Origin of the sequence: Planomonospora sp. ID91781, assembly GCF_015711595.1 — a bacterium.
Taxonomy (GTDB): Bacteria; Actinomycetota; Actinomycetes; order Streptosporangiales; family Streptosporangiaceae; genus Planomonospora; species Planomonospora parontospora.
In genome coordinates this window covers 338419-449397 of sequence record NZ_JABTEY010000002.1, presented here as the reverse complement: position 1 = coordinate 449397, position 110979 = coordinate 338419, and the positions used below count along the sequence as shown (strand labels likewise).

The 110979-nt window shown below is 72.9% G+C and carries 106 protein-coding genes and 1 pseudogene (2 of these 107 cut by a window edge); 61 read left to right on the top strand and 46 right to left on the bottom strand.

Annotation, left to right across the window (positions count from 1 at the left end):
* A protein-coding gene (locus HS048_RS21275; protein ID WP_230881822.1) for a methyl-accepting chemotaxis protein crosses the window boundary here: on the top strand, nt 1–799 show its 3' portion. It extends 821 nt beyond the left edge of the window; 799 of the gene's 1620 nt are visible here — the last part of the coding sequence; its start codon lies beyond the left edge, outside the window; its stop codon occupies nt 797–799.
* Between the two features lie 489 nt (nt 800–1288).
* On the opposite strand, the gene HS048_RS21270 is transcribed toward HS048_RS21275, so the two are convergent.
* From HS048_RS21270 to HS048_RS21255, 4 genes are read right to left on the bottom strand one after another with little or no spacing between them, the layout of a single operon-like run.
* Nucleotides 1289–1708 carry a hypothetical protein gene (locus HS048_RS21270; protein WP_196468390.1) on the bottom strand — a complete coding sequence of 140 codons (420 nt, stop codon included), beginning with the start codon at nt 1706–1708 and terminating at the stop codon, nt 1289–1291.
* Nucleotides 1709–1719: 11 nt separating this feature from the next.
* On the bottom strand, nt 1720–2289 hold the full coding sequence (locus HS048_RS21265) for a hypothetical protein (RefSeq protein WP_196468389.1): 570 nt from the start codon (nt 2287–2289) through the stop codon (nt 1720–1722).
* Nucleotides 2286–3017: an MOSC domain-containing protein gene (locus tag HS048_RS21260; protein WP_196468388.1), complete on the bottom strand. Its 732-nt coding sequence runs from the start codon at nt 3015–3017 to the stop codon at nt 2286–2288. Before HS048_RS21260 ends, HS048_RS21265 begins: the two co-directional genes overlap by 4 nt.
* Nucleotides 3014–3610, bottom strand: a complete 597-nt coding sequence (locus HS048_RS21255; RefSeq protein ID WP_196468387.1) for a helix-turn-helix domain-containing protein — start codon at nt 3608–3610, stop codon at nt 3014–3016. The genes HS048_RS21260 and HS048_RS21255 overlap by 4 nt, the downstream gene beginning before the upstream one ends.
* A 290-nt stretch (nt 3611–3900) precedes the next feature.
* Between HS048_RS21255 and HS048_RS21250 the strand changes: the two genes are divergently transcribed.
* The 4 genes from HS048_RS21250 to HS048_RS21235 all read left to right on the top strand — a co-directional run bounded on the left by HS048_RS21250 (nt 3901) and on the right by HS048_RS21235 (nt 7383).
* Nucleotides 3901–4545, top strand: coding sequence for a hypothetical protein (locus HS048_RS21250; protein ID WP_196468386.1), 645 nt, complete (start codon nt 3901–3903; stop codon nt 4543–4545).
* A gap of 158 nt (nt 4546–4703) precedes the next feature.
* The gene (locus HS048_RS21245; protein WP_196468385.1) at nt 4704–5615 is read left to right on the top strand and encodes an aldo/keto reductase; all 912 of its coding nucleotides are present in this window, start codon (nt 4704–4706) and stop codon (nt 5613–5615) included.
* 391 nt (nt 5616–6006) lie between these two features.
* Complete coding sequence (locus HS048_RS38925; RefSeq protein ID WP_196469436.1) at nt 6007–6528, top strand: tyrosine-type recombinase/integrase; 522 nt, start codon at nt 6007–6009, stop codon at nt 6526–6528.
* A 474-nt stretch (nt 6529–7002) separates the two neighbouring features.
* Nucleotides 7003–7383: a hypothetical protein gene (locus HS048_RS21235; RefSeq protein WP_196468384.1), complete on the top strand. Its 381-nt coding sequence runs from the start codon at nt 7003–7005 to the stop codon at nt 7381–7383.
* 126 nt (nt 7384–7509) lie between these two features.
* On the opposite strand, the gene HS048_RS21230 is transcribed toward HS048_RS21235, so the two are convergent.
* Entirely contained in the window at nt 7510–8799 is a 1290-nt protein-coding gene (locus tag HS048_RS21230) for an erythromycin esterase family protein (protein WP_196468383.1), read from the bottom strand.
* A 108-nt stretch (nt 8800–8907) separates the two neighbouring features.
* Here HS048_RS21230 and HS048_RS21225 point away from each other — a divergent pair, with 108 nt between their 5' ends.
* The 4 genes and pseudogenes from HS048_RS21225 to HS048_RS21210 all read left to right on the top strand — a co-directional run bounded on the left by HS048_RS21225 (nt 8908) and on the right by HS048_RS21210 (nt 13130).
* Complete coding sequence (locus HS048_RS21225; protein ID WP_230881821.1) at nt 8908–9525, top strand: TetR/AcrR family transcriptional regulator; 618 nt, start codon at nt 8908–8910, stop codon at nt 9523–9525.
* A 63-nt stretch (nt 9526–9588) separates the two neighbouring features.
* A complete protein-coding gene (locus HS048_RS21220; protein WP_196468381.1) occupies nt 9589–10314 on the top strand; it encodes a class IV adenylate cyclase in 726 nt (241 codons plus the stop codon).
* 470 nt (nt 10315–10784) lie between these two features.
* Nucleotides 10785–11006, top strand: a pseudogene (locus HS048_RS21215) (DDE-type integrase/transposase/recombinase); the annotation flags it as partial.
* A gap of 129 nt (nt 11007–11135) precedes the next feature.
* Complete coding sequence (locus HS048_RS21210) at nt 11136–13130, top strand: Xaa-Pro dipeptidyl-peptidase (protein WP_196468380.1); 1995 nt, start codon at nt 11136–11138, stop codon at nt 13128–13130.
* Nucleotides 13131–13263: 133 nt separating this feature from the next.
* Here the strand turns inward: HS048_RS21210 and HS048_RS21205 are convergent, their stop codons facing one another.
* Both HS048_RS21205 and HS048_RS21200 read right to left on the bottom strand, forming a co-directional pair.
* Nucleotides 13264–13635: a hypothetical protein gene (locus tag HS048_RS21205; protein ID WP_068904179.1), complete on the bottom strand. Its 372-nt coding sequence runs from the start codon at nt 13633–13635 to the stop codon at nt 13264–13266.
* 248 nt (nt 13636–13883) lie between these two features.
* A complete protein-coding gene (locus HS048_RS21200; protein ID WP_230881820.1) occupies nt 13884–15146 on the bottom strand; it encodes an alpha/beta hydrolase in 1263 nt (420 codons plus the stop codon).
* A 314-nt stretch (nt 15147–15460) separates the two neighbouring features.
* Here HS048_RS21200 and HS048_RS21195 point away from each other — a divergent pair, with 314 nt between their 5' ends.
* A complete protein-coding gene (locus HS048_RS21195) occupies nt 15461–15631 on the top strand; it encodes a hypothetical protein (protein ID WP_189240065.1) in 171 nt (56 codons plus the stop codon).
* Nucleotides 15632–15766: 135 nt separating this feature from the next.
* Here HS048_RS21195 and HS048_RS21190 read toward each other — a convergent pair whose 3' ends face one another.
* Nucleotides 15767–16981: a pyridoxal phosphate-dependent aminotransferase gene (locus HS048_RS21190; protein WP_068904177.1), complete on the bottom strand. Its 1215-nt coding sequence runs from the start codon at nt 16979–16981 to the stop codon at nt 15767–15769.
* Between the two features lie 99 nt (nt 16982–17080).
* Here HS048_RS21190 and HS048_RS21185 point away from each other — a divergent pair, with 99 nt between their 5' ends.
* Nucleotides 17081–17716 (top strand): helix-turn-helix domain-containing protein, encoded by a 636-nt coding sequence (locus HS048_RS21185; RefSeq protein WP_068904175.1) that lies wholly within the window; start codon nt 17081–17083, stop codon nt 17714–17716.
* A gap of 185 nt (nt 17717–17901) precedes the next feature.
* Here the strand turns inward: HS048_RS21185 and HS048_RS21180 are convergent, their stop codons facing one another.
* The 5 genes from HS048_RS21180 to HS048_RS21160 all read right to left on the bottom strand — a co-directional run bounded on the left by HS048_RS21180 (nt 17902) and on the right by HS048_RS21160 (nt 22145).
* Nucleotides 17902–18471: a TrmH family RNA methyltransferase gene (locus HS048_RS21180; RefSeq protein ID WP_196468379.1), complete on the bottom strand. Its 570-nt coding sequence runs from the start codon at nt 18469–18471 to the stop codon at nt 17902–17904.
* 83 nt (nt 18472–18554) lie between these two features.
* Nucleotides 18555–19148 carry a class I SAM-dependent methyltransferase gene (locus HS048_RS21175; RefSeq protein WP_068904172.1) on the bottom strand — a complete coding sequence of 198 codons (594 nt, stop codon included), beginning with the start codon at nt 19146–19148 and terminating at the stop codon, nt 18555–18557.
* A gap of 68 nt (nt 19149–19216) precedes the next feature.
* The gene (locus tag HS048_RS21170) at nt 19217–20164 is read right to left on the bottom strand and encodes a VWA domain-containing protein (protein ID WP_196468378.1); all 948 of its coding nucleotides are present in this window, start codon (nt 20162–20164) and stop codon (nt 19217–19219) included.
* A complete protein-coding gene (locus HS048_RS21165) occupies nt 20161–21144 on the bottom strand; it encodes a DUF58 domain-containing protein (protein WP_084009088.1) in 984 nt (327 codons plus the stop codon). The genes HS048_RS21170 and HS048_RS21165 overlap by 4 nt, the downstream gene beginning before the upstream one ends.
* On the bottom strand, nt 21141–22145 hold the full coding sequence (locus tag HS048_RS21160) for a MoxR family ATPase (RefSeq protein ID WP_068904168.1): 1005 nt from the start codon (nt 22143–22145) through the stop codon (nt 21141–21143). Before HS048_RS21160 ends, HS048_RS21165 begins: the two co-directional genes overlap by 4 nt.
* Nucleotides 22146–22260: 115 nt before the next feature.
* On the opposite strand from HS048_RS21160, the gene HS048_RS21155 reads away from it, so the two are divergent.
* From HS048_RS21155 to HS048_RS21125, 7 genes are all read left to right on the top strand, one after another.
* Nucleotides 22261–23022 carry a hypothetical protein gene (locus HS048_RS21155; protein WP_068904166.1) on the top strand — a complete coding sequence of 254 codons (762 nt, stop codon included), beginning with the start codon at nt 22261–22263 and terminating at the stop codon, nt 23020–23022.
* 158 nt (nt 23023–23180) lie between these two features.
* Nucleotides 23181–23393 carry a hypothetical protein gene (locus tag HS048_RS21150; protein ID WP_068904163.1) on the top strand — a complete coding sequence of 71 codons (213 nt, stop codon included), beginning with the start codon at nt 23181–23183 and terminating at the stop codon, nt 23391–23393.
* 188 nt (nt 23394–23581) lie between these two features.
* A complete protein-coding gene (locus tag HS048_RS21145; RefSeq protein ID WP_068904161.1) occupies nt 23582–24580 on the top strand; it encodes a LacI family DNA-binding transcriptional regulator in 999 nt (332 codons plus the stop codon).
* A gap of 330 nt (nt 24581–24910) precedes the next feature.
* Nucleotides 24911–26299, top strand: coding sequence for an ABC transporter substrate-binding protein (locus tag HS048_RS21140; RefSeq protein WP_196468377.1), 1389 nt, complete (start codon nt 24911–24913; stop codon nt 26297–26299).
* A gap of 88 nt (nt 26300–26387) precedes the next feature.
* Nucleotides 26388–27305: a carbohydrate ABC transporter permease gene (locus tag HS048_RS21135; RefSeq protein ID WP_196468376.1), complete on the top strand. Its 918-nt coding sequence runs from the start codon at nt 26388–26390 to the stop codon at nt 27303–27305.
* An 11-nt stretch (nt 27306–27316) separates the two neighbouring features.
* Complete coding sequence (locus HS048_RS21130; protein ID WP_196468375.1) at nt 27317–28300, top strand: carbohydrate ABC transporter permease; 984 nt, start codon at nt 27317–27319, stop codon at nt 28298–28300.
* 40 nt (nt 28301–28340) lie between these two features.
* Nucleotides 28341–29966 (top strand): glycoside hydrolase family 13 protein, encoded by a 1626-nt coding sequence (locus HS048_RS21125; protein WP_196468374.1) that lies wholly within the window; start codon nt 28341–28343, stop codon nt 29964–29966.
* Between the two features lie 134 nt (nt 29967–30100).
* On the opposite strand, the gene HS048_RS21120 is transcribed toward HS048_RS21125, so the two are convergent.
* Nucleotides 30101–30877, bottom strand: coding sequence for an IclR family transcriptional regulator (locus tag HS048_RS21120; protein WP_196468373.1), 777 nt, complete (start codon nt 30875–30877; stop codon nt 30101–30103).
* 204 nt (nt 30878–31081) lie between these two features.
* On the opposite strand from HS048_RS21120, the gene HS048_RS21115 reads away from it, so the two are divergent.
* The gene (locus HS048_RS21115) at nt 31082–31849 is read left to right on the top strand and encodes a TSUP family transporter (RefSeq protein WP_068904154.1); all 768 of its coding nucleotides are present in this window, start codon (nt 31082–31084) and stop codon (nt 31847–31849) included.
* A 38-nt stretch (nt 31850–31887) separates the two neighbouring features.
* Here HS048_RS21115 and HS048_RS21110 read toward each other — a convergent pair whose 3' ends face one another.
* Together HS048_RS21110 and HS048_RS21105 are read right to left on the bottom strand one after the other, a co-directional pair.
* Nucleotides 31888–33060 (bottom strand): MFS transporter, encoded by a 1173-nt coding sequence (locus HS048_RS21110; protein WP_230881819.1) that lies wholly within the window; start codon nt 33058–33060, stop codon nt 31888–31890.
* Between the two features lie 44 nt (nt 33061–33104).
* Complete coding sequence (locus tag HS048_RS21105; protein WP_230881818.1) at nt 33105–33863, bottom strand: DeoR/GlpR family DNA-binding transcription regulator; 759 nt, start codon at nt 33861–33863, stop codon at nt 33105–33107.
* A gap of 54 nt (nt 33864–33917) precedes the next feature.
* Here HS048_RS21105 and HS048_RS21100 point away from each other — a divergent pair, with 54 nt between their 5' ends.
* Nucleotides 33918–34925 carry a YafY family protein gene (locus HS048_RS21100; RefSeq protein ID WP_196468372.1) on the top strand — a complete coding sequence of 336 codons (1008 nt, stop codon included), beginning with the start codon at nt 33918–33920 and terminating at the stop codon, nt 34923–34925.
* Nucleotides 34926–35205: 280 nt separating this feature from the next.
* Entirely contained in the window at nt 35206–35409 is a 204-nt protein-coding gene (locus HS048_RS21095) for a cold-shock protein (RefSeq protein ID WP_068904148.1), read from the top strand.
* A 203-nt stretch (nt 35410–35612) separates the two neighbouring features.
* Here HS048_RS21095 and HS048_RS21090 read toward each other — a convergent pair whose 3' ends face one another.
* A complete protein-coding gene (locus HS048_RS21090) occupies nt 35613–36029 on the bottom strand; it encodes a DUF6223 family protein (protein ID WP_230881817.1) in 417 nt (138 codons plus the stop codon).
* 260 nt (nt 36030–36289) lie between these two features.
* On the opposite strand from HS048_RS21090, the gene HS048_RS21085 reads away from it, so the two are divergent.
* From HS048_RS21085 to HS048_RS21075, 3 genes are read left to right on the top strand one after another with little or no spacing between them, the layout of a single operon-like run.
* A complete protein-coding gene (locus tag HS048_RS21085; protein WP_230881816.1) occupies nt 36290–37543 on the top strand; it encodes a sensor histidine kinase in 1254 nt (417 codons plus the stop codon).
* Nucleotides 37540–38238, top strand: a complete 699-nt coding sequence (locus HS048_RS21080; RefSeq protein ID WP_068904142.1) for a response regulator transcription factor — start codon at nt 37540–37542, stop codon at nt 38236–38238. The genes HS048_RS21085 and HS048_RS21080 overlap by 4 nt, the downstream gene beginning before the upstream one ends.
* Nucleotides 38239–38293: 55 nt before the next feature.
* Entirely contained in the window at nt 38294–38773 is a 480-nt protein-coding gene (locus HS048_RS21075; RefSeq protein ID WP_196468371.1) for a pyridoxamine 5'-phosphate oxidase family protein, read from the top strand.
* Between the two features lie 103 nt (nt 38774–38876).
* Here the strand turns inward: HS048_RS21075 and HS048_RS21070 are convergent, their stop codons facing one another.
* The 3 genes from HS048_RS21070 to HS048_RS21060 form a co-directional block, all read right to left on the bottom strand.
* Nucleotides 38877–40079, bottom strand: a complete 1203-nt coding sequence (locus HS048_RS21070) for an MFS transporter (RefSeq protein WP_196468370.1) — start codon at nt 40077–40079, stop codon at nt 38877–38879.
* Nucleotides 40080–40141: 62 nt separating this feature from the next.
* Nucleotides 40142–40915: an SDR family NAD(P)-dependent oxidoreductase gene (locus tag HS048_RS21065; protein ID WP_196468369.1), complete on the bottom strand. Its 774-nt coding sequence runs from the start codon at nt 40913–40915 to the stop codon at nt 40142–40144.
* A 14-nt stretch (nt 40916–40929) separates the two neighbouring features.
* Nucleotides 40930–41406 (bottom strand): MarR family transcriptional regulator, encoded by a 477-nt coding sequence (locus tag HS048_RS21060; protein WP_307832578.1) that lies wholly within the window; start codon nt 41404–41406, stop codon nt 40930–40932.
* Between the two features lie 120 nt (nt 41407–41526).
* Between HS048_RS21060 and HS048_RS21055 the strand changes: the two genes are divergently transcribed.
* The 4 genes from HS048_RS21055 to HS048_RS21040 all read left to right on the top strand — a co-directional run bounded on the left by HS048_RS21055 (nt 41527) and on the right by HS048_RS21040 (nt 48320).
* On the top strand, nt 41527–44781 hold the full coding sequence (locus HS048_RS21055; RefSeq protein WP_196468367.1) for an efflux RND transporter permease subunit: 3255 nt from the start codon (nt 41527–41529) through the stop codon (nt 44779–44781).
* 163 nt (nt 44782–44944) lie between these two features.
* The gene (purB, locus tag HS048_RS21050; protein WP_196468366.1) at nt 44945–46375 is read left to right on the top strand and encodes an adenylosuccinate lyase; all 1431 of its coding nucleotides are present in this window, start codon (nt 44945–44947) and stop codon (nt 46373–46375) included.
* 3 nt (nt 46376–46378) lie between these two features.
* Entirely contained in the window at nt 46379–47191 is an 813-nt protein-coding gene (locus HS048_RS21045; protein WP_196468365.1) for a GNAT family N-acetyltransferase, read from the top strand.
* Nucleotides 47192–47315: 124 nt separating this feature from the next.
* Nucleotides 47316–48320: a DUF4037 domain-containing protein gene (locus HS048_RS21040; RefSeq protein ID WP_307832577.1), complete on the top strand. Its 1005-nt coding sequence runs from the start codon at nt 47316–47318 to the stop codon at nt 48318–48320.
* Nucleotides 48321–48350: 30 nt separating this feature from the next.
* Here HS048_RS21040 and HS048_RS21035 read toward each other — a convergent pair whose 3' ends face one another.
* Nucleotides 48351–48683, bottom strand: coding sequence for a DUF3817 domain-containing protein (locus HS048_RS21035; protein WP_231647652.1), 333 nt, complete (start codon nt 48681–48683; stop codon nt 48351–48353).
* Between the two features lie 278 nt (nt 48684–48961).
* Between HS048_RS21035 and HS048_RS21030 the strand changes: the two genes are divergently transcribed.
* Nucleotides 48962–49804, top strand: coding sequence for a GyrI-like domain-containing protein (locus tag HS048_RS21030; protein WP_307832576.1), 843 nt, complete (start codon nt 48962–48964; stop codon nt 49802–49804).
* Nucleotides 49805–49899: 95 nt separating this feature from the next.
* On the opposite strand, the gene map is transcribed toward HS048_RS21030, so the two are convergent.
* Complete coding sequence (map, locus tag HS048_RS21025; protein ID WP_196468363.1) at nt 49900–50667, bottom strand: type I methionyl aminopeptidase; 768 nt, start codon at nt 50665–50667, stop codon at nt 49900–49902.
* Between the two features lie 66 nt (nt 50668–50733).
* On the opposite strand from map, the gene HS048_RS21020 reads away from it, so the two are divergent.
* Nucleotides 50734–50988 (top strand): helix-turn-helix domain-containing protein, encoded by a 255-nt coding sequence (locus HS048_RS21020; protein ID WP_068904120.1) that lies wholly within the window; start codon nt 50734–50736, stop codon nt 50986–50988.
* Between the two features lie 20 nt (nt 50989–51008).
* Here HS048_RS21020 and HS048_RS21015 read toward each other — a convergent pair whose 3' ends face one another.
* Nucleotides 51009–52106 (bottom strand): tyrosine-type recombinase/integrase, encoded by a 1098-nt coding sequence (locus tag HS048_RS21015; protein ID WP_196468362.1) that lies wholly within the window; start codon nt 52104–52106, stop codon nt 51009–51011.
* Nucleotides 52107–52290: 184 nt separating this feature from the next.
* On the opposite strand from HS048_RS21015, the gene HS048_RS21010 reads away from it, so the two are divergent.
* Complete coding sequence (locus HS048_RS21010; RefSeq protein ID WP_196468361.1) at nt 52291–52728, top strand: 50S ribosomal protein L7/L12; 438 nt, start codon at nt 52291–52293, stop codon at nt 52726–52728.
* 54 nt (nt 52729–52782) lie between these two features.
* On the opposite strand, the gene HS048_RS21005 is transcribed toward HS048_RS21010, so the two are convergent.
* Nucleotides 52783–53523, bottom strand: coding sequence for a hypothetical protein (locus tag HS048_RS21005; RefSeq protein ID WP_068904114.1), 741 nt, complete (start codon nt 53521–53523; stop codon nt 52783–52785).
* Between the two features lie 77 nt (nt 53524–53600).
* On the opposite strand from HS048_RS21005, the gene HS048_RS21000 reads away from it, so the two are divergent.
* Nucleotides 53601–54605 carry a LysR family transcriptional regulator gene (locus tag HS048_RS21000; protein WP_196468360.1) on the top strand — a complete coding sequence of 335 codons (1005 nt, stop codon included), beginning with the start codon at nt 53601–53603 and terminating at the stop codon, nt 54603–54605.
* Here HS048_RS21000 and HS048_RS20995 read toward each other — a convergent pair.
* The 3 genes from HS048_RS20995 to HS048_RS20985 all read right to left on the bottom strand — a co-directional run bounded on the left by HS048_RS20995 (nt 54548) and on the right by HS048_RS20985 (nt 59618).
* Complete coding sequence (locus HS048_RS20995) at nt 54548–55960, bottom strand: serine hydrolase (RefSeq protein ID WP_196468359.1); 1413 nt, start codon at nt 55958–55960, stop codon at nt 54548–54550. The two genes, HS048_RS21000 and HS048_RS20995, sit on opposite strands and share 58 nt — an antisense overlap.
* Nucleotides 55961–56007: 47 nt before the next feature.
* A complete protein-coding gene (locus HS048_RS20990; RefSeq protein WP_196468358.1) occupies nt 56008–58287 on the bottom strand; it encodes an ATP-binding domain-containing protein in 2280 nt (759 codons plus the stop codon).
* A 164-nt stretch (nt 58288–58451) separates the two neighbouring features.
* Nucleotides 58452–59618 (bottom strand): NAD(P)/FAD-dependent oxidoreductase, encoded by a 1167-nt coding sequence (locus tag HS048_RS20985; protein ID WP_307832574.1) that lies wholly within the window; start codon nt 59616–59618, stop codon nt 58452–58454.
* A 124-nt stretch (nt 59619–59742) separates the two neighbouring features.
* Between HS048_RS20985 and HS048_RS20980 the strand changes: the two genes are divergently transcribed.
* The 4 genes from HS048_RS20980 (at nt 59743) to ygiD (ending at nt 64840) form a co-directional block, all read left to right on the top strand.
* A complete protein-coding gene (locus HS048_RS20980) occupies nt 59743–61962 on the top strand; it encodes an ATP-dependent RecD-like DNA helicase (protein WP_196468356.1) in 2220 nt (739 codons plus the stop codon).
* Nucleotides 61963–62114: 152 nt separating this feature from the next.
* Nucleotides 62115–63086 carry a GlxA family transcriptional regulator gene (locus HS048_RS20975; protein WP_196468355.1) on the top strand — a complete coding sequence of 324 codons (972 nt, stop codon included), beginning with the start codon at nt 62115–62117 and terminating at the stop codon, nt 63084–63086.
* Nucleotides 63083–63778 carry a DJ-1/PfpI family protein gene (locus HS048_RS20970; protein ID WP_307832573.1) on the top strand — a complete coding sequence of 232 codons (696 nt, stop codon included), beginning with the start codon at nt 63083–63085 and terminating at the stop codon, nt 63776–63778. The genes HS048_RS20975 and HS048_RS20970 overlap by 4 nt, the downstream gene beginning before the upstream one ends.
* A gap of 189 nt (nt 63779–63967) precedes the next feature.
* Nucleotides 63968–64840 (top strand): 4,5-DOPA dioxygenase extradiol, encoded by an 873-nt coding sequence (gene ygiD / locus HS048_RS20965; RefSeq protein WP_230881815.1) that lies wholly within the window; start codon nt 63968–63970, stop codon nt 64838–64840.
* Here the strand turns inward: ygiD and HS048_RS20960 are convergent.
* Together HS048_RS20960 and HS048_RS20955 are read right to left on the bottom strand one after the other, a co-directional pair.
* Entirely contained in the window at nt 64744–65862 is a 1119-nt protein-coding gene (locus HS048_RS20960) for a cobalamin B12-binding domain-containing protein (protein ID WP_307832572.1), read from the bottom strand. The two genes, ygiD and HS048_RS20960, sit on opposite strands and share 97 nt — an antisense overlap.
* The gene (locus HS048_RS20955) at nt 65859–67262 is read right to left on the bottom strand and encodes a PP2C family protein-serine/threonine phosphatase (RefSeq protein WP_068904103.1); all 1404 of its coding nucleotides are present in this window, start codon (nt 67260–67262) and stop codon (nt 65859–65861) included. The genes HS048_RS20960 and HS048_RS20955 overlap by 4 nt, the downstream gene beginning before the upstream one ends.
* A 362-nt stretch (nt 67263–67624) precedes the next feature.
* Between HS048_RS20955 and HS048_RS20950 the strand changes: the two genes are divergently transcribed.
* Nucleotides 67625–68830 (top strand): Ig-like domain-containing protein, encoded by a 1206-nt coding sequence (locus HS048_RS20950; protein ID WP_231647646.1) that lies wholly within the window; start codon nt 67625–67627, stop codon nt 68828–68830.
* Nucleotides 68831–68972: 142 nt separating this feature from the next.
* Here HS048_RS20950 and HS048_RS20945 read toward each other — a convergent pair whose 3' ends face one another.
* Nucleotides 68973–69929 (bottom strand): radical SAM protein, encoded by a 957-nt coding sequence (locus tag HS048_RS20945; protein WP_196468353.1) that lies wholly within the window; start codon nt 69927–69929, stop codon nt 68973–68975.
* Between the two features lie 194 nt (nt 69930–70123).
* Between HS048_RS20945 and HS048_RS20940 the strand changes: the two genes are divergently transcribed.
* Both HS048_RS20940 and HS048_RS20935 read left to right on the top strand, forming a co-directional pair.
* Nucleotides 70124–70687, top strand: coding sequence for a GNAT family N-acetyltransferase (locus HS048_RS20940; protein ID WP_068904098.1), 564 nt, complete (start codon nt 70124–70126; stop codon nt 70685–70687).
* Complete coding sequence (locus tag HS048_RS20935; RefSeq protein ID WP_196468352.1) at nt 70684–71091, top strand: DUF952 domain-containing protein; 408 nt, start codon at nt 70684–70686, stop codon at nt 71089–71091. The genes HS048_RS20940 and HS048_RS20935 overlap by 4 nt, the downstream gene beginning before the upstream one ends.
* A gap of 27 nt (nt 71092–71118) precedes the next feature.
* Here the strand turns inward: HS048_RS20935 and HS048_RS20930 are convergent, their stop codons facing one another.
* Nucleotides 71119–71310, bottom strand: coding sequence for a DUF6203 family protein (locus tag HS048_RS20930; RefSeq protein WP_153054649.1), 192 nt, complete (start codon nt 71308–71310; stop codon nt 71119–71121).
* A gap of 155 nt (nt 71311–71465) precedes the next feature.
* Between HS048_RS20930 and HS048_RS20925 the strand changes: the two genes are divergently transcribed.
* The 4 genes from HS048_RS20925 (at nt 71466) to HS048_RS20910 (ending at nt 73256) form a co-directional block, all read left to right on the top strand.
* Nucleotides 71466–71720, top strand: a complete 255-nt coding sequence (locus HS048_RS20925; protein WP_068904094.1) for a hypothetical protein — start codon at nt 71466–71468, stop codon at nt 71718–71720.
* Nucleotides 71721–71883: 163 nt separating this feature from the next.
* Nucleotides 71884–72351, top strand: coding sequence for an MEDS domain-containing protein (locus HS048_RS20920; protein ID WP_196468351.1), 468 nt, complete (start codon nt 71884–71886; stop codon nt 72349–72351).
* 69 nt (nt 72352–72420) lie between these two features.
* On the top strand, nt 72421–72768 hold the full coding sequence (locus tag HS048_RS20915; protein WP_196468350.1) for an STAS domain-containing protein: 348 nt from the start codon (nt 72421–72423) through the stop codon (nt 72766–72768).
* Nucleotides 72765–73256 carry an ATP-binding protein gene (locus HS048_RS20910; protein ID WP_196468349.1) on the top strand — a complete coding sequence of 164 codons (492 nt, stop codon included), beginning with the start codon at nt 72765–72767 and terminating at the stop codon, nt 73254–73256. The genes HS048_RS20915 and HS048_RS20910 overlap by 4 nt, the downstream gene beginning before the upstream one ends.
* On the opposite strand, the gene HS048_RS20905 is transcribed toward HS048_RS20910, so the two are convergent.
* Complete coding sequence (locus HS048_RS20905) at nt 73239–74279, bottom strand: tyrosine-type recombinase/integrase (RefSeq protein ID WP_374058799.1); 1041 nt, start codon at nt 74277–74279, stop codon at nt 73239–73241. The genes HS048_RS20910 and HS048_RS20905 overlap by 18 nt on opposite strands.
* 339 nt (nt 74280–74618) lie before the next feature.
* Here HS048_RS20905 and HS048_RS20900 point away from each other — a divergent pair, with 339 nt between their 5' ends.
* Together HS048_RS20900 and HS048_RS20895 are read left to right on the top strand one after the other, a co-directional pair.
* The gene (locus HS048_RS20900; RefSeq protein WP_196468348.1) at nt 74619–76232 is read left to right on the top strand and encodes a PAS domain S-box protein; all 1614 of its coding nucleotides are present in this window, start codon (nt 74619–74621) and stop codon (nt 76230–76232) included.
* A gap of 594 nt (nt 76233–76826) precedes the next feature.
* The gene (locus HS048_RS20895) at nt 76827–77204 is read left to right on the top strand and encodes a hypothetical protein (RefSeq protein WP_196468347.1); all 378 of its coding nucleotides are present in this window, start codon (nt 76827–76829) and stop codon (nt 77202–77204) included.
* Between the two features lie 126 nt (nt 77205–77330).
* On the opposite strand, the gene HS048_RS20890 is transcribed toward HS048_RS20895, so the two are convergent.
* On the bottom strand, nt 77331–77855 hold the full coding sequence (locus HS048_RS20890) for an Lrp/AsnC family transcriptional regulator (RefSeq protein WP_068903911.1): 525 nt from the start codon (nt 77853–77855) through the stop codon (nt 77331–77333).
* Between the two features lie 128 nt (nt 77856–77983).
* Between HS048_RS20890 and HS048_RS20885 the strand changes: the two genes are divergently transcribed.
* Together HS048_RS20885 and HS048_RS20880 are read left to right on the top strand one after the other, a co-directional pair.
* Nucleotides 77984–78670, top strand: coding sequence for a nitroreductase family protein (locus tag HS048_RS20885; protein ID WP_196468346.1), 687 nt, complete (start codon nt 77984–77986; stop codon nt 78668–78670).
* 132 nt (nt 78671–78802) lie between these two features.
* Nucleotides 78803–80332 carry a glycosyl hydrolase family 18 protein gene (locus HS048_RS20880; protein WP_196468345.1) on the top strand — a complete coding sequence of 510 codons (1530 nt, stop codon included), beginning with the start codon at nt 78803–78805 and terminating at the stop codon, nt 80330–80332.
* Nucleotides 80333–80392: 60 nt separating this feature from the next.
* Here HS048_RS20880 and HS048_RS20875 read toward each other — a convergent pair whose 3' ends face one another.
* A complete protein-coding gene (locus tag HS048_RS20875) occupies nt 80393–81046 on the bottom strand; it encodes an HD domain-containing protein (protein WP_196468344.1) in 654 nt (217 codons plus the stop codon).
* A gap of 72 nt (nt 81047–81118) precedes the next feature.
* Here HS048_RS20875 and HS048_RS20870 point away from each other — a divergent pair, with 72 nt between their 5' ends.
* Complete coding sequence (locus tag HS048_RS20870; RefSeq protein ID WP_196468343.1) at nt 81119–82075, top strand: GlxA family transcriptional regulator; 957 nt, start codon at nt 81119–81121, stop codon at nt 82073–82075.
* A 44-nt stretch (nt 82076–82119) separates the two neighbouring features.
* Here the strand turns inward: HS048_RS20870 and HS048_RS20865 are convergent, their stop codons facing one another.
* Entirely contained in the window at nt 82120–83013 is an 894-nt protein-coding gene (locus HS048_RS20865; RefSeq protein WP_196468342.1) for a PaaX family transcriptional regulator C-terminal domain-containing protein, read from the bottom strand.
* Nucleotides 83010–83627 carry a GNAT family N-acetyltransferase gene (locus tag HS048_RS20860; protein ID WP_196468341.1) on the bottom strand — a complete coding sequence of 206 codons (618 nt, stop codon included), beginning with the start codon at nt 83625–83627 and terminating at the stop codon, nt 83010–83012. Before HS048_RS20860 ends, HS048_RS20865 begins: the two co-directional genes overlap by 4 nt.
* Before the next feature lie 91 nt (nt 83628–83718).
* On the opposite strand from HS048_RS20860, the gene HS048_RS20855 reads away from it, so the two are divergent.
* Nucleotides 83719–84765 carry a S9 family peptidase gene (locus tag HS048_RS20855; RefSeq protein ID WP_196468340.1) on the top strand — a complete coding sequence of 349 codons (1047 nt, stop codon included), beginning with the start codon at nt 83719–83721 and terminating at the stop codon, nt 84763–84765.
* A gap of 223 nt (nt 84766–84988) precedes the next feature.
* Here the strand turns inward: HS048_RS20855 and HS048_RS20850 are convergent, their stop codons facing one another.
* The 5 genes from HS048_RS20850 to HS048_RS20830 all read right to left on the bottom strand — a co-directional run bounded on the left by HS048_RS20850 (nt 84989) and on the right by HS048_RS20830 (nt 90162).
* A complete protein-coding gene (locus HS048_RS20850; RefSeq protein ID WP_196468339.1) occupies nt 84989–85399 on the bottom strand; it encodes a RidA family protein in 411 nt (136 codons plus the stop codon).
* A gap of 350 nt (nt 85400–85749) precedes the next feature.
* Nucleotides 85750–86136 (bottom strand): TipAS antibiotic-recognition domain-containing protein, encoded by a 387-nt coding sequence (locus tag HS048_RS20845; RefSeq protein ID WP_196468338.1) that lies wholly within the window; start codon nt 86134–86136, stop codon nt 85750–85752.
* 136 nt (nt 86137–86272) lie between these two features.
* The gene (locus HS048_RS38920) at nt 86273–86962 is read right to left on the bottom strand and encodes an alpha/beta hydrolase (RefSeq protein WP_196468337.1); all 690 of its coding nucleotides are present in this window, start codon (nt 86960–86962) and stop codon (nt 86273–86275) included.
* Nucleotides 86963–87323: 361 nt separating this feature from the next.
* Nucleotides 87324–87695 carry a spore germination protein GerW family protein gene (locus HS048_RS20835; RefSeq protein ID WP_196468336.1) on the bottom strand — a complete coding sequence of 124 codons (372 nt, stop codon included), beginning with the start codon at nt 87693–87695 and terminating at the stop codon, nt 87324–87326.
* A 151-nt stretch (nt 87696–87846) separates the two neighbouring features.
* Nucleotides 87847–90162, bottom strand: a complete 2316-nt coding sequence (locus HS048_RS20830; RefSeq protein ID WP_196468335.1) for a phosphoketolase — start codon at nt 90160–90162, stop codon at nt 87847–87849.
* Between the two features lie 211 nt (nt 90163–90373).
* On the opposite strand from HS048_RS20830, the gene HS048_RS20825 reads away from it, so the two are divergent.
* Nucleotides 90374–90787, top strand: coding sequence for a pyridoxamine 5'-phosphate oxidase family protein (locus HS048_RS20825; protein WP_196468334.1), 414 nt, complete (start codon nt 90374–90376; stop codon nt 90785–90787).
* A gap of 98 nt (nt 90788–90885) precedes the next feature.
* Here HS048_RS20825 and HS048_RS20820 read toward each other — a convergent pair whose 3' ends face one another.
* From HS048_RS20820 to HS048_RS20810, 3 genes are all read right to left on the bottom strand, one after another.
* Nucleotides 90886–92064 (bottom strand): TIGR04053 family radical SAM/SPASM domain-containing protein, encoded by a 1179-nt coding sequence (locus tag HS048_RS20820; RefSeq protein WP_196468333.1) that lies wholly within the window; start codon nt 92062–92064, stop codon nt 90886–90888.
* Entirely contained in the window at nt 92061–93524 is a 1464-nt protein-coding gene (locus HS048_RS20815) for a nitronate monooxygenase (protein ID WP_230881814.1), read from the bottom strand. The genes HS048_RS20820 and HS048_RS20815 overlap by 4 nt, the downstream gene beginning before the upstream one ends.
* Before the next feature lie 189 nt (nt 93525–93713).
* On the bottom strand, nt 93714–94220 hold the full coding sequence (locus HS048_RS20810; RefSeq protein ID WP_196468332.1) for a hypothetical protein: 507 nt from the start codon (nt 94218–94220) through the stop codon (nt 93714–93716).
* 241 nt (nt 94221–94461) lie between these two features.
* Here HS048_RS20810 and HS048_RS20805 point away from each other — a divergent pair, with 241 nt between their 5' ends.
* The 7 genes from HS048_RS20805 to narI all read left to right on the top strand — a co-directional run bounded on the left by HS048_RS20805 (nt 94462) and on the right by narI (nt 105790).
* Nucleotides 94462–95586 carry a hypothetical protein gene (locus tag HS048_RS20805; RefSeq protein WP_196468331.1) on the top strand — a complete coding sequence of 375 codons (1125 nt, stop codon included), beginning with the start codon at nt 94462–94464 and terminating at the stop codon, nt 95584–95586.
* A 6-nt stretch (nt 95587–95592) separates the two neighbouring features.
* Nucleotides 95593–98283, top strand: coding sequence for a multicopper oxidase domain-containing protein (locus tag HS048_RS20800; protein ID WP_196468330.1), 2691 nt, complete (start codon nt 95593–95595; stop codon nt 98281–98283).
* Nucleotides 98280–98717, top strand: a complete 438-nt coding sequence (locus HS048_RS20795; protein ID WP_196468329.1) for a hypothetical protein — start codon at nt 98280–98282, stop codon at nt 98715–98717. The genes HS048_RS20800 and HS048_RS20795 overlap by 4 nt, the downstream gene beginning before the upstream one ends.
* A gap of 323 nt (nt 98718–99040) precedes the next feature.
* Complete coding sequence (locus HS048_RS20790; protein ID WP_196468328.1) at nt 99041–102775, top strand: nitrate reductase subunit alpha; 3735 nt, start codon at nt 99041–99043, stop codon at nt 102773–102775.
* Nucleotides 102775–104439, top strand: coding sequence for a nitrate reductase subunit beta (narH, locus tag HS048_RS20785; RefSeq protein WP_196468327.1), 1665 nt, complete (start codon nt 102775–102777; stop codon nt 104437–104439). The genes HS048_RS20790 and narH overlap by 1 nt, the downstream gene beginning before the upstream one ends.
* A gap of 5 nt (nt 104440–104444) precedes the next feature.
* Complete coding sequence (gene narJ, locus HS048_RS20780; RefSeq protein ID WP_068903882.1) at nt 104445–105062, top strand: nitrate reductase molybdenum cofactor assembly chaperone; 618 nt, start codon at nt 104445–104447, stop codon at nt 105060–105062.
* Nucleotides 105059–105790 (top strand): respiratory nitrate reductase subunit gamma, encoded by a 732-nt coding sequence (gene narI / locus HS048_RS20775; RefSeq protein ID WP_196468326.1) that lies wholly within the window; start codon nt 105059–105061, stop codon nt 105788–105790. Before narJ ends, narI begins: the two co-directional genes overlap by 4 nt.
* Nucleotides 105791–105882: 92 nt before the next feature.
* On the opposite strand, the gene HS048_RS20770 is transcribed toward narI, so the two are convergent.
* Entirely contained in the window at nt 105883–106509 is a 627-nt protein-coding gene (locus tag HS048_RS20770) for a TetR/AcrR family transcriptional regulator (RefSeq protein WP_196468325.1), read from the bottom strand.
* Between the two features lie 83 nt (nt 106510–106592).
* On the opposite strand from HS048_RS20770, the gene HS048_RS20765 reads away from it, so the two are divergent.
* The 3 genes from HS048_RS20765 (at nt 106593) to HS048_RS20755 (ending at nt 108849) form a co-directional block, all read left to right on the top strand.
* Nucleotides 106593–107765, top strand: coding sequence for a DUF418 domain-containing protein (locus tag HS048_RS20765; protein ID WP_196468324.1), 1173 nt, complete (start codon nt 106593–106595; stop codon nt 107763–107765).
* Between the two features lie 64 nt (nt 107766–107829).
* Nucleotides 107830–108351, top strand: a complete 522-nt coding sequence (locus HS048_RS20760; RefSeq protein ID WP_196468323.1) for a hypothetical protein — start codon at nt 107830–107832, stop codon at nt 108349–108351.
* A 201-nt stretch (nt 108352–108552) separates the two neighbouring features.
* Entirely contained in the window at nt 108553–108849 is a 297-nt protein-coding gene (locus HS048_RS20755) for a hypothetical protein (protein ID WP_068903875.1), read from the top strand.
* A gap of 224 nt (nt 108850–109073) precedes the next feature.
* On the opposite strand, the gene HS048_RS20750 is transcribed toward HS048_RS20755, so the two are convergent.
* A complete protein-coding gene (locus HS048_RS20750; RefSeq protein WP_196468322.1) occupies nt 109074–110318 on the bottom strand; it encodes an MFS transporter in 1245 nt (414 codons plus the stop codon).
* Between the two features lie 298 nt (nt 110319–110616).
* On the opposite strand from HS048_RS20750, the gene nhaA reads away from it, so the two are divergent.
* Nucleotides 110617–110979, top strand: partial view of a Na+/H+ antiporter NhaA gene (gene nhaA / locus HS048_RS20745; RefSeq protein ID WP_196468321.1) — the 5' portion only. It continues 960 nt past the right edge of the window; 363 of the gene's 1323 nt are visible here — the first part of the coding sequence; it begins with the start codon at nt 110617–110619; its stop codon lies beyond the right edge, outside the window.

Genomic DNA, 110979 nt, shown 5'->3' with positions numbered 1-110979 from the left:
GGTGACGCAGATCAAGACCGACGCGCAGCAGCTGTCGCGGGCCTCAGAAGCCATGCGGTTGTCCGCGACCCGGATCGTCACCAGCTCCGACACCGCCACCTCGCGGGTGGAGAACGCATCAGCCGCGGCCGGCGAGGTCAGCGGCAACGCTCAGCTGGTCGCCTCGGGCGCCAGGGAGATGGGCCTGTCGATCCAGGAGATCAGCAAGAGCGCCTCCGAGGCGGCCACCGTCGCCGGCGAGGCGGTCGCCGCCGCCGATTCCGCCGGCACGCGCGTCCAGCGGCTCAGCACGTCCTCCTCCGAGATCGGCGCGGTGGTCAAGGCCATCAACGCGATCGCCGAGCAGACCAACCTGCTGGCGCTCAACGCCACCATCGAGGCGGCCCGCGCCGGGGACGCCGGCAAGGGCTTCGCCGTGGTGGCCGGCGAGGTCAAGGACCTGGCGCAGGAGACCGCACGCGCCACCGAGGACATCGCCGCGCGGGTCAAGGCGATCCAGTCCGACAGCGACGGCGCCGTGGAGATCATCAGCGGTTTCCAGGACGTCATCGGCAAGATCAACACCTACGTCACCGCGATCGCCGGCGCCGTGGAGGAGCAGAGCGCCACGACGGCCGGCATGAGCAACAGTGTCAGCGACGCCGCGAGCGGATCGACGCGGATCGCCGACCACATCTCCGCGGTCGCCGAAACGGTGTCGCAGGCGCACCACGCCGTGAAGGAGAGCATGGCGACGATCGACGAGCCGGCCGTCATGGCCGAGCAGATGAACGAGCAGGCCAAGGCCTTCAACGTGTGATCACCGAGCCGGGCCCCGCCCGGGAGCGTGCCGCGTCATGACCGCGGCCACGGCGCGGCACACATCCGGGGCACGACATCGCCGGCGGGCGAGCGCGCACCGGCGAGCCCCACTGCGTGATGTGCCGCGCCCGATACCGGAAGGCGAGGGGGAAAGCCCACGTGAGCAGGGAATCCGACTGGTCGGCAGTCTGCTGGACGCCGACCGCGTCGACGCCCACGGCGAACTGCGCCTGAACGCCCGGCCCGTCTCCGTCTACGACGCCGCCCGCGAGGATCTGGGCTATCTGACCTGCACGCCCTGGCCGCCGAGGTCGCCGGCGCGCTCGGCGTGCGCCGTCCGGGGCGCCTGTACGCCTGGGCGCACCACGACGCGGCGGCCGTCCGGACACTCCCGTGGCGAGACGACCTCTACCTGGGCGTGCCCTATCTGATGGAGCTGAGCCGCGACGAGTTCAGAGCCGTCGTCGCCCACGAGCTGATCCTGCGGCTACGGCTGCGCCTGTGGCCGATGCGGGCGCTGCACGCGCTGTGGCGGCGCGAGGTGGGGCACAACCGGATCCCGCCGGCCGAGGTGCGGGCCGCGGTTTCGCCCATCCTCATCGCGAATGACACGTTCGTCCTCGACGAGATGGACGTCGAAGCGTTGATGGAGAAGCCGTACGCCTCGTATAGGGGGCCCCAGGGGCGTCATCCGTTGCGCGTAGTCCGGTCTCTTCGCCCAGTTCATACAGGACAAGGCAGTTGGGATCACCGTGGGTGCCGCGCCCCCAGCGGGGGAGTGCTGCGCGAAACCGGGCTTGTCGACGGTGCCGTAGATGCCCGTGGACCCGTCCGGACGCCTTGCGGTGTCCTCCCGCATCGTCATCCAGGCGTTGGTGTAGACCATGCGGCTGTCCGGCTGCTCCATGCTGTGATTATTCAGGCGGTGGGTCCGGCAACGTATCTGTCGGCGTGTGCGGTGATTCGGGTGGCGAAGGCGGCGAACATCGCGTCGGCGGCGGCGAGCAGTTCGGGTTCGGCGGCGTCGGCATCGGCGCGTAGCCGGTGGGCGGCTGCCGGGCCGTGGGCCTGCTCGGCCTCGGCGGCCATGCTCGGCTCGGCGAGCCATTCGTCGAGCAGTTCGCGGTCGGCTTCGGGGTGGAAGAGCATTCCCCAGGCGCTGCCGACCCGAAACGCCTGGCACGCCGTCTGGGCGGAGCGGGCGAGCACAGCAGAGCCGGACGGCGGGTCGAGGATTTCGCCGTGCCAGTGCAGGAAGGTGCGCCGCGGCGCGAGAGCGCCCAGCAGCGGGTCGGTGTCGTTGGCGCTCATCGGCCCGCCCATGAACACCGCGCCGGCGACCGTATCAACCGGCGGGAGTGCTGCACCGGCGGAGAGCGTGTCGACCAGGTGGACCGGGCGGCCGTCGAAGGCGTGCAGGATCCGGTGCGGGCCTTCCCACGTCACGTGGCGGACGACGAGGACGGGTAGGCGTCCGGTGGGGGTCATGCTGGGCCTTCCTGGGCAGTGTCGGGTAGCGGCCCGTAGCGGCGGCGGGTCTGGTCTTCGGCCGTGCCGGTCGCGATGCGGCGCGACAGGGTGCGCCGCCATGCGGCGCCGAGCTGCGGGACGGTGAGCAGGCGTCGGATGGTCGGCCGGTCGCCCCGGTCGCGGTGCATGACTCGGTTGGCCTCGGCGACGGTGGCGTCAGGGTGGGGCCGGTGGATCAGCTCGATCCGGCAGCCGGCGGTGACCTGACCGGTACGCAGCACGCGCAGGTAGCAGCCGGTCAGGCCGCTGTGCTCCATCCACAGCACGAACTCGGTCGCGCCGTGGCGGGCGCCGATACGGAAGCACGGGTTACGGGGCACGCTGACCTCGCACAGGGCGGTGCCGATCCTCAGCACGTCACCGATGCAGAGGTCGTCCTCCAGTAGCCCGCAGGTGGTCAGGTTCTCCCCGAACGCCGGCCGGTCCAGGCGGCGCCCGAGGCGGGACTCATAGTGCGGGTAGTGCTCGGCGGGGAACAGGCACACCGCCTTGTCCGGGCCGCCGTGCTTGGCGCGGTCGCCCTGTTCGTCACCGCACAACCCCAGCGTGGTGACCGTCACCGGTCCGCTGGTCTCCCGCTTGACGAAGGCGCTGCGAATCGTACGGCCGCGGTAGGGCAGGTCGGCGACCGTGCCGATGTGCACGGCCAGCACCCGGGCGTCGATGCCTGGTTCGAGTGCCGTCACGTGGCCTCGCGCAGGCAGGGGGTGAGCACCTGCGTTGCAGGGCGTGCGGCGACAAGCAGCAGCTCGACGTCGCGCCGGTCGGCGGCGTCCAGACGGTGCGGAGTGGTGGCGTCGAAGTGCGCGACCATGCCGGGGCGCAGGACTTGCGTACTGCCGGCGAGAGTCAGCCGTAGCCGGCCGTGCAGGACGTACAGCCATTCGTCACCGGGGTGCTGCTGCATCTGGCTGCCGCCCCGGCGGGCCGGCACGGTGACCTGGATGGCTGACAGCCCCGCGCCAGGGTCACCCCGGTCGACGACGCGAAAGCGCAGGCCGTTGCCCACGCGCTCGACACACTCGGCCGGGTCGATGACAGCCGTGGCGCGGCCCGGTGCTTCGCCGAGCAACTCGCCAACCGTCACGCCGTACACGTCGGCCAGTGTCAGCAACTGCGCCAGCGACGGCTGGCGCGACTCCGACTCCAGACGCGACAACGTCGGCTGCGAAATCCCCGTGCGCTCGGCCACCTGCTCCATCGTCAAGTCACCGGCACGACGGACACGGCGCAATCGAGCACCAAGAGCCTGCAAGGCGGCGGGAACCTGGTCAGTCATATGTGCCACCGCGCTCGCCCGCCCGTCCTGGCGGGTGCGCCAACCCCTGTGGGCCAAGGTGGCGGTTCAACAACATGGATCGGACCCTAACAGAAAATATGCCAAATATGAATATTTTATGTCTCGTGCTTCCGGGACGGCGGCCGGGCTCCCTTCCCCGGTGTCCCGGTGCCAGCGCGGACGGCGACCCCGTCCAGGGGGCACCACCCGCGTCAGCGGGCTTTCGGCCGGGGAGAGCGGGGCAGGGATGCCGGCTGCGGCCGGAGGCGGAGATCGCCTAGGCTGCGCACGTGCTTCCCGATGCCCCCTGGCCGTCGATGACCCACCGCGAAGCCACGGCCGAGCTGGTGCTGGCGGGCTGGACGCCGTGCGGCGTCGGCGACTGGGCGGTCGGCCTGCGCTCCCCCGACGGGCTGTGGGCAGCCAGGGTGTGCCCGTTCGACCCGGCCTACGCCGCCTTCCTCGAACTGTGCCGCCGCCGGGCCGGCAACCCCTACCTGCCGCGCGTCGCCTTCGACACCCCGCTGGAGGGCGGCGGCACCCTGGCCGTGCTGGAGTTCCTGACCCCGCTCGATGCGGAGCGGGCCGGGGAGGTCGCCCGTCAGTGGCGGGAGGGCACGGGAGAGGCGGCCCTGGCCGAGGTACGGCGGGCCGCCGCCGCGATCGATGCCGAGTTCCGGGCCCGGACGCCGTGGTGGGACGGCGTCGACCTCAACCCCGGCAACGTGAGACGGGCCCTCGACGGTCGGGTGGCCGTCATCGACGTGTTCTGTGTGGACGGCGCCTCTCTGTACGGGCAGGTCCTGCGGGACGCCGAGGTGGTCCGCGCCAAGCTGCCCGGCCACCGGCACCTCCTCGACATCCCCTACATCGCCCGCGAGAGCACCCCCGAGGAGATCCGGGCCCTGCGCGCCGCGTGGCACCGCGCCCCGTAGGAACCGGTCCCGAGATCGCGGGAGCCGTTTCGGCAGCACGGAAGCCGGTCCCGGAACCCCGGCCCGAGCTGCCCGCCCTCTCTCCGATTCCCCTCCCACCGGCCGTGGGGTGGATCAACGAGGCGCCGTCGCCGCCGGCGGGGTGGCAGACTCCGATCATGACCTCGGAGACGATCACCGCGGCGGCCGCGGGCACCTGGAAACTCGGCGACCTGACGGTCAACCGGATCGGACTGGGCGCGATGCGCCTGCCCCAGAACGGCGAGGCGTTCGGCGACGCCGCCCCGAGCGACCGCGGCCGGGCGATCGCGGTGCTGCGCCGCGCGGTCGAACTCGGCGTCAACCACATCGACACGGCCGCCTTCTACTTCTCGGCGCTGCGCTCGGCCAACGAGCTGATCAACCGGGCGCTGGCGCCGTACCCGGACGACCTGGTCATCGCCACCAAGGTCTGGCCGGGCCGGGACCCGTCGGGGAAGTGGTGGTGGGCCACGCCGGAGCAGCTGCGCGGCCAGGTCGAGGAGAACCTGCGCCAGCTCGGCCGCGACCACCTCGACGTGGTGAACCTGCGCATCCCGCCCAGCAGGGCGACCGGGTCCGTCACCGAGCACTTCGGCGCGCTGGCCGAGCTGCGCGAGGCCGGGCTCATCCGCCACCTGGGCCTGTCCAACGCCACCGCCGCGCACCTGGCCGAGGCGCAGGCCATCGCCCCGGTGGTGTGCGTGCAGAACCCCTACGGCCTCGGCCTGCGGCCCAGAGACCACGTCCTGCCGCAGGCCTGCGCGGAGCGGGGCATCGCGTTCGTCCCGTTCTTCGCGATCGCCGGAAGCGGCGAGGAGGCGGGCGTGAGCGGCGTCGACAGCGAGGAGGTCCTGGCCGTCGCCCGCGCGCACGGGGTGAGCGCCGCCCGGGTCCGGCTGGCGTGGACGCTGGGTCAGGGACCGAACGTGCTGGCCATCCCCGGCACCGGCGACCCGGACCATGTGGCCGACAACATCGCCGCAGGCGCGCTGCGGCTCTCCGCGGATGAGATGGCCCGCCTGGACTTCCTCCACCGGGCAGGCGGCTGACCGGTACGGCGCAGCGGACGCCCCACCGGAGCGGTACCCACCCCGAACCCGTCCGACCGCCTCCGGTCCGGACAGCCTCCGGCCCGGCCGCTTCCCAGCCCTTGGGGTCTCCGGTTCCCGCCGCCTCCTGTCTGGCCGCTTCCCACTGCCACCTCCGTCCTCATCGTCGCCAGACCCTGTCCGGACGGGATTCCTGAGTTGCGTGAAGCCATATTCTCGCCAAGCTCGGTTTGCGCGACCGGGTGCAGGCGGTGGTCTTCGCCTACGAGAACGGGCTGGTCGAGACCGACTGACCTTGGTCACGATCAACGCCGCTTTTGTCCGATTTCTGCATGATCAATTCACGGGAAGTCAGGTTTCATGAGTTCGGCAGACGCTCGCCGATAAGGTTCTGAACTGGGAAAACGCTCTACTTTGCGGCTCACTGGAGTTTCCGGAGTGCTGGGCCTACAAACGGTGTCGCGAACCGCCTACAGAACCAGCGCTCCTAGGGGCGCAGCGTGGAACTCGACGCAGACCTGGTCCGGCAGCGGCTGACGGAGCTTGCCGGCCTGTCCCGGCCCGGACACCGGCCCGGGTCCGGACGCTCCTGGAGCCGCTGCTGGCCGGGCGGGCTCCCGGCGAGCCGCTGCTCACGCGGGAGGACGGGCGGCCGTTCGACCGGTGGCGCATCACCACCGCGCTGCGCCGCGCCGCCACCGCGGCCGGTGTCGATCCGGCCAGGCTCACCCCGCACACCGCGCGAGCCACCGCCGCCACGCTCGCCCTGGACGCCGGGGTGCCGCTGGCCGACGTCCAGGAGTTGCTGGGCCACGCCTCTCCGGTCACCACCCAGCGCTACACCCGCGGTCGGCGCAAGCTGGACTCCCACGCCGCCTACCGGATGGCCGCCCTGCTCGGCGGCGGCACCTGATCAGGCGGCACCCCGAGCAGGCGGGAAGGGCCGCCGAAGGAATCCCGGCCCTGGGGGTAGGACCAGGACATGAGCAGACAGAAACAGACTCCACGGGACTCGAACGCTACGAAGCGGGTCCCGTCCAAGGTGGACACGGACCCGAACAGCCCCAGTGCCAAGAACCGCTTGGACCTCACGGCCAAGTCAGGGGCGGACAAGAACGAGTACCGGCGACGGAGCAGCAAGCGCCACAGCCACTGACGATCGCCGAACTGTCCTTATAGGCGATCAAGGCGGCGGCGCACCGCGCCGCTGCCACCCCGGCCCGCCGCCCGCCAGCCGTCCGGGCGTACGGCCTGAGGGCCATCCCGGCCGGCGGCGGCCCGCGCACCCTCCGTACCGAAACCACCTGCCGACCACCGGTCCGCCGCCGTGAGGCGCTTTGCTCACCGCCTCAACCGGCCTGCTCGCCGCATCGCGCACTCTGAAGACATGCATGCGCAAGCCCATCCCGAAGACCTGCCCGGCACCTTCGTCACCGAGATCGGCCAAGGGCGGGTGGAGTACTTCGTGACCTTCTGCGACAACCGGCCAGCACCAGCCCGGCGAACTCGCCTCTACATGGACTGCGACTTCCGGATCGAAGCCGGATCCAACCCCGAACTCTCGAAGCTGCTCACCGAGCACCGTCACCCGCTGGCGCAGCTCTCCGCTCTCAGCAATCTGACCGTCCGGGAAAGCCAGGTGAACGCATCCGAAGAGTTGGTCATCCGGTTCGATGACGATGTGATCTTCACTATTCTCAACCAGACCGCCGGGGATGACCCCCACAGCTATGCCGAATGGCGCCTGACCTCGTGGCAAGACATGTGAGCTGGACACATCTTGCCTCCGGCGGGGGTATTCCGGTTCTGGGATGATCGCTCAGGGCGCGCTCATCACCGCCGGTCTGTCGGTGGCATCGTCACATGGTTCCCGGCAGACAACCGTGTTGTCGGCCTATGACCGCTGCGCGGGTGGAGGCGGCTGGGCGCTGACGTAGTCGGTGCAGGTGGTGTGGGGGAGATAGGCGATGGCGTCGTAGGCGTCGAATACGTCCACGTCGGTGAGGTAATGCTCCATGCGCATGTGCTGGAAGTTCTCATGATCGATCACGGCGGGGCGGGCGGCGCGCAGGTCGGCGATCGTCAGGGCCGATTCGGCGGCGAACGCCGATTCGACGCTCGTGGCCGTCGGTGGTGGTTGCGGGTGGTCCAGGACCTGGAACCCCAGGGGATGTCCCGGTTCGGGCCGTACCTGGGCGGTACGGCCGTCGCCGCTCGTGGCGGCGACGGCCAGGTAGTCCTCACCGAGGGCTTGGGCGAGGTGGTAGCCGGCCGGAAAGAGCCCGAACGCCCCGTCGTGGGTGACCACCGTCTTGCGGATGTGGCAGTTGTGCACCGCCAGCACGATCCGGCCGTCGGCGTGACCGTCGGCGAGCAGGCGGAGCACCGACTCGGCCAGGTAGGCGTCAGCGGCGGCCGACCCGGCGGGTATTCCGCGGCCGGCGAAGTCACGCAGGGCGTGGTCTCCGTACCAGACCCCGCGCAGGTGGTGCAGCGCGGTGGCGTGCTCCCGTTCGCGTCCCCGGCTGCGCTGGTAGGCCGTCATGGTTTCCATCCGGCCCAGCAACCGGCTGATCGAAGCGGTCATCGCGTCCTGGACCGCGGGTTCCAACGCGGTGTACTGATGCAGGACCTTGAAGATCGAGGTGTGGTGAAGGCCTTCGGCATGGGCGCTGATCTGCTCCAGGACGGGCAGTGCGTCGGGGTCGGCCCGTCGAAGGTAGCTGGCCAGGGCGGCGAGCGCCGGTCGGCGCGAGGAGATGATGGTGCCGGCGAAGCGCAGCGGCGCGGCGGTGTCGCGGTTGTGCTCGCGCATCCAGGCGAGGAGGTCGTACATCTCCGTGCAGCCGCCCAGGCCGCCCGCGCCCGCGCCGGCGGCGGCGACCTCCTGCACCGCTCCCGGGCCGCCCTGGACCCAGGCGTCGACCATGTGGGCCTCGGTGAAGGGTGCCTCGAACGCCAAGGCGGTGAACCCGCAGCGCTCGACGAGGAACCGCAGCAGACGGTGGCGCAGCAGGTAGAACTCCCGGACGTGGTGGGCGTTCTCTCCGATCGCCACCACACGCGCGGTGCCGATCAGATCGCGTAGCGGTTCGAGGTCGTCCATGGGCGCCCGCGGGTCCAGGGTCTCCGCGGTGATGGCGTGCCGCCGGAGCCATGCTGTGAAGGTTTCCTGTCCGGGCACGTGTGCTCCTCGTCGATGGCATGTCGGCAGCCGAATCACATCGCAACTCCGAGTTGCTATAAAGTGATCATGCCATCCAGCGGAGCCCGTGAGCAAGAGGGAGTCATGTTGACCGAGAAGGCCGCGCCAACGACGTCACGACAGATCGGGCGGGGGCAGAAAGTGCGCAGCGCCGTCCTCGCCGCCACCCTGGCCCAACTGGGCGAAGACGGCTACGCCGCCCTGACCGTCGACAACGTCGCTCAGCGGGCCGGGGTGAACAAGACGACCGTTTACCGCCGCTGGAAAGACCGGGAAAGCCTGGTCGTCGACGCGATCACCGACCGGATCGCCGTCGATGTGCCGATGCCCGACACCGGCAGCATCCACAGCGACCTGGGCCGGCTCGCACGGTCGCTGGTCGCCACGCTGACCAGTGCCACCGGCCAGGCCATCATCGGCACGATGCTCGTCGGGGCGGCGCACGTACCCGAGATCGCCGAGATCAGGCGCCGTTTCTTCGCCGACCGCATCAGCCGGACCGAGCCGGTCATCCGGCGTGCCGTCCAGCGCGGGGAACTACCCGAGGACACTGATCCGGCCGAGCTCGTCAAAACCCTCATCGCGCCGATCTACCTCCGCCTGCTGGTCACCGCCGAGCCACTCGACGAGGCCGTCGCCGACCGGGCCGCGAGGAGCGCGATCGCGGCGGCCCGTGCCGGCGCGCTGTCCGGCCCGAGACTGTGATCGGAAACGTTCACCGGATCGGGTGATCACACGGCGTGGGCGCACGGGCGTCCACCCGGAGGGATGCCCTTCTCCCCGCGCTCGGGCACGTTCGCGGCGTTGAGCGGCCAGAACGTCGGGGTGGCGTTCGCGCGGCTGCGCACCCAGGACGGCCGCCACCTGTTCACGGTGAAGACGCCGCTCGCGAACGAGATGGCGTGCGACGAGCACGAGACGTGGGTCGCCGACCGGGAGCAGATGCACCGCGCCGTCATCGCGATGGGTCTCCGTCCGACGGTCCGTATCGTGAAGACCCGCCGCACCGGCGCGCTGGGCGGCATGACGGTCTGCGTCGACGACGTCGAGCACGCCGACTGCTTCTTCGAGATCGAACGCACCGTCACCGGCGGCCAGCCGGGTCGCGCCGTGCAGGAGGAGCTGGACGCGTTCGCGCGGTCCCCCGGCGTGGACCTGGAGCGCACGACCGACACCTACGACTCGCTGGTGCGTCCGCGCTGGCCCCCGCCTAGAACGCGCTGGCCCCCGCCTAGAACAGGGCGATCTCGTCCGTCTCGGTCGGGTCCGTTGCTCATGTCCGCGCGGGTGAAGGGCGAGCTGACGCGGCTGCGAGCGGGATGGGTCCGCCACCGGTCCGACCCTTCTGCGGAGGAAGCGGACCGGCTCATCGCGTCCCTGGCGTGGCCTGGCTTACCGGCCCTGAGGTTCCCCCCCCGTTGCACGGACACCTTCGAACACCCCGACCCGCGCACCGGTTCCGTCGTCGACCGTTACATGTGCACGTCGGAGTGACCACGCCGACGGGGGAGGGAGCACGTGTCCCGCTGTCGTGCCTTCTCCCCGTCCCGCGTCCCCCGAGACAAACAAAGATCCGTATTGATTTTCCCACCTGCTCTGCCAGGCTGTGCTCCGACCAGGCCTGAGGCAGCGGTCCCGGAGACGGGCCGTCTCGCCGTACACGTTGAGTTTTGCGGTCTCGGCCGAGCAGTCGGGCTGCCAGGGTGAGTGTGACGGTGTTACGGCGGCTCAGGATGGCGGCCAGGACGCGGTGGCGGTGGTCGAGGAAACCGAAACCGGGGTTGTATCCGCGACGGGTGGTGCCCTTTCTCTTCTCGCGCTCGGCTTCGGCCAGGACCCGGCGCCAGGGCTGCAGCTCTTCTACCGGCCGGTCGAACTGTTCGCGGGAGATGCGGGTCAGAGCGGGGTGGGTGAGCAGGAAGGTGGCTTCGGCCGGGATCGGGGGTGCCTTCGCCGGTGCCGGGCCGGCCGATCAGGTGGTGCCCGACCTGCTGGAGCGCGACTTCACCGCGTCCGCGCCGGACCGGCGCCACGTCGGTGACATCACGTATCTGCCGACCGGCGACGGCCGGTTCCGCTACCTGGCGACCGTGATCGATCTGCCCTCGCGCCGTCTGGCGGGCTGGTCGATCGCCGACCACATGGGCACCGAGGTGGTGATCGACGCGCTGCGGGCCGCGGCCGCGGATGCTCGATGTAACCGGAAAACCCCTGACAACGTTTGATTCGTTACATCCTGGATCTTGCAAGAGAAGATCCATCCGAGGAGATTGACGGCAGTTGTCAAATCTCCATCGGCTTTCGGAGCAACCCCCATGACCAGATGGAAACACCTCCTGCTCGCCCTGGCGGTGGCCGTGCCCACAGGCGCCCTGCCGGCGGCGACCGCCCCCGCCGCGTCGGCGTCGTCCACGCCCACCCCGCCGCCCCTGCCGTCCACCCCGGTCGAAAACAACGAGACCCAGCCCGTCCACTCACGCGCCGACGCCCTGACCGAGACCGTGTTCGTGGAGGTCGCCGGGACCGACAGCGACGCCGACGGCCGCCCCGACCGGGTCGCCGTCGACATCATGCGCCCGGCGGCGACCGCCACCGGGCTGAAGGTCCCGGTCATCATGGAGGCCAGCCCCTACTACGCGGGCGGCAACGACGTGGAAAACCACGTCGTCGACCTCGACGGCTCCGACCCCGCCGGCATGGAGTACCGCCGCAACAAGTTCAACGACCTGCGCGACGAGATGTTCGGCCAGGCCGAGGACCCGGCCGCCGCCCGCGCCGCCGCCGGCCCCTTCCCGGGCTATTACGATAATTTCTTCGTTCCACGCGGTTACGCGGTCGCGCTGGTGGAGAACCTCGGCTCGGGCCGGGCCACCGGCTGCCCGACCACCGGCCTGCCCAACGAGACCGCCGGGCCGAAGGCCGCGATCGACTGGCTGAACGGCCGGGCCAGGGGCTTCGACGCGGCCGGGAACGAGGTACGGGCCGACTGGTCCACCGGGAACGTCGGCATGATCGGCGTCTCCTACAACGGCACCCTGCCCAACGCCGTCGCCGCCACCGGGGTCAAGGGCCTGAAGGCCATCGTGCCGATCGCGGCCATCTCCTCCTGGTACGACTACTACCGCGCGAACGGCGGCGTCGTCGCCCCCGGCGGCTACCAGGGCGAGGACGCCGACGTGCTCGCCCGGTACGTGCTGACCCGGGAGAACGGGCAGGAGGTGTGCGGCGGGCTGATGGACGCCATCGAGCGCGACCAGGACCGCGTCACCGGCGACTACACGCGTTTCTGGCACGAACGCAACTACCTGCCTGACGCGCGCAAGGTACGCGCCGCGGTCTTCGTCGTCCACGGTCTCAACGACTGGAACGTCAAGACCGGGCAGGCCGTCCAGTGGTGGGACGCGCTGGCGAAGCGGGGCGTGCCGCGCAAGATCTGGCTGCACCAGGGTGCGCACTTCAACCCGTTCAACTTCGCCGGGCGCAACGCCGAGTGGCTGCGCCAGCTGCACCGCTGGTTCGACTTCCACCTGTACGGCCTGCGCAACGGGATCATGGACGAGCCGCAGGCCGACGTCGAGCACGGGCCCGGCCAGTGGGCGCAGCACGCGGCCTGGCCGCTGCCCGGCACGCGCGACGTGCGCTTCGCCCTGGCCGCGGGGAAGGACGGTGGTACCGGAACGCTGAGTCCGCGTCACGGTCGCGCGGAGAGGTCCGCCGAGTCCTTCACGGACGCTCCCGCGCGCACGGCCGAGCAGCTCGCCGGGAACGAGGCGGCCGCCGACCCCAACCGGCTGGCCTACCTGTCGGCTCCGCTGGCGAAGGACGTGCGGCTGTCGGGCACGCCGGAGGTCTCGGTGAAGGCGGCGTTCTCCGGCGGCCGCTCGCCGTACCTGACGGCGCTGCTGGTCGACTACGGCACCGACGCCCGCGCCTACGGCCAGGTCGCCTACGGCGCCACCCCGGTCTGCTACGGCCAGGGCGTGCCCGGTGACACCGGCTGCGCCCGGCTGGCCGAGCACGTCACCGCCACCGCCCCCTTCAAGATCATCACTCGGGGCTGGCTGGACGTCCGCAACCGGAACTCCGCGTCCAGGACCGAACTGCTGCGCGAGGGCCGGTTCTACGACTTCCGCTTCGACCTGCAGCCGAGCGACCACATCGTCAAGGCCGGGCACCGGATCGGCGTCGTGCTGATCTCCACCGACCGCGACTTCACCCTCCGCCTGCCCGCCGGGACCCGGGTGGAGGTCAAGCCGGGCGACAGCTCCGTGACGCTCCCGCTCGTCGGCGGGCGGCACGCGCTGGACTGACCCGGTCGGCTCCGGCCGCCGGGACCGGGGCCTCCGGAGCCCGGCGGCCGCCGCGGCCCCCGCCCGGCCGGCCGCACGCCGTCCCCGCGTGGTGGCGGCGTGCGGCCGGCCGGGCCCGGCGGGCGCACGCCGCTCACCCGGCAGGGGCCCGCTCCACGAGGCGCTGGGCGTAGTAAGCGCCCAGCCGCTCGCGGGAGCGGGGCGCGCCGGCCTCGGCTCCGTGGAACTGCGGAGCCTCCATGATCTCCTCCTTGGTGGGGGAGACGTGGACCGTGCGCTCGGCCGGGTCGATGCGGGTGATCAGGCCGGCGGGCAGCAGCGTGCTCCTGTCGGAGATCCACGATCCGGTGTCGATGACGATGTAGCTGTCGTCCGCCATGGTGCTCTCCTCCTCCACGGGGCCGATCTCCCCGTCGGGGGTCTGCACCTCGAAACCGATGAGGTCCAGCGACCGGTCGCCGCCGTAGACGTCCGGACGGTAGTTCCACAGGTTCTCGTTCGTCATGATCGGGCTCTTCTCCTGTCGGGGAACGGATGTCGGCGGCTCGTCTACCCGCCCAGGTGAGAGCAAACGAACCCGGAGAACGGCTCGCGGGACGCGGCCGCGTCCCGGCGGTCCGCGCCTGCCGCCGACCCCCGGCTGGTCCGTTCCGGCGGTCCGCGCCTGCGGCCGGCCTCCGGGTCCGCGCCTGCCGCCGGCCTCCGCCCGGCCGGTTCCGGTCCCGCCGCCCGGCGTGGGGAGCGGCCGAGGCGTCAGTCCCAGAACCGCGCCTCGGGGTGGCTCCGCGAGGGGCGGTCCAGCAGCGGCTGCGGCCGGCCGCGCAGGTGCAGGTCGAAGAAGGCCCCGACGTAGGCGCGGACGACGGCCACCGCCCGCGTTCCCGGCAGCGGCTTGACGGGGGCACCGCCCGCTTTCGGGGGAAGCGAGTACTCCTCCAGCGGGATGCCGAGCCGTTTCGCGAACAGCGGGTGGTCGGAGAAGGACGAGTGGTCGGCGCCGTCGACGGTCAGCCAGCGCTTCCAGCCGGTCATCCGCCGCCAGTCGCGGTCCCAGGAGCGGTCGGGTCCGCCCGGATCGTGGATCCTGGCCGCGCCCAGCAGCAGGAACGGGCGGGAGAGCCCCTTGCGGGGCAGCGGCAGGTAGAAGGTGCCGTCCATGTTCACCCCGGCGCGCACCCGGGAGTCGGTGAGCATGACCCGGGCGGCGCTGTTGCCGCCGATGGAATGGCCCGCCATCGCGATCCGGGACGCGTCGATCAGGCCGCCGTGCTTCCAGGCCGGATCCGCCCCGGTCAGCCGGTCGAGGACGAAGGAGACGTCGGCCGCCCGGCTGCGGGTGATCTTCTTTCCGTAGCCGGGGTCGCGCTCCGCGATCTCGCAGGCGGTGCACGTGGCGGTGCGCCCGCCGGGCAGCGCCGTCCCGAACGCCTCGTGGGTGTGGTCGATCCCCGCCACCGCGTACCCCCTGCTGGCCAGGTCCTCCGACAGCGCCGTCAGGGAGGAGCGGGACTGGGAGAACCCGGGTGACAGCACGACGAGCGGAAGACCGCCCGCCCGCCCGATCGGTGCGGCGTCGGTGAAGGCGTTGGTGCGCGTCCGGCTCAGCAGCGTCGCGTTCCGGCGCGTCGCCGGTGCTCCCAGTCCTTTCAGGAGCAGCGACGCCTCCTCGAAGGTCATGTACGGGGCCCGCCGCGTCCCCGGCGCCCTGGCCGGGTACCACAGCGAGACCATGAGCTCGCGCGGCTTCCCACCGGTCGCCCAGGGGTCCGGCCGGGAGGCGTCGACCAGGTGCAACGTCGTGGTGCCCACCGGGTGCGGGCCGGTCGGCTCCGGCAGGGCCAGGGCCGGTCCGGGCGGGACGGAGCCGCCGGCCGGGCCGGTGGAGGGCGAGGAGGAGGGAGCGGCGGCCGCCGCGGCGGGCGCGGCGAGGGCGGGCAGCGCAAGGACGGGCAGTGCGAGGGCGGCGGCCAGCGCTCGGCGGAGGCTGCCCGTCGGCATCGGCGACATGGTTGACATGGCGATCACTCTGCTGATCTCCGTCCGAGGTGGTATCGGTCGAAGAGCCAGCGAAAATTTAGACTTTCGGTGCAGAAGGCATCAAGGTGCTCGTTCCGAGTGAGGAGGCCGGCCGAGAGGCCGTCACCCGGATGACGGGTGCGGACGTACCCGCTCCCGCGATCTTCCCGCCGCACGCCGCACGCCGCCTGCCTCGTCCCGCTTCGCCCTGCCCTGTACGGCGGGCGGGGCGACCCTGAGGGGCGACCCTGGCTTGTCCCTGATCTCGGTCCGCGGGACCGCCGCCCGGCCCCGTTGCGCCCTACGGTGGGCACATGGGACGAATTCTGCTGATAGTGGCGGCCGTGGTGCTCGCCTTCTTCCTGCTCGGCTCGGTGCTGGGCCTCCTGTTCGGCCTGCTCAAGTGGGCCCTGATCATCGGTCTGGTGGCCGTGGTGGTCATGTTCGCGGCCAAGCTCTTCCGCTCCTCGAAGGTCCGCGGCTGACGCCGGCCGGGTGACCACCGGGGGCGCGTCTCCGCCGGGGCCGCACCCGGCGGAGACGCGGTGGACGGCGTGACCGCACCCGGCGGAGACGCGGTGGACGGCGTGACCGCACCCGGCGGGCCCCGGCGGGCGGGGTCACGCCTGGCGGTAGCCGTCGAGGAACCGGCCGATGCGGCCGATCGCCGCGTCCAGGTCGTCGGCGTGCGGCAGGGTGAGGATGCGGAAGTGGTCGGGGCGCGGCCAGTTGAAGCCGGTGCCCTGCACGACCTGGATCTTCTCCCGCAGCAGCAGGTCCAGGACGAACCGCTGGTCGTCGACGATCTTGTGCACCTCGGGGTCGAGGCGGGGGAACGCGTACACCGCCCCCTGCGGTTTCACGCACGAGACGCCGGGGATCCGGTTGAGCCTCTCCCAGGCGAGGTCGCGCTGCTCGCGCAGGCGGCCGCCCGGCAGGACGAGGTCGTTGATGCTCTGCCGGCCGCCGAGCGCCGCCTGGACGGCGTACTGCGCGGGGGTGTTGGGGCACAGCCGCATGGAGGCCAGCATGGTCAGGCCCTCCAGGTAGTCGCGGGCGTGCTCGCGGGGGCCGGACACCACCAGCCAGCCGGAGCGGTAGCCGGCGACCCGGTAGGCCTTCGACAGGCCGGAGAAGGTCAGGCACACCAGGTCGGGGGCGAGCGCCGCGACGTGGTGGTGGACGGCGTCGTCGTAGAGGATCTTGTCGTAGACCTCGTCGGCCAGCACCATCAGGCCGTGCCGCCGGGCCAGGTCGAGGATCCCCTCCAGGACCCGCTTCGGGTAGACCGCGCCGGTGGGGTTGTTGGGATTGATGATCACCACGGCCCTGGTGCGAGCGGTGATCTTGGCGGCCATGTCGTCGAGGTCGGGGTACCAGCCGGCCGACTCGTCGCACAGGTAGTGCACGGCCCGCCCGCCGGCCAGGGTGGTCACGGCCGTCCACAGCGGGTAGTCCGGGGCCGGGATCAGGACCTCGTCGCCGTCGTCGACCAGGGCCTGGACCGCCATTGAGATCAGTTCGGAGACGCCGTTGCCGAGGTAGACGTCGTCGACGTCCACGTCGGGCAGGCCGCGCTCCTGGTAGTGCTGGGCCACCGCCCGCCGCGCGGGCAGCACGCCCCGGGAGTCGGTGTAGCCATGGGCCTTCGGAAGCATCCGGATCATGTCCTGGACGATCTCCTCGGGCGCCTCGAAACCGAACAGCGCCGGGTTGCCGGTGTTCAGCCGGAGCACGCTGTGCCCCGCCTCCTCCAGGGCGTCGGCGTGCTCGACGACCGGTCCGCGGATCTCGTAGCAGATCCCGTTCAGCTTGCTCGACTGCCTGAACTCCATGCGGTGGTCTCCCGATCCGTGTCCGCGTCTCCGCCGTCTGCGGTGTCACTTGGTTCTACCAAGTGAGCACTTGGAAAGTCCAACCGTTAGAGTGGCGGCATGCCACGACGGAGCTACGACCAGTACTGCGCCATCGCGCGGGCACTCGACGCCGTCGGCGACCGGTGGGCGCTGCTGGTCGTCCGGGAGCTGCTGGCCGGTCCCCGCAGGTACACCGAGCTGCACGCCGACCTGCCGGGAGTGAGCACGGACGTGCTCGCCGCCCGGCTGAAGGACCTGGAGCGCGAGGGCGTCGTGACCCGCCGCAGGCTGCCGCCGCCCGGCGCCGCCACGGTCTACGAGCTCACGCCGCGCGGTCGCGGCCTGCTGCCGGTCCTGGCCGCGCTGGCGTCCTGGGGTGCGGACGGCCTCGCCGAGCGGAGCCCGACCGACGCCGTCCGCGCGCACTGGTTCGCCGTCCCCCTGGTGCACCGGCTCGAGCAGGTCGCGGGCGGGCGCGCCGGAGTCGTCGAGGTCGCGCTGGAGGAGGGGACCTTCCACCTGCGGCTCGGCGGAGAGGGCCCGCCGTCCTACGGGGACGGCCCGGCCGAGGCCGCCGACGCGCGGCTCGCCACGGACGCGGACACCTGCGTCGCCCTCGCCCGGGACGTCCGGACGGTCGCGGACGCCGTGGCCGCCGGACGGATCACGGTGACCGGCCGGGGCCCGCTCGCCGACGCGCTGCGGGGCGCGTGACCGCGGCCGGGACGCGCGCCCCGCACGACCCGGGCGCCGGCCGCGTGCATCCGGACGCCGACCGCGTGCGGTGCGCGCCGAGGAGCGCCCGGCCGCGTCCGGCACCACCCGGCCGCGTCCGGCACCACCCGGCCGATCCGGTCACTCCACCCGGCCGATCCGGTCACTCCACCCGGCCGATCCGGTCACTCCGATTCCGCGACGCGGGCCGGCTCCAGGGCGGCCCACTCCCGGCGGCGGACCTCCGCCACGGCGATCGCCGTGGCGACCCCGACGTTGAAGGAGCCGACCCGGCCGACCTGCGGGATGTAGCAGACGGCGTCGGCGGCCTCCAGCAGCGCGGGGGAGCAGCCGTGGTCCTCGCTGCCCACCACCAGGCACACGTCACCGGTCAGCTCCGCCTCGTGCAGCGGGGCGGCGTCGCCGGTCAGCTCCACCGCGACCACCCGGAACCCGTCCGCCTTGGCGGCCCGTACGGCCTCCGTCACCGGGACCGGCTCCTCCCAGGCGACGAGCCGGTCGGTGCCCAGCGCCGTCTTCTGCGCCTTGGGGTTGGTCGGGGGAGTGGCGTTGCCCGCCAGCCAGATGCGCTCGGCCCCGAAGGCGGCGGCGGTGCGGAAGATGGAGCCGATGTTGAACGGCCCGGTCACCGATTCGACGATCAGGGCGAGGCGGCCTTCGGTGTTCCTGCGCCAGGTGCGGTTGAGCCGCTTGACGTCGGTCGGCCGCAGCTGCCTGCGCGGGTTGGCGGTCATGGGGCGTTCACCGTTCCTGGTCGTGGGTCTCGTCGTCGTGCTCTCGCCGTCCGCCGGCCGGCTCCGCGCGGGCCGGGCGGTGCTCACCGCGCCCCGACCCGGAGGATCCGGTAGGACGACCGGGAGGCCGTACGGGTCGTGGGCCAGCCCTGCTCGTTGAGCCAGCGCTGCAGGGAGTCGGACCCCAGGTGCTTCTGGACCACCAGGTGGGCGGCGCCGTCCGGGGTCAGGCGCGACAGCCAGCGCGTCAGCATCTCGTGCAGGGCGGTCTTGCCGATGCGGATCGCCGGGTTGGACCAGATGGCGCTGAACCTGACCTCCTCCGGGACCTCGTCGGCATGCACTGACCTTACTTTGTCAAGGCCAGCGGTCCGGGCGTTCGCGGCGCAAAGGTCCACGGAGCGGCGGTTCACGTCGACCGCCCAGACGGTCGCGGCGGGAGCCCGCGAGGCCATCGTCAGCGCGATGGGACCGTAACCGCAGCCCAGGTCCAGCAGGTCGCCCTCCGGCGGGGGAGGGGGCACGCTCTCCAGCAGGATGCGGGTGCCCTGGTCGACCCGCTCGGGGGAGAACACCCCGCTGTCGGTCTCCAGCCTCAGGTGGAGGTCGGGGAGGACGAGCGTGACCGAGCCCGGCCGGCTGGCGCTCTCGGGGCGCTCCTCGAAGTAATGTGCCACGTGCCCATTGTCCCGCCTCCGGCGCGGCGCTCCGCACACCCGGTGGCCGGTGCGGGCTCCCGGCGAGGTCAGGGGATGCGCGAGCCCAGCAGGAGGGCGGAGACGGCGAACAGCAGGCCCGTCACCACGCCCGCCACGGTGAACCACCGGCCGATCTCCTGGTTGACCGTCCGGTAGCCGAGGGAGGTGCCGATCTGCTCGTAGACCGCCCGCAGCTCGCTGCCCGACTCCGCCTCGTAGGCGCGCCCCCCGGTGCCCTGCGAGAGGGCCTGCAGGGTCACCTTGTTGACCGGGACGTTCACCTCCCTGCCGTCGATGGAGACGGTGCCGTCCTGGGTGCCGTAGGCGATCGTGGAGACGGGCACGCGGGCGTTGACCGCGGACTCGACGGCCTCGGCCACCGACCGGCCCGAGGTGTTGTCCCCGTCGGACAGCAGCACGATCGCGGCCGGCGGGGGGTCGCTGACGGCCTGCTGGTCGAAGAAGCGGATGGAGTCGATGGAGCTGAACACCGCCTCGCCGATGGCGGTGCCGGCCCGGGTGTTCAGGTTGGCGAGCGAGGTGGCCACGGCCTGGTGGTCGATCGTGGGGGAGACGACCACGGCGGCCGAGCGGGCGAAGGCGACCAGGCCGACGTTGAAGCGCTCCGGCAGGTCCCGGACGAACTTCTGGGCGGCCTCCTTGGCCGCGGCGAGCCGGTTGGGCGAGACGTCGTCGGCCTCCATCGAGAGCGAGACGTCCAGCGCGATGATGATCGTCGCCCGGTCGCGGGGCACCCGCACCGCGTCGGCCGGGCGGGCGGCGGACAGCACCAGCAGGCTCATCATCAGCAGGAACAGCGCGGGGGCGACGTGCCGGCGCCAGTCCGGCCCGGAGGGCGTCACCAGGTCGAGCAGCGGCAGGTTGGTGAAGCGAACCGCGTAGCGGCGGCGGGCGAACTGGGCCGCCACGTAGGCCGCGACGAGGGCCGCGAGCGCGGCGAACAGCCAGAGCCAGGCGGGAGACAGGAAGGTCACCGGGCCGCCCCCGCCGGGTTCCGGTGCGTCAGGTGCGCGGTGCGCCGCTGCCTCAGCACGAACTGCGCGATGTCGGCCACCCAGTCGCGGTCGGTCCGCAGCACCAGGTGCGCCGCGCCGCAGCGGCGCAGCGCCATCCGGTTGACCTCCCGCTGGGCGGCCGCCGCCCGGGCGTAGGCCGCGCGCACCTTCGCGGTGAGCCGGACCTGGCGGCTCCGCCCCGACTCGGGGTCGGTGAGGCTGACCAGTCCCACGGGCGGCAGCTCCAGCTCGCGCGGGTCGATCACCTCCACGGCCAGCACCTGGTGGCGGGCGGCCAGGCGGCGCATCGGCCGCTCCCAGGGCAGCTCCAGGTCGGGGTCGAGGGCGGGTTCGGCGTCCAGGAAGTCGGAGACCACCACCCGCAGGCCGCGCCGGCGCCGCGCCGAGGCCAGCACCTCGATGCCCTCGGCCAGGTCGGGGGCGTCGGCGACCGGGCGGCCCCGGGGCGCGTCCATCAGCGAGTGCAGCAGGCCGTACAGGGCGGGCCGGCCGCCGCGGGCGGGCATCCGGTGGACGTACTCGTCGTGCAGGACGTAGGCGCCGAAGCGGTTGCCGACCCGCCGGGTGAGGAACCCGATCGCGCCGACCGCGGCGACCACCAGCTCCCGCTTCTCCACGGCGGCGGTGCCGAAGTCCATGCTGGGCGAGAGGTCGGCCAGCACCCAGGTCTCCAGTTCCCGGTCGGCGATGAGGTCCCTGACGTGCGGGACGGAGGTCCGGGCGGTCACCGCCCAGTCCATGCGGCGGACGTCGTCCTCGCCGGGGACGTAGACGCGGCTGTCGCCGGCCTCGCTGCCGGGCCCGGGGAGCAGGCCCTGGTGCGCGCCGTGCAGCAGGCCGTCCAGCCGCCGCACGATGGTCAGCTCCAGCCTGCGGAGCGCCTGCTCGGCCGTACTCATGGCGACGCCGGAGCGTCGCGGCTCGGGGGCCGGGGTCATCGGGGGCCCTGGTTCCAGACCACCAGCGGCGGGGGCACGGCGGCGAGGATCTGCCGGACCACGTCGTCGGGGTCGATCCCGTCGGCGAGCGCGTCGAAGGTGAGCATCAGCCGGTGCGACATCACGTCCACGGCCACGTCCCGGATGTCGTCGGGGAGCAGGTAGTCGCGGCCGCGCAGCAGGGCCAGGCCGCGGCCGGCGGCGACCAGGCCGAGCGTGGCGCGCGGGCTGACGCCGATCTCGATGTTCTCCTCCAGGCCGGCCAGGCCGTACTCGGCGGGCGAGCGGGTGGCCATGACCAGCCGCACGACGTAGTCGGCGACCAGCTGGTGCACCGAGACCTGGTCGGCGAGGCTCTGCAGGGCGGACAGCCGATCCGGGTCGAGGACCGCCCTGGGCGTGGGCGGGGTGACGCTCATCCGGTGCAGGATCTCGAGCTCCTCGTGGGCGCTGGGGTGGCCGACCCGGACCCTGAAGAGGAAGCGGTCGCGCTGGACCTCGGGGAGCGGGTAGACGCCCTCGGACTCGATGGGGTTCTGGGTGGCGAGCACGACGAACGGCCTGGGCAGCGGGTGGGTCCGCCCGGCCAGGGAGACCTGGCGCTCGGCCATGACCTCCAGCAGGGCCGACTGCACCTTAGCCGGGGCGCGGTTGACCTCGTCGGCGAGCAGGAAGTTGACGAAGACCGGACCGAGCTCGACGTCGAAGGCCTCGCGGGAGGGGTGGTAGACCCTGGTGCCCACGATGTCGCTGGGCACCAGGTCGGGCGTGAACTGGATGCGGGCGAAGGTGCCGCCCACCACGGTGGCCAGCGTGGAGGCGGCCAGGGTCTTGGCGACGCCGGGCACCCCCTCCAGCAGGCAGTGGCCGCGCGCCAGCAGCGCCACGAGCAGCCGCTCCACCATGTGGTCCTGGCCCACGATGACCCGCCGGACCTCGGTCAGGGCCTCGCGCAGCAGTCCGGCGTCGGTCTCGCTGGGAACTTCCTCGGCGACGGTCATGGTGACATTCCACCAAACAGAGGGCTCTGCCGCATGGCTGGAGTGGTGCGCATTTCCGGTTGATACCCACCTGCGCGAGGTGTGATCGCCGCCACCGGCTTTCCCGTGTGCTTTCATGGCAGGCGTGGCCAGTCCGCTCCAGTACGGTGACCCGCCCCGGCTCGGGCAGTTCGTCCTGCAGGCGCGCCTGCGGGTCGGGCCTGCGGGGCTGGTCTACCTGGGGCAGGACTCCGGCGGCCGGGCGGTCTCGCTGGCGGTGCTGACCAGGGGCGCCGCGCAGGACCCGGCGGCCAGGGACCGCTTCGTCACGGCGATCCGCGAGGCGGCGGCCAGCCGCGGGGTCCGGGGCTGGATGGCCAGGGCGGCGCGGGGCCGGACGGCGGTGGCCGAGGCGGTCCCGCAGGTGCTGGCCATGGACGGCGGCGCCGCGCCCTGGGTCGCCACGCCGTACGAACCGGACCGGGCCGGAGCCGAGCGGTTCCTGGAGCCGGTGCTGGTGCGCGGCACGCTGACCGGTGAGCGGCACGGCCCGGACTTCGCGCCGCACTGGGTGGGCGACCGTTCGCCCGCGCTGCCGCCGCCCTCCCGGGGGGTCCCGCCGGCGGTGGAGACCCTCCGGACGGTGGTCCTGACCGGGGCGGTGCTGACCGTCCTGCTGGTGCTGCTGGCCGCGATGCTCTGGCAGTCGTTGCGCCCGGACGACGAGGTCGAGCGGTTCCCCGCGCCGCTGCCGCCGACGAGGTTCGAGCCGACGCCGCCGCCGGTGCCGGCGACTCCGGAGCCGGGACGGCCGTCGCCCTCCCCGTCGGAGAGCGGGACGGGGCCGGGGGAGCCGGGGGACGAGGAGGGCCCGGAGGATCCCCGCGACGGGATCTGAGGTCCGGGGCGGACTGCGAACGGCGCCCGTCCGGCCGTCTCCTTCAGGGCCGTGTCCTTCGGGGCCGGCGGTGCGGGGCGCCGTGCCGCAGGCGGGCGGCACGGCGCGGAGCGGTCCTGCCCGCGTGATCCCGGGACCTCCTTGGGTATGGACAGCGGATGAGCAACGGGGAAGAACTGCGCAGGCTCGACGAGGAGCTGGCGCGGCTGCGCGCGGAGGTCGCGGCCATGCGCGACCAGGTCGGCGGGCTGGGCGCCACGGACGCCAACGAGCGGGCGCAGATGATCAACTTGGCCGACGAGCAGGAGAACCTGATCAACGAGCTCGAGGCCCGGCGCGAGTCGCTGCTCAGATCCTCCGGCGAGGGGTGAGGCGGCGCGTCGCGGGAGCGGGCGCGGCACGGCGGGCGGGCCGCACGCCGGTCCGCCGCCCGCCGGGAGACCGTACGGGATCGGTGTCCGAGAGGCCGGGACCGCACGGGATCGGCGCGCAAACGGTCGGCGGTCGGACGGCGCAAATTCACGCAAATATTTGCGTGAAATGTCGTACAGTTTGCGGCATGACGCGACGACTTGCACATGTGGCGAAGAAGGTCGGGGTGAGCGAGGCGACGGTGAGCCGCGTCCTCAACGGCAAGCCCGGGGTGTCGGAGGCGACCCGGGAGGCCGTGCTCACCGCCCTCGACGTGCTCGGGTACGAGCGCCCCACCCAGCTGCGCGGTGACCGCGCCCGTCTGGTCGGGCTGGTGCTGCCCGAGTTGCAGAACCCCATCTTCCCCGCCTTCGCCGAGGTCGTGGGCGGCGCGCTGGCGCAGCAGGGGTTCACCTCGGTGCTGTGCACCCGGACGGTGGGCGGGGTCTCCGAGGCCGACTACGTCGACCTGCTGCTCCAGCAGCAGGTGTCGGGGGTGGTCTTCGCCGGCGGCCTCTACGCCCAGGCCGACGCCTCCCACGAGCACTACCGGCTGATCCACGAGCGGGGCCTGCCCACGGTCCTGGTCAACGCGGCGGTGGCGCACCTGGGCTTCCCCCAGGTCTCCTCCGACGACGTGGTGGCCGCGGAGATGTCCCTGGGCCACCTGCGGGCGCTCGGGCACGAGCGCGTCGGCCTGGTGCTCGGTCCCCGGGACCACGTGCCCTCCCGGCGCAAACTGGAGATCTTCATGGCGTCGGCCGGCGGGGACTCCGACCTGGTGGAGCACACCATGTTCTCGCTGGAGGGCGGGCACGCGGCGGCGACCCGCCTGCTGCGCAGGGGCGTCACCGGCATCGTCTGCGCCAGCGACGTGCTGGCGCTCGGGGTGATCAGGGCCGTGCGCCGCGCGGGGTTGTCGGTGCCCCGGGACGTCTCGGTGATCGGCTACGACGACTCGGCGATGATGAACTGCACCGACCCGCCGCTGACCACGGTGCGTCAGCCCATCGACGCGATGGGCCGCGCGGCGGTGGAGCTGCTGGTCGCCCAGATCGACAAGGCCGTGGTGCCCGCCGACGAGCTGCTGTTCGAACCGGAGCTGGTCGTGCGCGCCTCGACGGCGCGGGCCGGGACGGGGGGCTGAGGCCCGGGGAGGGCGATCCGGCGACCGGCCCGGCGGGGGAGACCGGCGGGGTCCGGCGGGGTCCGGCGGGGAAGGCCGGCGGCCGGGGAGCGAGCGGCTGCTCACAGGGGTGGAACGGTGTCCCGTTCCACCCCTGTGAGCAGCTCCTCCAGGATTCACGTAGCTCAGTCGTTATATTGCAGCCTTCTGCTTGAATATTGCGAACATATGTCGACCATGCCTATCGTGTGGGCCACACCAAGGGACGGCCGGCCGCTCACGGCGCCGTTCCGTCCAGGCCGGGACGGGCACCGCGAGCGGCTCCGTTCCCCCGTCAGAAGGGTCAGCGCGATGAGGAGATCCGGCTACCGCGAGACCATGGGCGCGCTGCTCGTGGCCGGGCTCGGCCTCTCGGCCGCCGCGTGCGGTTCCGACGAGTCCGCCCGGCCGGCGCAGGGCGCCGGAGCCACGGCCGCCGGGAACGCCCCGGTGTCGATCTCGATCAACTGCGTGCCGCCGAAGACCAACAAGGCGGAACGGCAGAACTTCGAGGACGACATGGCGGAGTTCCAGAAGCTCAACCCGGACATCAAGATCGAGAAGGCTTCGGACGCCTTCCCCTGCTACGAGCCGAGGACGTTCGAGGCCAAGCTGGCCGGCGGCCGGCTCGAGACCGTCTTCTACGCGAACTTCCCCAACGTGGGCCGCCTCATGGAATCCGGCCAGGCCGCCGACATCACGCCGTACCTGGACACCGTCAAGACGTACGGCGACCTCAACGGCTCCACGGAGATCTTCAAGAAGGACGGCAGGGTCTACGGCGTGCCGACCGACGGCTACGGCATGGGCCTGGTCTACAACCGCAAGCTGTTCACGCAGGCCGGCCTGGACCCGGACAATCCGCCTAGGACCTGGGCGGAGGTGCGGGCGGCGGCCAAGCGGATCGCCGCCCTCGGTCCCGGCTACGTCGGCTTCGGCGAGTACAGCGGCGGCAACACCGGAGGCTGGCACTTCACCGCGTCGATCTACGGGCACGGCGGGGACGCGATCACCCCCGACGGGAGGAAGGCGGCCTTCAACACCCCCGAGGGCAGGGCCGTCCTGGAGAACCTCAAGCAGATGCGCTGGGCCGACGACAGCATGGGCAGCAGGCTCTTCATCAAGTGGGAGGACCTGATGAAGGCCATGGCCGGCGGCAGGATGGGCATGATGCTCGGCGCCCCCGACGTCCTGGTGCCGCTCAGGAACGACTTCCAGGCGAGGTTCGAGGACTACGCGGTGGCCGCGCAGCCGGAGGCGAAGGCCCTGCTCAACGGCGGCAAGGGCTTCATGGTCAATCCCAGGGCGACGCCCGAGCAGATCAGGGCGGGCCTGAAGTGGATCGAGTTCCAGTACCTGACCCCGGGCAGGGGCCAGCTCGACTACGAGCGGGCCAGGTCCCAGGACTACCCGGTCGGCCAGCCGTACCCGGATCTGTGGAAGGCCGGCAGCGCGACCGGCACGCAGGTCCTGGACGCGCGCAAGCAGTACGCCACAGTCGATCCCGCGCAGTACGCCCAGTGGGTCGAGGGCTCCAAGGGACTGCCGGCCAAGCCGGAGCCGGGCCCGTACGCCCAGGAGATCTACGCCATCCTCGACACGCCGATGTCGGCGGTGCTCACCAGGAAGGACGCCGACGTCGACCGGCTCCTGGCCGACGCGGAGGCGAAGGTCAACGCGCTGCTGGCGAAGAAGGGCTGACCCGCCGTCCACGCCTCCGGGGCGCCGGCCGGTCCGCCGGGCCGGCCGGCACCCCGCCCGTCACGCCGAGACCGAAAGACCTGTATCGATGACCACAGTGAGCATGCGGGGCGCGCGAGGGCGGCCCCCCACCAGGCGGCGGCGCGACGTCAAGCGCAACCTGACCGCCTACGGTTTCCTGTGCGGGGCGCTGATCTGTTTCGCGTTCTTCTCCTGGTACCCCATGGTGTGGGAGGTCGTGCTCAGCTTCCAGCGGACGAACTTCGTCGACCCGCCCGTCTGGGTCGGGCTGGAGAACTTCGTCACGGTGTTCGAGGACGCGGCCTTCGGGCCCGCCTGGAAGAACACCGCGATGTTCACCCTGCTGGCGCTCGTCTGCGGCTACGGCATCCCGTTCGTCGTCGCGATCGTCCTGAACGAGCTGCGCCACGCGCGGGCCTACCTGAGATTCGTCGTCTACCTGCCGGTGATGCTCCCGCCGGCGGTCGGGGTGCTGCTGTTCCAGTGGTTCTACGACCCGGAGGCCGGCCTGTTCAACCAGATCCTGGGCTTCCTGCACCTGCCCCCGCTGGACTGGCTGAACTCCTCCGACACCGCGCTGATCTCGCTGGTCGTCGTCTCCACCTGGATGAACCTCGGCAGCGGCACGCTGATCTACCTCGCCGCGCTGCAGACGGTCCCGAGCGAGCTGTACGAGGCGGCGGAGCTGGACGGGGCCGGGCTCCTCAAGCGGATCCGGCACGTCACGATCCCGCAGACCAGGCTGATCCTGCTGGTGATGCTGCTGCTGCAGATCGTCGCGACCATGCAGGTCTTCATCGAGCCCTACCTGCTCACCGGCGGAGGCCCGGAGAACTCGACCATCAGCGTCGTTTACCTCATGTACCAGTACGCGTTCAACTTCGGCAACGTCAACGGCGGCAACGCGCTGGGCGTGATGCTCATGCTCGTCCTGATGGTGTTCTCCGCCCTCTACCTGCGCCTCTCGCGCGACGACACCAAATAGGAGGCGCCGAGATGACCGGACTCACCACCGCCCCGGGACGTTCCCCCGGCGCCCCCGCCGATCCCGGCCACCGTCCCCGGAAGCAGGGGAGGGCCTCGCGACCCCGCAGACCCATCCCGACGGAGTTCCGCACGGCGGTCTCACCGCACCAGCTCAACTCCCGCAGGGGCAGGACCGTCTACTGGACCGTGCTGGTCACGGTGGTGACGGGCTTCACCGCGGTCTTCGTCTTCCCGCTGTACTGGATGGTCACCGGCGCGATGAAGTCGACCGAGGACCTCCTGCGGATCCCGCCGAGCCTCCTGCCGCCCCGGTTCACCCTGGAGGCGTACCTGGAGGCGTGGGAACTGCTGGACCTGGGCCTGCTGCTCGGCAACACCGCCCTGTACGCCGGCGGAGCCTGGCTGTTCACGCTCGCGATCGACGTCACGGCGGCCTACGCGCTGTCCAAGCTGCGGCCCGTGCTCGGCAGGCTGGTCCTGGGCCTGATGCTGGCCACGCTCATGATCCCGCCGATGGTCATCATGCTCCCCGCCTACCTGACGGTGAAGGACCTGCCGATCCTCGGCTGGGACCTGCTGAACACCCCGTGGGCGATCTGGCTGCCGGCCGCGGCCAACGGGTTCAACATCTTCCTGCTCAAGCGCTTCTTCGACTCGATCCCGGGGGAACTGCTCGAGGCCGCCGAGATCGACGGGGCCTCCCCGGGGCGGATCCTCTGGTCGATCGTGATGCCGGTCTCCCGGCCGATCCTCGGCGTCGTGTCCATCCTCACCGTGGTGAACGTCTGGCGGGACTTCGTCTGGCCGCTGCTCGTGCTGCCGGACAACGAGAAGATGTCGGTGAGCATCGGCATCGCCTCGCTGTCGGCGCAGATGCCGCAGAACGTGCTCATCGCCTCCCTGGTGATAGCCAGCATCCCGACCATCGTCGTCTTCTTCGTCTTCCAGCGGCAGATCATGGCCGGCCTGACCGCCGGCGGCCTCAAGGGCTGAGCTCCGCCACCCGCCCACGACCACAAGGAGTTGCTGCAGCATGTCCGGCAGTGCCATTCCGGGAACGCCCCCGGCCCCCGCCACGTCGGCCGGGACGGTCCCGCAGAGGGGGACGGAGAGGGGAGCGTGGTGGCGGGGCGCCGCGATCTACCAGGTCTACCTGCGCAGCTTCGCCGACGGCAACGGCGACGGGATCGGCGACCTGGCCGGTCTGCGGGCCCGCCTGCCGTACCTCGCCGAGCTCGGCGCCGACGCGATCTGGCTCAACCCCTGGTACCCCTCGCCGATGGCCGACGGCGGCTACGACGTGGCCGACTACCGCGACATCGACCCCGTCTTCGGCACCCTCGCCGAGGCGGAGAAGCTCATCGAGGAGGCCCACTCCCTCGGCATCCGGACGATCATCGACATCGTGCCCAACCACGGCTCGGTGGAGCAGGAGTGGTTCGTCCGGGCGCTGGCGGCCGGGCCCGGCTCGCCGGAGCGGGAGCGGTTCTGGTTCAGGGACGGCCGGGGCGACCTGCCGCCCAACGACTGGCGGTCCATCTTCGGCGGGCCCGCCTGGACGCGGGTCGCCGACGGCCAGTGGTACCTGCACCTGTTCGACCCGGGACAGCCCGACTTCAACTGGGACGCCCCCGAGGTCGTGGCGGAGTTCCACGACGTGCTGCGCTTCTGGCTCGACCGGGGCGTGGACGGCATCCGGATCGACTCGGCCGCCCTGATCGTCAAGGACTTCGGCAGCCCCACCGGCGCCGACGGCGACCTCGACGGCGTGCACGAGATCTACCGGGGCTGGCGGCGCATCACCGACTCCTACGAGGACCGGATCCTGATCGGCGAGGTGTGGCTGCCCGACCAGGAGCGGTTCGCGCGCTACCTGCGTCCCGACGAGATGCACACCGCGTTCAACTTCGACTTCCTGGGGCGGGCCTGGGACGCCCGGGAGCTGCGGGCCTCGATCGAGCTGACCCTGGCCACCCACGTGCCGATCGGCGCCCCGCCGACCTGGGTGCTGTCCAACCACGACGTGCCCCGCCCGGTGACGAGGTACGGCCGGCGGGTCACCTCCTTCTCGCACGCCGACCGCCGCGACGGCGCCCCGTCCGATGCGGTGCTGGGGGAGCGCAGGGCCAGGGCCGCGGCGCTGCTCGCGCTGGCACTGCCCGGCAGCGCCTACGTCTACCAGGGGGAGGAGCTCGGCCTGCCCGAGGTCGACGACATCCCCGGTGAACTGCGCCAGGACCCCATCTGGACCCGGTCGGGGCGCACGGTCCCCGGCCGGGACGGCTGCCGGGTGCCGCTGCCCTGGTCGGGGCAGGAGCCGCCGTTCGGGTTCGGCACGGGGGAGCCGTGGCTGCCCCAGCCGGCCTCCTGGAAGGACCTGACGGCCGAGGCGCAGGCCGCCGACCCCGGCTCCATGCTCAACCTCTACCGGCGGTCGCTGCGCATCCGCCGCGCCGAGCTCGGCGACGGCGTGCTGCGCTGGCTGGAGGCCGGTGAGGACGTGCTCGCCTTCACCCGCGAGTCCGGCCTGGCCTGCGTGGTCAACCTGGGCCCCGACCCGGTACGGCTCCCGCCGCACGGGACCGTGCTGCTGGCCAGCGGCCCGCTCGACGGCGACCGGCTGCCCGCCGACACCGCCGTGTGGCTCCGTACCGGCTGAGCCCTCCCGCGCGGGAGCGGCCCGGGCACCTGTCCGGTCGCCGGTCCGGGCAGGCGGTGTCCGTGTCCCTCAAGGCCCGGTCCCGCCCCGTCCCCTGGTGCCCCCCTGAGGTTCCGCCGACGGGCGACGGCCGCTCAGTGCGGCGGCTGCGGGGCGGCCAGAGCGGTCCGGTAGGCGTCGGAGATGTGCCCGGCGACGGCCAGGAGCGGCTCGACCAGGCGCTGCATCTCCCGGGCGCGGCGGGAGGGGACGACGATCCCGACGGCCGCGACGGGCCTGCCGTCCACCAGGACGGGGGCGGCCGCAGAGCACGAGCCGAGCGTCATCTCCTCGTGGGTGACCGCGTAGCCGCGCTCGCGCACCTGGCGCAGTTCGCGGGCCAGGCGCCCGGGCTCGGTGATGGTGTGCGGGGTGGGCCTCTCCAGGGGGCGCGACAGATAGGAGGCGACGACCCGGTCCGGTTCGAAGGCGAGCAGCGCCTTGCCTACGCCGGTGGGGTGCATGGGCAGGCGTCCGCCGACGCGCGAGACGATCGGCACCGCCCGCCTGCCGTGCACCTTGTCCACGTAGAGGACCTCGAAACCGTCGCGGACGGCCAGATGGACGTTCTCGCCGGTGCTGCCGAACAGCTCCTGCAACCAGGGGCGCGCGACCTGCTGGAGGGGGCCGGGGGCGAGCTGCCCGAGCTCCCACAGCCGCAGGCCCACGTGGAAGCGCCCGTCCGGGGCGCGGGTTAGCGCCTGCCAGGCCTCCAGCTCGCCGACCAGCCGGTGGACGGTGCTCAGAGCCATTCCGCTGCGCCGGGCGATCTCGGTCAGGGTGAGCCGGGGATGGTCGGCGTCGAAGGCGCCGAGAACGGCCAGGACACGGGAGGTGACCGACCGCCCGGCCTCGCGTGCGCCACCGGGCACCGCGCCCTCCCTGTGGTCTCCCGGCGGGACCCGTCGCGGGGATCCACCCGTTTCTTCCGCTGAGCGGAAGTGAACGCTACCTCACGGCCCTCCTCGCCGCCCGGTACGGGGGACCCGGGTCGTCCGCAGCCTGGCCGCCGTCCTGCCCCTGGGGAAGCGGTCGGTACGCTCTGGCCGGCGGATATGTGACTTCGGGGGATATCTATGGACATGTGGCAGATCGTGCTGCTGATGGTGGCCGCTGCCGGGGCGGGCTGGATCGACGCCGTGGTCGGCGGGGGAGGCCTGGTGCAGCTCCCCGCGCTGCTGGTGGCGGGGGTGCCGCCGGTCCAGGCGATGGCCACCAACAAGTTCTCCTCCGTCTTCGGCACGGCCTCGGCGGCCGTCACCTACGCCCTCACCACGAAGATCGACAAGCGGGTGGCGGTCCCCGCCGGGCTGGCCGCGGTGCTCCTGTCCGGGCTCGGCGCCTCGGCTGTGACGCTGATCTCGAAGGAGGCGCTGATCCCGCTGGTGATGGTCGCCCTGGTGGCGGTGGCGATGTTCGTCACCTTCCGGCCCGCCCTCGGCACCCGTCCCCAGCCCCAGCTGGGCACCCGGGCCCGGACACTGACGGCTGTCGGTGTCACCGGGGTGGGCATCGCCTTCTACGACGGCATCATCGGCCCGGGCACGGGCACCTTCCTGATCATCGCCTTCACGGTGATCCTCGGCATGGACTTCGTGGACGGCTCGGCCCACTCGAAGATCGTCAACTTCTGCACGAACGTGGGGGCGCTGCTGGTCTTCGGGTTCCAGGGGGAGGTGCTGTGGCTCCTCGGCCTGGCGATGGCCGCGTGCAACATCGCCGGAGCCCAGCTCGGCGCACGGATGGCGCTGCGGAGGGGAGCGAAGTTCGTGCGGATCGTCCTGCTGTGCGTGGTCGCCGCGATGGTCGCGAAACTCGGCTACGACCGGTTCCTGGCCGCCTGACGCCGCTCCCGGGACGGTGGTCCGGCGAATTTAATGATCTACTTTGTAAAGGAAGTGGTTCGTACAACCGAAGCAGCCAGAGCCACGAAGAACGCCAACAGGACAGGGATCGCCAGCGCACGCGAGAGACCGAAGACCTCCGCCGCCCCGCCGATCAGCACCGGGCCGGTGAGGAAACCGGCGTAACCGAGACTCGCCACCCGCGCCAGTGAGCGGCCCGCGTGGACCGGATCGCGGCGGCCCGCCGCCGAGAAGACCTGGGGGACGATGCAGGACAGGCCCGCGCCGAAACAGGCGAAACCGATCACTCCGGCCATCGGCAGGTTCACCAGCAGGGCGGTGCCGAGGCCGGCGGCGGCCAGGAGGCCGCAGCCGCGAACCAGGACGACCGGGCCGAGCACGGCGGCGAGGCGGTCCCCGGCGAGGCGTCCGGCGGTCATCATGACGGAGAAAGCCGCGTAGGCGGCCGCGGCGAGGCCGTCGGAGCCGCTGAGCTCGTGCAGGTAGACCGAGCTCCAGTCGGCGGCGGCGCCTTCCCCGATCATGCAGCAGAAGGCGAGCACGCCCAGCAGGAGCACGCCGCGGCCCGCGCGGCCCGGGCCGGGGTCCGTGCCCGCGGCTGCGGGTCCGCCGTCCACCGTGAGCGCCCAGCGGGAGGCCCAGAGCGCCAGGCCCGCGATGGCGACGGCCACGGTGAGGAAGGTGAGGGCGGGGGAGAGGGCGATGGCGGCGAGGAGACCGCCGGCGGCCGCGCCGAGGAATCCGCCGATGCTGAACACCGCGTGGAAGGAGGACATGATGGACCGGCCGGCGGCGCGCTCGACCTCGACGGCGTTGGCGTTCATCGCGACATCGAGGGTGCCGTGGACCGCGCCGAAGACGAACAGAGCGAGGGTGAGGACGGCCAGGTTCGGGGCCAGGGCCGGCAGGATCAGGGCGGCGCTCTGGGCGAAGGCCATCGGCAGCATCACCTTGACGCTGCCGAAGCGGTCGACCAGGCGGCCCACCACCTGCATGCCGGTGATCGCCCCGGCCGCGATGCCGAGCAGGCCGAGGCTGAGCTGGCCGTCGCCAAGACCGAGGTCGTTTCTGATGGCCGGGATGCGGGCCGTCCAGGTGCCGATCGCCATGCCGGAGAGAAGGAACAGCAGGTAGACGGCGACCTGGCCGCGCCGCAGGGCGGTCCGGTCGTCGTGGAGGAGGGTCATCATGGGGGCTCCAGGGGCGTCGGTGCGCTTGTACCGCGGCTGCGGGATCAGACGGTGCGGACGGTGACACCGGCGGCGGTGAGCGCGTCGTGCTCGGACGGGGGGATCGCGTCGTCGGTGACGACCAGGTCGAGGCGGTCCAGGGGGCAGACGGCGCCGAAGGCGGTGCGGGTGAACTTGCTCGAGTCGGTGGCCACGACGACGCGCCGGGCGGAGGCGATCGCGGCCTGCTTGACGGCGACCTCCGACAGGTCGTAGGCGGTCAGGCCGTGTTCGGCGGACAGGCCGCAGCAGCCGATGACCGCCGTGTCGAAGCGCAGGGAGCGGATGGCGCCCTCGGTGAGGGGACCGGTGAGGTCGAGCTCGCCGGGGCGGACCTCGCCGCCGGGGAGGACGAGGCGGATCCGCGGCGCCGTACCGAGCTCGTGGGCCGACTGAAGGGAGAGCGGCAGGACGGTCATCCGGCGATCGCGGATCGTGCGGGCGATCTCCAGGGCGGTGGTGCCGGAGTCCAGCAGGACGGCCTCCCCGTCGGAGAGCAGTGACGCCACCTCGGCGGCGATGCGCCGTTTGACCTCCGCCGCCTCCCGCTCGCGGACCGCGAAGGGGGGCTCCTCCCCGCGCAGCAGGAGACTGACCGCACCTCCGCGCACCCGCCTGACCACACCCTGCTGCGCGAGCTCGTCGAGGTCGCGCCGGATGGTCATCTCGGAGACCGCGTGCTCGAGCGCGAGCTCGGCGACGGAGACGGAATCGCCGGCCCGCAGGGCGGTCATGATGGCGCGGATGCGATCAGCACTTTCCATGTGTTTATTTGAACACAGTCCATGTGCGTATGACAATCGGGGGAGAATGGGTGCATGCGTGCGAGTCGTCTCCTGTCCCTCCTCCTCCTGCTGCAGACGCGGGGACGGATGACGGCCGCCGAGCTCTCCGAGGAACTGGAGGTCTCGATCCGGACGGTCTACCGGGACGTGGAGGCGCTGTCGTCGGCCGGGGTGCCGGTGTACGCCGACCGCGGACCCGCCGGGGGCTACCGGCTCCTGGACGGCTACCGCACCCGCCTGAACGGGCTGACGGCCGAGGAGGCCTCCTCGATGTTCCTGGCGGCGCTGCCCGGGCCTGCGGCCGAGCTGGGACTGGGCGAGGTGGCCGCCGCCGCGGAGCTGAAGCTGCTGGCCGCGCTGCCGCCGGGACCGCGTTCCCACGCCACCCGGATGCGCGAGCGCTTCCACCTCGACGTTCCGGGGTGGTACCGCAGCGCGGAGGAGGCGCCGTTCCTGGGCGAGGTCGCCGGGGCGGTGTGGGAGCAGCGCCCGGTGCGGATGACCTACCGCCGCTGGGGTCCGCAGGACGTGGAGCGCCTGGTCCATCCGTACGGCCTCGTGTTGAAGGGCGGGTCGTGGTACATGGTGGCGTCGCCGGGGGATGAGGCGCCGCGCACCTACAAGGTGGCGCGGATCGTGGCCGCAGAGGTGCTCGACGGGTGCTTCGAACGGCCCGAGGGGTTCGACCTCGCGGACTTCTGGGCGCGTTACACCGTGGATTTCCGCGAGCGCATGTACACCGCTCACGCGCTGATCCGGCTGGCCCCCGGGCTGGAGGGCCTGCTGCGCTACACGGTGGGGGAGGACCCCGCCGACGCCGCGCTCGCCGGCGCCGGGCCGCCCGACGAGCGCGGCTGGAGGGTGCTGCGCCTGCCGGTCGAGTCGATCCGGCACGCCCGGTGGCTGCTGCTGCGCCTGGGGACCGACGTCGAGGTTCTGGAGCCGCCCGAGCTGCGCGCGGCGATGGCCGAGACGGCCGCCGCGCTCGCGGCCCTGTACGGCCCGCCTCCGGCCGATGGCCCGGCGCTCCCGGAGGGCTGAACGGCCGGCGCCGTCGGTCCCCGTACCATGTCGGCGGCTGCCGGTGCCGCGGGCCTGCCGGGCCGGTCGAGGCGCCGGGGGTGAGTTTGTCTTTCGACGCCGGGGACGCTAGGTTGAGTGCAGTTGCAGTTGTGGTACCCATGAAACTCTGTGTGCACCTGACGGGATGTGACCCTCGGGTGCATTTTTGTTTGCCGGTCATCTCCGGATGGGCTCATCTCGGCGACGCGGGATCCGTGCAGTGCGGGTTCCGGCTCTGCCCCTATCGAAGGAGATAGACATGGCTACTGGCACCGTGAAGTGGTTCAACTCGGAAAAGGGCTTCGGCTTCATCGAGCAGGACGGCGGCGGCGCCGACGTCTTCGCCCACTACTCGAACATCGCCGCCCAGGGTTACCGCGAGCTCCAGGAAGGCCAGAAGGTGTCGTTCGACGTCACCCAGGGCCAGAAGGGCCCGCAGGCCGAGAACATCGTTCCCGCCTGACCCTGAGCGCAGCCGAGCCGGGGTCCGCAGCCGAAAGGCCGCGGGCCCCGGCTCGCGTTGTGGCCGGTCCTGCCCTGGGGTCGGACCGGCCACAACGCACGGAAAGCGCGACTCGGGCTCGGCGTACGGCCGGCGGTGGACCCGTGACGACGACGCCGGCCGGGCCGACGGAGAACGGCACGGGCGTCGGCCCGGCGCCGGGGTCAGGCGGCCCGGCGGGAACGGACCAGGGCCAGCCCGCCGAGGACCACGGCGATCGGCCCGACCACCAGGTCCACGTAGCCTCCGACTATTCCGTAGCCGGTGCTGGGACCTCCCTCGGCGGCGGCCACGACCAGCCCGCCGATGACCGTGCAGGCCGACCCCGCGATCAGGGCCGCGATGGCTCCCCGCCTCCCGGTCCCGGTGCCGATACGGCCGGTGGAGCGGGCCAGGGCCAGCCCGCCGATGACGACGCCGGCCAGGCCCAGCAGCGCGGCCACCGCGGACCAGAGACGCCCGGAGGTCAAGGTGTAAGCACCGACGGGCTGGGCCAGAACGTGCGAGGCCACCGGTGCGGCGAGCCCTGCGATTCCGAGCGGGGCGGCTGCGGCGGCGGTCAGCAGGTGACGGGCGGACATGAGGATCCTTTCGGTCGAATGACAGGTGCCGGCAGTGCGTGAAGCGCCCATGACGGCCGAGATGCCGGTGACGAGCGAACGCCTGAGCGGGTTCCACGGGACCGATCATCGTGTGGCCGGTGCGGCCACGGCCTCCGGCAGCGGACGGCGGCGTCTACGCGGTTCCGCGTAGCCGGCCCGTGGCCCGGTACGCCCGTCGTCGTAGGCGGCCGCGCGTCCGGGCGGACTGCTTGCGCGGGCGGCGATCATAGGATCGCGGCATGGAACACCGCATGGTGCCGTTGCGGCTGCCGGCGTCGGCACAGGACGCGTTGCTCGCGCTCTTCATCACCGTGATGCAGGTCCAGGGCACGATGGTCCGCAATGCCGGCGAGGTGGTGCAGCGTCCCCTCACCGACCTCGGCAACCTGGGGTACGTCCTGCTGATCGCGGGTGGCGCGGTCGTCGCCGTCCGCCGCCGGTGGCCGGTGCCGGTGTTCGTCGCCGCCGCGCTCATCAGCCTGGTGTACTACACCCTCGACTTCCCGGACGGGCCCGGCTGGCTCGGGCTCTTCGTCGCTTTTTACACCGTCGCCGCCTACGGTGACGGACGCCGGTCGCTGGTGATCGTCGGCGTGGGCGCCTCGGTGCTCGCCGTCGGCTGGCTGGTCGCCGCGGCCGACATCGAACCACGCGCCGCCATCGGCTGGGTGTACTTCCGGATCGGTGTGTCGGTCATGAGCGCGGCCCTCGGCGAGTCCGTCCGGACGCGGCAGGTCATCGCGGCCGAAGCCCAGGAGCGCGCCGAGGCGGCCGAGCGGACGCGTGAGGAGGAGGCGCGGGCGCGGGTGGACGCGGAACGGCTCCGGATCGCCCGTGAGGTCCACGACACCGTCGCGCACGCCATAGCGATCATCAACGTCCAGTCCGGTGTCACCGCGCACGTGCTCGACAAGCGGCCGGAAACGGCGCGCGAAGCGCTGCGCGTCATCGAGCAGACCAGTTCCCGGGCACTGCGGGAGATGCGGGCCGTCCTCGGGGTGCTCCGTGACGGCGACGGTGACGACGAGGGGCGGGCGCCGTATCCCGGGCTGGGGCAGATCGGCGAACTGGCCGCCAAGGCACGCGAGGCGGGACTCGACATCGAGCTCGAGGAGACCTCGCCCGCGGCACCGTTGCCCGGCGCGGTGGGAAGCGCCGTCTACCGGATCGTCCAGGAATCGATCACCAATGTGGTCCGTCACGCCGGCCCCACCCGGGTGACGATAGTGCTGAGCCCCGGGATCGAGGACTTGGAGGTCCGTGTGACCGATGAGGGCCGCCGTGCCGCCCAAGATCAAGAGTCCGCGGATCCGCACCTGTCCGTCCGGCATCCGGGCGGTACGGGCGGCTCGGCCGGGCCCGGCCGCGGGATCGTCGGCATGCGCGAGCGTTGCCGGCTGCTGGGTGGAGAACTCCACGCCGGGCCGATTCCGGGTGGCGGGTTCGAAGTCAGGGCACGGCTGCCCGTCGCGCCGGCCGGGTCGCGTCTGTGAACGCGGCGGCCGCCTCACCGCTGACCGGCGCTCCCATCAAGGTGCTGCTCGCCGATGACGAGGGTCTCGTGCGATCCGGGTTCAAGGTTCTGCTCGACCTCGAGGACGACATCACCGTGGTGGGGGAGGCCGCCGACGGTGCCGAAGCCGTCGAGCGGGCCCGTGCCACGCGTCCCGACGTCGTCCTCATGGACATCCGCATGCCCAGGGTGGACGGGATCCGGGCCACCGCCGAGATCGCCGGAACGCGCGGGCTGGAGCAGGTCCGGGTTCTCATCCTCACCACCTACGACACCGACGAGTACGTCTTCGACGCCTTGCAGGCCGGTGCCAGCGGATTCCTGCTCAAAGACGCCGGGCCGGCCGAGCTCCTGCACGCCGTGCGGGTGGTCGCCGCCGGAGAGGCGCTGCTCGCGCCGCGGATCACCCGGCGCCTCATCGGCCAGTTCACCGCGCGGCGGACGGCCGCCCGGGCCGGGGAGGACCGGCTCGCGGTGCTGACCGAGCGCGAGCGCGAAGTGCTGGCCCTGGTGGGGCGGGGCCTGAGCAACCACGAGATCGGTGCCGAGTTGTCTCTCAGCCCGGCCACCGCGCGCACCCATGTCAGCCGGGCGATGGCGAAGCTGGGCGCGCGCGACCGTGCGCAGCTGGTCGTCATCGCTTACCGGACGGGGCTGGTCGATCCCGCGAGCTGAGCAGGCCGACGCGGGTGCGGCCGGACTGTCGGTGACCGGGTGCACGATGTCGGCCATGGCTTCGTGGCAGGAGATCGAGAAGGAAGTGCCCGAGTTGGCGGGCAGGGTGCGCGAGCTGCTGGACGCGCACCGGCACAAGACGATGGCGACGCTCCGCAGGGACGGGTCACCCCGCATCAGCGGGACGGAGGCTCGGTTCAAGGACGGGGAGCTGTGGCTGGGGTCCATGCCGGGTTCGGTGAAGGCGAAGGACCTGCGGCGTGACCCGCGGCTCGCCCTGCACAGCGCGTCGGAGGACCCCGACGACGAGAATCCGTCGCGGTGGGCGGGGGACGCCAAGCTGGCGGGCAGGGCGGTGGAGGTGACCGATCCGCAGGTGCTCGGGAGGTTCGAGCTGCCGGAGGGGCAGGAGTCGCACCTGTTCCGGATCGACGTCACCGAGGTGGTCCGCACGTTCGTGGACGCGGACGGGGAGCACCTGGTCATCCAGATGTGGCATGAGGGCCGGGGCTTCCGCGAGGTACGGCGCCGCTAGACAATAATCTACATAGTAAAGGTGGTTGGATGTTTCTAGAAACATCCGACCACCCGGAAAAGACAAAGCCACAAGGGAAGAAGGCCTCTCTGCCGGCCCGGTCTCAGGGTTCAGGATGTACCGCCGCCGTGTCCCCGGCGTCGCGGGGCACGCGGGGGCGCAGGGCGCCGGCGGAGGCCGCCATGAACGCCGCCAGGACGGCGGGGATGGCCAGCGCGGTGGGCAGGTCGGTGAGTTCGGAGACGCCGCCGATGATGGCGGGCCCGGCGACGAGCCCGGTGTAGCCGACGGTGGCGACCTGGGCGATCGCCTGCCCGGCCCGGGCGGGGTCGTGGTTGCCGGCCGCGGAGAAGACCTGGGGGACGATGGTGGCCAGGCCGAGGCCGAACAGGGCGAAGCCGACGATGGCGACCGGGACGCTGCCGATGAGCAGGGCGGCGCCGAGACCGAGTGCGGCGATGACGCCGGAGATGCGGACGAGGCGGGCGGGGCCGTGCTTGAGCGCGAGGTGGTCTCCGGCGAACCGGCCGACGGTCATGGCGACGGAGAAGACGGCGAAGCCGAGGGCGGCGACGGTCTCGGAGGCGTGGAGGTCCTCGAAGAGGTAGACGGAGGTCCAGTCGACGGCGGCGCCCTCTCCGACGAGTCCGGCGAAGGCGACGACGCCCATGAGGACGATCCAGCCGGTCCAGCGGGCGGGTCCTGCGCTCTCCTGCTTCTGCCGGGCGGAGGGGTGGCGGCCGGCGGGCAGGAGGTGGCGGCCGGCGTACAGGGAGACGAGCGCGAGGGGGATGCCGGTGGCGGCGAGGGTGGTGCCCGCGCCGAGGCCGAGGAGGGCGAAGAGCCCGCCGATGCCCGCGCCCAGGAGTCCGCCGATGCTGAACATGCCGTGGAAGGAGGACATGATCGGGCGGCCGTAGGCGCGTTCGACCTCGACGCCGTGGGCGTTCATGGAGACGTCGAGGGAGGCGTTGACGAGGCCGTACAGGAAGAGGGAGGCGATGAGGGCGGGGAGGGTGGGGGCGTAGCCGGGGGGGATGATGGTGAGGGCGGTGCCGATGGCGGCGGGGACGATGACGCGGGCGCTGCCGAAGTGGTCGGTGAGGCGTCCGGCGAAGCGCATGCCGACGACGAGGCCGACGGCGATGGCGAGCAGCCCGTAGCTGAGCTGGCCGTCGCTGAGGCCGAGGTCGGTTTTGACGGCGGGGATGCGGGCGGCCCAGGCGCCGGAGACGGTGCCGAGGACGATGAAGAAGTAGGAGACGGCGCGGCGGGCGTTGGCGGCCTGCCGGGGTGTGGTGCTCATTGGCCTCTCGGGTCGGTGTGCGGGTGGGGCGGGCGGGTCGTGCCCGGTGTCAGCGGACGGTGTCAGTGGACGGAGAAGCCACCGTCGACGCAGAGGGCCTGGCCGGTGATGTAGGCACCGGCGGGGCCGGCGAGGAGGACGGCGAGGCCGGCGAAGTCGGCGGGCAGGCCGTTGCGGCCGGTCATGGAGCGGGCGGCGAGGGCTTCGACGCGGCCGGGGACGGCTTGGACGGGCTGGGTGAGGGGGGTGAGGACGAAGCCGGGGATGATCGTGTTGCTGGTGACGCCGTGGCGGGACCAGGCTTCGGCCTGGGAGCGGGTCAGGCCGGTGAGGGCGGCTTTGGCGATGCCGTAGGCGCCGCTGTCGCCGAAGGCGCGGATGGACTGCTGGGAGCCGATGTTGATGATGCGTCCCCAGCCGCGGTCGGCCATGCGGGGGCCGTAGTGCTGGCCGAGGAGGTAGGGGGCGGTGATGTTGACGGCCATGGTCTGCTCGTAGTCGTCGGTGGTGAGTTCGGCCATGGGGCGGCGGATGTTGTTGGCGGCGTCGTTGACGAGGATGTCGATGTCGCCGTGGTGGGTGGCGGCGTCGCGGCAGAGGCGGGTGAGGTCGGTGCGGTCGGCGAGGTCGGCGCTGATGGCGGTGGCGTTGACGCCGTAGGCGCGCAGGCGGGTGACGGCGGTGGCGAGGGGTTCGGGGCGTCGGGCGGCGATGACGAGGTCGGCGCCTGCGCGGCCGAGGGCTTCGGCGATGGCGTAGCCGATGCCGGAGCTGCCGCCGGTGACGAGGGCGGTTCTGCCGGTGAGGGAGAAGAGGGTGTCGAGGTAGTCGGACATGGACAGAAAACCTATCATCCTACCTTTCTGGTGGGAGGATCTTCTTCCTGGAGCGTGGCTGCGACGGCCTGGATCCGGTCCATGACGGAGCACAGGTCGTGGAGGGTCTGGGTGTCGAGGTGCACGAGCAGGCGCCGGAAGTCGTCGAGGCCCGCGTTGGAGATGTGCTCCATCAGGGAGTGGCCGGCCGGGGTGAGTTCGGCGCGGCGGACGCGGCGGTCGTGGGGGTCTTCGCGGCGGGCGGCGAGGCCGTGGCCGACGAGGCGGTCGACGAGGCCGGTGACGGTGCCGAGGCCGACTCCGAGGTGGTGGGCGAGCTCCTGGCCGGAGGCCGAGCCGCGGGCGGCCAGGAGCATGACGACCTTGAGCTGGCGCATGGTCAGGTTGGAGTCGAACAGGGGAGAGGACTGGCGGTTCTGGGCGAAGATGCGGCCCAGGTCGCGTTGTATGTCGCCGATGCGGTCGATCAGCCGGTCACGTTCGTCGTCCACGCTCACCTCTCGTTTCCTGAGAAGGTTATCAGGATCGTGAGGCTCCGTTAAATATTCGTTCGAGGCGAAGTGTTAGTCTGGCGGCAACATTATTCTGACGTCCTCTAGGAGCCCCCTCTTATGACAGCCCTGGCCAGGTTGAGCCTCGCCAACCGCAGCCTCGTCATAATGATCGCGGTCGTGGTGAGCGCGTTCGGCGCCTTCGCGATCCCGTCGCTGAAACAGCAGCTGCTGCCCTCGCTCTCGTTCCCGGGGGCGTTCGTGGTGACCGCCTACCAGGGCGCCTCTCCCGAGATCGTCGAGGAGCAGGTGACCAAGCCGATCGAGGACAGCTTCCAGGGCATCGCGGGGGTCACCGAGGTGACCTCCACCTCCCGGGAGGGTCTGTCCCAGGTCCAGGTGGCGTTCGAGTACGGCACGGACATCGACGACGCGGTCGCCAAGATGCAGCAGTCGGTGGCCAGGATCGAGGCCGCGCTGCCGGAGGGGACCGACCCGCAGGTGATGACGGGCGGCACCGACGACATCCCGGTGCTGGTGCTGGCGGTGGAGGACGGCGGCGACGGTCGGGCGATGGCCGACAAGCTCGAGCGGATCATGGTTCCGGAGCTGCGGGGCATCGAGGGCGTGCGCGACGTGGCGGTGACCGGCGTGCGCGACGAGACCGTGGTGATCACTCCTGACCTGAGAAAGCTCGCGCTGCTCGGCCTGCAGCCGACCGCGGTCGCCGAGGTGCTGCGGGCCAACGGCCAGCCGGTTCCGGCGGGTGCCCTGACCGAGGAGAACAGGTCGCTGACCGTGCAGGTGGGCGACCGGATCGATTCTCTGAAGGAGCTGGAGGACCTCTATCTGACGCCGGCCGCTCCGGCGGCGCAGGTTCCGCAGGCCCAGCAGCAGGCCGCGCAGCAGGGCCGTCAGGTGCCCGGCGCCGGGGGGCGGGCGGGGCAGGCGCGTCCCGCGGCGGCGCCGAAGGCGCCCAAGCCGGTCAGGCTCGCCGACGTCGCCGACATCGAGCGGGAGCCGGCGGCGGCCACGTCGCTGACCCGGACGAACGGTGAGCCGAGCCTGGGCGTGTCGGTGACGATGGCGCCGGACGGCAACGCGGTGGCGATCTCCCATGAGGTGGCGAAGCGGATCCCGGAGATCGTCCGGGCGATCGGCGACACCGCGCCGGTGACGGTCATCTTCGACCAGGCGCCGTACGTGGAGCGGTCGATCGAGGATCTGACGACCGAGGGCCTGCTGGGGCTGGCGTTCGCGGTGCTGGTGATCCTGGTGTTCCTGTTGTCGGTGCGTTCCACGCTGGTGACGGCGGTGTCGATCCCGCTGTCGGTGGTGATCGCGCTGATCGCGCTGTGGCTGGGCGACTACTCGCTGAACATGCTGACGCTGGGTGCGCTGACCATCGCGGTGGGCCGGGTGGTGGACGACTCGATCGTGGTGCTGGAGAACATCAAGCGGCATCTGGAGTACGGCGAGGCCAAGCGCGACGCGGTGCTGGCGGGTGTGCGCGAGGTGAGCGGGGCGGTGACGGCTTCGACGCTGACGACGGTGGCGGTGTTCGCGCCGATCGCGGTGGTCGGCGGCATGGTGGGGCAGCTGTTCGCGCCGTTCGCGATCACGGTGACGGTGGCGCTGCTGGCGTCGCTGCTGGTGTCGCTGACGGTGATCCCGGTGCTGGCGTACTGGTTCCTGAAGGCTCCGGTGCTGGGTGCGGAGGAGGCGCGGGCGGTCCGGGAGGAGGCCGAGGCCAAGGAGCTGCGCAGTCCGCTGCAGCGGGCGTACCTGCCGGTGCTGCGGTTCGCGACGCGGCGGCGGCTGGTGACGGTCCTGGTGGGCGTGGTGGTCTTCGTCGCGACGATGGGCCTGGCCGGGCGGCTGGAGACGAACTTCCTGGACTCCTCCGGGCAGGACACGGTCTCGATCAGCCAGAAGATGCCGGTGGGCACGGATCTGGCGACCACGGACGCGGCGGCCAAGAAGGTCGAGGAGGTGCTCGCCGGTCTGGAGGACCGGGGTGTGCAGTCTTACCAGGTGAACGTGGGTTCCGGTGGCGGGTTCATGGGGGCGATGGGCGGCGGCGGTGACAGCGCGTCGTACTCGGTGACGGTGGCCGAGGGCACGGACACGCCGGCGCTGGAGGAGACGCTGCGTGAGCGGCTGAAGGGCCTGGACGGCGTCGGTGAGATCACCGTGGGCGGCGGCCAGGGCGGCGGCATGGGCGGTTCGGCCAACCAGGTCCAGGTCATCGTGCAGGCGCCGGACATCGAGACGCTGGAGGCGGCCGCGGAGACGGTGCGCGGCGCGATGGCCTCTCTGGAGGGGCTGCGGGACGTGTCGTCCAACCTGGCGGCGAGCGCGGAGCGGGTCGAGGTCCGGGTGGACCGGGAGAAGGCGGCGGCCAGGGGTCTGTCGGAGTCGTCGGTCGGGCAGCTGCTGGCGCAGCGGTTCCGCGGTGCTCCGCTGGGCCAGGTGACGCTGGACGGGCGGGCGGAGGATCTGATCCTGCGCACCGGTGACGCGCCCGAGGACGTGGAGGCGATCCGGAAGCTGGAGCTGCCGACGGCCGCGGGGATGGTGGAGTTGTCGGAGGTGGCCGCGGTGGAGAAGGTCGAGGGCCCTCCGCAGGTGACCCGGATCGACGGCGAGCGCAGTGCGACGGTGTCGGGTACGGCGACCGCCAGTGACCTGGGCAGTGTGACGGCGTCGCTGACGACGCGGCTGGAGGGATTGTCGCTGCCGGAGGGTGCCTCGTACGAGATCGGCGGGGTGAGCGCGGATCAGGAGGAGGCGTTCGGTCAGCTGGGGCTGGCGATGCTGGCGGCGATCGCGATCGTCTTCATGATCATGGTGGCGACGTTCCGGAGTTTCGTGCAGCCGCTGATCCTGCTGGTGTCGGTGCCGTTCGCGGCGACGGGTGCGATCGGGCTGCTGCTGGCCACGGGCACTCCGCTGGGCGTGCCGGCGTTGATCGGCATGCTGATGCTGATCGGCATCGTGGTGACGAACGCGATCGTGCTGATCGACCTGATCAACCAGTACCGGGAGCAGGGGATGGGCATCGTGGAGGCGGTGATCGAGGGAGGTCGCAGGCGGCTGCGGCCGATCCTGATGACCGCGGTGGCGACGATCTTCGCGCTGGTCCCGATGGCGCTGGGGCTGACCGGGTCGGGCGGGTTCATCTCCCAGCCGCTGGCGATCGTGGTGATCGGCGGGTTGCTGTCGTCGACGCTGCTGACGCTGGTGCTGGTGCCGACGCTGTACGTGATGCTGGAGCGGGCCAAGGAGCGGCTGCGCCGCGGTCCGCGGAAGGCTTCGCGGGGCGGGTCGGAGGTGAAGGTGTACGACGCCGACGAGCTGGCGGCTTCGCGCTAGCGGTTTCACGCCGGTCACCGGTCGCCGTGCGGTGGTGCGCTGTACTGCGCACGCCGTACGGCGGCCCGCTTTTCCGCGGGTCCGGTCCTGTCGCGGGCCCGGCGGGTGGTCGGGGAGGACCCCGGGCGCGCGGTGCGCGGGGGCGCCGATAAGCTGAGGCAACGTGACTGCCAAGCCGCGTATCCCCAATGTCCTGGCCACCCGCTACGCCTCGGCGGAGCTGGCCCGTCTGTGGTCTCCCGAGTACAAGGTGGTGGCCGAGCGCCGCCTGTGGCTGGCCGTGCTGGCCGCCCAGGCCGAGCTGGGCGTGGAGGTCGGCGCGGGGGTGGTGGCCGACTACGAGAAGGTGGTCGAGCGGGTCGACCTGGCGTCGATCGCGGAGCGGGAGCGTGTCACCCGCCATGACGTGAAGGCCCGTATCGAGGAGTTCAACGCGCTGGCCGGGCACGAGCACGTGCACAAGGGCATGACGTCGCGGGACCTGACGGAGAACGTCGAGCAGTTGCAGATCCGCGACAGCCTGGTGCTGGTGCAGGACCGGTGTGTGGCGCTGCTGGCGCGGCTGGCGGGTCTGGCCGCCGAGCACTCGCAGACGGTGATGGCGGGCCGTTCGCACAATGTGGCGGCGCAGTCGACGACGCTGGGCAAGCGGTTCGCGTCGGCGGCCGACGAGCTGCTGGTGGCGTTCGCGCGGCTGGAGGAGCTGATCGCCCGTTATCCGCTGCGCGGGATCAAGGGTCCGGTGGGCACCTCGCAGGACATGCTGGACCTGCTGGGCGGGGACCGGGGTGCGCTGGCGGAGCTGGAGGACCGGATCGCGGCGCATCTGGGGTTCGCCCACCGGTTCACCAGTGTGGGGCAGGTGTATCCGCGGTCGCTGGACCACGAGGTGGTGACGGCGCTGGTGCAGCTGGCGGCGGCGCCGTCGTCGCTGGCGAAGACGATCCGGTTGATGGCCGGGCACGAGCTGGTCACCGAGGGGTTCGCCGAAGGGCAGGTCGGGTCGTCGGCGATGCCGCACAAGATGAACACCCGGTCGTGTGAGCGGGTGAACGGGCTGGCGGTGGTGCTGCGCGGGTACGCGTCGATGGCGGCGGAGCTGGCCGGGGACCAGTGGAACGAGGGGGACGTGTCGTGTTCGGTGGTGCGCCGGGTGGCGTTGCCGGACGCGTTCTTCGCCTTCGACGGGCTGGTGGAGACGATGCTGACCGTGCTGGACGAGTTCGGGGCGTTCCCGGCGGTGGTGGCGGCGGAGCTGGACCGGTACCTGCCGTTCCTGGCGACGACGAAGATGCTGATGGCGGCGGTGCGGGCCGGGGTGGGCCGGGAGACGGCGCATGAGCTGATCAAGGAGCACGCGGTGGCGTCGGCGCTGGCGATGCGGGAGCGGGGGGCCGGTAACGAGTTGCTGGCGCGGCTGGCGGCCGACGAGCGGTTCCCGCTGGATGCGGCGGCGCTGGAGGCGCTGCTGGCCGACCGGGTCTCCTTCACGGGGGCGGCGGCCGAGCAGGTGGAGGCGGTGGTGGCGCGGGTGGGTGAGGTCACCGCCCGGCATCCGCAGGCGGCCGGCTACGTTCCGGGCGCGATCCTGTAGCCGGTGGTGGAGTTGTTCACGGTCCCGGACGTGCTGGCCGCGTCCGGGGGCGACTGCATGGTGGTGTGGGCCGCTCAGGGGCTGCGGGGCGGGGTGCGGGCGTGGGCGCTGGACGGGGCGGTGGCGGTGGCCAGTCCGCAGTTGAACCGGCGTGACCGGTTGACGGTGCGCGGTCCGGTGGCGGCGGTGGCGGAGCTGGTGCGGCGGGTGCTGCCGGAGCTGGGGCCGTCCTACCGGTTGCTGGGGGAGCGGTCGCTGGTGGCCGGGGTGGTGGAGCGGTTGCCGGGGGCGCGGCCGCCGGTGGGGTTCGAGTGGATGGACACCTCGGCGGACGGGGGCGCGGACTCGGTGGAGGGCGCCGCGCGGGGCGCGGCGGCCGTGGACCGGCTGGGCGCTGGGGCGGGTGGCCTGGACGGCCCGGGCGTGGCGTGGCTGCCGGCGGAGGCCGACGGTGAGGTGGCGGCGCTGCTGGCGGTGGCGTCGCCGTCGGCGTGGGCGGTGCCGGGGGTGGCGGGGATCCGCAGGTGGGCCGGGATCCGGGGTCCCGGCGGGGAGCCGGTGGCGGTGGCCGCCGACGCGTGGTCGGCGCCGCAGGTGGGTTTCGTGGCGGGGGTGGGTACGGCGCCGGCCTGGCGGGGCCGGGGGCTGGGCGAGGCGGTGTGCCGGTTCGTCTTCGGTGAGCTGGCCGCCGAGCACGGCACGGTGGCGCTGATGGTCGACACCGCCAACCGGGGCGCGATCCGCGTCTACGAGCGGTTGGGCATGCGGATCCGGCCGGTCGCCGCGGCGGAGCTGGCCGCGCGCTGCGGGGGTTGACGGGTTCTCCCCGGCCGGGGACGGCCTGGGGGCGGGCTGCTCCGGGCCGCCTCCGTGCGAGGGGAAAACCGGGTGCGCGGGGAGGGCGGGCCGGGGCAGAGTGGACGGAATGATGTCCAGTTTCGTGCCTGGTTTGCAGCTGTCGCGTGACTTCTACACGGAGGTGGTGCGGCCCCTGGTCGAGGGGGTGCCGCACAGTGCCGCGCTGATCGGCGCGGGTTCGGAGGTGCTGGCGTTCGACACCGAGCGCTCGGCCGACCACGGCTGGGGGCCGCGGGTGGTGCTGTTCACGGCCGCCGGGGTCGCCCAGGAGGTGGGGGAGGCGGTCGGGCGGGGCCTGCCCGAGGTCTTCGGCGGGTATCCGACGGTGTTCGGGGGCGGTAGCGGTGTCGTGGTCGCCGATCCGGGTGAGTGGTTCGCCGGGCGGCTCGGGTTCGATCCGGTCCGGGGGGTGGGCGTCCTGGACTGGTTGTCGGCGCCGTGGCAGCGGCTGGCGGAGGTCACCAGCGGGGAGGTCTTCCACGACGGGCTGGGCGTGCTGGAGCCGGCGCGGGCCGCGTTGCGCTGGTATCCGGCTGATCTGTGGCGGTATGTGCTGGCGGTGCAGTGGCGGCGCCTGGCGCAGGAGGAGTCGTTTCCGGGCCGGTGCGGGGAAGTGGGGGACGATCTGGGTTCGGCGGTGCTGACCGCCGGGCTGGCGCGCGAGGTGATGCGGCTGGCGCTGCTGATGCGCCGCCGCTATCCGCCGTACTCGAAATGGCTGGGCAGCGGGTTCGCCCGCCTTTCGGGGGCGGCCGAGCTCGGTGAAGCGTTGTCGCGGGCGGTGGCGGCGCGGGAGTGGCGGGAGCGGGAGCGGCATCTGGGCCGCGCGTACGAGCGGGTGGCGGCGCTGTACAACCGGGTGGGGCTGGCCGGGCCGCTGGAGGCGCCGGTGCGGGGTCTGCCCGGCCGGCCCTTCCAGGTGATCGGTGCCGGGCGGTTCGCCGACGCGCTGGCGGCGGCGGTCACCGACCCGGTGGTGGCGGCGCTGCCGCCGGCCGGGTCGGTGGACCAGTTCGCCGGCTCCGCCGACGTGCTGACGTGCCCGGAGCGGTGCCGCGCCGTCACGCGGGCCGTGCTGGGTCTTTGACGGGTGTCTGCGGGGGGGCGGGAGGGGTTTTCAGGCCGCGGTGGCCGGCCCGGCGGTGGCGAGGCGGGCGGACATGCGCCGTTCGAACCACAGGGAGGTGAACGGCGGTATCGCGCACGCCAGGCCGAGGGCGATCGTGCCGGTGCTCCAGCGGGCCGTACGGCCGGCGGCGAGCGCTCCGAGGACGTACAGCACGAACAGGGCGCCGTGGACCGGGCCGAAGATCTTCACGCCGAGGTCGCCGGTGGCGGCGATGTACTTGAAGTACATGCCGGCGAGCAGGCCCGCCCAGGAGCACGCCTCGGCGATCGCGACGTAGCGGAACAGGCGCAGCGCTGCGGGCGCGGCGGGGATGCTGGACACGGCGGGGGCGCCTTCCTTCGAACGGAACCGGGGACGGTCTTCAGCCTAGGGGGCCGGGGTCGTGCTCCCGGCCGGGAGGGCGGCGGGTCCGGCGGGTAGGGTGTCGTGGCGGTGCGGCGTGCGTGCCGTCGTTCCCGGTGGTGCGGGCGGGTCCGCCCGGCCGGGCGGACCGCTCCCCCCTCATCTCTCCTGCCCGGCCGGTGTCTGCGGACGGGTCCCGCAGGGGGACCGGTCGATGTGATGGGATCGTCCCCGCAGGGAGGGCCCATGCTGGGAACGTGAACGAGGATCTGGAAGAGGCTCTGCTGCCGATCGGGCGGTTCGCCCGGTTGTGCCGCCTCAGCGTCAAGCAGTTGCGTCACTACGCCGAGCTGGGCCTGCTGCCGCCGGCGTGGGTGGATCCGGGTACCGGCTACCGCTACTACCGGGCCGGGCAGGCGCGCGAGGCGCTGTCGATCGGGTTGCTGCGCTCGCTGGACGTGCCGCTGGCCGCCATCGGGGAGGTGCTGTCGGGTACCGACCCCCACCGGGTGCTGGGCCGGGTCCGTGCCGGCCTGGAGGCGGAGCTGGCGCGGCGGCGCCGTACCCTGGCGACGCTGGAGCGGGTGCTGGGCGCGGGTCTGCCCGCGCTGCCGGTCGAGGTGGTGGCCGAGCCCGCCCGCAGGGTCGCGCTGGCCCGGGAGGTGGCCGTCTCGCCCGAGGACATCGGCCGGGCCTTCGCGGTGTGCGTGGCCCGGCTGGGCGTCCCCGTGCCGGATCCCGGCAGCCCGGCCGGGGCCGGCGGGGAGCCGGCCGGGCTGGTCGGGTTGTTCCCGGTGGAGTTGGAGGGTCCCCTGCCGGTGGCCGTGGCCGTGCTGCTGGATTCCGGTGGCCCCCGCGGCCGCCGCCCGCCGCCCGGGACGGAGGCGGACCTGCTGCCCGGCGGGTCCTTCGCCCGTGTCGTCCACGTCGGGCCCTACGACCAGTCGGCGCCGGCCTACCACTCGCTGCTGGCGTGGTGCGCCGAGCGGGGGCATCCGGTGCGCGGCCCCGTCCGCGAGGTCTACCTGTCCGACCCGGCCGTCACCGTGCCGGAGCGGCTGGTCACCCATCTGATGGTCCGGCTGGGGGATCCGGGATGACCGGGGGGCGGAGCGGTGCCGGGCGGCGGGGACCGGCCGGGCATGGCGCGGTCCGCCGGGGCCGGGTGCGTTCCGGCCCCGGCGGGCGCCGTGCGTCACGGCCGGGTCAGGACGCGCGGTCCGTCGTCGGTGACGGCGACCGTGTGCTCGACGTGGGCGGCGCGGCTGCCGTCGGCGCTGGACAGGGTCCAGCCGTCGGGGGCGGTCACGTAGCCGTCGGTGCCGCCGGCGGTGAACATCGGCTCGATGGCCAGCACCAGGCCGGGCCGGAGCGTCAGGCCGCGTCCGGGGCGGCCCCGGTTGGCCACGTGCGGGTCCTCGTGCATGGTGCGGCCGATGCCGTGCCCGCCGAAGTCGTCGGGGATGCCGTAGCCTGCGGCCCGGCCGGTCCGGGCGATCGCGTGGCCGAGGTCGCCGATCCGGCCGCCGGGCACGCACAGTGCGATGGCGGCCTCCAGTGCGGTCTGCGTGGTCGCGATGAGCGCCAGGTCGTCGGGGCGGGGGCGGCCGACGGTGAGGCTGACGGCCGCGTCGCCGGCCCAGCCGTCCAGCAGGGCGCCGCAGTCGACGCTGAGCAGGTCGCCGTCGCGCAGCCGGTAGCGGCCGGGGATGCCGTGCACGATGGCGTCGTTGACGGATGTGCAGATCACCGCGGGGAACGGGGTGGGTGCGAAGGCCGGCTGGTAGCCGAGGAACGGCGAGGTGGCGCCCGAGTCGGCGAGCACCGTGCGGGCGATCTCGTCGAGTTCCAGCAGGCTCACCCCGGGGGCTGCGTGTGCGCCGACGGCGGCCAGGGCCGCCGCCACGATCTTGCCGGCTTCGGCCATGGCCTCTATCTCCGCCGGTGTCTTGATCTCAACCATGTTCCACTCTCCCGTGAATCCAATACTTATACCGGTATTGTTATCACGGTTGCTAGGATCGCGTGCATGGTGCGACCTCCACTGAGCGAACTGGACCGCGAACGCGGTCACCGGCTGGGCACGATCCTGCGCCAGGCGCGCGGCGACCGGAGCATGGCCGAGGTGGCCGCCGCCGCCGGGCTGTCCGCCGAGACCCTCCGCAAGATCGAGACCGGCCGGGTCCCCACCCCGGCCTTCTTCACCGTCGCCGCCCTGGCCCAGGCGCTCGGCGTCTCCCTGGACGTCCTGGCCGAGGTGAGCGCCGCCGAACGCGCCGCCTAGGGGGCCGGCGGGTCCGCGGGTCAGGCGCCGTCGGGACGCTGGGCGGGCCCGCGCAGCAGGGGGTGGGTGCGCATGGCCACCTCCAGCTCGCCGGGCAGCTCGTCGCGGTAGCGGCCCAGCGTCGCCAGGTCGCTGTGGCCCAGCACCCGCCGCACCGCGTCCATGTCCACCGCGTCGGCCAGCAGGTGCGTGGCCGTGGTGTGCCGCAGGCCGTGCGGCGTCACCGAGCGCCGCCGGTCGGCCTCCACCCGCCGCTGCACCCGGTCGATCACCGCCTGCACGTCGCCTCGCGCCAGCCGGCGCCCCCGCCACGACAGCAGCAGCGCCTTGTCCGGCGAGCCGGCCCGGCCCCGCTCCAGGTAGGCGTCCAGGACCCGGGCCACGTCGGCGGGCAGCGGCACGTCCCGGGTCCTGCCGCCCTTGCCGAAGATCCGCCAGTAGCGCACCCCGTCGTTGGTGTAGAAGTCCTCGACGTTGGCGCGGACCAGCTCCGACACCCGCGGGCCCAGCGTCGTCAGCAGCAGCACGATCAGTGCGTCCCGCAGCTCGGTGCGCTGGTCGCGGCGGCTGCGCCGCTCCCGGCCGGCGTCCGGATCCGCTCCGGGATCGGGATCGGGGCCCGCGTCCGTGCCGCCGCCCAGCCGCCGGGCCGCGCCGATCAGCCCCTGCGCCTGCTCCCGGGTGAGCGCCCGCCGCTCCGGGCGCAGCCCCCCGCGCTCCCTGGAGGTCACCGTCGCCGCCGCCATCGGGTTGATCTGCACCCAGCCGGCCAGTGCCGCGTGCTTGAACAGCGCCGAGACCGACCGCCGGAACCGCGCCTGCGACGACGCCGACTGCACGGCCCGCCCGGGAGCCGGGAGGGCGGCCCCGTCCGGCCGGGTGCGCCGCTCGTCGGGCTTGCGGGCGAACGCCAGCAGGACCGCGTCGACGTCCTCACCGGTCAGGTCGTCCAGCACCCGGCCGGCGCCGGCCAGCCGCACGAAGGTGGCCACGTCCCGGGCGTAGACCTCCGCGGTGGCCGGGGACAGGGCGCCGGTCGAGGTCTTGGCCCGGATCAGCTCCACATAGCGATCGGCCGACTCCTGCACGGTGAGACGGTTCAGCTCCGCAGGCCGCATGGTTTCGGGGACGCCCTTTCTCGATCTTCCCGGATGCTACCGGCCGGCACCGGCCTCCGGCCGCCGGATCACCTTCCCGGCCACCGCCGCCGCAGACGCGGCGCGGTGGATCCCCGGGCGGGTACGGACCCGCCCGGGCGAACCCGGGCGAGACAGGACACGCAAGCGGCAATACGATCGGTCCATGCCGAACCTGGGACCGATGGAGCTCCTCATCATCGGATCGTTCCTCGCGCTGCTCGCCGTCGCAGCGATCGCCCTCATGCGGCGCAGTGCCCGGCCCTCGACCCCCGCGCCCCGCCTGGACCCCGCCGAACTGCACCACCGGGTCCGGGACCTGACCGCGCAGGGCAGAGCGATCCAAGCGATCAAGCTGATCCGGGAGCAGACCGGCCTCGGCCTGGCCGACGCCAAGCGCTACGCCGACGACGTGGCCGCGGGCCGGGCGCCCCTGCCGCCCGGGGGCGCGCAGGGGGTCACGCGGCGAGGCGGTGCGGACCTGGCCGGCCGGGTGCGCGAGCTCAAGGCCGCCGGGCGCGCCGAGCAGGCGCTCTTCCTGGTCCGGGGCGAGACCGGGATGGCCGAGGCCGACGCCCGCCGGTTCGTCGACGCGATCGAGTAGTGCCCGTGCGGCCCACACCGGCTCCGGACGGGTGGTGAACGGAGCCGGGGCGGCTCACCCTGCGGGCAGGTGCGCGGGCACCGCCGCGGTAGGGCCGGTCCGGGAGGCGGCGCGGGCGACGGCGGCCGCGGCGAAGGCGGTGATGACCGGGTGCGGACGGGTGCCGTCGCCGGCCAGTTCGGGCTGGAAGAGCGTGGCCAGGAAGAACGGGTGGCCGGGCAGTTCCAGGATCCGCGGCGCCCCCGCCCCGTCGCGGCCGGAGAAGCGCAGCCCGGCGCCGGCCAGGGCCGGCAGGTAGCGGGCGTCGGGCCCGTAGTGGCAGGAGTAGCGCTCCACGGTCTGCTCGGCGCCGATGATCTGCTCGGCCAGGGAGCCGGGCGCCAGCCGTACCGCGTCCTCGTGACCGGCCAGGGAGCACTCCAGGGGCACCAGCAGCGGCTCGGCGGCGGCGGAGGGGTCGTTCTCGGCGTGCGAGACGGCCAGGCCCAGGACGTTGCGGGCGTACTCCAGGAGGGCGTGCTGGAAGCCGCCGCAGGTGCCCAGGAACGGTACGGCGTGCTCGCGGGCGGTGCGGGCGGCCTGCAGCGCCCCGGCCTCGCTCCGGTACGGGCTGCCCGGCAGCATCCAGATCGCGTCGAAGCGCTCCAGGCCGCCGGTGTCGGTGGTGGGGATCCAGTAGGCGTCCAGGGTCAGCCCGTCGCGCCCGCGCAGCGCCGACAGCAGGGCGGGGATGCGGGCGTGGGCCTGGACGTGGGGGGATCGGTCGCCGACCAGGGCGACGGTCGCGGTGGTCATGCGCCCATCCTGACCGGCCTGGCGGCTTAAGCGCCAACGATGATCTCTGCTGGTCCGATAAGGGATACTGATGGGCTGTGGACCCCCATCTGCTGCGCACCTTCGTCGCCGTCGCGGACCTGCGCTCCTTCTCCGCCGCGGCCGAGCGGCTCGGCTACACCCAGTCGGCCGTCTCACAGCAGATCGCCGCGCTGGAGGCCGATCTGGGGGTGGTGCTGCTGCGGCGGCGGCCGGTGGCGCCCACCCCGGCCGGGCGGCGCCTGCTGGAGCACGCCGGTCCGCTGCTGCTGCGTCACCGGGCCGCCCGCGCCGACGTGCTGCGCGCCGCGGCCGGGCCGCCGCGGACGGTCGTGGTGGCCGCCTCGGCGCTGGCCTGCCCGCCCGTGCTCGCCCGGGCCCTGCGCGGGCCCCGGCTGGAGGTGACGGTGCGCACCGCCGACCGCCGCCGGGTCGCCGAGCAGGTCGCCTCGGGTGCGGCGGACCTGGGGCTCGTCGACGGGATCGCCGCGCCCAGCGATCCGCTGCGCCTGCCCGACGTCGGGCCGCTGACCGCCGTCGGTGTGGCGTCGGAGCCCTTGGCGGTGGTCCTGCCGTCCGGTCATCCGCTGCAGGGGCGCAGCGGCCTGGCGCTGGGCGACCTGGCGGGTGCGCTGTGGCTGCAGGCGCCGGCCGCGGTCGCGGTGGAGCGGCTGCGCGAGCTGGCGGGCGAGCCGCCCGGCTCCGGCGGTTTCCGGGTGGCCTGCCGCTACGACGGCCACGACCTGCACACGGTGCTGAACCTGGTCGCCGCCGGGCACGGCCTGACCCTGCTGCCCGTCTCGGCGGCGGCCCGCCCTGCGGCCGGGGGGACGACCGCGGTCCCGCTGAGCGCGCCGCGCGTGGTGCACAGGGTGGAGGTGCTGCACGGCGCGCTCCCCGCCGCCGGCCGAGGTGCCGGGGACGGTGCCGGGGACGGTGCCGGGGACGGTGCCGGAAACGACGGCGACGCAGGCGACGCCGGCGACACAGTGGCCGCGCTCGTCGCTCAGCTGCGCCAGCCGCCGTCGTCCACGCCGCCGGGCACGCCGCCCTCCGGGTCGTAGGGGGTGCGGGTGAACACGAACGTCGCCAGGTCCAGGTGGCGGACCGAGCCGTCTCCCCGGCGGATCGGGCGCAGCGTCTCCCCGGCGTAGTAGCCGTCCAGGCCGAGCCAGGTGCCGTCGGCCTGCGCGGTGAAGCGGGAGGCGCGGCCGGTGCCGCCGAGCGGCGTCAGCGACAGGTCGCGGCCGCCCAGCAGCCGCAGCGCGTAGGGGGCCGGCCCCCAGTACCAGGGGCCGGCCAGTTCCAGCAGGGCCGGGTCGACCTCGGCGGGCGCCCACTCGGCGGGCAGCCGCGGCTCGCAGGCGTCCAGGATCGCCAGCAGGTCGGTCAGCAGGGTGCGGCTCGCCCCCGAGGTGGAGTTGGCGCAGAACAGCACGCCGGTCCGGTCGGCCGGGTCGGCCCAGACGGTGGCCAGGAAGCCGGGCATGGAACCGGTGTGCCCGGCCAGGCGGCGCCCGCCCGCCCTGGCCAGTTGCAGGCCCAGGCCGTAGCCGCCGGTCCAGGCGTCGCCGTCGTCGACGGTCGCCGGTTCGCGCATCTCCGCCAGCGTCGAGGCGGCCAGCACGCCGCCGGTGTCGCCGGCCACGAACGCCGCCCAGCGGGCCAGGTCGGCGGGGGTGGACCAGATCTGCCCCGCCGGTGCCATGGCGCCGGCGTCGTGCTCGGGTTCGGGCAGCAGCACGTCGGCCCACGGGTGGACGGCGTAGCCGCGCGCGTGCGGCGCGCGCGGCCGTGTGGTGGTGTCGCGCATGCCGAGCGGCCGGAGGATCTCCTCGCCTACGGCGGTGGCCCAGTCGGTGCCGCGGTGGCGGGCGACCAGCTCGCCCAGCAGGCCGAAGCCGAGGTTGGAGTAGTGGTAGCGGCGGCCGGGCCGGTGCCGGGCCGCCTCCGGGCCGAGCAGGGCCAGCAGCTCGGTGAACGGCAGGCCCGGGGTGCGCTCCCACCACTGGCCGGGCGGTTCGGCGGTCAGGCCGGAGGTGTGCGACAGCAGCTGGGCGACGGTCACCTCGTCTGCGGGAGTGCCGGGCAGGTGCTTGCCGATCGGGTCCGTCAGGTCCAGGCGGCCCTCGTCGCGCAGCCGCATCACCACGACGGCGACCATGCTCTTGGTGATCGACCCGATGCGGTACTGGGTGTCCACGGTGGGTACGGCGGGCGCAGCGGGACCGGCGGGACCGGCGGGCTCCTGCGCGCCGCCGTCTCCGCCGGTCCCCTCGACGCGGCCGCGCGCGCCGAACCAGGCGATCTCCCCGTCGCGCACCACGGCCGCCGCCAGTGACGGCAGTCTCGACTCGGACTGCTCGGCCGCGATCCTGCGCAGCAGCGCGCGAGCCGTACCCTCCAGCACCGGTGACATCGACGGGGCTCCTCTTGTGAGACGACTGGGGTCACTGACCGCCCACGTTAGTGCCGGGCCGGCCGCGACAGCATCGGCGGGAGGTCGTCGGCGAAGACCACGGTCAGCCGGCGGGTGGCGCGGGTGACGGCGACGTACAGGTCCTGGCCGCCTCTGGGGGAACCGGCCAGGATCTGGGCGGGCTCGACCACGATCACCGCGTCGAACTCCAGCCCCTTGGCGGAGGCGGGCGTCAGCACCGCGACGGGGCGGTCCAGCGCGGCCGGCTCCGAAGGGCCCGCCGCCAGGGCGGCGGAGACCTCGGCGTGCCGGGCGGCGGGCACGATGACCGCCAGCCGGCCCTCGCCGACCGCCTCCAGCTCCTGCCCGACCAGGCCCGGCAGCCGCCCGGCGGAGGCGCGTACCGCGCGCGGCCGGTCGCCGCCCTCGCGCACCGACTCCGGCGGCCGCCGGTCCGGCGCGACCGCCGCCAGGACGTCGGCGGCGACCTCCATGATCTCCACCGGGGTGCGGTAGTTGACCTGCAGCCGTTCCACCCGCCAGCGGCCCGCGACGTAGGGGTCGAGGACCTCGCCCCAGGAGCGGGCCCCGGCGGCCGAGCCGGTCTGCGCCAGATCGCCGACGACCGTCAGGGAGCGGGCCGGGATGCGGCGCATCACGGTCCGCCAGGCCATTGCCGACAGCTCCTGGGCCTCGTCCACGATGACGTGCCCGTAGACCCACGTGCGGTCGGCGGCGGCCCGCTCGGCGGTGGTGACGTGCGGGCCGGCCGGGCGGTGGCGCTCGGCCAGCGCGGCGGCCTCCATCATCTCGTCCTCGGCCAGGCCGGTGAACTCCAGCACGCCGCGGGCGTAGGCCTCCTCCTTGCGCCGCGCGTCGGCGGCGGCCCGCTCGGCGGCCGGGCTCACCGGGTCGTCGACGCCCAGCAGTTCGGCGGCCTCGTCCAGCAGCGGGACGTCGCCGGTCGTCCACGGCGAGCCGGGCGGGCGCAGCAGGGCGCCGCGTTCGGCGGCCGTCAGCCGCGGCGCGGCCCGGTCCAGCGCCTGCGGGTCGGACAGCAGGTCGCCGACCAGCCGCTCGGGGGTGAGGTCGGGCCACAGGGCGTCCAGTGCCTCGCGCACCTGGGGGCGGCTCCACAGCACCTTGCGGGCGTAGGCCAGGTCCTCGGCGTCGGCGGGGGCGTCCAGCCGGGCGGCCTCGTCTGCGGCCAAGGCCCGCAGCACGTCCAGGACGAACAGGCGGCGGGCGACGTTGTGCGGGCGGCCCGAGCGCCGGGCCCGGTCGCGGGCGGCCGCGCAGACGGCGCGGGAGGCGCGGACCGTCATCTCCTCGACCACGACCTCGACGCCGCCGCGCAGGGAGGTCCGTACCGGGAAGGAGACCTCCAGGTCGCCGTCGGGCAGGCGCTGGCGGTCGCGCACCGCGGCGGCGACGACGGCGGCCATGCGCAGGTCGCCCTTGACGACGGCGGCGGCGGGCGGGTCGTCGGCGCCGGCCCGCACGCCGGGGTGCAGCTCGCCCACGGTCGCCACCACCACGTCGGTCTCGCCGAGGGAGGGCAGCACCTGACCGATGTAGCGGGAGAACAAGGTGGTGGGGCCGATGACGAGGATGCCGCGCCGCGACAGCACCTCGCGGTGGGTGTAGAGCAGGTAGGCGGCGCGGTGCAGCGCGGCGACGGTCTTGCCGGTGCCGGGGCCGCCCTCGACGACCAGCGCTCCGGCCAGGCCGGAGCGGATCACCCGGTCCTGCTCGGCCTGGATGGTCGCCACCACCTGGCTCATCCTGCCGGTACGGCCGCGCCGCAGCGCCGCCATGAGCGCGGCCTCGCCGACGAGGGTGCGCCGGTCGGGTTCGGCGAGGCGGTCCAGGTCGAAGACCTCGTCGTCGAGACCGACCACGGTGCGCTCGCGGGTGTGCAGGTGGCGGCGGCGCACCAGCGGGCCGGGGTCGGCGGGCGTGGCGGTGTAGAAGGGGCGGGCGGCCGGGGCGCGCCAGTCGGTCAGGACGATCTCGCCGTCGGCGCCGCGCAGCCCGGTCCGGCCGATGTAGAGGGTCCGGCCCTCGGCGTCGTCGGTGCGGCCGAAGCACAGGCCGTGCTCCACGGCCGACAGCTGCGCCAGGCGGCGGGCGTGCTCGGCGGCGGAGACGTCGCGTTCGAGGCGGGCCTGGTGGGTGCCGCCGGCCGTACCGCCGGCGTGGGCGGCGGCGAGTGCGGCGCGGGTCCGCTCGCGGACGGCGTCCAGGCGGTCGTAGAGAGCGGTGAGGCGGGTCTGCTCGGTCAGCAGGGCTTCGGCGAGGGCGGGGTCGGGTTGACGGGATCCCATCTCTTTGGTAGACTCCTGTCTAATGGGCTAATTGTGAAATAAAGGCGATCGAGTATAGTGCTCCCGTCTTCTTCTCCGCACGCCTGTATGCCCCGTGCGCCGCAGTGAGCCGCACCCACCAGACCGGTCCGTCCGCCGACCGGCTCCGGGCAGGCCCCCTGCGTTCACCGGCCGCGCAGCCGCAGCCCGTCCAGCAGCCAGCGGCCGGCCACCGCACCCGCCAGCCGCGGCGGCACGGTCCCCGCCCCCAGGCCCACCTCCACCAGCAGGTCGAACACCTCCCGGCGCCGGGAGGCGACGGCGATCGCCGCGTCGATGAAACCGGGCGAGCGAGCGGCCCGGGCCAGCACGTCGGTGGTGCGCAGATGACGCCCCAGCGCCCCGCGCAGCGCACGCCGGTAGGCGGGCAGCGGATCGCCGGCCGCCCGCACCGCCGCCTCCCCGGCCAGGCGGCCCGAGAGCAGCGCGTAGTAGATGCCCTCGCCGGTCAGCGGGTTGATGAGGCTGGCGGCGTCGCCGGCGAGCATCACCCGGCCCGCACCGGGCCGCGGCCGCCCGCACGACAGCGGCAGGTGGTGGGCCCGCAGGTCCCGGGCGGGCAGGTGGGGCAGCAGCTCGGCGAGCCGGCCGTGCAGGACCCGGCGGCCGGGCAGGTCGCAGGCCTGCAACCGGGGCAGGAGCATCCCGAAACCGACGTTGGCGCTGCCGTCGCCGACCGGGAACGACCAGGCGTAGGCCGGCCAGCCCTCCCGCTGCATGGCGATGAGCTGGACGTCGTCACCGACCGGCACGTCGGCGTAACCGCGCACCGCGATCGCGGTGTGCCGCTCGGGGGTGGCCGGCAGGCCGATGAGACGCCGCACGGCCGAGTTGGCCCCGTCGGCGGCGACGACGGCGCGGGCGGCGAAGAGCCCGTCGACGAGCACGTGCGCGCCGAGCTCGGCCAGCGCCCGCACCCGGTGGCGGCGCACCTCGACCCCGCGGGCCCGGGCCGCCTCCACCAGGCGGGCGTCGAAGACGCGGCGGGGCACGACGTGGTTGGGCCGGGCGACGGTCGCGTGGACGCGCTCGCCGCCCGGGGAGACCACCTCCAGGCGCCGCGTCGGCCGGTGGTCGTCGATGAGGCCGGGCAGGCCGAGCCGGGCGAGCTCGTCGCGGCCGTGGGCGGCGATGCCGTCGCCGCAGGCCTTGTCGCGGGGGAAGTCCTCGCGGTCCAGCAGCAGCACCCGCGCCTCGGGGCGCAGCTGCCTGGCCCGCAGTGCCGCCGCCGAGCCCGCGGGGCCCGCCCCGACGACCACCAGATCCCATACGCCGTCCGCTGCGCCGCTCACCCAGGTGGTCTGCCACGCCACGCCCCCGCGAAACCCGTCCGCGCCCGTCCGCGCCCGCCGCGGCGCCGGGAGAGACCGGGAGACAGGAGACAGGATGTCGGGGATCTGCGGCACAATACCCGCCATGACCACTGCGGAGGCGCAGCGTCCCCCCGGCACCGTGCTGGAGGCGGTGCTGGAGCGCATCACCTACGCCAACGAGGAGACCGGCTACACGATCGCCCGGGTGGCCACCGAGCGGTCGGGGTCGGAACTGCTGACCGTGGTGGGCCCGCTGCTGGGCGCGCAGGTCGGCGAGTCGCTGCGGCTGACCGGCCGGTGGGGCTCGCACCCGCGCTACGGCCGCCAGTTCGAGGTGTGGTCCTACACCACGGTGCTGCCCGCCACCGTCCAGGGCATCCAGCGCTACCTCGGCTCCGGGCTGATCAAGGGCATCGGGCCGAAGATGGCCGAGCGGATCGTCGGCCACTTCGGCACCGCGACCCTGGACGTCATCGAGGCCACCCCCGAGCGCCTGGTCGAGGTCCCCGGCCTGGGCCCCAAGCGCACCAAGATGATCGCGGCCGCCTGGGAGGAACAGAAGATCATCAAAGAGGTGATGATCTTCTTGCAGGGGGTCGGGGTGTCCACCTCCATCGCGGTGCGCATCTTCAAGCAGTACGGCGACCGCTCCATCGAGGTCGTCAGGAGCGAGCCGTACCGGCTGGCCGACGACGTGTGGGGCATCGGCTTCAAGACCGCCGACACCATCGCCCAGGCCGTCGGCATCCCCCACGACAGCCCCGAGCGGGTCAAGGCGGGCCTGCGCTACACCCTGTCGCAGGCGGCCGACGACGGCCACTGCTACCTGCCGGCGCCCAACCTGATCGGCGACGCCGTCAAGATCCTCGACGTGCCCGCCGAGCTGACCGCCCGGTGCCTGGAGGAGCTGGTCGCCGAAGAAGGCGTGGTCCGCGAGGAGCTGCCCGCAGGCGACGTGACGGTTCCGGCGGTCTACCTGGTGCCGTTCCACCGCGCGGAGCTGTCGCTGGCCCGCTCGCTGCGGGCGCTGCTGGGCGCCGAGCACGACCGGCTGGGCGTCTTCGCCGACGTCGACTGGCCGGTGGCCCTGCAGTGGCTGCGCGGCCGTACCGGCGCCGAGCTGGCCGCCGAGCAGGAGAAGGCGGTACGGCTGGCGCTGTGCGAGAAGGTCGCGGTGCTGACCGGCGGCCCGGGCTGCGGCAAGAGCTTCACCGTCCGCTCCATCGTCACCCTGGCCCGCGCCAAGAAGGCCAAGGTGATCCTGGCCGCGCCCACCGGCCGGGCCGCCAAGCGCCTGGCGGAGCTGACCGGCCACGAGGCGACCACCGTGCACCGGCTGCTGCAGCTGCGCCCCGGCGGGGACGCCACCTTCGACCGCGACAACCCGATCGACGCCGACCTCGTCGTCGTCGACGAGGCCTCCATGCTCGACCTGCTGCTGGCCAACAAGCTGGTCAAGGCCGTCGCACCTGGCGCGCACCTGCTGTTCGTCGGCGACGTCGACCAGCTGCCGTCGGTCGGCGCCGGGGAGGTCCTGCGCGACCTGCTGGCCGCCGAGGAGGAGATCCCGCGGGTACGGCTGACCCACATCTTCCGCCAGGCCCAGGAGTCGGGCGTGGTCACCAACGCCCACCGGGTCAACACCGGCCTGATGCCCGCGCTGGAGGGCATGAAGGACTTCTTCCTGTTCCCGTGCGAGGAGCCGGAGGAGATCGCGGCGCTGACCGTCGACGTGGTCGCCAACCGCATCCCGCGCCGGTTCGGCCTGAACGCCCGCCGCGACGTGCAGGTGCTGGCGCCGATGCACCGCGGCGCGGCCGGCGCCGGCAACCTCAACACCGTGCTGCAGGAGGCGCTCACCCCGGCCCGCGAGGGCATGCCCGAGCGCCGCTACGGCGGGCGGGTGTTCCGCATCGGCGACAAGGTCACCCAGCTGCGCAACAACTACGACAAGGGCGCCGCCGGGGTGTTCAACGGCACCGTCGGTGTGGTGACCGACATCCGGCCCGACGACCACAGGCTGCTGGTGCGCACCGACGAGGACGAGGAGGTCGAGTACTCCTTCGACGAGCTCGACGAGCTCGCCCACGCTTATGCGGTCTCCATCCATCGCTCCCAGGGCAGCGAGTACCCCGCGGTGGTGATCCCGCTGGCCACCAGCGCGTGGATGATGCTCCAGCGCAACCTGCTCTACACCGCGATCACCCGCGCCAAGAAGCTCGTCGTCATCGTCGGCTCGCGCCGGGCGCTGGGCCAGGCGGTGCGCACCCGCGGCGCCGGGCGCCGCCACACCAGCCTCACCCACCGGCTCCGCCAGGGCTGACCGGGACCGCCGGGCCGCCCCGGTCCCGCTGCTCCCGCCCGGGAAGCACCCCGCGGCTCGCCGGGGGAACGCGCTGCGGAGAATGCGGCATGGCGCAATCTGCAATACCTGTGTCGTTGACGCCGCAGCACCCCGCTGACCAGCATGGGGACATGCACCGACGCGTCGTCCTCGTCGTCTTCGACGGCTTCCAGCTGCTCGACCTGGCCGGTCCGGCCGACGTGTTCGCCGTCGCCGGCCTGCTGACGCGCGGGGAGGGCTACCGCGTGGAGGTGGCCGCCACCCGCGCGGGAGCCGTACGGGCGCAGAACGGGATCGAGGTCACCGCGCAGACGGCGCTGGCCGACGTCGAAGGACCGATCGACACGCTGCTGGTCACCGGCGGGCTGCCGGTGGTGGAGCGGTTGCGCGAGGAGGAGCTGCCCGATCAGGTCGCGCGGCTGGCCTCCGGCGCCCGCAGGGTCGCGTCCGTCTGCACCGGGGCGTTCGTCCTGGCCGAGGCCGGTCTGCTCGGCGGCCGGCGCGCGACCACGCACTGGCTGATGGCCGGCGACCTGGCCGAGCGGTACCCGGACGTGCGGGTGGACGTCGACCCGATCTACGTCAGGGACGGCGAGGTGTGGACTTCGGCCGGGGTCAGCGCGGGAGTGGACCTCGCCCTGGCCCTCGTGGCCGACGACCACGGCCACGCCCTCGCCCGCGACGTCGCGTGCGGGCTGGTGGTGTACCTGCACCGGCCCGGCGGGCAGAGCCAGTTCAGCACCCAGCTGAACGCCCTGACCCCGCGCAGCGAACCGCTGCGGGAAGTGCAGGCGTTCATCGACGCCAACCCCGCCGCGAACCTGAGCGTGCCGGCCCTGGCGCGGCGCGCGGGGATGAGCGAGCGCCACTTCTCCCGCCTGTTCACCGAGCAGACCGGCCTGCCGCCCGGCCGCTACGTCGAGCGCAGCCGGGCCGACGCCGCCCGGCGGCTGCTGGAGGTCACCGGCCATCCGCTGGAACGGGTGGCCAGGGAGTCCGGGCTCGGTGCGCCCGAGACCCTCTACCGGGTCTTCCGCCGGCACTGGCGCGTCTCACCCGGCGACTACCGCCGCCGCTTCCACTCCGAGGAGAACCGACCGTGAACCCTTCGCCGACCCCTTCGCCGCAGCCCTCCGGCCGCCCCGCGGAGCCCGCCGCGCAGCGCTCCGGCCTGCAGGTCGTCATCCCGCTCTACCCGCGCTTCACCGCCCTGGACGCCGTCGGGCCGTACACCGTGCTGGCCTTCGCCCCCGGCTGCACGGTCACCTTCGCGGCGGCCGGACCGGGTCCCGTCGCCGACGACCGCGGCAGCCTCGCCCTGACGGCCGCCGCGTCCTACGCCGACCTGCCGGACCCGGACGTGATCGTCGTGCCCGGAGGGCCCGGGACCGCCGAGGCGATGGCCGACGAGGCCCTGGTCGGCTGGATCGCCCGCGCCCACGAACGGACCCGCTGGACGGCCTCGGTGTGCAGCGGCTCGTTCCTGCTGGGCGCCGCCGGCCTGCTGAAGGGCAGGAGGGCCACCACCCACTGGGGATGGCTGGAGCACCTGGCGGGCTTCGGCGCCGAACCGGTGAGCGAGCGCGTGGTCGTGGACGGCAGGATCATGACCGCGGCGGGCGTCTCCTCCGGCATCGACATGGCGCTGACCCTGCTGGCCCGGATGAGCGGCGAGGAGACGGCCCGCGCCGTGCAACTGGCCATCGAGTACGACCCGGACCCGCCCTTCGACAGCGGCTCGGCCAAGACGGCTCCGGCCGGCCTGGCCGAGAAGGCCATGAGCCTGATCGGCTGAACGGCCCGCGCCGGAAGGGCCCCTGCGGCCGTTCCCCGCCGGGAACAGCCGCAGGGGAGCGCCGGGAGGCCGGCTGGAGCGGGCGCCGCCCGGGGCGCGCCTGCGCGGCGGGCCGGCGCCGCCCGGTTAGGCTGACCGTGCGCCGGGCCGGACGGGAGCCGGGACCGAAGAGGCCGGACGGGGGCCGGGATGAGCAGCGACACCACGGCGGGCCCGATGCCGGCGGCGTTCATCGGGCACGGCAGCCCGATGAACGCCCTGGACGGCAACCGCTACACCCAGGCGTGGCGGGCCTTCGGCGAGGCGGTCCCGCGGCCGCGCGCCATCCTGGTGGTCTCGGCGCACTGGTACATCAACGCCACCGCCGTCACCGCCATGGCCCGTCCCCGCACCATCCACGACTTCTACGGCTTCCCCCGGCCTCTGTTCGACGTCGACTACCCCGCCCCCGGGCTGCCGGAGCTCGCCGCCGAGGTCGCCGACGCCGTCCACCCCACCTGGGTGGGCGCCGACGTCGACAGCTGGGGCATCGACCACGGCACCTGGTCGGTGCTGGTGCACGCCTTCCCCCGCGCCGACGTCCCCGTCGTGCAGCTGAGCATCAACGCCGACAAGGACTTCGACTACCACCTCGAGCTCGGTGCCCGGCTGGCGCCGCTGCGCGAGCGCGGCGTGCTCATCATGGGCAGCGGCAACGTCGTGCACAACCTGCGCGGCATGGACGGCTCACTGCCCGACGCCGGCTACGACTGGGCGCGGCGCTTCGACGAGCAGGCCAAGGAGTCGATGCTCGCCGACCCCGTCGCCGTCGCCGCCCTCGAGGGCCACCGCGACTTCGACCGCGCCGTCCCCACCCCCGACCACTTCCTGCCCCTGCTCTATCTGGCGGGCCTGGCCGGCGCCGACGGCGGCGGCACCGAGGTCCTGGTGGACGGGTACGCCTACGGCTCGCTGTCCATGACCGCCTACACCCTCGGCCTGGCCTGCCCGGGCGCCGGCGACGGCACCGTCCCGGCACCGCCGCTGCCCGGCGACGTCCCGCCCGACGGATCGAACATCTGACAGGCCACCGCGGCCTCCGCCAGCATGCGGCCGGCGCGCGGGAAGTCCCGCAATTCGCGGCCGAAGGCGGCCAGGCCCGCCGCCAGGGAAGCGGCCGGCACGCCCCGGGCCCGCAGCACACCGGCGGTCCAGCCGACGAACTCGGTGAACAGGGAGACGTCGTCGACGTACAGCGCGGCGGCCAGGAAGTCGGCGAGGTGGGCCAGGTCCTCGGCCGTGGACTCCAGCTGCCGCGCGCTGTAGGACGCCGCCGGCGCGTGGGCGGCGACCAGGGCGCGCAGCACCGCGCCGACCACTTCGCCGCGCCGCCGCACCAGCTGGGTGTACTCCCCGTCGGCCAGATGCGCCGGTCCGCCCGCCGGCGAGACCTCCGGGGGGAAGGCCGGCAGGCCGCGGTCGAGGAGGTCGGCGGCGGCGTCGGCGGCAGGCGCCCAGGCGTCGGCGCCCAGCAGCCGTGCGAAGCGGCCGTCGGCCCCGAAGCCGCGCCCGCCGGCCAGGACCGGCACGCCGGCGGCCCGGCAGGCGGTGATGGTGGCGTGGGCGCGCGGCAGGCGGGTGGGCAGCGTGCAGCTGAGCGCGACCGCGTCGGGCCCGGCCTGGTGCAGGTGGGTGATCAGGTGCGGGCCCGGCACGCTGGCGCCCAGGAAGTCGACGTGCCAGCCGCGCAGGCGCAGGACCTCGGCCAGCAGGCGGGTGGGCAGCGCGTGGTACTCGCCGTCGGCGCAGGCGACGGTGATCCGGCCCCGGGCGGGCCGGGGGCCGGAGCGGGCGCGTGCCGCGACGGCCGCCACGACGCGCTCGCTGATCGCGGTGGCCGCGTGCTCGCGGGCCACCGACCACGCGTCGGCGGCCCACAGTTCGCCGACGCGCCGCTGGGCCGGGGCGACCAGGCCCAGCAGCAGCTCCTCGGCCGGGACGCCGCCGTCGAGCAGTTCCAGGGCCAGGTCGACGGCGGCGTACTCGTCGCCTCCTCCGATCAGCGCCAGGTAGCGGTCGGCGGCGCCGGCCGCCGTGCCCGTCACCGGGGCCTGGCCCGGATGGCCAGCAGCGCCCGGTCGTCGTGCTCTCCGCCGGCCAGCCATTCGGTGCCCAGCTGCTCCAGCCGCTGCACCACGGCTTCGGCCGGCATCCCGGCGCAGGTGGCCAGGGCGTCCTTCAGGCGCTGCTCGCCGTACATCTCCCGGCCCGCGGGGCCGCCGAACGCCTCGGTGACGCCGTCGCTGTAGAGCAGGCACAGCTCGCCGGGAGCCAGGTCGACGGCGGCGGGCAGCAGCTCGGCGTCGGGCAGCAGGCCGAGCAGGGTACCGCGGGCGGGCACCTCCTCCACGGTGCCGTCGGCGCGCAGTACGAGCGGCGCCGGATGCCCGGCCGCGGCCAGGTCCAGGCGCAGGCGCCCGCCGGCGGCGCGGTGCAGTTCGGCCGTCACCATGGTCGCGTAGGAGTCGGGCGCGGGGGACTCGATCAGGGACCGGTTGATCAGTGCGGCGAGCCGTTCGGGGCGGCGCTCGACGAGCAGCAGCGCGCGCAGCGACTGGAGGATCTGCCCGGCCAGCACCGCGGCCGGGGCGCCCTTGCCGCACACGTCGCCCAGGACCGCCAGCGGGGCCGCGGCCCGCCCGGAGGCCGCGGGCGCGTCGCCGGCCGCGGGCAGGAAGACGTCGTAGAAGTCGCCGCCGATGCGGGCGGCCTGATGGGCGACGCGCAGCGACCCGGCCAGCTCCACCCCGTCGATCGAGGGCAGGCCGGGGGGCAGCAGCGCGGCGGTCAGCACCGCGTTGACGGCGTTCTGCTCCTGGTGGAGGGCGGCGGCGGAGATGGCCGCGCCGGCCCGGGCGGCGAACAGCCCCGCCAGGGCCTCGATGTCGTCGTGGAAGGCGGGGCCGCCGCGGCGGCGCGCCAGGACGAGCGCCCCGGCGGCCACCCCGTTGCCGGGCAGCGGCGTCACCAGCAGGTGCCCGGCCGGACCGGAGCCGGGTGGCAGCAGCCAGCCGGGCGCCTGCGCGGGGTCCAGCCAGCGGCTGGGCACGGGCGGGAACCCCGCCAGGGCCTCGGCCAGACCGGGCACCCGGGAGGCCTCGGCGGCGGACACGGTGCCTTCCTGCAGGCCGGGGCGTCCGGCGCTCACGCGCAGCCAGGCCGAGCGGCGGGCGTGGTCGGCGGGGAGCACGACCAGCGCGGTGTCGGCCAGGAAGGACGCGGCGAGCTCGGCGGTGGCCCGGGCGCAGCGGCGGGTGTTGAGGGAGGCCGACAGCCGGCGCCCGGCCTCCAGCAGGAACGCGGTGGCCCGGTGCCCGCCCGGCGGGGTGCCGCAGGAGCAGGGGCCGGCGGCCCGCGGGACACCGGGGGACTCGAGGGGCGGTCCGGGGGGAAGGCGGTCCGCCGCGGGAAGGGCGGGGCCGCCCCTCGCGCATCCCTCTGGCATGCCGGACCTTCCGTACGGGGTCATACCGGACCCGGTCAGCCTATCCGCCGATCATCGTGTGGCGGCCGGTGCGCGATGGAGGCGGCGCGGTGAGGTGTCGCGCCACCGGTTTCCGGGCGGGACCCCGTCCGCGGCCCGCCCGCAGCGGGGCCGCGGGCGGCTCCGGGGGGTGGCCTGCCGGTGGGCATACGGGGCCGGATTCATCTTGATGAGCCGGTGACTCCATGTCAACGGCCGCATGACCTTTGAATGTTACCTAAATGTGACACTTTCGGTCTGAACCCTGCACACCCCACGCGCATCTCCTATTAGTGTTTTTAGACGCAGTTTGCTGCCGTATGGGGGATGGGGTTGTGTTGAACGTGGGATCACGACGACTCAGGACGCCGCTGGCCGGACTGGCCGCGGCGGCCACGGCCGTGCTCGTCGCCTCCTGCTCCAGCGGATCGGCCGAGACGGCCCCCGTGGCGGACCGCAAGGACGCCGGCGCCGGCAACACCCAGGCCACCCCGGCCGCACCGGTCATAAAGATCAGCCCCGCCGAGGGCAGCACCACCGTCCGCCCGGACAAGAAGGTGGTCGTCACCGCCGCCGGCGGGCCCCTCGAGCAGGTCACCGTGGAAAGCGACGGCGAGCAGGTCGAAGGCGAGTTCGACGCCGCCCGCGGCAAGTGGGTCTCCACGGGGCCGCTCAAGCCCGCCAGCGACTACACCGTCTCGGCCACCGCCGCGGGCGGAGTCACCGCCAGCAGCTCCTTCACCACGCTCAAGCCGAAGATCGAGCTGGCCGTGGCGGACGTGACCCCCGCGGTCAAGGGGGAGAAGGTCGGCGTGGGGGCGCCGATCATCGTCAGGTTCAACCACCCCATCCCCTCCAAGGCGGGCAAGGCCAACGTCGAACGGGCCTTGGAGGTCGAGGCCGAGCACCCCGTCGAGGGTGCGTGGCGGTGGATCGACGACACCACCGTGATCTACCGCACCGCCAAGTTCTGGAAGGCCCACCAGAAGGTGACCTTCACCGCCCACCTCGAAGGAGTGCAGGGCGGCAAGGAGATGTACGGCACCAAGGACCTGACCAAGACCATCCGCATCGGCGCCGCCCAGATCTCGACCGTCGACACCCGCAAGAAGAACATGATCGTCAGGCGGGACGGCAAGATCGTCAAGAAGATGCTGATCAGCGCCGGCATGGCCACCACCCGCGCCTACACCACCACCAGCGGCGTCCACCTGGTGATGGGCAAGTCCAACCCCGAACGGATGATCTCCCCGGGGTTCGAGAAGGGTCACCCCGAGTACTACGACGTCATGATCAACCATGCCGTCCGGTTCTCCAACAGCGGCGAGTACGTTCACGCCAAGGACAACGTCTGGGCCCAGGGCCGCCGCAACGTCAGCCACGGCTGCATCAACGCCCGCCCCGACCAGGCCAAGTGGTTCTACGAGAACGCCCAGCGCGGGGACGTGATCACCATCAAGGGCACCGACCGCGAGGTCGAGTGGAACAACGGCTGGAGCTACTGGCAGCTGTCGTTCAAGGAGTGGAAGAAGGGCAGCGCCCTGTCCTGACCGGCCGCACCGCCGGCGGCCGGAACGTTCCCGCCGCCGGCGCGCACGGCAGCCGCACACGGAACCGCGCCCGCACCGCGAGCGCCCGCCGCCGGCGCGCCGGACGGTCCCGCCTGCCGCCCCGGCCCCGGACGGGCGCTCTTCAGATGAGCGACAGCTGCCGCGCCGCCGCCACCGCCGGCCTGCCCGCCGGCGGGCCCACCGCCAGGCCGTACCGGGCGGCCAGCGCCTCCACCTGACCGGCCACCCGCGCCGCGTAACCCGCCTCGACCTCGGCGCCCCCGCCGTACAGCTCCCCGTAACGGGCCACCAGCTCCGGATGCCGCTCGGCCAGCCACGACAGATACCACTCCCGGGCGCCCGGCGGCAGGCGCAGCACCTGCGGCTCCAGGCTCACCGCCCCCGCGGCGGCGATACGGCGCACGGTGGCGGCCAGCTGGTCGGGGGAGTCGGTCAGCAGCGGCAGGACCGGCGCCATCGCCACCCCGCACACCACCCCGTGCTCGGCCAGCGCCGCCACCAGCTCCAGGCGCTTCTGCGCGCTGGGCGCCCCCGGCTCGACCGCCCGGCGCACCTGGTCGTCGACGAACGCCACCGACACCGCCACCCCCGCCCCGGCCGCCCCGGCCAGCACGGCGGCGTCCCGCAGCACCAGCGGGCTCTTCGTGCGCACCGTGAACGCCGCCCCCGCCTCGGCCAGCGCGGCCACCACCCCGGGCATCAGCCGGTAGAGCTCCTCGGCGTGCTGGTAGCAGTCACCGGTCAGGCCCACCGCGACCGGCCCCCCGTCCCACCTGCGGGCCAGCTCGGCCCGCAGCCGCCGCACGATGTCGGTGCGCACCACGATCCGCGAATCGAAGTCGGCGCCGGAGTCCAGACCCAGGTAACGGTGCCCCCGCCGCGCCGGGCAGTAGCGGCACGCCTGCACGCACCCGCGGTACGGGTTGACCGCCCAGCCGCCGGGCACGGCCTCCAGCGCGGTGCGGGCCCGCACCTCGTAGCAGGTCAGCGCGCCATGGACCCGCCTCACCGCGGTGCGCTCGATCCGCGGCCGGGGGTCGGGCGCCTCGGCCACCAGCGCAGGGGAGTCCCATCCCATACGGCCCAGTGGAACACGCTTTCGACTCCGTCCGCAACCGGTTCACCCCGGAGCGGCCCCGCGCGCCATCGCCGCGGCGAGGCCCGCCGGAAGACCTCCCCGGACCCCGCCGCCGCGACCACCGGCCCCTCCCGCCCCCGCCCCGCGCCGCCGCGGGCCGCTCGCTCCCGCCCCGCGTGTCCTAGGCTGGCGGAGTGCTGAAACCCGCCTACCCGATCCGCACCGAGCGCCTCCTGCTGCGCCCCTTCACCCCCGGCGACCTGGACGCCCTGCACGCCGTCCAGTCGCTGCCCGACGTCACCCGCTACCTGTACTGGGGACCCCGCGACCGCGAGCAGGTCCGCGAGGCCCTGGAGGTCAAGACCGGCCAGACCGCGCTGCTCGACGAAGGCCAGGCACTGTCCCTGGCGGTGGAGGTCGCCGCCACCGGCGAACTGGCCGGCGACGCCCTGCTGTTCTGGCACAGCCGCGTCCACCGCTCCGGCGAGATCGGCTACGTCTTCCACCCCGACCACCACGGCCGCGGCTACGCCACCGAAGCCGCCCGCGCCCTGCTCGAACTCGCCTTCGACGGCCTGGACCTGCACCGCGTCGCCGCCCGCCTGGACGGCCGCAACACCGCCTCGGCCCGCGTGCTGGAACGCCTGGGCATGCGGCGCGAGGCCCACCTGGTGGAGAACGAGTGGGTCAAGGGCGAGTGGACCGACGAACTGGTTTACGCGATCCTGCAGCGCGACTGGCGGCGCACGGCCCGATGAACCGCACCGCGCACGACCCCGGGGACGCCCCGCGGCACAGCCGCACGGCCGTCCCCGCCCTCATCCTGCACCTGGCCCTGAGCGCCGACTGGCAGGCCGCCCGCGCCACGGGGGAGTACCGCGTCTCCACGCTGGGCCGGACCCTGGAGCAGGAGGGCTTCATCCACGCCTGCGCCGACCGCGCCCAGCTGGACGGCGTCGCCGGCCGGTTCTACCGCGGCGTCACCGAACCGCTCACCCTGCTCACCGTCGACCCCCGGGGACTCGACGTCCGCATGGAGGCCCCGGCCGCCCCCGACACCGGCACCGGACCCGCTCCCGCCTCCACCGAGACCTTCCCGCACGTCTACGGGCCGATCCCCGTCCGCGCCGTCGTCTCCGCCACCCCGTTCACCCTCCCCTGACCGGGCGCGGCACCGCCGCAGCGCACCTCACCGGCGCGCCCGCGCCCGATCGACCGGCCGCCGGCCCGCCCGCCGCACACCGGAACCCCGCACCGCACCGGCCTGCGCCGCCCGCCGCCTCCTGCGCCGCCCCAGCAGCCAGCCCGCACCCAGCACGGCCAGCCCCAGCGGAGTACGCGACAGCCACCGCGTGGCCACGATCTTCGCCAATCTCCTCATCGCCGTCCCCTGCCCGGCCCGGCCGCCCGTATGCGCGACCAGGACGCGCCCGCCCGGCGAGACACCCCGCCGACCGGCTACCGCCGCGACGGCGACCGGGATTGAATAGGCCGGTGTAAGACTGATCGACACCGAGAAAGCGAGACCGCGCCCCCATGACCGACACGCTCTCCATCATCCTGCTGACCGTGCTGTTCGCAGTGCTGGTCATCGGCCTGATCCTGCTGGCCGTACGGCTGGCCCAGCGGCCCCGCAACGCCCTGCTCGGCAGCACCCTCAGCCCCGAACTGGTCGAACAGGTCCGCGAACTCAAGACCACCGGCCAGTTCGACCAGGCGGTCTTCATGGTGCGCGGCGAGACCGGGATGAGCCACCGCGCGGCCAGCCGCTTCGTCAAGAAGATCCACTGACCGGGCCCGGCGCCCGGACCCCGCACAGGCCACCGGCACCCGGCCGCCCCCGACACCGTAGGATGAGACGGCCACCCCCGCTCCACCGGGCCCGCGACACCCCGGCAACCGCCGACCCGACCGCCCCCGCCGACACCACCGCGCAGATCGCGAGGCCGCTCCGATGACAGCAGGCGCCCTGGTCCGCCAGGTCCGCGACGTGGAACCGGGCGACCACCTGTGCCTGCCCTTCTCCGACGACGCCGAGCAGCGCGAAGTGGCCACCGCCTTCATCACCGGCGGCCTGGCCCGCGGCGAACGCGTCCTGTACTTCACCGACCGGCGCGCCCCCGAGACCGTGCACTCCTGGCTGCCCGCCGACGACCTCGCCGCAGCCCTGCGCAGCGGGCGGCTGAGCGTGCGCACCGCCGAGGACAGCTACCTCGCCGTCGGCCGCTTCGACCCCGACGCCATGGTCACCGCCCTCAAAGAGGAGACCGAACGCAGCCTGCGCGACGGCTGCACCGGCCTGCGCGTGAGCGGCGAGATGAGCTGGGCCCTGCGCGACGTCCCCGGAGCCGAAGGACTCGAGGACTACGAACGCAAGGTCGCCGCCGTCTTCGCCACCGGCCTGTCCAGCGCCGTCTGCTAGTACGACACCCGCCTGTTCGGCCCCGCCCGCACCCGCGTCTTCACCCGCTGCCACCCCGGGGTCGTGGGCATGAACACCCTCTACCACGACGGCCTCGTCCGCATCGTCCCCGCCTACCAGGCAGGACACCGGACCATCCGCGTGACGGGCACCATCGACCAGAGCAACGCCCACGGACTCGCCGCCGCCCTGCAGGCCGCCGCCGACCGGCACGGAGACGTCCACGTGGACCTGAGCGAACTGGAGTTCATCGACGTCGCCGGCCTGCGCACCCTGACCCTCGCCGCAGGCCGCCTCGACCCCGCCCGGCGGCTCCGGCTCCTGCACCTGGCCCCCATGCTCCGCGACATCATGCACCTGGTCGGCTGGGACCGCGAACCACAACTGGTCCTGACCACCGAAGCGGGCCGCCCATGACCACCGACCAGCACACCGGGCCCGCCCACCACGCACCGACCCACGACTCCGACCAGGCCCTCCACGACACCCGCGACCACCGGCTCACCGACCACGGACACGGACACGGCGCCAGCATGCACTTCGACAGCGACCTGAGCAAGGTCCGCACCTTCGTCACCGCCCAAGCGGCGACCCTCGGCATATCGGACGACGACACCGAGCTCCTCGTCTTCGCCGTGAACGAGGTCGCCACCAACGCCGTCCAGCACGGCGGCGGAACAGGCGAGATACGGCTCCACCGCCACGAGGGCAAAATCATCTGCGACATCGGCGACCCCGGCCACCTGACCGGCGGCTTCACCGGCCACCCGCCCCCCACCGAACCCCACCACGGCCGAGGCCTGTGGGTCGTACGCCAGCTGTGCGACCTCGTCGAGATCCACACCCGCCGGCGCGGCACCGTGGTCCGCCTCCACCTCACCCTCACCTCAGCCGCCCAGAGCTGAAGCCCCCTCCCCGCCCGCCGCGACCGGACCGGCCAGCAACCGGTCCAGCACGCCGTACGCCGGATTGCCCTGCGCGGCCCGCCGCACCTCACGAGCCGACGAGGCCACATAGGCCTGCCCCGTCACGATGGACGAATGCCCCAGCAACTCCATCAGCTCGTGCGCCGACGCCCCCCGCTCCGCCAACCGCGTCGCGAACTCATGCCGCAGCGCATGCACCAGCGTGCCCCGCTGCACCCGATCATGAACACCCGCGTACCGGTAGCACTGCCGCACGAGATACTGCAGCCCGCCCCGCCGCAACGGCTCACCCGCCGTGTCCACCAGCAACGCCGCCGACCGCGGCAGCGAAGCGAGCCCGAACCGCTCCATCCGGCTGCGCAGATAACGCTCGACCAGCTGCTCCACCGGAGGCTCGATCGGCAGCGACCGCGTCCGGCCGCCCTTGCCCAGAACCTGAACCCGCCGATCACCGGGAGAACCCCCGATCGACCCCAGCGTCAACCCCAGCAGCTCCGCCGACCGCATCCCCGTCACCAGCGCCAGCCCCAGCACCACCAGATCCCGCTCCACCCACGGATCACGCGCCTTGCGGGCCCCCGCCGCGATCCGCTCCAGCAGCGTCGCCGACGCCGTACCGTCCCCCAGGAACGGCTTCGGCGCCTTGGCCGGCTGCCTCGGCCGGGGGACCGCCGCCATCGGATTGCCCTCCAGCAGCCCCTCCGCCACGCAGAAGGTCAAGAACTGGTTCCACGCACTCCACGCCCGGTTGACACTGGCCGCCGACCGGGGCTGCGAGAACTCCGCGAACGCCCCCCGCACCAGCCGACCCGCCAGCGCCCTGACCTCCAGATCCGCCACCGGCACACCCGCCAGCCCCGCCGCGATCTCCGCCACCAGCCGCAGATCCCGCTCATAACCCGCCACCGTGTTCACCGACAGCTTCTTCGCCCGCAGCGAGGACAAGAACTCCGCCACAGCCTCCGGCACCCGCAGGAGCACCAGCGGATCACCACCCACCACAGCCTCCATCCGCCACGACGGCCTCCCACCACGCTGGGCAGAATTATGCACCGGCCGACCGGCCGACCCCCTCCCATACCGGCCGACCGGCGGGAGGCACCCCCCGCCCCCACGGCCCTGCCCGCGGGCGGCATACCGGAACGCGAGCAGGGAAGGCTCCCGCTGACGGACCCAGACCGCATCCAGACCGCACCCGGCCCGCCCCCGCGCAGGCCGCCGAAGACCCGCCGACCACCACATGAACCGACCACGCCCCGCCCACCCGCCCGCCACCACCGCCCACCGGCCCCGATCCGCCCGGCCCGACCCACCCGCCTCCCGGAAGTGAGGAAAAAGGCCATGCCGGACACCGACCGGGAGAAAGCACTGGTGGAACTGCTCGACAGCACCACCGCCTCGGTACGGGCCGCCGACGAGCTCGAACCCGCCGCCCGGGCCGCACTCGAAGCCGTCTGCAAACTGACCGGCTGGCCCCTGGGCCACCTGTGCGTCCCCGCCGGATCCACAGACGGGTTCGTCTCCTCCGGCATCTGGGTCGGCGCCGCCGAAGAGTTCCCCGGCCTGCGCGAGGTCACCGCCCGCACCGTCTTCACCAGCGGCGCCGGCATCGTCGGCAGAGTCGCCGCCACCGGCGAACCCGTCTGGTCGCACGACGTCAACCGCGACCCCAACTTCGTACGGGCCCACCAGGGCGCCGACCTCGGAGTGGGAGCCGCGTTCGCCTTCCCCGTCATGGCCGCCGACGGCGTCGTGGCCGTACTCGAATTCTTCTCCACCCGCACCGTCCCACCCGACGCGCCGCTGATGCGCGTCATGGCCAACCTCGGACACCAGCTCGGCCGCGTCGTCGACCGGCGGCGAGCACGCGAAGCACTGGAAGCCAGCCGGGCCCGCACCGAGCAGATGATCGAAACCTCGATCGAGGCGTTCATCGCCATGGACTCCGCCGGCCGCATCATCGGCTGGAACGCCGCAGCCGAACACATGTTCGGCATACCCTGCGGTGAAGCCCTCGGACGCATACTCGCCGACACGATCATCCCGCCCCGCTACCGCACCGCCCACCGCGACGGCCTCAACCGCTTCCTCACCACCGGACGCCCCAAAGTCCTCAACCGGCGCTTCGAGATCACCGCCCAACGCCCCGACGGCACCGAATTCCCCATCGAACTCGCCATCTGGCCCATCCGCGACCAAGACCAGTGGCTCTTCAACGCCTTCCTGCACGACATCACCGACCGCCGCCGCGCCGAAGAGGCCCTGCGCGCCGCCTACGAACAGGAGCAGGCCACCGTCACCCGGCTCAAGGAACTCGACCAGGCCAAGAACGACTTCATCGCCACCGTCTCCCACGAACTGCGCACCCCGCTGACCGCCATCAGCGGCTACCTGGAAATGCTCCTGGAAGGAGACGCCGGACCGGTGCCCGCCTCCCAGCAGCGCATGCTCAACGCGATGGCGGGCGGCGCCGCCCGCCTCCACCACCTGGTCGAAGAACTCCTCACCGCCAACACCATCGACACCGGAAAACTCCTCATCACCCCCGAACCCGTACACGTCCGCGCCGTCATCGACCGGGCCCTGCAGTCCACCGCAGAGCTCGCCCAACGCCACCGCCACACCATCGACGTCCACCTCGACGACGACGTCGGACACGTCCACGCATCGCCCCCCGGCGCGACCGTCACCGTGCACGCCTCCACCGCCGGCCGCACCACGTCCATCTCCGTGACCGACACCGGCGTCGGCATCCCCGCCGAGGAACTGCCCCTGGTCTTCGACCGCTTCTACCGCACCCGCCTGGCCACCGAACAGGCCGTCCAGGGCATCGGCCTGGGCCTGACCATCGCACGGTCCATCGCCGAAGCGCACGGCGGGACCATCACCGCCACCAGCACCCTCGGTGAGGGCTCCACCTTCACCCTCACCCTGCCCACAGACTCTCGCACCTGACCGCCGTGCCCGTCCGAGCCCCATCACCGCGGACATCCACCGAAGAAGCGCCCTCCGGCAGGCCCGGAACCTGCCGCCGGGGGAGTGGCGACCCTGCCGAAGACGAAGCGCACCGGTGCCGGACCGGGCTCCCTGTCAGATTGGAACCATCCATCCCCGACGGCACGGAAGCACGGACGGGGGAGAGGCGCACAACACGAGTCCCCGGACATGAACGAGGCGACGTGCGCCCACGGACCCTCAGAGCGACCCGCAGGGCACCGGCCGCGCCAGCGCCCACCATCGCACCGGCGTACGTCGGCGCAGCCGGAACCGCGATAACCGCGATACCGGTCTGCGGCCGGGGCCCCTGACTCGAGGAGGATCATCGGCTCGGCACCGGTGAGCGGCTGGAGAAGCCTTCCAAGGGGAGGGGATCACAAATGCAGCATAAGTGCGATTATGCATCAAACATGCTCCGACCGGCGGGACGATCGGGGCGCCTTCCGGGGTAACCTCGCATTCCCGGGGAGAAACCCGTACCGCCGGCGGATTCACGCACCGCCGCCGCCACCCGCTCCGGCGGGAAAGCGTCCCATCCACGAAGGAGGACGGATGACAGCGGCGCGAGTCCTGGTGATCGGCCTCGATCCCGCCGGGATCCAGAGCTGGGATCCGGAGCCGGTCCAGGCGGCGATCGCCCGCGGCCGGGCCCGGTTCGACGATCACGGCCTCGAGGCCGACTGGTGCCTGGTGGCGCTCGACGAGGACCCCGAAGAAGCGATCACGCAGGCGCTGACCGGCGCGGACTACGCCTGCGTGGTGATCGGAGGCGGCATCCGCGGGCACGAACCACTGCTCGAACTGTTCGAGAAGGTGGTCAACCTGGTGCGCCGGTACGCGCCCGATGCGGCCATCGCCTTCAACCGCGGCCCCGAGGACTGCGCCGACGCGGCTCTGCGGTGGCTGCGCCGGCCCGGCGGGACCGGTTGAAGGCGCCGCGCCGTCTCCCGATGCGGACTTCCGGCCCATCATGTCTTATACCGGACAGAAGCTGAATTCTGTTCGGTATAAGACATTCAAGCGGATCTCCCCCGCCTCCGGAGGAAGGGGCGAAGATCACGAGCGGTCCGTTGCCGGACCGCTGCGCCCGACCGCCGCGTCCGGCGCCGTCGCGCTGTCGGCCAAGGGCTGGACGCGGTGGGCGACCACGGTGGACAGGGCGATCACGGTACTGCTCCGCCGTACACCCGGGATGGCCAGCGCACGGTCGATGACCTCCCGGACGTGCTCGTGGTCCCGGCCGGCGATCCGGCACCAGACGTCACCGGGACCGGTGACGATGTGGGCCTCCAGCACCTCGGGAATCGCCGTGAGCGCGGCGGAGATCCCGGCGCGGGAGACCTGCTCCACCTCCAGCGTGGTGAAGGCCTGCACCGGGTAGCCCAGGGCGTCCGGTGAGAGGTTCGGGCCGAAGTCGGTGATGACGCCGTCAGTGACCATCCGGTCCAGCCGGGCCGAGACGGTGCCCCGGGCGACGCCCAGGAGGCGGGCGATCTCCAGCAGACCGGTCCGCGGGCGCGCCCTGATCAGCTGGAGCAGTCTGCGGTCGAGGTCGTCCAGGCCCCTCCTGCGTGCTGCCAATCTGTCCACCTCCGTGGTGCCGGGCCTCGCCGGGACTGTCGATTCGTCAGTATGGCGGCCGGTGTGTTGCCCGGATCGTGAGGGTGTTCCAGACTACGCCGGCAGATCCGGCAGCGATGGAGGCCCTCATGGCGCGACAGCACTCCCACCCGTTCATCCCCTACCGGCCCGACCGCCGTCCCGGAGCGGAGATGGTCGCCCGGGGCCGGGAGTTCTTCGAGCACATGGACCGGCGGCGGAGTGTGCGCTTCTTCAGTGACGAGCCGGTCCCCCGCGAGTGCGTCGAACTGGCGGTCAGGACCGCGAACACCGCGCCGTCGGGCGCGCACCAGCAGCCGTGGACGTTCGTGGTCATCGGTGATCCGCAGACGAAGCGGCGGGTCAGGGAGGCCGCGGAGGTCGAGGAGCGGGAGAACTACGAGGGCGGGCGGCTGACCCCGGAGTGGCGCGAGGCTCTGGCCCCGCTGGAGACGGGCTCCGACAAGGGCTATCTGGAGGTCGCGCCGTGGCTGGTGGTCTGCTTCGCGGAGAAGTACGGCGTGCGTCCCGACGGCACCCGGGTCAAGCACTACTACGTCAACGAGAGCGTCGGCATCGCCTGCGGGTTCTTCATCGCCGCGCTGCACGCCATGGGGCTGTCCACGCTCACCCACACGCCCAATCCGATGGCGTTCCTCACCCGTATCTGCGGGCGGCCGGCCAATGAGCGGCCCTACATTCTGTTCCCGGTCGGTTACGCGGCGCTTGACGCCGAGGTGCCGGATCTGACCCGCAAGCCGCTCGACCGGGTGATGGTGGAGGTCTCCGGGACGTGATCGGCCGTGGGCCATGGACATCGGGGTGGCTTGTTCCGATAATTCATTGAATCTACGGATCGCGACTTCCGTCATCGCGGCTCCCCCGTCAATTCCCGGTGTTCCTGTGGCCGGGTGACAGAAGGGTCGCCCATGAAACGGATCTCCCGCCTGCTGACGCTCGCGGTCTCGCTCCTGCTGGTGGTGGCCGCGGGCACGCTCGTCACGCGGGCGCAGGCCCACGCGGCCAACCTGCTCGGCAATCCCGGCTTCGAGAGCGGGGCCCTCTCCCCCTGGACCTGTGCGGGAGGGCTGGGATCGGTGACCGGCTCCCCGGTCCGCTCCGGCACGAAGGCGCTCGCCGGCGCGGCGGGGGGCTCCGACACCGCCCGGTGCACCCAGACGGTGCCCGTACGGCCCGGCACCGCCTACACGCTGAGTGCCTGGGTGCGGGGCAGCCACGTCTACCTCGGCGTGACCGGCGGCGCTTCCGCCTGGACCTCGTCGGCGGAGGCCTACACGCGGCTCACCGTCTCCTTCACCACCGCGGCCGGGCAGACCGGTGCCACGGTCTATCTGCACGGCTGGTACGGGCAGGGGACCTACTATGCCGACGACGTCGACCTGGACGGGCCCGGGGGCACCCCGACCGTCTCCCCCACTCCGACGGTCTCCCCCACGGTTTCCTCCACTCCGACGGTCTCTGCGACGCCGTCTCCGACGGAGGGCACCTGCCCGGTGAAGGCCAGGCCCGCCGGTAAGGTCCTCCAGGGCTACTGGGAGAACTGGGACGGCGCGGTGAACGGCGTGCACCCGCCGTTCGGCTGGACGCCGATCACCGATCCCCGTATCCGGCAGCACGGTTACAACGTCGTCAACGCCGCGTTCCCGGTCATCCGCTCCGACGGCACCGTGCTGTGGGAGGACGGCATGGACTCCACCGTGAAGGTGGCCACCCCGGCCGAGATGTGCCAGGCCAAGGCCGCGGGGCTGACGATCCTGATGTCCATCGGCGGGGCGACCGCGGGTATCGACCTGGGTTCCAGCGCCGTCGCCGACCGTTTCGTGGCGACCGTTGTGCCGATCCTGAAGAGGTACAACTTCGACGGTATCGACATCGACATCGAGACCGGCCTCACCGGCAGCGGGGACATCGGCCGGCTCTCGCCCTCGCAGAGCAACCTCATCCGCATCATCGACGGGGTGCTCGCCCAGATGCCGCCGGAGTTCGGTCTGACCATGGCTCCGGAGACGGCCTACGTCACCGGTGGCAGTGTGACGTACGGTTCCATCTGGGGCGCCTACCTGCCGATCATCAAGAAGTACGCGGACAACGGCCGCCTGTGGTGGCTGAACATGCAGTACTACAACGGGAGCATGTACGGCTGCTCCGGTGACTCCTACCCGGCGGGCACGGTCCAGGGTTTCACCGCGCAGACCGCCTGCCTGAACGACGGGCTGGTCGTGCAGGGCACCACGATCAGGGTGCCCTACGACAAGCAGGTCCCCGGTCTGCCCGCCCAGCCCGGTGCCGGGGGCGGTTACATGTCGCCCGTTCTGGTCGCTCAGGGCTGGAACGCCTTCGACGGCGGTCTCAAGGGTTTGATGACCTGGTCCGTCAACTGGGACGGCTCGAGGGGCTGGACGTTCGGTGACAACGTCAGGTCTCTGCAGGGGCGTTAGCCGAGGGTGTGTTCCCGGCCCTCGGGGAGGCGGCTTCCCGAGGGCCGGGGGGCGGGCCTGTCAGGCGACGCCGGGCCAGGCCGCGGCGACCACTTCCCGCCAGGGCGGGACGGTCGTGCCGGGGAGGTCCTGTCGCAGCAGTTGCGCCGGGAAGGAGAAGGGGGGTGCCTTGGCCGGGTTGCGTGCCGCCTGGCCGGTGATGAGGTCGGTCAGCTCGGTGCCGCCGCCCAGCCTCGGGTAGGCGGCGTGCACCCGGTCGGCGTAGCCCGCGGGGAGTTGCTCGGCGCCGAAGGCGGCCACGTCCGCTCCCGTGCCGGTGTGGGTGAGTGCGATCTCGGGCCGCATCCTGTCGGCGATGCCGAGGCTGGTGTGCAGGGCGATCGCGTCCCAGACCAGGCGGGTCCGGTCGGCGGCCAGTCCTTGTCCGGTGAGGAACTCCGCGGCCAGGTCCGCGCCGTCCGCCTCGAATCGTCCGCCTCGGTCGCCCTGTTCGGTCAGTCCGGCGTCGTGCAGGATGCATGCCAGGAACAGGACCTCGTCGTCGTAGTCGTGTTCGGCTCGGAGTCCGTGCCGCTCCCCGATGGCCCTGCCGAACAGGTAGCTGCGCACGCTGTGGGTGAGGATGGCCTGCGGGGCGATCTCCTGGACGAACGCGTAGGTCTTGCGGGTCAGCGGGGTGTCGGGGATCGCGAAGTCGGTGAAGTGATCGGTCATGGGTTCGATCGTGGTCGTCAAGGGGGGTGTGCGGAAAGCGGCTGTAATGTCGTAGTGCGCTAGGTTCTGGCCATGCATGTGGTGGGTGTGCTGGCGATGGACGGGGTGGTCGCCTTCGACATGGCGGTGCCCGCGCAGGTCTTCGGCAGTTCCACCGGTGATCGGCGCCGGCCGCTGTACGAGACGCGGTTGTGCACCTTCGGCGGTGCCGTTCGGACCTCGGAGCCTTTCGGTGCGATGCGGGTGGAGACCGCGTGGGGTCTCGATGACCTCGCGGCGGCCGACACCCTGGTGATCCCCGGTCATTGGGATTTCCTGGAGGAGCCGCCCGGAGATGTCCTGGAGGCGGTGCGGGCGGCGGCCGGGCGTGGTGCGCGGATCGCCTCGATCTGTGCCGGGGCGTTCCTGCTGGCGGCCACCGGGCTGCTCGACGGGCGGCGGGCGACCACGCATTGGGTCTACGCCGCCGAGTTGGCCCGGCGCCATCCCGCCGTCGAGGTCGACGCTTCGGTGCTGTTCACGGACAATGGTGATCTGCTCACTTCGGCCGGTGTGGCGGCCGGCATCGACCTGTGCCTGCATCTGGTCCGGCGCGATCACGGCTCGGCGGTGGCGGCTGAGACGGCTCGCCGGATGGTGATGTCGCCTCAGCGCGACGGTGGCCAGGCGCAGTTCATCCGGCACGCCGATCCCCGTGATCCGGGGGTCGCGCTTCAGCCCGTCCTGGCCTGGATGGAGTCCAATCTGCACCGGCCGCTCAGTCTCGGCGACATCGCTCGTCACGCTTGCGTCAGCGTACGGACCCTGACTCGCCGGTTCCGTGCTCAGGTCGGGACGACTCCCCTGCAGTGGCTGTTGCAGGCCCGTATCCGCCGTGCCCAGCATCTGCTGGAGAGCACCGATCTGCAGGTGGGCCGGATCGCGGAAGTGGTGGGGATGGGTTCTCCGGCGACGTTGCGTGCCCATTTCGCCCGTGTCGTCGGCACCTCCCCTCAGGTCTACCGCGCCACCTTCCGGGCCCGTCCCTGATCCGGTGTGGTGCCCGGCGGATCAGGGGCGGGTGTCACGGCGGGTCAGGGGTCGGCGGCCTCGTCGTAGAGCTCGAAGAGGCGGACGGGCGGGGCTTCGCCGCCGTGCCGGTCGCGCAGGGCGGTCCAGCAGTCGGCGACCGCGGCCCGGGCCCGGCCGCCGGGCCAGTCCGAGGGGAGCAGTTCGGGTGGGAGCAGGGGGTCGGGGTCCATCGCGCGGGTGAGTTCGGCGGCGAGCTCGATTTCGATGGCGAGCAGTTCCGTGCGGGTGAGCGGTTCCGGTCCGGTCACCCGGTGCAGGCGGGGCCGGGTGACCTCGGCGAGCCGTTCGTAGCCTGCGGCGATCTCCTGCAGCGGCCACAGTGACGCGGCCAGTGCGTGTGGGTCGTGTTCGCCGCCCATGCGCAGGTGGGTGCAGGTGAGGTGGGTGAGTGCGGGAGCCAGGCCCAGCCGGTGGGCCTCGGTCTCGACGAGGTCTTCCCAGGGGTGGGCGGAGACGTAGAGGCCGTTGTGCAGGGGGGCGCCGCCGAGTCGCAGGATGGCTTCGCGCAGGCTGTCGCGTGCGGCCCGGGCGCTTTCCGGGACGGCGAAGGCGACCAGGTGCCAGAGGCCGTCCCATGGTTGCAGGCCCCGGTCCTGGCGGAAGGCGTGGCGGACGAATCCGGCGGTCAGGGCCGGTGAGTTCGTGACGCCGGCGGTGGCTCGCAGGACGGCCTTGCGTCCGCGGCCCTCGCGGGTGAAGCGTCCTTCGTCTGTGAGCCGCCCGATGCACAGGCGGACCTGCTGGTCGCTCATGCCGAGGATTTCGGCGACGGCGTAGAGTTCGCCGGCGTGGACGGTGCCGTCCCGGCGGACCAGTCCGTAGACGAGGGTGCGGGTCGGGACCTCGGCGCGCGGGGTTTCGCTTCCTGGGGATTGCGGTCGCCGGGTGGTCGTCATCCTCGGCCGCCTTGCGGGGTGGTGACGGGGCGGCGCATGGTGGTGACCGCTCCGAATCCCATGAGGGTGCGCAGGTACGGTGTGTGCTCGGTTCCGGTGGGGGTGAAGCCGCGCCGTTCGTACAGTGCCCGGGCGCGGGGGTTGGTGTCGATGACGTCGAGGCGTATCTGCCGGTAGCCGAGGGTGGCCGCGACCGAGGTGATCTCCTGCAGCAGGAGGGTTCCGATGCCGGTGCCCCGGTGGGCCGGGTCGACGGTGATGCCGTCCATCACCAGCTCGCCGGGGGCGGGGTCGCGTTCCAGCAGGGCCAGCAGGGCGAGCCGGGGCAGGCCGGAGAGCAGCCCGTAGGAGCGCAGCACGTCGCCGGCCGTTCCCCCGGTGAGGGCTCGGCCGGCGTGCCGGTATCCGGCCAGTCCGACGAGTCGGTCCCCTGCGAGTGCGGCGACGGCCCGGTCGTGGTTCAGGTGCGCCGCGATGAAGCCGACGGCCTTGTCCGGTGGGTTGAGGGCCGGGCCGAGCTTGCGGCCGAAGGCCTCCCAGTAGAGCTCGGCCGCCTGCCGTTCGGTGCCGGGTGGCACTCCTCGCCGGATGGTGATCGCTTGACTGCTCCTCATACCGCTCGATTCTATTACGATCGTTTGAGAAACGATAGTTTTGTGAGGGAGATGTCATGGATTCCAGGAAGCCCGGCGCGGGTGGGACCGCATGGTGAGCCGGCGCGTACGCAGATCGCTGATCGCGGTGCTCGTCCTCGTCCTCCTGGCGGCGGCGGGTGCGGGGGTGGTGATCGTCCAGAACACCTACGACCTGCGTGAGGAGCGGGTGACGATCCCCGGGGGCCCGCACCCGCTGGACGGTGTGCTCGCCACCCCCGCCTCCGGGAGAGGGCCTTTCGGGCTGGTCGTCTTCGTGCACGGCGACGGCCCCGTCGATGCGACCCACGACGGCCTCTACCGCCCCATGTGGGAGGCGTTCGCCCGCGCGGGTTACGCCTCGCTCTCCTGGAACAAGCCCGGGGTCGGCGGCTCGGCGGGCAACTGGCTGGACCAGGGCATGGAGGAACGGGCACAGGAGGTGCAGGGCGCCATCGCGTGGGCCCGTTCCCGCCGGGACCTCGATGCCGGCCGCGTCGGGCTGTGGGGCGCCAGCCAGGCGGGCTGGGTGCTGCCCAAGGTCACCGCCCGTGTCCCGGATGTGGGCTTCGTGATAGCCGTCTCGCCCGCGATCAACTGGCTCCGCCAGGGCCGCTACAACCTGCTCGCCGAGATGCGGGCCGACGGCGCGACCGCCGCCGAGATCCGCAGCGCCGTCGAGCGCAGCGACAGGACGCGGCGCCTGCTGCGGGCGAAGGCGTCCTTCGAGCAGTACCGGCAGGCCATGGGAGGGGAGACGGACGGTCTCACCGCGGACCGCTGGCGGTTCATCCTGCGCAATCACACCGCCGACGCGACCGCGGATCTCAGGCATCCGGCGACCGGCCGGATTCCCACCCTGCTCGTCCTGGCCGGCCACGACCTCAACGTCGACGTCGCCGAGACCGAGGCCGTCTACCGTGACACCCTCTCGGCGCTCCGGGTCAGGCGCTACCCGGACGCGGACCACTCCCTGGTCCGCCGGAGTCTCGCGGACTCGGACGTCCGGCTCACACTCGCCGCGATCCTCGCCCCCCGGTCGCTGGCCCCCGCCGGCCTCTTCGACGACATGGCCGCCTTCCTGCGTGACCCCGGCAAAGCCGATCGAACCGTCCGCTGAGGCCTGTCCTGTGAATCTTCTCAGGAGTTCTTCCCGGTCACCGGCGGGGCGGCCACCAGCACGCCGCCGGTGCCCGGAAAAAGGGACTCCGCATCCATCGGTGCCTCGGGTGCGACGGTGGCGGCCGTCGTCGGCGAGGCGCCGGGCCGCTCCCGGGGTGCCCGGCCGTATTCACAGGGCAGTCCTTAACCGTGTCCGCTTGCGCCAGGTTGGAGGCTCGCGTTCAGGAGTCGAGGACGGCGGCGATGGCTTCGATCTCAACGAGCTGGTCGTCGTAGCCAAGCACGGTGACTCCCATCAAGGTGCTCGGTACGTCATGTTCACCGAACGATTCCCGGACTATCGTCCAGGCGGCCCCCAGATCCTCCTGCCGGGTGGACGCGACGAGAACCCTTGTGCTGATGACGTCCTGCAATGATGCGCCGGCGGCAGTGAGGGCCGTCTGCATGTTCTCGATGGATTTCGCTGCTTGACCTGCGTAGTCCCCGATCGCTGCCATCGAGCCGTCCTCGTTCAGGGGACACGCTCCGGCGAGGAAGATGAGCCGTGACTCAGCAGGCGCCGTGGCTGCATAAGCGTACTGAGCGACGTCGGACAGAGAAGCGGAGCGGATCAAAGTGATGGCGCTGGGCATGGCCCCTCAGGTCCTTTCACATCGGGTGCAAAGCGACCATGCTGGCATGGGCATGTGACTGCCGCCTCCTATTTTCGTAGCCAAGCCACCTACCGAGAGGGAAAGCCGGGGGTTACGTCGGACCGGATAGCACGAGTCCGGTCCCGGCGATGAACCCGTCCAGCAGGTCGGGCCGGTACTGCGTCGTCCGTCCATCGGGGACGAAGAACCCTCGGTGGCCGGTCAGGGCGGATCCGCTTTTCGCGCGTGACTCGTCGCCCGGCGACGCCGGGCTCCGTGGTGAAACGTTCGTGCAGGCCGGCGGCGCTGCCGCCGGCCTGGCGCCCGGCCTCATCGGGGACCTGAGGGGCTCAGAGCCTCTTCTGTGCGTACGCGTACATGGCGCCGCCCAGGAAATCGACCATCTCTGGATGGTAGGAATTATGGAATTCCTTCATGGCGGAGTCCTCCATATAGAGGATCGCCATGCCGAGGTAGGCCTCCTTGGTGGGGACGTAGAAACGGCTGGCTATCTCGAAGTGCCTTTCGATGAACAGCTGGATGTGGTCATCCGCCGGCCGGGCCCCCGCCAGGCTGCTCGCCATCTCGCTGTAGAGGTCATGCCAATCCTTGTGGACCCGGTCCTTGTCGACATGGGCCCAGCCGCCGGTGGCCGCCAGGCTCCGGGCCTGCTCTTCGGCCAGGGACCTCCGGCAGAGGTCCGCGTACCGTTCATCCATGTCCTTGATGGCCGTCAATTCATCGCGCCTTCCCGGCGAAAACATTCATGGAGTGGCCGCCGGACCGCCAACGGTGATCGGCCGCCGGGCCATGACGAACCATGGCATGCCGGAACCGGGCTGACAAATGATTTACGCGCGGGCCGAGGCGGGTTCATCCGCCCGTCCACCAGCGCATGGCGGCGGCGGCGGTCTGCTCGGGTACCTCGTGGCCGCCGGTGAACTCCTCGTAGGTGACGGGGTATTCGCTCTTGCGCAGCCGGGGGACGAGGCGCCGGCTGCAGTGTTCTACCGGCAGGACGCGGTCGCCGGTGCCGTGGGAGATGTGGAAGCGGGGGCGGCCGTGGCGGACGAGGGGGGCCATGAAGCCCGGGGAGAAGGCCAGGACGGCGGTGAACAGGTCGCCGTTGGTGACGCCGAGGGACAGGGCGTAGGAGGCGCCGTCGGAGAAACCGGCGATGGCGACGGTTTCGACGGTGGTGCGGGCGAAGGTCTCCCGCAGGGTCGTGTCGAGCCGGGTCACGTCGGGCCCGTATCCGCCGGTGATCATGTCCCAGGTGGGCGCGATGGACTGGGGGGCCAGGAGCATGGCGGTGGCGGCGGTCGCGTGGGGGGACAGCCAGCCGAGGGCCTGTCCGGCGGTGCCGCCGGCTCCGTGGAGGACGACGGCCAGGCGGGTGGGAGGGCGGTGGGTCTGCGGGACGTACAGCAGGGCCTGTCCGGTCAGGCGGTGGACGCCGGGTTCGGCGGTGGAGGAGGTGAGGGCGGGGCGGGCGGCGAGGCGGCCGTGCCGGGCTCCCTCGTCCGGGTGGACGTGGGCGGTGGCCGTCTCCGGTACCGGCACTGCGGTCGCCTCTCACCGTGGGTGCTCTGGGTGCACCCTTCCTGTGCCCGCCACCGTTGGGACGAAAGGGCTCACAGGTTCATGTTTCAGTAATCACGGCGGTATGGATGCTTGTTCGGCCGGGGCGCCGCCGCGGAGGCGGGGCGGGCGGGACCCGCTCGGCGGGTGGCGAAGGTGACGCCCGGTCCGGCGCCCAGAGGCTTTCCGGGGAGGTTCGCAAGCGCCTGAGAGTCTCCCGGGAAGGACCCGGGGACGCGGGAAGCGCCCGTCCCCCGCACCGGGGAGGACGGGCGCTCGGCGGGCCGATGGTCGTTTCAGGACGGGCGGGCGCCTGACCAGGGCGGCCCTTCCCCCGGCGTCGTCAGCGCCTGCCGCGCCGGCGGGTCAGCAGGCGGGTGACGGCGCGGACGGTCAGCAGTAGCACCACGCCGACGATCTGGCCGCCCAGCACGATGCGGTTGACGTCGAGGGCGGGTTGCCAGCGGACCTCGCCGTCTTTGATGACGAAGACTCCGGCGGGTGCGGCGCGGAGCCCGAATCCGCCTCCTGCGCCTTCGCCGGTGTCGGGGTGCTCGCCGCCCTGCCGCTTGCCGCTGCCGCTTCCTCCTCCCCCGCCGCCGCTGATCTTGGCGACGGGGATGACGGTGACGCCGTCGCGGGTGACGGGTTCACCGAACACGCGGCTGACGGCGGTGGCGTCCCCGGCCTGCTCGGCCAGTTTCATGATGTCCATCGTGGTCGTCCTCCCGGTGGGTGGGGGCCGCCCGGAGGGGGCGGTCCAGGTGCTCCTCTCCCCCATGATCATGCCTTGTGCGGCCGGTGGGCGGCGGCCGGATCGGGCGTCCCTCCCGCGGGAGAGACACCCGGGGCCGGGGAGGGCGCCGTCAGCGGGTCCAGGTCCAGTCGCGGATCTCGGGGAGGTCTTCGCCGTGCTCGCGGGTGTGGGCGCGGGCGCGCAGGCGGGCGTCGGACATCTGCTGGCGCAGGTGGGCGGCGCGGGTGCCCAGGCCGGGGACGCGGTCGATGACGTCCATGACGAGGTGGTAGCGGTCGATGTCGTTGAGCATGGCCATGTCGAAGGGGGTGGTGGTGGTGCCTTCCTCCTTGTAGCCGCGCACATGGATGTTGTGGTGGCCGGCGCGGCGGTAGGTGAGGCGGTGGATGAGCCAGGGATAGCCGTGGAAGTCGAAGATGATGGGTTTGTCGGGGGTGAACAGGGCGTCGAACTGGGCGTCGGACATGCCGTGGGGGTGTTCGCTGGGGGGTTGCAGGCGCATGAGGTCGACGACGTTGATGACGCGGACCTTCAGTTCGGGCAGGTGCTCGCGCAGGAGGGCGGCGGCGGCGAGGGTCTCCAGGGTCGGCACGTCGCCGGCGCAGGCCAGGATGACGTCGGGGTCGTCTCCGGTGTCGTTGCTGGCCCATTCGATGATGCCCAGGCCGCGGGTGCAGTGGGCGATGGCCTCGTCCATGGTGAACAGGTCCAGGACGGGTTGCTTGCCGGCGACGACGACGTTGACGTAGTCGTGGGAGCGCAGGCAGTGGTCGCCGACCGAGAGCAGGGTGTTGGCGTCCGGCGGCAGGTAGACGCGCACCACGTCGGCCTTCTTGTTGACCACGACGTCGAGGAAGCCGGGGTCCTGGTGGCTGAAGCCGTTGTGGTCCTGGCGCCAGACGTGGGAGGAGAGCAGGTAGTTGAGCGAGGCGACGGGGCGCCGCCAGGGGATGTCGTGGCAGGCGTCGAGCCATTTGGCGTGCTGGTTGAACATGGCGTCGATGATGTGGATGAAGGCCTCGTAGCAGTTGAACAGGCCGTGGCGGCCGGTGAGCAGGTAGCCCTCCAGCCAGCCCTGGCACAGGTGCTCCGACAGGACCTCCATGACGCGGCCGCCGGCGGCCAGGTCGGTGTCGGTCGGCAGGATCTCGGCGTTCCAGGTGCGGTCAGTGGTCTCGAAGACGGCGCCGAGCCGGTTGGAGGCGGTCTCGTCGGGGCCCATGAGGCGGAAGGTCTGGGGGTTGGCGGCGATGATGTCGCGCAGGAACGCGCCCAGGACGCGGGTGGGTTCGGTGTGCTGGGCGGCGGGTTTCTTGACGTCGACGGCGTAGTCGCGGAAGTCGGGCAGGGCCAGGGGGCGCAGGATCTCGCCGCCGTTGGCGTGGGGGCTGGCGCTCATGCGGCGGGGTCCGGCGGGTACGGTCTGCAGGATCTCGGGCTTGGGGCGGCCGTCGGCGTCGAAGAGTTCTTCGGGCCGGTAGGAGCGCATCCATTCTTCGAGCAGGTGCCGGTATTCGTCGTTGCCGCGGACGTTGGACAGGGGGACCTGGTGGGAGCGCCAGGTGCCTTCGACGGGCAGGCCGTCGACTTCGCGGGGTCCGGTCCAGCCCTTGGGGGTCCGCAGGATGATCATGGGGAGGCGGGTGGCCCGGCCGTTCTTGAACTCGGCGATCTGGTCGAAGACGGTGTCGAGGGTGCGGGCGGCGAGTTCGTGCATGGCGGCGGGGTCGTCGCCGGAGATGATGTGGGGGTGGTAGCCGTAGCCCTCCATGAGCTTGAGGAGTTCTTCTTCGGGGATGCGGGCCAGCACCGTGGGGTTGGCGATCTTGTAGCCGTTCAGGTGCAGGATGGGCAGGACGACGCCGTCGCGGTAGGGGTCGAGGAACTTGTTGGAGTGCCAGCTGGCGGCCAGCGGGCCGGTCTCGGCCTCACCGTCTCCGACGATGCAGGCCACCACCAGGTTCGGGTTGTCGAAGGCCGCGCCGTAGGCGTGGGCCAGGGCGTAGCCGAGTTCGCCGCCCTCGTGGATGGAGCCGGGCGTCTCGGGGGCGACGTGGCTGGGCACCCCGCCGGGGAAGGAGAACTGGCGGAAGAGTTTCCGCATGCCTGCGGCGTCCTGGGTGATGTCGGGGTATTTCTCGGTGTAGGAGCCCTCCAGCCAGGCGTGGGCGACCGCGGCGGGCCCGCCGTGGCCGGGGCCGGCGATGTAGATCATGTCCTGGTCGCGTTCGGTGATGATCCGGTTGAGGTGGGCGAAGCAGAAGTTCAGTCCCGGCGTGGTGCCCCAGTGCCCGAGCAGGCGGGGTTTGATGTGCTCGACCGCGAGGGGCTCGGTGAGCAGGGGGTTGTCCAGCAGGTAGATCTGTCCGACCGAAAGGTAGTTGGCGGCCCGCCAGTAGGCGTCGATGCGCTGCAGTTTCTCCATGGGGATGACGGTTCCCGCTTTTCCCATGATCATCTAGGGCACAAGGTCCTCGTGTGATCACGGGCGTTCGTCCCGGCCGGCCCGGTCGGTGCGCGGTGGGCCGTACGGGCTCGGTGCCCTGCCCGGGTGCGGTGCGGTCGGGGTCGTCCGGCGGCGACGAAGGGACTTTCGTCCCTGAACTCGCAGGTGGGTGGTCTGGCAGGCTGGAGGCATGAGACTCGACTCGGCCGGCCTGCAGGTGCTCTCCTACCAGGAGTGCATGAGCCTGCTGGGCTCATGCCCGATCGGGCGGATCGTCTTCACCGACCGTGCCCTGCCGGCGGTGCAGCCGGTGAACTTCTGCCTCGACGGGGAGGACATCGTCATCCGTACGACGGCCGGCTCCAAGCTGGCCGCCGCCACGCGCCGGACCGTGGTGGCCTTCGAGGTCGACGAGTTCGATCCGGCCGCGCGCACCGGATGGTCGGTGACGGTGGTGGGACACGCGCGGGCGGTGGAGGACCCGGCCGAGGCCGGCCGGCTGGCCGGGCTGCCGCTGACGCCGTGGGCGCCGGGGACGCGTGACCACTTCATCGTCATCGCCACCGAGCAGGTGTCGGGTCGCCGCATCGATCAGCGGGACTGAGCGGCGCCGCCGCCGGATGCGACCGGACGCCGTTCCGGTCCCTCCCCTGCCCCTCGCCCCCGGCGGGCCTGGCGCCCCGCAGCCCCCGCGGGGTCTCGTTACAGCAGTTCCGCCAGGTCACCGGGGTAGGGGAAGCTGCCGGGCTCATAGCCGCACCAGGGCTCCTCGGCCAGTGCGTCGCCGGTGACGGCGAACGCGCGGGAGCGCGAGCCGCCGCAGACGGAGCCGAACTCGCAGGCGCCGCACCGTCCGCCCAGCCGCGCGGGGTCGCGCAGGGAGGTGAAGACCTCCGAGTCGCGGTAGATGTCGGTCAGCGGGCGCTCGCGTACGTTGCCGGCCGGCAGCGGCAGGAATCCCGAGGGCGACACCTCGCCGGTGTGGGAGACGAACACCAGGCCGCGGCCGGCGTTGACGTCGATCGGCGGCCTGCGGTTGCGGTCGGCGCCGATGAGCCCGTGGGCTTCGGCGCGGCGGCGCAGGTCGCGGTAGAGCGGTCCGAGGCCGAGGACCTGCTCGTGGTCGGCTCCGCGGACGGCCAGGACGTGCCGTTGCAGGGCGACGCGGCGGAAGTGGTGGGCCTCGGTGGTCTTGACGGGGACGGTGCGGCCGATGTCGTGGACGAAGTTCAGCACGTCCTCGGTCTCGGCGGCGGTCAGCGAGGTCAGGGCGCGGCCGCGGCCGGTCGGGATGAGCAGGAACACGCTCCACAGCAGGGCGCCGCGTTCACGGACCAGATGGGCGATGTCGGGCAGGTCCATCAGGTTGGTGCGGGTCACCGTGGTGTTGATCTGTACTTTGAGTCCTGTGTCGCGGGCGCTCTGCCAGGCGCGCAGGGTGCGTCCGAAGACGCCGCCGAAGCCGCGGAACTCGTCGTGGGCGGCGGCGGTGGCGCCGTCGAGGCTGAGGGAGATGACCGAGGCGCCGGCCCGGTGCAGGCGGGTCAGCGCGGCGGGGGTGAGGGCGGGGGTGGCGGAGGGCGAGACCGCCGGGGACAGGCCGAGTTCGCGGGCGCGGCGGATCAGGTCGTACAGGTCGGGGCGGGCGAAGGGGTCGCCGCCGGTGATGACGAACAGCGGGGCGGGCCGGCCGAAGGCCGTGATCTGACGCATCAGTTCGGTGGCCTCGCCGGTGGTCAGCTCGGCGGGGTCGCGGTCGGGGCGGGCCTCGGCGCGGCAGTGCAGGCAGGCCAGCGGGCAGGCCCGGGTCGCCTCCCAGATCACGATGAACGGGGTGGAAGCGGTGTCGCGGCGGGCGGACCTCAGCGGGTGGCGGGTCACGGGGCGGTCCTTTCGCTCGGGCGGGTGCCGAGGATGCCTGCGACGACGTCGGCGGCGGTGTGGTCGGCGGGCAGGTCCGCCAGGAAGGCGAGGTCCTGGCCGAGGGTGAGCAGCGGCGGCTCGGTGTAGCCGTCGGGGCGGTGCTGGGCCAGGCCGATCGCGCTGACCAGGCCGTTGCACAGGCATCTGCGGCCGACGGTGTCGGCGGCGGGCCGGTCCTTGCGGACGTAGGTGGCGGCCGGTTCGGCGGGGCAGCGGTAGCCGACGGCGCCGTCGGCCTTGAGGTACGGCGTGCGCAGGTGGCCCAGGTCGCACAGGCGCGGTCGGGCCGCGTAGACGCCCGTGTCGGCGGCGGTGCCGGGAAGATCGGCGACTTTGAAGGGGAAGCCGGCCGGTGAGGCGTCGGGGTCGTTGCGGACGGTGAGGGTGCCGTCGGCGGCGCCGGTCAGCAGGCGGCGGCGGAGCCTGTCGTCCAGGCCGGATTCGCGGCACAGGGCGAAGGCGGTGCCGACCTGGACGCCGGCGGCGCCGGCGTCCAGCGCCCGCTGCAGGCCTTCGGGGCCGGCGTAGCCTCCGGCGAGCCAGAACGGCAGCCCGAGGGAGGCGATCTTGGCGGTGTCGGGGTGGTCGCGGGGCCCGTACAGGGGCTGGCCTGTCTCGTCGAGGCGGAGCCGGCCGCGCGGCGGGGCGCTGTGGCCCCCGGCGGCGGGGCCTTCGATGACGAATCCGTCGGGACGGGTCTCGGGCCGGCGTGCGAGGTAGGCGGCCAGCACGTCGGAGGAGACGATGGCCAGCAGGTCGGGGCGTTTGAGGGGGGCGGGCCGGGTGGGGCCGTGCAGGGCGGCCGGGTCGATGCCGGTGGTGTGGCGCTGACCTGCGTCGGCGCCGGCGACCGCGACGGAGATCTCGGCGGGGCGGTGGGCGGCCAGGGCGTCGAGCAGCCGGGGGATCTCCGAGGGGATGCCCGCGCCCATGAGGACGTAGTCGGCGCCGGCCAGCAGCGCGCCGTAGACGGCGGCGGGCGTGGCCATCTGGATCTTCTCCAGGTAGTTGACGCCCACGGGTCCGTCGTGGCCTTCGCGGGCCAGGAACACCTCGGCGAAGTTGGCGGCCACGGTCAGTTCGGCGCGTGCCGGGTGCGGGCGCAGGCCGAGTTTGGGCACCGGCCGGTAGGAGCGGCCGGGGGCCAGGCCGCCGGGCACGTGGTAACGCTCCAGGACGCGGGCGGCCACGTCGGGGAAGGGGAAGGCGGCCAGGGCGCGGCGCAGGTCGCCGCCGGGGTCGCCCTGCTGCAGCCGCCGGGCCAGCACGACGTCCAGGGCGACGCCGGAGACCACGCCGAGCTGCCCGGTGCGGGCCACGGCCCGGGCCAGTCGCCAGCCGGACACGCCGACGCCCATGCCGCCCTGGATGAGGACGGGGCGGGCGGTCTGCGGCGGGGCGGCGTCGGCGATCGTCAAGGCGGGACCTCCTGGTCGGCGGGGCGGCGGACGCCCGTCAGGGCATGGTCATGATTCAAACGGGCCGACCCCGGTGCGGCGTAGTGACCAAAGTCCCGAGAGGCGGGGTCGGCGGTCACACGCGCGATCACATGCCCGGCGGGGCCGGGAGAGGGTCGCGCCCGGCCCCGCCGGGGCGGGCGGGGGCGGTCAGCCGCCGGCCGGCCCGCCTGCCGGGCGCAGCGCCGCGCTGACGGTGATGAAGGCGGCACCGGTGCCCATGAGGACCACGCCCAGGCCGACGGTCAGGGAGGTGAGCTGCCAGGCCTGGTAGGCGGTCATCAGTGAGGCGCGCAGCGTCTCGCCCATGAACGCGGTCTGGCGCAGCGCGCCGAGGGTCTCGTCCTGGCCGCCGGCGGCGTGCAGGTCGGCGCTGACCTCGGAGTAGGTGCGGCCCTGGGTGGCCTGGCGGACGTTGCCGCCGATCACGTCGGCGAACGCGCGTGCCTGCGGACCGGTCTCCACCCGCCGGCCGGCCTGGGCGGCCAGTTGCCGCGGTAGTCCCTTGCCGGGGAAGGTGATCTTCTGGCGGATCAGTTCGTCGCGGATCTCGCCCCTGCCCTGCAGGCCGCGGGCCGTCATGACGGCGCCGGCCGTCAGTGCGGCGGCGCCGACGGCGCCCACCAGTGCCGTGGCCGGTCCGCGCAGGTCGTTCATGCGTCTTCTCCTTCGGGCGCAGCGGCGGGCCCGCGGTCCGGGATCGCCTCCTTTGGGAGCCTTCGGGCGCGGGCGGGTCCTCCGGAAGGGCCACAGGCCCCTGACCGGCGGGCTGAAAGTCCCATGGCGGGAGGGAAGAGGACTTTGGTCCCTACGGGGGCGGCCTTTGAGCCCGGGATCGGGCGGTCGGCGCCGCATAGCGTGGAGGCGCCCTCGTACGACGACCGGAAGAGACACGGCCGTGCCCACAGAACCGATGACGGTGCGGTCGGCTGACCGTCCGCCGGTCGCGGGGCCGGCCGCCGGGCGGTTCGCCATGCTGGCCGGCGCCGCTGTCGCCCTGCTCGCCGGCCTGTACGGGGGCCTCGCGCTGCTGCTGCCCGAGGCCCCCGCACCGGCGGCGCTGCCCCGTGAGCACGGGCCGTTGATGGCGCTGGGTTTCCTGGGCACGCTGATCTGCCTGGAGCGGGCGGTCGCGCTGCGCCGCCGCTGGGGTTACCTCGCTCCGGTGGTGGCGGCGCTGGGTGCGTTGTGCCTGGTGGCGGGGGCCGAGCAGGCGGGCCGGTTGGCGTTGACCGCCGCCGCGGGCTGGTTGGCCGGGATCTACCTGGCGCTGCTGGGGCGGCGGGTCGGCCGGGAGACGCTGCTGCAGCTGGGGGGCGCGCTGGCCTGGTACGCCGGTGGGCTGCTGTGGCTGGCGGGCCGGCCGGTGGCGGAGCTGGTGGGCTGGTTCGCGGCTTTCCATGTGCTGACGATCGCCGGGGAGCGGCTGGAGCTGGCCCATGTGGCGGTGCTGCGGCGCGGTGCGGCGGCGGGGCTGACGGGCGCGGCGGGGCTGCTGGGCGCCGGGGTCGCCTGCTCGGTCTGGTATCCCGCGGCCGGCGCGCGGATCGCCGGGATGGGCCTGGTGGCGGTGGCGGTCTGGCTGGCCTGGTTCGATGTGGCGCGGCGCACGGTGCGCGGCAGGGGCCTGCCGCGGTATGCGGCGGTGTGCCTGCTGGCAGGGTACGGCTGGCTGGCGGTCGCCGGCCTGCTGTGGGCGGCCACCGGGCTGGCCGCCGGTGAGTACCTGTACGACGCGGCGCTGCACGCGTTGTTCCTGGGTTTCGTCGTGTCGATGGTGTTCGCGCACGCGCCGGTGATCCTGCCGGCCGTGCTGCGGGTGGGCCTGCCGTACCGGCCGGTGCTGTATGTGCCGGTGGCGGTGCTGCACGCGGCGGTGGCGGTGCGCGTCGCCGGGGATCTGGCGGCCGCCGAGGCGGTGCGGGTGGCCGGTGGGCTGCTCGCTGAGATCGCTCTGCTCGTGTTCGCCGGGTGTGCCGCCGTGCTGGTGCGGCGGGCGCGCCGGGCTTCGATGGGAAGGTGACCTGAGGTGGCATCGGTCGAGGTGCGTATCGAGAAGGGCCCGCCGGTGGAGCCGCCTGCGGGGCCGTCCGGGGGGCCGGTGCGCCGCCGCGCGCCCTGGCATCTGCGGGCCAATGCGCTGGTGGTGGGGTGGCTGGCGCTGACGGTGGCGGTGGCCGGTGACGGGCTGCCGGCGCCGCGCTGGCTGCTGATCCATGTGTTCCTGCTGGGTGCGGTGAGCAGCGCGATCCTGATCTGGAGCGAGCACTTCGCGGTGGCGCTGCTGCGCGCCCGGACGCCGGACCCGCGGTGGAGTCTGACCCGGCTGGGGTTGCTGAACGGTGCGGCGGTGGCCGTGCTGTACGGCGTGGCGGCCGGTCCGGCGGTGGTGGCGGTGGCCGGGGCGGGGGTGGTCGTGGCGGTCGTGGTGTGGCATGCCGCGGCGCTGGTGCGGCTGGCGCGGCGGGCGCTGCCCGGCCGGTTCGGTCATGTCATCGCCTGGTACGTGTGCGCGGCCGGGGCGCTGGCGGCAGGCGGCACGCTGGGCGCTCTGCTGGCCGCGCACACCGGGCACGGCGCGGTGCACGAGCGGTTGCACGCCGCGCACGCCCAGGTGAACCTGCTGGGCTGGGTGGGTCTGACGGTGCTGGGCACGTTGTTCACGCTGTGGCCGACGGTGCTGCGCACGCGCATGCCGGAGCGGACCCGGCGGGCGTCGGTGGTGGGGTTGCGGCTGGCGGTGCCCGGCCTGGCGCTGCTGACGGGGGGGCTGGCGGCGGATCTGCGGCCGGTGGCGGCGGCGGGGCTGGTGGTGTACGCGGCCGGGGCGCTGGCGGCGCTGGTGCCGCTGGCCGAGGCGGTGCGGGCGCGCCGGCCGCACACCGGGGCGGCCTGGATGCTGGGTGCCGGTGTCGTGTGGTTCGAGGTGGCGCTGGTCGCGGACGTGGTGGTGGTGGCCACCCGCCCGGCGGGCGGGGTCGCGGCCGGGCTGGAGCCGTTGCTGCCGCTGGTGGTGGCCGGGTTCGCAGGTCAGGTGCTGCTGGGGTCGCTGCTGCACCTGCTGCCGGCGGTGCTGGGCGGCGGCCCGGTCCGGTTCAAGGAGAACGCGGCGCTGCTGGAGCGGGGCTGGGCGGCGCGGCTGGCGGCGTTCAACGCCGGGGTGGTGCTGCTGGCGCTGCCGGTGCCGCGGCCGCTGGCGGTGCTGGGCTGGGCTCTGGTGCTGGCGGCGGTGGCGGTGTTCGTCGTGCTGGCCGGGGTGGCGCTGGCGCGGGCCGCCTCGGCCGAGCGGGCGAGCGGCGGGCAGGAAGACGGCGGGCCGGCCGGTGGGCGGGGCGGGGCGGGCCGGCCGGTCCTCTCCCCCGCGCTGGCCGGGGTGGTCGCCGGGTGCGTGCTGACGGCCGCCGCGGTGGTCGTGGCCGTCACCGGCGATCCGGGCTCCGGCCCTGCGGTGACCGCGACCGGCGCCAAGACGGTCGAGGTGACGCTGTCGGGGATGCGGGTGCGGCCGGCGGTGATCGAGGCTGCGCCCGGTACCGTGCTGACGTTGCGCGTCACCAACACCGACGCCCAGCGGCACGATCTGCGGCTGGCGAGCGGGGAGCGCACCCCGATGCTGGCGGCCGGGCAGAGCGCCGTGCTGACGCTGGCGCCGCTCGGCGGGCAGGTCGAGGGCTGGTGCACCGTGGCCGGGCACCGTGCCGCGGGCATGACGATGCGGATCGTGCCGGTGGGCGCGCTCGCCGGGCCCGGCGCGGGGACGGCGGGCGACGCGGGTGCGGGGGCGGGGCACGGCGCGCACGGCGCGGCGGACGGAACGCGGGCCGATGCGGGTGCCGCGGGTACGGGCCTGGACCTGGGGGCGGCGATGTCGCCCGGGTGGAGGCCGTACGACGCGGCGCTGAAGCCCGCACCCGGCGGCGCCGAGCACGAGGTGGAGATCCGGGTGGACGACCGGGCGGTGCTGGAGGTCGCTCCCGGGGTGCGGCAGCGGATGTGGACGTTCAACGGGACCGTGCCCGGGCCGGTGCTGCGCGGGAAGGTCGGGGACGTGTTCACGGTGACGTTCGTCAACGGCGGCACCATGGGGCACGGCATCGACTTCCACGCCGGGGCGAACGCCCCCGATGAGGTGATGCGCACGATCCAGCCGGGTGAGCGGCTGACCTACCGGTTCCGGGCGGATTTCGCCGGGGCGTGGCTGTACCACTGCTCGACCATGCCGATGACCCAGCACATCGCTGCGGGCATGTACGGGGCGGTGGTCATCGATCCGCCGGATCTGGCGCGGGTGGACCGTGAGTACCTGCTGGTCCAGGGTGAGCTGTACCTGGGTGAGCCGGGGGGTGACGCCCAGGTCGTCAAGTCGCGTGAGGGGCGGCCCGACGGGTGGATGTTCAACGGCACCGCGGCCGGCTACGACCACGCTCCGCTGGAGGCGAAGGCCGGTGAGCGGGTGCGGATCTGGGCGGTGGCGGCGGGGCCGAGCTCGGGTACGGCGCTGCACGTGGTGGGGGCGCCGTTCGACACCGTCTACAAGGAGGGCGCCTACCTGCTGCGGGCCGGTGGTGCGGGTGGTGCGCAGGTGCTCGACCTGGCGCCGGCTCAGGGGGGGTTCGCCGAGCTGGTCTTCCCCGAGGCGGGTGCCTATCCGGTGGTCGACCACACGATGCGCCAGGCCGAGGGCGGCGCGCACGGCCTGTTCGAGGTGGGTGCGCGGTGACCTGGTGGACGGTGGTGCGGTTCGCGCACGTGCTGTCGGCGGCGTTGTGGGTGGGCGGGCAGCTGACGGTGTCGCTGGTGGTGCTGCCGCTGGCCCGGCGGCTGCTGGACGGTGAGCGGCGCGCCGGGGTGATGCGCGCGGTGGGCCGTCGCTTCGGGTTGTTCACCGGCGCGGTGTTCCTGCCGGTGCAGCTCGGCACGGGGGTGGCGCTGGCCTGGCGCAAGGGCGTCACGTGGGCGTCGCTGGCCGAGCCCGGCTACGGGCGGATCCTGGCCGCCAAGCTGGTGCTGTTCTGCGCGGTCATGGCCGCGGCGGGTCTGCACGGGTGGGCCACCGGTGGCGGGCGACCCGCTCTGGCGCGGGCCATGGCGGTGACGGCGCTGGTGGGGTCGGTCGGCGTGGTGCTGCTGGCCGCGGCGCTGCCGGCGACCTGATCCCGGCGAGCCGGTCCGCCGCGTGGGCGGCGAGTGCCGTCCGGTGCCGCCCCGGATCACCCCGAAGGGCGTTTGTGTAGATCTTTGGGCCTTTGGGCCTGACCTGCGGGACTAAAGACCCTGAGGTCGGGATATGCCCTGTCGAGAGGATGGGGCGGTGTCCCGGGCCTGCCCGGGACGGCGGGGACCCGGCACGGATGCCGCGGCCGGGGCCGGCCGCTTCACTTCTCGGAGCGCACAGCCGTGAAATGATCAAAAGAGATGGTCATGAAAGCGGGCATTCCGGGGATGTGCGGTCTGTGACGAGAGAAAGAGGATCACATATGGCGGGCTTGGACGGGCCGGTCGACGACGCGCTGCTGCGGCTGGGCCGGCATCTGCGCGCCGGGACGGTCTCCGACGACCTGCGGACACTGCACCAGATCGGCGGCCGGGCGGCGGACGCGTTCTACCGCGACCGGTGGAGCCACGACAAGGTGGTGCGCTCCACGCACGGGGTGAACTGCACCGGGTCGTGCTCGTGGAAGGTGTACGTCAAGGACGGCATCATCACCTGGGAGTCGCAGCAGACCGACTATCCCAGCGTCGGAGGCGACCGGCCGGAGTACGAACCGCGCGGCTGCCCGCGCGGCGCGGCGTTCTCCTGGTACACCTACTCCCCCACCCGGGTGCGCTTCCCGTACGCCCGCGGCGTGCTGGTGGAGATGTACCGGGAGGCCAAGGCCCGGCTGGGCGACCCGGTGGCGGCCTGGGCGGAGGTGACCTCCGATCCGGACAAGCGGCGCCGCTACCAGGCGGCGCGCGGCAAGGGCGGCCTGGTGCGCGTCACCTGGGACGAGGCGACCGAGATCATCGCGGCCGCGCACGTGCACACGATCAAGGCCTACGGTCCCGACCGGGTCGCCGGGTTCTCCCCCATCCCCGCGATGTCGATGGTCTCGCACGCCTCCGGCGCCCGGTTCGTGTCGCTGATCGGCGGCACGATGCTGTCGTTCTACGACTGGTACGCCGACCTGCCGGTGGCCTCGCCGCAGGTGTTCGGCGACCAGACCGACGTGCCGGAGTCGGCCGACTGGTGGGATGCGGCCTACCTGATGCTGTGGGGCTCCAACGTGCCGGTGACGCGCACCCCGGACGCGCACTACATGACCGAGGCGCGTTACCGGGGGCAGAAGGTCGTGGTGGTCACCCCCGACTACAGCGACGCGACGAAGTTCGCCGACGAGTGGCTGGCGCCGCATCCGGGCACCGACGGGGCGCTGGCCATGGCGATGGGGCACGTGATCCTCAAGGAGTTCTTCGTCGACCGGCAGGTGCCGTACTTCACCGACTACGTCAAGCGCCACAGCGACCTGCCGTTCCTGGTGACGCTGGCCGAGCGCGAGGGCGGCGGGTACGTGCCGGGCAAGTTCCTGACCGCCGCCGACCTCGGGGAGACCGGCGAGGAGGCGGCGTTCAAGACGGTGCTGCTGGACGCGGCGACCGGTGAGCCGGTCGTGCCCAACGGCTCGCTCGGCTTCCGCTACTCCGAGCAGGGCCAGGGCCGCTGGAACCTCGACCTGCAGGGCGTCGACCCGCTGCTGAGCCTGCACGGCGGGCGCAACGCGACGGTGCTGCTGCCCCGCTTCGACCGGGCCGGCGACGGCGCGGGCGGAACCGGCGGGGTGCTGCGGCGCGGGGTGCCGGTGCGCGAGGTGGCCGGTCGGCTGGTGACGACGGTCTTCGACCTGATGCTCGCCCAGTACGGCGTGGCCCGGCCGGGCGGCTCCAGCCGTGCCGGCGGCGCCGAGCCGGGCACCGACGGTGAGCGGCACTGGCCGGCCTCCTACGACGACGCGTCGGCACCGTACACGCCGGCCTGGCAGGAGGCGATCACCGGGGTGCCCGCGGCGAAGGCGGTGAAGATCGCCCGGGAGTTCGCGCGCAACGCCGAGGAGTCCCGCGGCCGATCGATGATCATCATGGGGGCGGGGACGAACCACTGGTTCCACTCCGACACGATCTACCGCTCCTTCCTGGCGCTGACCACGCTGACCGGCTGCCAGGGCGTCAACGGCGGCGGCTGGGCGCACTACGTCGGCCAGGAGAAGTGCCGGCCGATCACCGGCTGGGCGCACATGGCGTTCGGCACCGACTGGTCGCGCCCGCCCCGGCAGATGATCGGCACCGCCTACTGGTACCTGCACACCGACCAGTGGCGCTACGACACCTACAGCGCCGACACGGTCTCCTCGCCTCTGAGCGGCGGCGCGTTCACCGGCAAGGCGACGGCGGACCTGCTGTCGGCCTCGGCGCGGATGGGCTGGATGCCGTCGTATCCGACGTTCGACCGCAACCCGCTGGAGCTGGCCGAGGAGGCGGCCGCCTCCGGGCAGGAGGCCGGGCCGTACATCGCCGGCAAGGTCGCCGCCGGTGAGGTGGGCTTCGCCTGCGAGGACCCCGACTCCCCCGCGAACTGGCCGCGGGTGCTGACGGTGTGGCGGGCCAACCTGCTGGGCTCGTCGGCCAAGGGCAACGAGTACTTCCTGCGGCACCTGCTGGGCGCCGACTCCTCGCTGCGCGCCGCCGAGGCCGAGCCGGAGCACCGTCCCGGTGACGTGCGCTGGCACCCCGAGGCGCCGCAGGGCAAGCTGGACCTGCTGCTGTCGCTGGACTTCCGGATGACGTCGACGACGCTGTTCTCCGACATCGTGCTGCCGGCCGCCACCTGGTACGAGAAACACGACCTGTCCTCGACCGACATGCACCCGTTCGTGCACGCCTTCAGCCCGGCGATCGACCCGCCGTGGCAGACCCGGACCGACTTTGCGGCGTTCGCCTCCATCGCCGAGGCGTTCAGCGCGCTGGCCGCCACCCATCTGGGGGTGCGCAAGGACGTGGTGGCGGTGCCGCTGCTGCACGACACGCCCGACGAGTTCGCCACCCCGGGCGGGGTGGTGCGCGACTGGCGGGCCGAGGGGCGCACGCCCGTGCCGGGCCGGGACTTCCCGAAGATCACCGTGGTGGAGCGGGACTACGGTGCGATCGCGCAGAAGATGGCCGCGCTCGGGCCGCTGATGGAGAAGCTCGGCGCCACCACCAAGGGCCTGACCTACGACGTGTCGGGGGAGATCGAGCGGCTGGGCCGGATGAACGGCACCGTGCGCGGCGGAGTGGCCGACGGGCGGCCGTCACTGGCCCGCGACACCCACATGTGCGAGACGATCCTGGCGCTGTCGGGCACCACCAACGGCCACCTGGCCGCGCAGGGCTTCAAGACGCTGGGCCGGCGCACCGGCACGAGCTTCGACGGGCTCGCCGACGAACACAAGAAGATCACGTTCGCCGACACCCAGGCCCGGCCGGTGCCGGTGACGACCTCGCCGGAGTGGTCGGGCAGCGAGACGGGCGGGCGCCGCTACTCGGCGTTCACCATCAACGTCGAGCACCGCAAGCCCTGGCACACGCTCACCGGCCGCCAGCACTTCTTCCTGGACCACGACTGGATCCACGAGGTGGGCGAGGCGCTGCCGGTCTACCGGCCGCCGCTGAACATGACGGTGCTGTTCGGCGAGCCGGGCATCGGCTCGGCCGGGCAGGAGGGCGCCGACGGGATCGCCGACGGGATCACGGTGCGCTACCTGACGCCGCACTCCAAGTGGTCGATCCACTCCGAATACCAGGACAACCTGCTGATGCTGACGCTGTCGCGGGGCGGGCCGACGATCTGGATGAGCCCGGCCGACGCGACGCGGGCGAAGATCCGCGACAACGACTGGGTGGAGGCGGTCAACCGCAACGGCGTCGTGGTGGCGCGGGCGATCGTCTCGCACCGCATGCCGGCCGGGACGGTGTACATGTACCACGCCCAGGAGCGGGTGGTGGACGTGCCCAAGAGCGAGACCTCGGGCAAGCGCGGCGGCATCCACAACTCCCTGACCCGTCTGATGATCAAACCTACGCACCTGATCGGCGGCTACGCCCAGCTGTCGTTCGCGTTCAACTACCTCGGGCCGACCGGTAACCAGCGTGACGAGGTCACCGTGATCCGCCGCCGCAACCAGGAGGTCGACTACTGATGCGCGTCATGGCGCAGCTGTCCATGGTGATGAACCTGGACAAGTGCATCGGCTGCCACACCTGTTCGGTCACCTGCAAGCAGGCGTGGACCAACCGGGCCGGCACCGAGTACGTGTGGTTCAACAACGTCGAGACCCGCCCCGGGCAGGGCTACCCCCGCACCTACCAGGACCAGGACAAGTGGAAGGGCGGCTGGGAGCTCAACTCCCGCGGCCGGCTCAAGCTGAAGGCCGGCGGGCGGCTGAAGAAGCTGTTCTCCATCTTCGCCAACCCGCTGATGCCGTCGATCCAGGACTACTACGAGCCCTGGACCTACGACTACGACCGGCTGTTCTCCGCGCCGATGCAGGCCGACACGCCGGTGGCGCGGCCGCGCTCGCTCATCACCGGTGAGCCCACGAAGATCAGCTGGAGCGCGAACTGGGACGACAACCTGGCCGGCGGCCCGGAGCTGGCGCCGGCCGACCCGGTGCTGCGCAAGGTCTCCGACCAGGTCAAGCTCGACTTCGAGAACGCGTTCATGTTCTACCTGCCGCGCATCTGCGAGCACTGCCTCAACCCCTCGTGCGCCTCCTCGTGCCCGTCGGGGGCGATCTACAAGCGCTCCGAGGACGGCATCGTCCTGGTCGACCAGGACCGCTGCCGCGGCTGGCGGATGTGCGTGACGGGGTGCCCGTACAAGAAGGTGTACTTCAACCACCGCACCGGCAAGGCCGAGAAGTGCACGTTCTGCTTCCCGCGGGTGGAGGTGGGCCTGCCCACCGTGTGCTCGGAGACGTGCGTGGGCCGGCTGCGCTACATCGGGATCATCCTGTACGACGCCGACCGGGTGACCGAGGCGGCCTCCGTCGCCGACGACAAGGAGCTGCTGGAGGCGCAGAAGAGCGTGATGCTCGACCCGCACGACCCGGCGGTGATCGACGCGGCCCGCGCCGCGGGCATCCCGGAGGACTGGCTGGAGGCGGCGCGCCGCTCCCCCATCCACAAGCTGATCTTCGAGTTCGGGGTGGCGCTGCCCCTGCACCCGGAGTACCGGACGATGCCGATGGTCTGGTACATCCCGCCGCTGTCGCCGGTGGTCGACGTCTTGTCCGGCACCGGCCACGACGGGGAGGACGCCGGCAACCTGTTCGGGGCGATCGACGCGCTGCGCATCCCGATCGGCTACCTGGCGGAGCTGTTCACCGCCGGCGATCCGGAACCGGTGCGCGCGGTGCTGCGCCGCCTGGCCGCGATGCGCTCCTACATGCGCCGCCTCAACCTCGGTCAGGAGCCTGATGAGTCGATCGCCGAGGCGGTCGGCATGACCGGCCGGGGCGTCCAGGACATGCACCGGCTGCTGGCCATCGCCGCCTACGACGAGCGCTACGTCATCCCCAAGGCCCACGCCGAGCAGGGCGCGCAGCTGGAGGAGCTCGCGCTGGGCAGCGGCTGCAGCCTCGACTACGAGGGCGGGCCCGGCATGGGCGGCCCGTTCGGCGAGGCCTCCGGCATGCCCGCGCCGATCGCGGTGGAGAACTTCCACGCGCTCAAGGAGCGCCAGCGCGGCGACGACCTGGACGACGCCGACGAGCTGCGCGGCCGGGTCAACCTCCTCAACTGGGACGGCAAGGGCACCCCGGACGGGCTGTTCCCCAAGAACGGCAGGAAGGAGGAGTCGTGACGGCAATGGAGGAGGGCGCGCTGCGCACCGCCCACCTGGTGGCCTCGGTGCTGCTCGGCTACCCCGACGAACGGCTGTACGGCGAGCGCGAGGTGCTCGACCAGGCGGTCGCGGGCCTGCCGGAAGGGGAGGTCCGCGACCGGCTGGCCGCCTTCCTGGAGCACGCGCGGACCGCCGGGCAGGTCGAGCTGGCCGCCCACTACGTGGCGACGTTCGACCTGAAGAGGCGCTGCTGCCCGTACCTGACGTACTACGCCTACGGCGACACCCGCAAGCGCGGGGCGGCGCTGCTGCGCTTCAAGCACGCCTTCCGCAGCGCGGGTTTCGAGCTCGCCGACGGCGAGCTGCCCGACCACCTGGCGGTGGTGTGCGAGCTGCTCGCGCGCGGCGCCGTGCGGGAGGCCAGGCGGCTGCTGACCGAGAACCGGGCGGGCGTGGAGCTGCTGCGCAAGGCGCTGGAGGCCGAGCACTCGCCGTACGCCGGCGTGGTGGCCGCGGTGCTGGCCACGCTCGGCCCGGCGAGCCTGCGCGACCAGGAGGCCGCGCTGCGACTGGCCTCCCAGGGCCCGCCGGCCGAGGAGGTCGGATTGGAACCGTACGCCGTGATGGAGGCGAGCAGGTGAACGCACTGGACGTGGTGCTGTGGGTGGTGGCGCCGTACGTGGCGCTGACGGTGTTCGTGCTGGGGCACGTGTGGCGCTACCGCTACGACAAGTTCGGCTGGACCACCCGCTCGTCGCAGATGTACGAGTCCAGGCTGCTGCGCATCGGCAGCCCGCTGTTCCACTTCGGCATCCTGGTGGTGCTGCTCGGCCACATCGGCGGGCTGGTGATCCCCAAGAGCTGGACCGAGGCGGCGGGCGTCAGCGAGCACGCCTACCACGTGGTCGCGGTCGTGCTGGGCACGATCGCGGGGGTGGCCACCCTGGGCGGCCTGGCGATCCTGATCTACCGGCGCCGCACCGTCGGCCCGGTGTTCACCGCCACCACCCGCAACGACAAGCTGATGTACGCGGTGCTGGCCGTCGCCATCGTGCTGGGCCTGGCCGCCACGGTGATGGCGAACGTCGTCGGCGGCGGCTACGACTACCGCACGACCATCTCGCCGTGGTTCCGGTCGATCTTCTACTTCCAGCCGGATCCGGCGCTGATGGCCGGCGCGCCGCTGCTGTTCCGGCTGCACGCGCTCAGCGCGCTGGTGCTGTTCGCGATCTGGCCGTTCACCCGGCTGGTGCACATGCTGACCGCGCCGGTGGGGTACCTGACCCGGCCGTACGTGGTCTACCGCAGCCGTGACGAGCAGCCGACCGGCTCCCGCGCTCCCCGGCGCGGCTGGGAGCCGTCGCGCTGACGCACCCGCCGGCCCCCGTGGGGGCCGGCGGCGCAGGCTCCGACCGGTACGGCGCCGAGGAGCGCCGTACCGGTCGGCCGTGCTTTCCGGGCTCATGCGCGCTGCTCGCGGTCCTCTCGCGGTCCGCACGGGCCGAGCCCGAGGGCGGGCAGGATCGCCTGGTCGACGATGGCGGAAAGGTCCTCTTCGCTGGGCGGCGTCCCGGTGTCGATCAGGCGCTTGGTGACGAGGGCCTCGCCGATGTCGGCCACGACCGGGGTGAGCAGCTCGGCCGGGAAGCGGCCCCGGTCGGCGTAGTGCTGCAGCACGGTGCGGGTGAACGTGCCGCCCCGGTTGGCGAAGACCCGCTCGAACAGTGCCTCGGACATCAGCGCGGCGCTCTTCGGATCGGTGAGGATGGCGGCGACCGCGCGACCGGCGGGGCTGAGGGCCCAGTCGGCCATGAGGCGCAGCGCACGGATGAGGTCGCCCCGCAGGTCGTCGGCGCCGGGGGTGGGTTCTTCGACCGGGTGCTGGTGGTAGAGGGCGTCCAGGAGCACGTCGAGCGGATCCGACCAGCGGCGGTACAGGGTGGTGCGGGGTGTCGCCGCGCGCCGGGCGATGGCGTCCATGGTCAGCCGCCCCGCGCCCGCTTCCACCACTTCTTGCAGTACGGCGTCGTGGATGGCCTTGATCAGCTCTTCGCCGCGCCGGCGAGTCCGGGCGGGGTGTTCGCCCATCACCACCCCCTTGCTCAGCTACACGGCTGTATCCTACCTTGGCTCTGAGCTACAGTCGTGTATCTAATTTTGAAGGGACGGTCATGTCCGTCGCCCCCCTCGCCCCCGTTCACGGAGCCACTCCCCTCACCCGGCGCGCACTGGCGCCCGATCTCGCGCGCGGGCTGATGCTGCTGCTCATCGCACTGGCGCACGCGCACATGTACCTGTCGGGCCATGAGACGGGCTTCCGCGGCTACGCCCTCGACGGCGGCGCCCTGGACCGGCTGGTCGCCGGGGTGCAGATCCTGCTGGTGGACGGGCGCGCGCTGCCCATGTTCGCCGCCCTGTTCGGCTACGGCCTGGTACAGCTCGCCGACCGGCAGCTCGCCGCGGGCCGGGGCTGGCCGCAGGTGCGCGGGGTGCTGCGCCGCCGGAGCCTGTGGCTGCTGGCGTTCGGGTTCTGCCATGCGCTGCTGCTGTTCTTCGGTGACATCCTCGGCGCGTACGGGCTGATCGGGCTGGTCTTCGTCGGGTTCGTCCGCCGCGAGGACCGGGCCGTACTGCGGGCCGCCGCCGCCGGGCTCGTGCTGCACGTCGTGGTGCTGTCCGGCTTCGGGCTGCTCACCGTCTCCGCACCGAAGGGCGACACGCCCGCCGCCATGGCGGACCCGATCGAGGCGACCGTGATGCGGCTCATCGGGTGGGCCGGCATGACGCCCACGTACTTCGCCGCCGGCGCGGTGCCGGCCTTCCTGCTCGGGATCTGGGCGGCCCGCCGCCGCCTGCTGGAGGACCCGCTGCCGCACCGGGACCCGCTCACCCGGGTCGCCCTCGCGGGCGCAGGGCTGGCCGTCGCGGGCGGGCTGCCGCTGATGCTGATCGACACCCGCCTCTGGACGCCCTCGGACCCGGTGGCCGTGTCCGCGTACGCCCTGCACAGCACGACGGGCATCGCCGGCGGGCTCGCGTACGCGGCGGTCATCGCACTGGCCGTCGGCCGGATGCGGCGCGGACGTCCCGGGCCGGTCGTCAGGGCCCTGGCCGCGTGCGGCCAGTGGTCGCTGACCTGCTACCTCCTCCAGTCAGTGATCTTCGTGGCGGTGTTCGCGCCGTACGCGGGAGGGCTCGGCACCCGGGCCGGCGACGCCGCGGCGTCCGGTATCGCCGTGGCCGCCTGGCTGGCCACCGTGGTGCTCGCCGCACTACTGGCACCCGGCGGGCGGAGGGGGCCGGCCGAGGCGGCGCTGCGGCGGCTGACGTACGGGCGCCGCTGACGCCGCTCCACGTCCCCGAAGCGGTTGTGACCTGGATCACGGTTGAGGTTGACCTTGGGTCAGGGTGGAAGCTCGGCGCAGCGGCACGGCCGGGACGGTCCGTGAGATCACCGAAGCCGTCGACGCCGGCCCGGCCGCCACGGGCGGCGGGGCCGTGGCGCTGCTGGAGCGGCTGGCCGGCCTCGGCTTCCCCGCCGACGAGGTGGCGGCCTCCAGGGAGGGCTGGGTCCTGGCCAGGGCACTGGTCCCCGAGGGCTTCGACGACTACCTCACCCATGTCGGGCACGCCCTCGACGACGCCCGGTTCGTCGCCTTGACCAAGCGCGCGACCGAGGCCGCGGCCTGGGAACCGGACGACCCGCGCGTCGCCGAGCTCGCCACCGCCATGGCCGACCGCTTCCTCGCCGACCCCGCACACCTGAAGATCGTAACCGGTCTGCAAGCCCGCACCGAGGTCGCGACCCGGTACAAGCCGATCGCCCTCCACGGCGAAGAGCAGGGATCGGCCGCGGCACGGGGAGTCGCGCTCGTCGAGACCAGGCTCCGCGCCGCCGGCATCCATATCCCCAGGTCAGGCACGCACTGACCGTGCCGCGTCTCGGTCCTTCAGCCCGGCGGCCGGTGTCGGTGCCGCGGTGGCGATTGCGTGGACGGCACGGGCACCCGCCGCGGCGAGGCCGGGCGTGGCGACCGGGGCGGTTTTGACCGGTGTCAACAATGGGAAGAAAGCGACAGGAAGGACAAATGGGATTAACGGTGCAAACCGTAAAAGAGAGAGGAACCCATCATGTCCCATCATCTTCGGCTCGCCACGGCCACCGCGTTCACCGGTCTCGGGCTGCTGCTGGCCCCGGCCACGGCCTCGGCCCAGCCCGACCCCAACTTCCCGGAGCTGCCGGGCCTCGGCGGCTGGACGACCTCCTGCGAGTGCTTCACCGGCCCGGGGACACCGCTGAATCCGGCGCTGGTCACCCCCCAGGCCCCCACCGCACCCCAGGCTCCCACGGCTCCCGCTGCGCCCTCGATGCCTACAGGCCAGGATGAGTCGGACGAGGACGACACCGCCGAAGGCTCCGCCGACTAGCATCCCGGGCGGCGGCCGGGGCGCCGGCGCAGTCACCGCCACCCGGCCGCCGCCCCTGACCTCACCGGCCCGTCCCGCCGGACGATCTCCTTGCCCAGGGCGTCCTCCCGCGCGACCGTCACCGGGCGGCGGCCCGCGCCGTTGACCGGACCGGCCTCGAAGCGGCCGCATCACCCCGACCGGCCGGGTGGACCCCGCCTCCCACCGTCGTCTTTCCCCGCTCCTCAGGATCCCGAGCCGGACACGCCCTGCGCCGCGCGCCGCAGGGCCGCCGAGCGGACCACGGTCACCGTCAGCGCCAGCGTCACCGCCGAGACCACGGCCAGCAGCACCAGCCCCAGCGCATAAGAGCCGAACCGGCCGTACAGCAAGCCCATCACCAGCGGCGGGACGAATCCGCCCAGCCCGCCGGCGGCACCGACCAGACCGGTGACCGACCCCACCTTGTCCGCCGGGGCGACCTGGGCGACCAGCGCGAAGGTGGCGCCGCTGCCCGCACCCAGAGCCGCCGCCATGATCAGGAACGCCGCGGTGCCCACCGGCACCAGCGGCGGGGTGAAGGCCACGACGGCCGCCGCCGCGCAGGTCACCGCGAAGACCCCGGCCAGGACGGGCAGCGGACCGATCCGGTCCGACAACCAGCCCCCCGCCGGGCGCATCAGGACCGCCAGCAGCACGAACCCGGCCATCCGCCGGGCGGCGTCGGCCTGCTCCAGACCGTAGGCGGTCTGCAGATAGGCCGGCAGGTACACCGAGAAGGCGACGTAGCCGCCGAACGCCACCGCGTACAGCGCGCAGGCCTGCCAGGTGATCGGCAGGCGCGCGGCGGCGGCCAGGCGCGCCGCGAGCGGCTGGGACGGCACGGTCCGCCCCGGCGCGTCGCGCAGGAACGCCCAGGAGACGGCCGCGTAGAGCGCCAGCACCGCCGCGGTGAGCAGGAACGGGGTGGCAGAACCGCCCGTCTTCACCAGGGTGACGGTGGTCAGCGCGCTGATCGCGGTGCCGCCCATGCCCGCCCCGAAGACGCCCAGGGCCAGGCCCCGCCGGTGCGGCGGGAACCAGGCGCCGACGAAGGGCACGCCCACCGCGAACACCGTCCCGCCGACGCCCAGGAAGAAGCCGCCGGCCAGCAGCGCCGGCAGCGAGCCCTGCCCGGCCACACCGATGAACAGGACCGGGACGATGGTGACGGCCGACACCAGGGGGAACATCACCCGGCCGCCGAACCGGTCGGTCAGGGCACCGACGGGGATGCGGCCCAGCGAGCCGACCACCACCGGGACCGCGACCAGCAGTGCCTGCTGGGCGGCCGACAGGCCCAGCAGGTCCTTGAACCGGGGCCCCAGCGGGCTCAGCAGCGCCCAGGCCCAGAAGTTCACCGCGAACCCCAGGGTCGCCAGGGCGAGCATCGCCGCCGCCCGTCCTCCGGAGACGGCCGGGTCCTGCCCGCCGGTCTTCGCCGTGGTCATCACATCGCTCCTCGTCGTCACATGGGTCGCCGTACCGGCGGCTTCCATGACATCGGCCCGCCCGCGGCCGCCGGTACCGGCGAAAGTCCTTTCCCGCCGGGACCTCGGGCCCCGGCACGGGCGAGACGGGGAGGCGGGCGGGCGCGGGTGCGGCGCCGACGGGTGCCACGGCCGGTCGCAGGCGGTGGCCGAGCACCCGCCCGGCGGGCACCCGCCGGGTGCTCGGTAGAGTGGCATCTGGTGCGCCGGGAAGTCTGGTCGGCAACGTCCGACCCGTACCCGAAACCCGGAGCACTCCATGACGCACCCCGTCCCGCCGCGCCGATCCGTCCTGCTGGGCCGGGGCTCCTGGGGCGAGGCCCGCCGCATCGCCGACATCCTGCGCAAGGAGACCGTCGGCGGGGCACTGCTGCTGGCCGCCGCGATGGCGGCGATGATCTGGGCCAACTCCCCGTGGGCCGGCGCCTACGAGGCGCTGCGCGACCTGCGCATCGGGCCCGAGGCACTGCACCTGAACCTGTCCCTGGCCGGCTGGGCCGGTGACGGCCTGCTGGCCGTCTTCTTCTTCGTGGCCGGGCTGGAGCTCAAACGCGAGTTCGTCGCCGGTGACCTGCGCGACGTACGGCGGGCCGCGGTCCCGATCGCGGCCGCGCTCGGCGGA

Bases quoted from the DNA above. Each gene is read 5' to 3' on its own strand.
- HS048_RS21270 (WP_196468390.1), bottom strand. From the start codon at position 1,708: ATGGAGCAGCCGGACAGCCGCATGGTCTACACCAACGCCTGGATGACG.
- HS048_RS21265 (WP_196468389.1), bottom strand. From the start codon at position 2,289: ATGACCCCCACCGGACGCCTACCCGTCCTCGTCGTCCGCCACGTGACG.
- HS048_RS21255 (WP_196468387.1), bottom strand. From the start codon at position 3,610: ATGACTGACCAGGTTCCCGCCGCCTTGCAGGCTCTTGGTGCTCGATTG.
- HS048_RS21245 (WP_196468385.1), top strand. From the start codon at position 4,704: ATGACCTCGGAGACGATCACCGCGGCGGCCGCGGGCACCTGGAAACTC.
- HS048_RS21235 (WP_196468384.1), top strand. From the start codon at position 7,003: ATGCATGCGCAAGCCCATCCCGAAGACCTGCCCGGCACCTTCGTCACC.
- HS048_RS21220 (WP_196468381.1), top strand. From the start codon at position 9,589: ATGCCCTTCTCCCCGCGCTCGGGCACGTTCGCGGCGTTGAGCGGCCAG.
- HS048_RS21210 (WP_196468380.1), top strand. From the start codon at position 11,136: ATGACCAGATGGAAACACCTCCTGCTCGCCCTGGCGGTGGCCGTGCCC.
- HS048_RS21205 (WP_068904179.1), bottom strand. From the start codon at position 13,635: ATGACGAACGAGAACCTGTGGAACTACCGTCCGGACGTCTACGGCGGC.
- HS048_RS21200 (WP_230881820.1), bottom strand. From the start codon at position 15,146: ATGTCAACCATGTCGCCGATGCCGACGGGCAGCCTCCGCCGAGCGCTG.
- HS048_RS21195 (WP_189240065.1), top strand. From the start codon at position 15,461: ATGGGACGAATTCTGCTGATAGTGGCGGCCGTGGTGCTCGCCTTCTTC.
- HS048_RS21190 (WP_068904177.1), bottom strand. From the start codon at position 16,981: ATGGAGTTCAGGCAGTCGAGCAAGCTGAACGGGATCTGCTACGAGATC.
- HS048_RS21185 (WP_068904175.1), top strand. From the start codon at position 17,081: ATGCCACGACGGAGCTACGACCAGTACTGCGCCATCGCGCGGGCACTC.
- HS048_RS21180 (WP_196468379.1), bottom strand. From the start codon at position 18,471: ATGACCGCCAACCCGCGCAGGCAGCTGCGGCCGACCGACGTCAAGCGG.
- HS048_RS21165 (WP_084009088.1), bottom strand. From the start codon at position 21,144: ATGACCCCGGCCCCCGAGCCGCGACGCTCCGGCGTCGCCATGAGTACG.
- HS048_RS21160 (WP_068904168.1), bottom strand. From the start codon at position 22,145: ATGACCGTCGCCGAGGAAGTTCCCAGCGAGACCGACGCCGGACTGCTG.
- HS048_RS21155 (WP_068904166.1), top strand. From the start codon at position 22,261: ATGGCAGGCGTGGCCAGTCCGCTCCAGTACGGTGACCCGCCCCGGCTC.
- HS048_RS21150 (WP_068904163.1), top strand. From the start codon at position 23,181: ATGAGCAACGGGGAAGAACTGCGCAGGCTCGACGAGGAGCTGGCGCGG.
- HS048_RS21145 (WP_068904161.1), top strand. From the start codon at position 23,582: ATGACGCGACGACTTGCACATGTGGCGAAGAAGGTCGGGGTGAGCGAG.
- HS048_RS21140 (WP_196468377.1), top strand. From the start codon at position 24,911: ATGAGGAGATCCGGCTACCGCGAGACCATGGGCGCGCTGCTCGTGGCC.
- HS048_RS21135 (WP_196468376.1), top strand. From the start codon at position 26,388: ATGACCACAGTGAGCATGCGGGGCGCGCGAGGGCGGCCCCCCACCAGG.
- HS048_RS21130 (WP_196468375.1), top strand. From the start codon at position 27,317: ATGACCGGACTCACCACCGCCCCGGGACGTTCCCCCGGCGCCCCCGCC.
- HS048_RS21125 (WP_196468374.1), top strand. From the start codon at position 28,341: ATGTCCGGCAGTGCCATTCCGGGAACGCCCCCGGCCCCCGCCACGTCG.
- HS048_RS21115 (WP_068904154.1), top strand. From the start codon at position 31,082: ATGGACATGTGGCAGATCGTGCTGCTGATGGTGGCCGCTGCCGGGGCG.
- HS048_RS21110 (WP_230881819.1), bottom strand. From the start codon at position 33,060: ATGATGACCCTCCTCCACGACGACCGGACCGCCCTGCGGCGCGGCCAG.
- HS048_RS21105 (WP_230881818.1), bottom strand. From the start codon at position 33,863: ATGGAAAGTGCTGATCGCATCCGCGCCATCATGACCGCCCTGCGGGCC.
- HS048_RS21100 (WP_196468372.1), top strand. From the start codon at position 33,918: ATGCGTGCGAGTCGTCTCCTGTCCCTCCTCCTCCTGCTGCAGACGCGG.
- HS048_RS21095 (WP_068904148.1), top strand. From the start codon at position 35,206: ATGGCTACTGGCACCGTGAAGTGGTTCAACTCGGAAAAGGGCTTCGGC.
- HS048_RS21090 (WP_230881817.1), bottom strand. From the start codon at position 36,029: ATGTCCGCCCGTCACCTGCTGACCGCCGCCGCAGCCGCCCCGCTCGGA.
- HS048_RS21085 (WP_230881816.1), top strand. From the start codon at position 36,290: ATGGAACACCGCATGGTGCCGTTGCGGCTGCCGGCGTCGGCACAGGAC.
- HS048_RS21075 (WP_196468371.1), top strand. From the start codon at position 38,294: ATGGCTTCGTGGCAGGAGATCGAGAAGGAAGTGCCCGAGTTGGCGGGC.
- HS048_RS21070 (WP_196468370.1), bottom strand. From the start codon at position 40,079: ATGAGCACCACACCCCGGCAGGCCGCCAACGCCCGCCGCGCCGTCTCC.
- HS048_RS21065 (WP_196468369.1), bottom strand. From the start codon at position 40,915: ATGTCCGACTACCTCGACACCCTCTTCTCCCTCACCGGCAGAACCGCC.
- HS048_RS21055 (WP_196468367.1), top strand. From the start codon at position 41,527: ATGACAGCCCTGGCCAGGTTGAGCCTCGCCAACCGCAGCCTCGTCATA.
- map (WP_196468363.1), bottom strand. From the start codon at position 50,667: ATGGTTGAGATCAAGACACCGGCGGAGATAGAGGCCATGGCCGAAGCC.
- HS048_RS21020 (WP_068904120.1), top strand. From the start codon at position 50,734: ATGGTGCGACCTCCACTGAGCGAACTGGACCGCGAACGCGGTCACCGG.
- HS048_RS21015 (WP_196468362.1), bottom strand. From the start codon at position 52,106: ATGCGGCCTGCGGAGCTGAACCGTCTCACCGTGCAGGAGTCGGCCGAT.
- HS048_RS21010 (WP_196468361.1), top strand. From the start codon at position 52,291: ATGCCGAACCTGGGACCGATGGAGCTCCTCATCATCGGATCGTTCCTC.
- HS048_RS21005 (WP_068904114.1), bottom strand. From the start codon at position 53,523: ATGACCACCGCGACCGTCGCCCTGGTCGGCGACCGATCCCCCCACGTC.
- HS048_RS20995 (WP_196468359.1), bottom strand. From the start codon at position 55,960: ATGTCACCGGTGCTGGAGGGTACGGCTCGCGCGCTGCTGCGCAGGATC.
- HS048_RS20990 (WP_196468358.1), bottom strand. From the start codon at position 58,287: ATGGGATCCCGTCAACCCGACCCCGCCCTCGCCGAAGCCCTGCTGACC.
- HS048_RS20980 (WP_196468356.1), top strand. From the start codon at position 59,743: ATGACCACTGCGGAGGCGCAGCGTCCCCCCGGCACCGTGCTGGAGGCG.
- HS048_RS20975 (WP_196468355.1), top strand. From the start codon at position 62,115: ATGCACCGACGCGTCGTCCTCGTCGTCTTCGACGGCTTCCAGCTGCTC.
- ygiD (WP_230881815.1), top strand. From the start codon at position 63,968: ATGAGCAGCGACACCACGGCGGGCCCGATGCCGGCGGCGTTCATCGGG.
- HS048_RS20955 (WP_068904103.1), bottom strand. From the start codon at position 67,262: ATGCCAGAGGGATGCGCGAGGGGCGGCCCCGCCCTTCCCGCGGCGGAC.
- HS048_RS20945 (WP_196468353.1), bottom strand. From the start codon at position 69,929: ATGGGATGGGACTCCCCTGCGCTGGTGGCCGAGGCGCCCGACCCCCGG.
- HS048_RS20935 (WP_196468352.1), top strand. From the start codon at position 70,684: ATGAACCGCACCGCGCACGACCCCGGGGACGCCCCGCGGCACAGCCGC.
- HS048_RS20930 (WP_153054649.1), bottom strand. From the start codon at position 71,310: ATGAGGAGATTGGCGAAGATCGTGGCCACGCGGTGGCTGTCGCGTACT.
- HS048_RS20925 (WP_068904094.1), top strand. From the start codon at position 71,466: ATGACCGACACGCTCTCCATCATCCTGCTGACCGTGCTGTTCGCAGTG.
- HS048_RS20920 (WP_196468351.1), top strand. From the start codon at position 71,884: ATGACAGCAGGCGCCCTGGTCCGCCAGGTCCGCGACGTGGAACCGGGC.
- HS048_RS20915 (WP_196468350.1), top strand. From the start codon at position 72,421: ATGAACACCCTCTACCACGACGGCCTCGTCCGCATCGTCCCCGCCTAC.
- HS048_RS20910 (WP_196468349.1), top strand. From the start codon at position 72,765: ATGACCACCGACCAGCACACCGGGCCCGCCCACCACGCACCGACCCAC.
- HS048_RS20900 (WP_196468348.1), top strand. From the start codon at position 74,619: ATGCCGGACACCGACCGGGAGAAAGCACTGGTGGAACTGCTCGACAGC.
- HS048_RS20895 (WP_196468347.1), top strand. From the start codon at position 76,827: ATGACAGCGGCGCGAGTCCTGGTGATCGGCCTCGATCCCGCCGGGATC.
- HS048_RS20885 (WP_196468346.1), top strand. From the start codon at position 77,984: ATGGCGCGACAGCACTCCCACCCGTTCATCCCCTACCGGCCCGACCGC.
- HS048_RS20880 (WP_196468345.1), top strand. From the start codon at position 78,803: ATGAAACGGATCTCCCGCCTGCTGACGCTCGCGGTCTCGCTCCTGCTG.
- HS048_RS20875 (WP_196468344.1), bottom strand. From the start codon at position 81,046: ATGACCGATCACTTCACCGACTTCGCGATCCCCGACACCCCGCTGACC.
- HS048_RS20870 (WP_196468343.1), top strand. From the start codon at position 81,119: ATGCATGTGGTGGGTGTGCTGGCGATGGACGGGGTGGTCGCCTTCGAC.
- HS048_RS20865 (WP_196468342.1), bottom strand. From the start codon at position 83,013: ATGACGACCACCCGGCGACCGCAATCCCCAGGAAGCGAAACCCCGCGC.
- HS048_RS20860 (WP_196468341.1), bottom strand. From the start codon at position 83,627: ATGAGGAGCAGTCAAGCGATCACCATCCGGCGAGGAGTGCCACCCGGC.
- HS048_RS20855 (WP_196468340.1), top strand. From the start codon at position 83,719: ATGGTGAGCCGGCGCGTACGCAGATCGCTGATCGCGGTGCTCGTCCTC.
- HS048_RS20850 (WP_196468339.1), bottom strand. From the start codon at position 85,399: ATGCCCAGCGCCATCACTTTGATCCGCTCCGCTTCTCTGTCCGACGTC.
- HS048_RS20835 (WP_196468336.1), bottom strand. From the start codon at position 87,695: ATGGACATCATGAAACTGGCCGAGCAGGCCGGGGACGCCACCGCCGTC.
- HS048_RS20830 (WP_196468335.1), bottom strand. From the start codon at position 90,162: ATGGAGAAACTGCAGCGCATCGACGCCTACTGGCGGGCCGCCAACTAC.
- HS048_RS20825 (WP_196468334.1), top strand. From the start codon at position 90,374: ATGAGACTCGACTCGGCCGGCCTGCAGGTGCTCTCCTACCAGGAGTGC.
- HS048_RS20810 (WP_196468332.1), bottom strand. From the start codon at position 94,220: ATGAACGACCTGCGCGGACCGGCCACGGCACTGGTGGGCGCCGTCGGC.
- HS048_RS20790 (WP_196468328.1), top strand. From the start codon at position 99,041: ATGGCGGGCTTGGACGGGCCGGTCGACGACGCGCTGCTGCGGCTGGGC.
- narH (WP_196468327.1), top strand. From the start codon at position 102,775: ATGCGCGTCATGGCGCAGCTGTCCATGGTGATGAACCTGGACAAGTGC.
- narJ (WP_068903882.1), top strand. From the start codon at position 104,445: ATGGAGGAGGGCGCGCTGCGCACCGCCCACCTGGTGGCCTCGGTGCTG.
- HS048_RS20770 (WP_196468325.1), bottom strand. From the start codon at position 106,509: ATGGGCGAACACCCCGCCCGGACTCGCCGGCGCGGCGAAGAGCTGATC.
- HS048_RS20765 (WP_196468324.1), top strand. From the start codon at position 106,593: ATGTCCGTCGCCCCCCTCGCCCCCGTTCACGGAGCCACTCCCCTCACC.
- HS048_RS20755 (WP_068903875.1), top strand. From the start codon at position 108,553: ATGTCCCATCATCTTCGGCTCGCCACGGCCACCGCGTTCACCGGTCTC.
- HS048_RS20750 (WP_196468322.1), bottom strand. From the start codon at position 110,318: ATGACCACGGCGAAGACCGGCGGGCAGGACCCGGCCGTCTCCGGAGGA.